This is a genomic window from Pseudomonas yamanorum, assembly GCF_013386765.1.
GTDB lineage: Bacteria > Pseudomonadota > Gammaproteobacteria > Pseudomonadales > Pseudomonadaceae > Aquipseudomonas > Aquipseudomonas yamanorum_A.
Genome location: NZ_JACARE010000031.1, coordinates 1 through 83876 on the forward strand (window position 1 = coordinate 1; position 83876 = coordinate 83876).

At 59.0% G+C, this 83876-nt stretch carries 93 protein-coding genes and 4 tRNA genes; 29 read left to right on the forward strand and 68 right to left on the reverse strand.

The annotated features are described in order from the left end of the window. The 12 genes from HX875_RS23195 to HX875_RS23250 form a co-directional block, all read left to right on the forward strand. Positions 1 to 690 (forward strand): RHS repeat-associated core domain-containing protein (locus HX875_RS23195; RefSeq protein ID WP_177046076.1); only part of this gene is annotated, 690 nt, incomplete at its 5' end. A gap of 3 nt (positions 691 to 693) precedes the next feature. Further along, positions 694 to 1329: a hypothetical protein gene (locus HX875_RS23200; RefSeq protein ID WP_177046078.1), complete on the forward strand. Its 636-nt coding sequence runs from the start codon at positions 694 to 696 to the stop codon at positions 1327 to 1329. A 61-nt stretch (positions 1330 to 1390) separates the two neighbouring features. Further along, positions 1391 to 1735: a hypothetical protein gene (locus HX875_RS23205; protein WP_177046080.1), complete on the forward strand. Its 345-nt coding sequence runs from the start codon at positions 1391 to 1393 to the stop codon at positions 1733 to 1735. 26 nt (positions 1736 to 1761) lie between these two features. Next, positions 1762 to 2151: a hypothetical protein gene (locus HX875_RS23210; protein WP_177046082.1), complete on the forward strand. Its 390-nt coding sequence runs from the start codon at positions 1762 to 1764 to the stop codon at positions 2149 to 2151. Between the two features lie 233 nt (positions 2152 to 2384). After that, entirely contained in the window at positions 2385 to 2582 is a 198-nt protein-coding gene (locus HX875_RS23215; protein WP_177046084.1) for a hypothetical protein, read from the forward strand. 29 nt (positions 2583 to 2611) lie between these two features. Beyond that, positions 2612 to 2755 carry a sigma factor-like helix-turn-helix DNA-binding protein gene (locus HX875_RS33230; protein ID WP_371317240.1) on the forward strand — a complete coding sequence of 48 codons (144 nt, stop codon included), beginning with the start codon at positions 2612 to 2614 and terminating at the stop codon, positions 2753 to 2755. Continuing rightward, a complete protein-coding gene (locus HX875_RS23225) occupies positions 2752 to 3684 on the forward strand; it encodes a FecR family protein (RefSeq protein ID WP_177046088.1) in 933 nt (310 codons plus the stop codon). The genes HX875_RS33230 and HX875_RS23225 overlap by 4 nt, the downstream gene beginning before the upstream one ends. Positions 3685 to 3739: 55 nt before the next feature. Continuing rightward, positions 3740 to 4879, forward strand: a complete 1140-nt coding sequence (locus HX875_RS23230) for a Fic family protein (RefSeq protein WP_177046163.1) — start codon at positions 3740 to 3742, stop codon at positions 4877 to 4879. Positions 4880 to 4967: 88 nt separating this feature from the next. Further along, complete coding sequence (locus tag HX875_RS23235) at positions 4968 to 5210, forward strand: exodeoxyribonuclease VII small subunit (protein WP_010174693.1); 243 nt, start codon at positions 4968 to 4970, stop codon at positions 5208 to 5210. Further along, positions 5207 to 6094, forward strand: coding sequence for a (2E,6E)-farnesyl diphosphate synthase (ispA, locus tag HX875_RS23240; protein ID WP_177046090.1), 888 nt, complete (start codon positions 5207 to 5209; stop codon positions 6092 to 6094). Before HX875_RS23235 ends, ispA begins: the two co-directional genes overlap by 4 nt. Before the next feature lie 110 nt (positions 6095 to 6204). Next, on the forward strand, positions 6205 to 8103 hold the full coding sequence (dxs, locus tag HX875_RS23245) for a 1-deoxy-D-xylulose-5-phosphate synthase (protein WP_177046092.1): 1899 nt from the start codon (positions 6205 to 6207) through the stop codon (positions 8101 to 8103). A gap of 171 nt (positions 8104 to 8274) precedes the next feature. Further along, the gene (locus HX875_RS23250) at positions 8275 to 10134 is read left to right on the forward strand and encodes a TonB-dependent receptor domain-containing protein (RefSeq protein ID WP_177046094.1); all 1860 of its coding nucleotides are present in this window, start codon (positions 8275 to 8277) and stop codon (positions 10132 to 10134) included. A 113-nt stretch (positions 10135 to 10247) separates the two neighbouring features. On the opposite strand, the gene HX875_RS23255 is transcribed toward HX875_RS23250, so the two are convergent. The 10 genes from HX875_RS23255 to nrdR all read right to left on the reverse strand — a co-directional run bounded on the left by HX875_RS23255 (position 10248) and on the right by nrdR (position 17651). Continuing rightward, positions 10248 to 11045 (reverse strand): cobalamin-binding protein, encoded by a 798-nt coding sequence (locus HX875_RS23255; RefSeq protein ID WP_177046096.1) that lies wholly within the window; start codon positions 11043 to 11045, stop codon positions 10248 to 10250. Further along, the gene (locus HX875_RS23260) at positions 11045 to 11464 is read right to left on the reverse strand and encodes a nuclear FMR1 interacting 1 family protein (RefSeq protein WP_008436498.1); all 420 of its coding nucleotides are present in this window, start codon (positions 11462 to 11464) and stop codon (positions 11045 to 11047) included. Before HX875_RS23260 ends, HX875_RS23255 begins: the two co-directional genes overlap by 1 nt. Continuing rightward, positions 11461 to 12078 carry a GTP cyclohydrolase II gene (gene ribA, locus HX875_RS23265; RefSeq protein WP_177046098.1) on the reverse strand — a complete coding sequence of 206 codons (618 nt, stop codon included), beginning with the start codon at positions 12076 to 12078 and terminating at the stop codon, positions 11461 to 11463. The genes HX875_RS23260 and ribA overlap by 4 nt, the downstream gene beginning before the upstream one ends. A gap of 128 nt (positions 12079 to 12206) precedes the next feature. Then, entirely contained in the window at positions 12207 to 13160 is a 954-nt protein-coding gene (thiL, locus tag HX875_RS23270) for a thiamine-phosphate kinase (protein ID WP_177046100.1), read from the reverse strand. A gap of 18 nt (positions 13161 to 13178) precedes the next feature. Further along, positions 13179 to 13679 carry a transcription antitermination factor NusB gene (gene nusB, locus HX875_RS23275; protein WP_177046102.1) on the reverse strand — a complete coding sequence of 167 codons (501 nt, stop codon included), beginning with the start codon at positions 13677 to 13679 and terminating at the stop codon, positions 13179 to 13181. Then, positions 13676 to 14152, reverse strand: a complete 477-nt coding sequence (gene ribH, locus HX875_RS23280) for a 6,7-dimethyl-8-ribityllumazine synthase (RefSeq protein ID WP_003209986.1) — start codon at positions 14150 to 14152, stop codon at positions 13676 to 13678. The genes nusB and ribH overlap by 4 nt, the downstream gene beginning before the upstream one ends. A 90-nt stretch (positions 14153 to 14242) precedes the next feature. Then, complete coding sequence (gene ribBA / locus HX875_RS23285; RefSeq protein ID WP_010174664.1) at positions 14243 to 15334, reverse strand: bifunctional 3,4-dihydroxy-2-butanone-4-phosphate synthase/GTP cyclohydrolase II; 1092 nt, start codon at positions 15332 to 15334, stop codon at positions 14243 to 14245. Positions 15335 to 15350: 16 nt separating this feature from the next. After that, positions 15351 to 16013: a riboflavin synthase gene (locus HX875_RS23290; protein WP_177046104.1), complete on the reverse strand. Its 663-nt coding sequence runs from the start codon at positions 16011 to 16013 to the stop codon at positions 15351 to 15353. Positions 16014 to 16047: 34 nt separating this feature from the next. Further along, positions 16048 to 17184: a bifunctional diaminohydroxyphosphoribosylaminopyrimidine deaminase/5-amino-6-(5-phosphoribosylamino)uracil reductase RibD gene (ribD, locus tag HX875_RS23295; RefSeq protein WP_177046106.1), complete on the reverse strand. Its 1137-nt coding sequence runs from the start codon at positions 17182 to 17184 to the stop codon at positions 16048 to 16050. After that, a complete protein-coding gene (gene nrdR / locus HX875_RS23300) occupies positions 17181 to 17651 on the reverse strand; it encodes a transcriptional regulator NrdR (RefSeq protein WP_010174661.1) in 471 nt (156 codons plus the stop codon). The genes ribD and nrdR overlap by 4 nt, the downstream gene beginning before the upstream one ends. Positions 17652 to 17790: 139 nt before the next feature. Between nrdR and HX875_RS23305 the strand changes: the two genes are divergently transcribed. The 3 genes from HX875_RS23305 (at position 17791) to trxA (ending at position 19942) form a co-directional block, all read left to right on the forward strand. Further along, complete coding sequence (locus HX875_RS23305; protein WP_177046108.1) at positions 17791 to 18249, forward strand: YbaY family lipoprotein; 459 nt, start codon at positions 17791 to 17793, stop codon at positions 18247 to 18249. Beyond that, the gene (locus HX875_RS23310) at positions 18246 to 18902 is read left to right on the forward strand and encodes a class I SAM-dependent methyltransferase (protein WP_177046110.1); all 657 of its coding nucleotides are present in this window, start codon (positions 18246 to 18248) and stop codon (positions 18900 to 18902) included. Before HX875_RS23305 ends, HX875_RS23310 begins: the two co-directional genes overlap by 4 nt. Before the next feature lie 167 nt (positions 18903 to 19069). Next, positions 19070 to 19942, forward strand: a complete 873-nt coding sequence (gene trxA / locus HX875_RS23315; RefSeq protein ID WP_177046112.1) for a thioredoxin — start codon at positions 19070 to 19072, stop codon at positions 19940 to 19942. A 3-nt stretch (positions 19943 to 19945) separates the two neighbouring features. Here the strand turns inward: trxA and HX875_RS23320 are convergent, their stop codons facing one another. Further along, positions 19946 to 20293: a hypothetical protein gene (locus HX875_RS23320; protein WP_177046114.1), complete on the reverse strand. Its 348-nt coding sequence runs from the start codon at positions 20291 to 20293 to the stop codon at positions 19946 to 19948. Positions 20294 to 20428: 135 nt separating this feature from the next. On the opposite strand from HX875_RS23320, the gene HX875_RS23325 reads away from it, so the two are divergent. The 5 genes from HX875_RS23325 to HX875_RS23345 all read left to right on the forward strand — a co-directional run bounded on the left by HX875_RS23325 (position 20429) and on the right by HX875_RS23345 (position 24490). Continuing rightward, positions 20429 to 21037: a DUF2796 domain-containing protein gene (locus tag HX875_RS23325; RefSeq protein ID WP_177046116.1), complete on the forward strand. Its 609-nt coding sequence runs from the start codon at positions 20429 to 20431 to the stop codon at positions 21035 to 21037. A 147-nt stretch (positions 21038 to 21184) separates the two neighbouring features. Next, positions 21185 to 21895, forward strand: coding sequence for an ABC transporter ATP-binding protein (locus HX875_RS23330; protein ID WP_177046118.1), 711 nt, complete (start codon positions 21185 to 21187; stop codon positions 21893 to 21895). Between the two features lies 1 nt (position 21896). After that, positions 21897 to 23162 (forward strand): ABC transporter permease, encoded by a 1266-nt coding sequence (locus HX875_RS23335; RefSeq protein WP_177046120.1) that lies wholly within the window; start codon positions 21897 to 21899, stop codon positions 23160 to 23162. Positions 23163 to 23173: 11 nt separating this feature from the next. Then, positions 23174 to 23695: a DUF3299 domain-containing protein gene (locus HX875_RS23340; protein WP_177046122.1), complete on the forward strand. Its 522-nt coding sequence runs from the start codon at positions 23174 to 23176 to the stop codon at positions 23693 to 23695. Between the two features lie 96 nt (positions 23696 to 23791). Next, positions 23792 to 24490, forward strand: a complete 699-nt coding sequence (locus tag HX875_RS23345) for an OmpW/AlkL family protein (protein WP_010174644.1) — start codon at positions 23792 to 23794, stop codon at positions 24488 to 24490. A gap of 169 nt (positions 24491 to 24659) precedes the next feature. Here HX875_RS23345 and HX875_RS23350 read toward each other — a convergent pair whose 3' ends face one another. Beyond that, positions 24660 to 25544 carry a sugar nucleotide-binding protein gene (locus HX875_RS23350; protein ID WP_177046124.1) on the reverse strand — a complete coding sequence of 295 codons (885 nt, stop codon included), beginning with the start codon at positions 25542 to 25544 and terminating at the stop codon, positions 24660 to 24662. Between the two features lie 166 nt (positions 25545 to 25710). On the opposite strand from HX875_RS23350, the gene HX875_RS23355 reads away from it, so the two are divergent. After that, a complete protein-coding gene (locus tag HX875_RS23355; RefSeq protein ID WP_177046126.1) occupies positions 25711 to 29979 on the forward strand; it encodes an Lhr family helicase in 4269 nt (1422 codons plus the stop codon). A 153-nt stretch (positions 29980 to 30132) separates the two neighbouring features. On the opposite strand, the gene HX875_RS23360 is transcribed toward HX875_RS23355, so the two are convergent. Beyond that, a complete protein-coding gene (locus HX875_RS23360; RefSeq protein WP_177046128.1) occupies positions 30133 to 32247 on the reverse strand; it encodes a mechanosensitive ion channel family protein in 2115 nt (704 codons plus the stop codon). Positions 32248 to 32423: 176 nt separating this feature from the next. On the opposite strand from HX875_RS23360, the gene HX875_RS23365 reads away from it, so the two are divergent. From HX875_RS23365 to HX875_RS23380, 4 genes are all read left to right on the forward strand, one after another. Beyond that, positions 32424 to 33626, forward strand: coding sequence for an MFS transporter (locus HX875_RS23365; RefSeq protein WP_177046130.1), 1203 nt, complete (start codon positions 32424 to 32426; stop codon positions 33624 to 33626). A gap of 215 nt (positions 33627 to 33841) precedes the next feature. After that, on the forward strand, positions 33842 to 34618 hold the full coding sequence (locus HX875_RS23370; protein ID WP_177046132.1) for an endonuclease/exonuclease/phosphatase family protein: 777 nt from the start codon (positions 33842 to 33844) through the stop codon (positions 34616 to 34618). Continuing rightward, positions 34615 to 35913: a cardiolipin synthase ClsB gene (gene clsB, locus HX875_RS23375; RefSeq protein WP_177046133.1), complete on the forward strand. Its 1299-nt coding sequence runs from the start codon at positions 34615 to 34617 to the stop codon at positions 35911 to 35913. Before HX875_RS23370 ends, clsB begins: the two co-directional genes overlap by 4 nt. Next, positions 35891 to 36871, forward strand: coding sequence for a lysylphosphatidylglycerol synthase domain-containing protein (locus HX875_RS23380; RefSeq protein WP_177046135.1), 981 nt, complete (start codon positions 35891 to 35893; stop codon positions 36869 to 36871). Before clsB ends, HX875_RS23380 begins: the two co-directional genes overlap by 23 nt. On the opposite strand, the gene HX875_RS23385 is transcribed toward HX875_RS23380, so the two are convergent. The 3 genes from HX875_RS23385 to HX875_RS23395 all read right to left on the reverse strand — a co-directional run bounded on the left by HX875_RS23385 (position 36858) and on the right by HX875_RS23395 (position 39861). Further along, complete coding sequence (locus HX875_RS23385) at positions 36858 to 37610, reverse strand: alpha/beta hydrolase family protein (RefSeq protein ID WP_177046137.1); 753 nt, start codon at positions 37608 to 37610, stop codon at positions 36858 to 36860. The two genes, HX875_RS23380 and HX875_RS23385, sit on opposite strands and share 14 nt — an antisense overlap. Continuing rightward, a complete protein-coding gene (locus tag HX875_RS23390; RefSeq protein WP_177046139.1) occupies positions 37600 to 38709 on the reverse strand; it encodes a DUF3182 family protein in 1110 nt (369 codons plus the stop codon). Before HX875_RS23390 ends, HX875_RS23385 begins: the two co-directional genes overlap by 11 nt. 171 nt (positions 38710 to 38880) lie before the next feature. Then, positions 38881 to 39861, reverse strand: coding sequence for a GlxA family transcriptional regulator (locus HX875_RS23395; protein WP_177046141.1), 981 nt, complete (start codon positions 39859 to 39861; stop codon positions 38881 to 38883). A 96-nt stretch (positions 39862 to 39957) separates the two neighbouring features. Between HX875_RS23395 and HX875_RS23400 the strand changes: the two genes are divergently transcribed. Then, complete coding sequence (locus HX875_RS23400; protein ID WP_177046142.1) at positions 39958 to 40509, forward strand: cysteine hydrolase family protein; 552 nt, start codon at positions 39958 to 39960, stop codon at positions 40507 to 40509. A 12-nt stretch (positions 40510 to 40521) separates the two neighbouring features. Here HX875_RS23400 and tam read toward each other — a convergent pair whose 3' ends face one another. Next, a complete protein-coding gene (tam, locus tag HX875_RS23405; protein ID WP_177046144.1) occupies positions 40522 to 41283 on the reverse strand; it encodes a trans-aconitate 2-methyltransferase in 762 nt (253 codons plus the stop codon). Between the two features lie 103 nt (positions 41284 to 41386). On the opposite strand from tam, the gene HX875_RS23410 reads away from it, so the two are divergent. Next, the gene (locus HX875_RS23410; RefSeq protein ID WP_177046146.1) at positions 41387 to 42328 is read left to right on the forward strand and encodes a LysR family transcriptional regulator; all 942 of its coding nucleotides are present in this window, start codon (positions 41387 to 41389) and stop codon (positions 42326 to 42328) included. A 121-nt stretch (positions 42329 to 42449) separates the two neighbouring features. Then, positions 42450 to 43274, forward strand: coding sequence for an alpha/beta fold hydrolase (locus tag HX875_RS23415; RefSeq protein ID WP_177046148.1), 825 nt, complete (start codon positions 42450 to 42452; stop codon positions 43272 to 43274). 83 nt (positions 43275 to 43357) lie between these two features. Here HX875_RS23415 and HX875_RS23420 read toward each other — a convergent pair whose 3' ends face one another. Next, complete coding sequence (locus tag HX875_RS23420) at positions 43358 to 43873, reverse strand: single-stranded DNA-binding protein (RefSeq protein WP_177046150.1); 516 nt, start codon at positions 43871 to 43873, stop codon at positions 43358 to 43360. A 9-nt stretch (positions 43874 to 43882) separates the two neighbouring features. Next, positions 43883 to 45277 carry an MFS transporter gene (locus HX875_RS23425; protein WP_177046152.1) on the reverse strand — a complete coding sequence of 465 codons (1395 nt, stop codon included), beginning with the start codon at positions 45275 to 45277 and terminating at the stop codon, positions 43883 to 43885. 178 nt (positions 45278 to 45455) lie between these two features. Here HX875_RS23425 and uvrA point away from each other — a divergent pair, with 178 nt between their 5' ends. Continuing rightward, a complete protein-coding gene (gene uvrA, locus HX875_RS23430; protein ID WP_010174605.1) occupies positions 45456 to 48290 on the forward strand; it encodes an excinuclease ABC subunit UvrA in 2835 nt (944 codons plus the stop codon). Between the two features lie 68 nt (positions 48291 to 48358). Here the strand turns inward: uvrA and bfr are convergent, their stop codons facing one another. From bfr to birA, 49 genes are all read right to left on the reverse strand, one after another. Continuing rightward, complete coding sequence (gene bfr, locus HX875_RS23435; RefSeq protein WP_003210048.1) at positions 48359 to 48823, reverse strand: bacterioferritin; 465 nt, start codon at positions 48821 to 48823, stop codon at positions 48359 to 48361. 155 nt (positions 48824 to 48978) lie between these two features. Continuing rightward, entirely contained in the window at positions 48979 to 50427 is a 1449-nt protein-coding gene (locus HX875_RS23440; RefSeq protein ID WP_177046154.1) for a catalase, read from the reverse strand. A gap of 219 nt (positions 50428 to 50646) precedes the next feature. After that, on the reverse strand, positions 50647 to 51033 hold the full coding sequence (gene rplQ, locus HX875_RS23445) for a 50S ribosomal protein L17 (RefSeq protein WP_003210053.1): 387 nt from the start codon (positions 51031 to 51033) through the stop codon (positions 50647 to 50649). Positions 51034 to 51074: 41 nt separating this feature from the next. Then, entirely contained in the window at positions 51075 to 52076 is a 1002-nt protein-coding gene (locus tag HX875_RS23450) for a DNA-directed RNA polymerase subunit alpha (protein WP_003176403.1), read from the reverse strand. Positions 52077 to 52098: 22 nt separating this feature from the next. Beyond that, positions 52099 to 52719 carry a 30S ribosomal protein S4 gene (gene rpsD / locus HX875_RS23455; RefSeq protein ID WP_003210056.1) on the reverse strand — a complete coding sequence of 207 codons (621 nt, stop codon included), beginning with the start codon at positions 52717 to 52719 and terminating at the stop codon, positions 52099 to 52101. 18 nt (positions 52720 to 52737) lie between these two features. Then, positions 52738 to 53127, reverse strand: coding sequence for a 30S ribosomal protein S11 (gene rpsK / locus HX875_RS23460; RefSeq protein WP_002555466.1), 390 nt, complete (start codon positions 53125 to 53127; stop codon positions 52738 to 52740). A 30-nt stretch (positions 53128 to 53157) separates the two neighbouring features. Beyond that, complete coding sequence (gene rpsM / locus HX875_RS23465) at positions 53158 to 53514, reverse strand: 30S ribosomal protein S13 (RefSeq protein ID WP_003210063.1); 357 nt, start codon at positions 53512 to 53514, stop codon at positions 53158 to 53160. Positions 53515 to 53643: 129 nt separating this feature from the next. After that, positions 53644 to 53760 carry a 50S ribosomal protein L36 gene (gene rpmJ, locus HX875_RS23470; RefSeq protein WP_002555468.1) on the reverse strand — a complete coding sequence of 39 codons (117 nt, stop codon included), beginning with the start codon at positions 53758 to 53760 and terminating at the stop codon, positions 53644 to 53646. 28 nt (positions 53761 to 53788) lie between these two features. After that, a complete protein-coding gene (secY, locus tag HX875_RS23475; protein ID WP_003210064.1) occupies positions 53789 to 55117 on the reverse strand; it encodes a preprotein translocase subunit SecY in 1329 nt (442 codons plus the stop codon). Next, a complete protein-coding gene (gene rplO, locus HX875_RS23480; protein ID WP_003210066.1) occupies positions 55118 to 55555 on the reverse strand; it encodes a 50S ribosomal protein L15 in 438 nt (145 codons plus the stop codon). Between the two features lie 3 nt (positions 55556 to 55558). Then, positions 55559 to 55735, reverse strand: a complete 177-nt coding sequence (rpmD, locus tag HX875_RS23485; RefSeq protein ID WP_003186033.1) for a 50S ribosomal protein L30 — start codon at positions 55733 to 55735, stop codon at positions 55559 to 55561. 2 nt (positions 55736 to 55737) lie between these two features. Continuing rightward, positions 55738 to 56238, reverse strand: coding sequence for a 30S ribosomal protein S5 (gene rpsE / locus HX875_RS23490; protein ID WP_003186035.1), 501 nt, complete (start codon positions 56236 to 56238; stop codon positions 55738 to 55740). A 3-nt stretch (positions 56239 to 56241) separates the two neighbouring features. Then, complete coding sequence (gene rplR / locus HX875_RS23495; protein WP_003186037.1) at positions 56242 to 56592, reverse strand: 50S ribosomal protein L18; 351 nt, start codon at positions 56590 to 56592, stop codon at positions 56242 to 56244. Positions 56593 to 56602: 10 nt separating this feature from the next. Next, entirely contained in the window at positions 56603 to 57136 is a 534-nt protein-coding gene (rplF, locus tag HX875_RS23500) for a 50S ribosomal protein L6 (protein WP_003176412.1), read from the reverse strand. Between the two features lie 12 nt (positions 57137 to 57148). Continuing rightward, positions 57149 to 57541: a 30S ribosomal protein S8 gene (rpsH, locus tag HX875_RS23505; protein ID WP_003186040.1), complete on the reverse strand. Its 393-nt coding sequence runs from the start codon at positions 57539 to 57541 to the stop codon at positions 57149 to 57151. Between the two features lie 208 nt (positions 57542 to 57749). Next, on the reverse strand, positions 57750 to 58055 hold the full coding sequence (rpsN, locus tag HX875_RS23510) for a 30S ribosomal protein S14 (RefSeq protein ID WP_003176414.1): 306 nt from the start codon (positions 58053 to 58055) through the stop codon (positions 57750 to 57752). Between the two features lie 13 nt (positions 58056 to 58068). Next, on the reverse strand, positions 58069 to 58608 hold the full coding sequence (rplE, locus tag HX875_RS23515; RefSeq protein ID WP_003176415.1) for a 50S ribosomal protein L5: 540 nt from the start codon (positions 58606 to 58608) through the stop codon (positions 58069 to 58071). Positions 58609 to 58628: 20 nt separating this feature from the next. Continuing rightward, on the reverse strand, positions 58629 to 58943 hold the full coding sequence (gene rplX / locus HX875_RS23520; RefSeq protein ID WP_003176416.1) for a 50S ribosomal protein L24: 315 nt from the start codon (positions 58941 to 58943) through the stop codon (positions 58629 to 58631). A gap of 11 nt (positions 58944 to 58954) precedes the next feature. Beyond that, positions 58955 to 59323: a 50S ribosomal protein L14 gene (gene rplN, locus HX875_RS23525; protein WP_002555479.1), complete on the reverse strand. Its 369-nt coding sequence runs from the start codon at positions 59321 to 59323 to the stop codon at positions 58955 to 58957. A gap of 23 nt (positions 59324 to 59346) precedes the next feature. Then, positions 59347 to 59613 carry a 30S ribosomal protein S17 gene (gene rpsQ, locus HX875_RS23530; RefSeq protein WP_003176419.1) on the reverse strand — a complete coding sequence of 89 codons (267 nt, stop codon included), beginning with the start codon at positions 59611 to 59613 and terminating at the stop codon, positions 59347 to 59349. 2 nt (positions 59614 to 59615) lie between these two features. After that, positions 59616 to 59807 (reverse strand): 50S ribosomal protein L29, encoded by a 192-nt coding sequence (rpmC, locus tag HX875_RS23535; RefSeq protein WP_008030901.1) that lies wholly within the window; start codon positions 59805 to 59807, stop codon positions 59616 to 59618. Beyond that, positions 59807 to 60220, reverse strand: a complete 414-nt coding sequence (gene rplP / locus HX875_RS23540; RefSeq protein ID WP_045057467.1) for a 50S ribosomal protein L16 — start codon at positions 60218 to 60220, stop codon at positions 59807 to 59809. Before rplP ends, rpmC begins: the two co-directional genes overlap by 1 nt. 12 nt (positions 60221 to 60232) lie before the next feature. Next, positions 60233 to 60919 carry a 30S ribosomal protein S3 gene (rpsC, locus tag HX875_RS23545; protein WP_003176422.1) on the reverse strand — a complete coding sequence of 229 codons (687 nt, stop codon included), beginning with the start codon at positions 60917 to 60919 and terminating at the stop codon, positions 60233 to 60235. Positions 60920 to 60932: 13 nt separating this feature from the next. Beyond that, entirely contained in the window at positions 60933 to 61265 is a 333-nt protein-coding gene (gene rplV, locus HX875_RS23550; RefSeq protein ID WP_003210077.1) for a 50S ribosomal protein L22, read from the reverse strand. A gap of 13 nt (positions 61266 to 61278) precedes the next feature. Next, on the reverse strand, positions 61279 to 61554 hold the full coding sequence (rpsS, locus tag HX875_RS23555) for a 30S ribosomal protein S19 (RefSeq protein ID WP_003232420.1): 276 nt from the start codon (positions 61552 to 61554) through the stop codon (positions 61279 to 61281). A gap of 16 nt (positions 61555 to 61570) precedes the next feature. Further along, complete coding sequence (gene rplB, locus HX875_RS23560; protein ID WP_032884535.1) at positions 61571 to 62395, reverse strand: 50S ribosomal protein L2; 825 nt, start codon at positions 62393 to 62395, stop codon at positions 61571 to 61573. Between the two features lie 14 nt (positions 62396 to 62409). Continuing rightward, a complete protein-coding gene (gene rplW / locus HX875_RS23565) occupies positions 62410 to 62709 on the reverse strand; it encodes a 50S ribosomal protein L23 (RefSeq protein ID WP_002555488.1) in 300 nt (99 codons plus the stop codon). After that, positions 62706 to 63308 (reverse strand): 50S ribosomal protein L4, encoded by a 603-nt coding sequence (rplD, locus tag HX875_RS23570; RefSeq protein ID WP_017135963.1) that lies wholly within the window; start codon positions 63306 to 63308, stop codon positions 62706 to 62708. The genes rplW and rplD overlap by 4 nt, the downstream gene beginning before the upstream one ends. Before the next feature lie 12 nt (positions 63309 to 63320). Beyond that, positions 63321 to 63956: a 50S ribosomal protein L3 gene (gene rplC / locus HX875_RS23575; RefSeq protein ID WP_003194649.1), complete on the reverse strand. Its 636-nt coding sequence runs from the start codon at positions 63954 to 63956 to the stop codon at positions 63321 to 63323. A gap of 81 nt (positions 63957 to 64037) precedes the next feature. Further along, a complete protein-coding gene (rpsJ, locus tag HX875_RS23580) occupies positions 64038 to 64349 on the reverse strand; it encodes a 30S ribosomal protein S10 (protein ID WP_003210084.1) in 312 nt (103 codons plus the stop codon). Between the two features lie 141 nt (positions 64350 to 64490). Continuing rightward, positions 64491 to 65684 carry an elongation factor Tu gene (gene tuf / locus HX875_RS23585; protein WP_048724879.1) on the reverse strand — a complete coding sequence of 398 codons (1194 nt, stop codon included), beginning with the start codon at positions 65682 to 65684 and terminating at the stop codon, positions 64491 to 64493. Between the two features lie 30 nt (positions 65685 to 65714). Next, entirely contained in the window at positions 65715 to 67820 is a 2106-nt protein-coding gene (gene fusA, locus HX875_RS23590; RefSeq protein ID WP_057724826.1) for an elongation factor G, read from the reverse strand. A 30-nt stretch (positions 67821 to 67850) separates the two neighbouring features. After that, entirely contained in the window at positions 67851 to 68321 is a 471-nt protein-coding gene (gene rpsG / locus HX875_RS23595) for a 30S ribosomal protein S7 (protein ID WP_002555493.1), read from the reverse strand. A gap of 118 nt (positions 68322 to 68439) precedes the next feature. Further along, the gene (gene rpsL / locus HX875_RS23600) at positions 68440 to 68811 is read right to left on the reverse strand and encodes a 30S ribosomal protein S12 (RefSeq protein ID WP_002555494.1); all 372 of its coding nucleotides are present in this window, start codon (positions 68809 to 68811) and stop codon (positions 68440 to 68442) included. A 216-nt stretch (positions 68812 to 69027) separates the two neighbouring features. Next, positions 69028 to 73227: a DNA-directed RNA polymerase subunit beta' gene (rpoC, locus tag HX875_RS23605; protein ID WP_076016467.1), complete on the reverse strand. Its 4200-nt coding sequence runs from the start codon at positions 73225 to 73227 to the stop codon at positions 69028 to 69030. A 64-nt stretch (positions 73228 to 73291) separates the two neighbouring features. Then, a complete protein-coding gene (gene rpoB / locus HX875_RS23610; RefSeq protein WP_017476319.1) occupies positions 73292 to 77365 on the reverse strand; it encodes a DNA-directed RNA polymerase subunit beta in 4074 nt (1357 codons plus the stop codon). 220 nt (positions 77366 to 77585) lie between these two features. Beyond that, positions 77586 to 77951: a 50S ribosomal protein L7/L12 gene (gene rplL / locus HX875_RS23615; protein ID WP_177046155.1), complete on the reverse strand. Its 366-nt coding sequence runs from the start codon at positions 77949 to 77951 to the stop codon at positions 77586 to 77588. Positions 77952 to 78029: 78 nt separating this feature from the next. Continuing rightward, complete coding sequence (gene rplJ / locus HX875_RS23620; RefSeq protein WP_015886139.1) at positions 78030 to 78530, reverse strand: 50S ribosomal protein L10; 501 nt, start codon at positions 78528 to 78530, stop codon at positions 78030 to 78032. Positions 78531 to 78728: 198 nt separating this feature from the next. Continuing rightward, a complete protein-coding gene (rplA, locus tag HX875_RS23625; protein WP_003176434.1) occupies positions 78729 to 79424 on the reverse strand; it encodes a 50S ribosomal protein L1 in 696 nt (231 codons plus the stop codon). Further along, positions 79424 to 79855 carry a 50S ribosomal protein L11 gene (gene rplK, locus HX875_RS23630; protein WP_003210097.1) on the reverse strand — a complete coding sequence of 144 codons (432 nt, stop codon included), beginning with the start codon at positions 79853 to 79855 and terminating at the stop codon, positions 79424 to 79426. Before rplK ends, rplA begins: the two co-directional genes overlap by 1 nt. 117 nt (positions 79856 to 79972) lie before the next feature. Next, entirely contained in the window at positions 79973 to 80506 is a 534-nt protein-coding gene (gene nusG / locus HX875_RS23635) for a transcription termination/antitermination protein NusG (protein ID WP_003176436.1), read from the reverse strand. Positions 80507 to 80515: 9 nt separating this feature from the next. After that, positions 80516 to 80884, reverse strand: a complete 369-nt coding sequence (gene secE, locus HX875_RS23640) for a preprotein translocase subunit SecE (RefSeq protein WP_010174463.1) — start codon at positions 80882 to 80884, stop codon at positions 80516 to 80518. 45 nt (positions 80885 to 80929) lie between these two features. Continuing rightward, positions 80930 to 81005 (reverse strand) — tRNA-Trp (locus HX875_RS23645). Positions 81006 to 81168: 163 nt separating this feature from the next. Beyond that, positions 81169 to 81244, reverse strand: a tRNA-Thr gene (locus HX875_RS23650). A gap of 26 nt (positions 81245 to 81270) precedes the next feature. After that, a tRNA-Gly gene (locus HX875_RS23655) sits at positions 81271 to 81344 on the reverse strand. A gap of 23 nt (positions 81345 to 81367) precedes the next feature. Next, a tRNA-Tyr gene (locus HX875_RS23660) sits at positions 81368 to 81452 on the reverse strand. A 143-nt stretch (positions 81453 to 81595) separates the two neighbouring features. Beyond that, positions 81596 to 82042: a hypothetical protein gene (locus tag HX875_RS23665; RefSeq protein WP_177046157.1), complete on the reverse strand. Its 447-nt coding sequence runs from the start codon at positions 82040 to 82042 to the stop codon at positions 81596 to 81598. A gap of 7 nt (positions 82043 to 82049) precedes the next feature. Continuing rightward, on the reverse strand, positions 82050 to 82799 hold the full coding sequence (locus tag HX875_RS23670) for a pantothenate kinase (protein WP_177046159.1): 750 nt from the start codon (positions 82797 to 82799) through the stop codon (positions 82050 to 82052). Further along, positions 82789 to 83748, reverse strand: coding sequence for a bifunctional biotin--[acetyl-CoA-carboxylase] ligase/biotin operon repressor BirA (gene birA / locus HX875_RS23675; protein WP_177046161.1), 960 nt, complete (start codon positions 83746 to 83748; stop codon positions 82789 to 82791). The genes HX875_RS23670 and birA overlap by 11 nt, the downstream gene beginning before the upstream one ends. Between the last annotated feature and the right edge of the window lie 128 nt (positions 83749 to 83876).

An 83876-nucleotide genomic window follows, 5' to 3' on the forward strand; every position in this document is an offset into this window, starting at 1 on the left:
CACCTTGGCACCCCACAAGAACTCACCGCGCCCGACGGCGAAATCGTTTGGTCCGCCCACTACCGCGCCTACGGCCAACTCGCGAAGCTGGACGTCAACACCGTCACCAACCCGTTGCGCTTCCAGGGCCAATACTTCGACCCCGAAAGCGGCCTGCACTACAACCGCCATCGCTACTACAATCCGGACGTTGGTCGCTATCTGACGCCTGATCCCGTGAAACTGGCGGGTGGGCTGAACGGATACCAGTACGTACCCAACCCGACGGGGTGGGTGGATCCGCTGGGGCTAAGTACCTGTCCGGGTGGGGATGGATGTAAGCCGACGCACCGCGCTGAAGATCCCACGAGCAGAGCCAAGGTAAACGAAGGCGACGTAGAGCCGCCTAAAGGATCCGATAGTAAGCTCTCAAGAAATGGGGCATTCAGGAGGGCAAAAAAAATTGCAGGAATTCAAAAAAATCAACTACCTAAACGTTTGCGTCGAGAAACAATTAAGGATCAAGACCGTTACATTCAAGGTAGAGTATATGTTTTTGAGTTAAAGAATCGGATAATCGAGATTCGCGAGCACTCTTTAGGTCATACAAAAGGAAATCATGGTCCACACTTCAACACTGAGGTGTTCATAAATGAACGTAAAGTACCTCTAAGCATTGGCGACGACTCACACACATATTTCAAGAGATAATGAATGAACACGGCATTTATATGTGAGGACGGCATTTATCCTTGGGATCAGGTCACCCACAGTGACGACAAGGACTTTCTAACACTCACCTTACTTAATCACGAAATCAAAGAAGCTTGGCCTTCGTGGTGCAAGCTTGAGTTTTTACTCAAGGAAAAGTGGCCATTCACGGTAAGATGGGGCACGTATGGAATAAAGCCATACAGCAAGACTATGGAATATCTGACTATAAGGGAATTTTCAAAAAAAGCGGGACCTAGAGATATTTTACTGAAAAATGAAGTAACGTCGGTATATTCCTACATAAAGCAATTAAACACGTCCTCTACGGAAACAGACCCATCAACGCTGGGTAGCGCTTGCAACTCAATACGGCTGATGATACAAAACGAAAGAATCGCTGAGCTCTCGCAAAAATTAAGCGCTCTCGATTACATATCAGCAATAGATGATTTCAGACTAATACTATTCAACAGTTCAACTTTATCTATCCGATTTTTCAATGGTGAGACTTACGGGGCCATTCAGTTAATATGTCATTCAGAACATAAAAAACTCATCCTATCCAAAATAAATGAAATAGAAATAAAAGAAATAACAAAAAACGAAATTTACGACTATCTGCAAAGCCCTTCATAACTGTTAGCTCCAGCAAGCAGAAACTGTCACCCAAACATAAAACCCATGGAAGCAAATAACAATGCTAGAGCAAAACAAAAATATAGCACTCACTGGAATGGAAGCACTGAAAGTATTATCAGAAATTGAGTTCATACTTATTTCCTTGCGGAACATGGGTAGTTTTTATGCAGACAAGCCTTTTGCCCTGGAAGAATACCGGAAAGACACCACCGATTTTATCGATGATTTCGGCATCACAACACGGCTCGCACAGATCCGCAATATAATATCAAAGCATTTCGACGATACTCTTGGAGAGGATGATATGGATGACATAGAAAGGCATATGGTCGGATTAAAATTCTGGAAGCCTAAACCCTATAGACAATCCGTCGAGGCTCGCACTAAAAACCATAAACCCTAATAAATTTACCCAATGAGATTACAACAATGAATTACTTAGAAAAAGAAATCGACGAAGCTATAATCGCCTTAAATATAGAAGTCAAAAAGCTGGCACCTAACGAGGTCGAATCACTGATTACATCTCTTAGCGAGAGATTTTTTAGAACCAAACAAAAAGTACTTGACCCTAGCGATCTCAATATAAAAAACGAGCAACACAATCCAAATTTTTGGAAGGAGATACCAGATATCATTCATAGTGGCTCGCTGATTTTAATTGTTTTTGACTCATCCCAGAGAGCATGGAGGGTAGGCAGCGCCAACAATCTTACTAGTATTTTATCTGAAACAACGGGTTATCCTTTCTGGGTCACTGACCAAGACCAAACATTCGTCGCCAACATGGATGACCATGACTGCGTAACCTGGGCATAGTCTGCTTATAGTTAATACCCGCGGTCAGCCATGAAGCTAGCCCGCCCTTCTTGCGACCGATTCTCATCCCCTCAACCATTACCTCGAAAACGCCGCCCCGCCATGCCCGCCCCCTGGCAATCGCAACCTCGGCCCGCTTTATCGCCGTTACCCTGGCGAACTCCTGCTGTACTGCCCCCCCGGATAAACCGCCGCGAAACCACCAACAACCGTGCAAGACCTTCATCCGCCTGATGAACAGCGAAGTCGCCAAGATCGGCAGCGTCCGCGCTTTTCTCTACCGCATCACCAATAACCTGAGCATCGACCATACTCGGCACAACAGCGTGCGAGGAATCAACGATGAGCGTGAACTGCAAATCCTCACCGGCGATACCCCCATAAAAAACAGTGCCATCACCAGCAGTAACTGGAACACCTGCAACGCCTAATCGATAGATTGCCCTCGCCCACTCACGGAGTGTTTCTGCTGGCCCGGGTTGAGCAATTAAGCTACAAGGAGATTGCCGTCCGTCTGAATATTGATGCCCGGGCGGTGGAGCGACATTTGAACAAGGCCATGGCCCATTGCACCGCAGCCCTGCAAGCAACCGAGTCCCGATGAACGATCAACCCACCCCTTCGCCGTCCGAACGTGACCAGCAAGCCCTGGACTGGTTTACCCGTCTGCGCGGGGAAAACCTGACGTTTCAGGAGCTGAATACGTTTGCCCTGTGGCGCGAAGACCCGCTGAATGCCCACGCCTACCAAAACGCCGAGACGCTTTGGCAGTTGCTGGATCGCCCCTCCCGAGCAGCACACAAACCAGATCGCCGTCAGCCGATTTCCCGACGCCGAACCTACGCCACCGCTGCCTGCCTGATACTCGCCGCCGGCGCGATATGGCTGGGCACCCCGCCGATCAGCAGTTGGGACAGTGACTACACCACTAGCACCGGGCAACAGCAGGACATCACCCTCGCAGACGGTTCACACCTGCAGCTGGACAGCGACAGCGCGCTCGATATCGACCTCACCTCCGATGAACGCCGGGTAAATCTGCGAAGAGGCCGTGTGTATCTGCAAGTCAGCCACGACAGTCGACCCTTTATTGTGCAAGCCGGCGGCACTCGGGTTCGGGCGCTGGGCACCGAGTTTTCCGTCGCGCATAACGACAAGTCCGATGAGGTCATTCTGCTGCTTGGCATGGTTGAAGTAGCCGCCTCCGGGCAACACCAAACGCTGCAGCCGGGCGAACAGTTGCGCGTGGTGAGCGGATATGTGCAAGCCCCCCAAGCCGTCGACGCCGAACGCCTGCTGGCCTGGCGCAAAGGGCTGCTGAGCGTGCGAGACGCACCCTTGCGCGAGGTGCTTGAGGAGTTGGTGCGCTATCAAGGTGGCCACGTGATCTGGCTCGACGATAAAGTCGGACAACGCACCATCAACGCCAGCTTCAATCTGAATCAGGTCGACAGTGCCCTGGACGCGCTGATCAGCACCCAAAAACTGCGCACCACAGCCCTCACCCGTCGCATCTTGATCGTGCGCGGCTGACTGGACGATGAGCCGAATAAGCCTTCTATTCGGCTCACCCACCGAGCACACCGCCATGGATCACCCGAACTGGATCTGGCAGCAACCTGACTGGCCGCACTTTCACTGGCAACCAGAGCGCCTTGCAGCCTTGTTGCGTGAGTGCACACAGGCGCAGGGAAAGTTGCTGGGCATGCTCGGTTCGGTCAGCCAGGCGCAGAGTTCAGAGAGTGAACTGGATGCCTTGCTGCAAAATATCCTGACGTCCTCGGCAATCGAGGGTGAGCAACTCAACGTTGGCTCGGTGCGATCTTCCCTGGCCCGGCGTCTGGGCCTGGAGCAATTGCAAGATGGCTCCGTAAGCCGACGCAGCGAGGGCCTGGCAGACTTGATGCTGGACGCCACACAACAGTTTGCTCAGCCGTTTACCCTAACCCGTCAATTTAACTGGCATCGATGGTTGTTTCCCGCCGAGGAAGCCCGCTTTTCCACGCACGCCTTGAGCGTAGGCGCGCTAAGGGGCGATGAGCCGATGCAGGTTGTGTCGGGACGGCTGGACCGGCCCACCGTGCATTTCGAAGCGCCACCTCGCCAAGGGCTGGAGCAGTCGCTGGACGATTTCATCGAATGGTTTGAAGCCAGCCGGAATCATGCGGCCCTCGACCCATTGCTGCGCGCAGGCATGGCGCATTTCTGGTTCGTCACGCTGCACCCCTTCGATGATGGCAACGGTCGTCTGACGCGGGCGATTACTGACCTCGCGCTCGCCCAGGCAGAGAACCAGGCCATCCGCTTCTACGCGATGTCGGCGAGCATCCTTGAAGACCGGGCGGGCTATTACGGCGCACTGGAAACCGGTCAAAAAGCCACGCTGGATGTGACCGATTGGTTTGAGTGGTTCCTGCAAACCCTGCTTCGTAGCCTGCAGCAGGCCATGGCGCGGATTGACCGGGTGCTGGGCAAAAGTCGCTTCTGGCAACGGCATCGGGACCACGCACTCAGCGCTGAACAGACCAAAGTCTTGAATCGCTTGCTCGACGGCGGCGACAAGAGCTTTGAGCACGGGATCAGCGCCGCCCAGTATCAGGCCGTGGCCGAAGTGTCCAAGGCCACGGCGACTCGACACCTGGCCGATCTTCTGGAAAAAAACTGCCTGGTTCGGTTACCCGGCGGCGGGCGCAGCACCCGTTACCAAATCAACACCCAAGGTGACTGATTTACAAGGCAATTCCCCCCACTCATTTGCCCCAATCCCCCATGTCTGCTAGTGTCGCGCCGGTTTACCGTCTACCGGAATAGCCGCCATGGCCCGCAAAAAAGTTGCACTCGATTTCGAACAATCCCTCGCCGACCTGCAAGCGCTGGTCGAGCGTATGGAGAACGGCGAGTTGTCGCTGGAAGACTCGTTGACCGCATTCGAGCAGGGCATCGGCCTGACCCGCGACTGCCAGAGCGCCCTGGCGCAGGCGGAGCAGAAGGTCCAGGTGTTGCTGGAGCGCGACGGGGAGCTGGCCGAAGAACCTTTCGATGCGGAACAGCCTGAATGATCGACGCTTATCAGGCCGGCAGCCAGGCCCGGGTCAATGCTGCGCTGGAGCCGCTGTTTGTTGCGCCTACTCCTGAATTGGCCCGCTTGTATGAGGCCATGCGCTACAGCGTGATGAATGGCGGCAAGCGCGTGCGCCCGTTGCTCGCCTACGCGGCCTGCGAAGCACTCGGCGCCCAGGCGGAGGAAGCCAACGGCGCCGCCTGTGCGGTGGAGTTGATTCACGCTTATTCGCTGGTGCACGACGATTTGCCGGCGATGGACGACGACGATCTGCGTCGCGGCCAGCCCACCACCCATAAAGCCTTCGATGAAGCCTGTGCGATTCTCGCCGGTGACGGCCTGCAAAGCCTGGCGTTCAGCGCCCTGCTGGACCCGCGCTTGAGCCGCGTCAACGCCGAGATCCGCTTGCGTATGGTCACCGCGCTGGCATTGGCGGCAGGCCCGGCCGGGATGGTCGGCGGCCAGGCGATTGACCTGGGCTCGGTCGGCCTCAAGCTCGATCAACAAGCCCTTGAATACATGCACCGCCACAAGACCGGCGCGCTGATCGAGGCCGCCGTGCACCTCGGCGCCCTGGCCAGTGGCCGTGCCGACGCCGCACAACTGGCAGCCTTGCAGACCTACGCGCGGGCCATCGGCCTGGCGTTCCAGGTGCAGGACGATATTCTCGACGTTGAAAGTGATACCGCGACCCTCGGCAAGCGCCAGGGTGCCGATATCGCACGGGACAAGCCGACTTATCCTTCGCTGCTCGGCCTGGAAGCCGCCAAGGCCTACGCCCTGGAACTGCGGGACCAGGCACTCGATGCCCTGCGACCTTTCGACGCGGCTGCCGAGCCACTGCGTGATCTGGCGCGGTATATCGTCGAACGCCGCCACTGACAGCACTGGCCTTTTCCACCGCATATCAGCCAAGTTCGGCGCTCTGCGTGGGCAGTTTGCGATGCTTGAGGTAAACTGCCGCCTCTTCTATACCTATAACGATTCGCCTGATGCCCACGACGTTCCAAGAGATTCCCCGCAAGCGCCCGGCCACGCCCCTGCTGGACCGCGCCAACACGCCGGCCGGCCTGCGCCGCCTGGGTGAAGCCGAGCTGGAAACCCTGGCCGATGAGTTGCGCCTGGAATTGCTCTACACGGTCGGCCAGACCGGTGGGCATTTCGGTGCCGGCCTGGGCGTCATCGAGCTGACCATTGCGCTGCATTACGTGTTCGACACCCCGGACGACCGGCTGGTGTGGGACGTGGGTCATCAGGCCTATCCGCACAAGATCCTCACCGGACGCCGCGAGCGCATGGCCAGCCTGCGCCAGAAGGACGGCATCGCCGCCTTCCCGCGCCGCTCCGAGAGCGAGTACGACACCTTTGGCGTCGGCCACTCCAGCACCTCCATCAGTGCAGCGCTGGGCATGGCCATTGCCGCCCGCCTGCAGAACAGTGATCGCAAGGCGATTGCGGTGATCGGTGATGGCGCGTTGACCGCCGGCATGGCCTTCGAGGCGCTGAACCATGCGCCGGAAGTGGACGCCAACATGCTGGTGATCCTCAACGACAACGACATGTCGATCTCGCGCAATGTCGGTGGCCTGTCGAATTACCTGGCAAAGATCCTCTCCAGCCGTACTTACGCCAGCATGCGTGAAGGCAGCAAGAAGGTGCTCTCGCGTCTGCCCGGCGCGTGGGAAATTGCCCGTCGTACCGAAGAATATGCCAAGGGCATGCTGGTTCCCGGCACCCTGTTCGAAGAGCTGGGCTGGAACTACATCGGCCCGATCGATGGCCACGACCTGCCAACCCTGATCGCCACCCTGCGCAACATGCGCGATCTCAAGGGCCCGCAGTTCCTGCATATCGTCACCAAGAAAGGCAAAGGCTTCGCTCCGGCGGAAGTCGACCCGATTGGTTACCACGCGATCACCAAGCTTGAACCCCTGGACGCCCCGGCCGCCGCGCCGAAGAAACCCAGCGGGCCGAAGTATTCCGGTGTGTTCGGCGAATGGCTGTGCGACATGGCCGCCGCCGACCCGCGCCTGGTGGGCATCACTCCGGCGATGAAGGAAGGTTCCGACCTGGTGGCGTTCAGCGAGCGTTTCCCGCTGCGCTATTTCGACGTGGCCATCGCCGAACAACACGCCGTGACCTTCGCCGCCGGCATGGCCTGTGAAGGCGCCAAGCCGGTGGTAGCGATCTATTCCACCTTCCTGCAGCGCGGTTATGACCAACTGATTCATGACGTGGCGGTGCAGAACCTCGACGTGCTGTTCGCCATCGACCGTGCCGGCCTGGTGGGCGAAGACGGCCCGACCCACGCCGGCAGCTTCGATTTGTCGTACCTGCGTTGCATCCCCGGCATGCTGGTGATGACCCCGAGCGACGAGAACGAACTGCGCAAGATGCTCAGCACCGGCCACCTGTACAACGGCCCGGCTGCCGTGCGTTATCCCCGTGGGAATGGTCCGAACGCCGTGATCGAAAAGGACCTTGAGCCTATCGAGATCGGCAAGGGCATCGTTCGTCGCCAGGGCAGCGGGGTTGCCTTGCTGGTGTTCGGCGTGCAGTTGGCCGAAGCCTTGAAAGTGGCCGAGAAGCTCGACGCCACCGTGGTGGACATGCGTTTCGTCAAACCGCTGGACGAAGCGTTGGTGCGCGAGATCGCCGGTAGCCATGAGCTGCTGGTAACCATCGAAGAAAACGCCATCATGGGCGGTGCCGGTGCGGCAGTCAGTGAGTTCCTGGCGCGGGAGAACATCCTCAAGTCGGTGCTGCACCTGGGCTTGCCGGACGTGTATGTCGAGCATGCCAAGCCGGCGCAGATGCTGGCTGAGTGCGGGCTGGATGAAGCGGGGATTGAAGCTTCGGTTCGTCAGCGCATGACCCTGCTGGGCCTGTAGGAACGCGATTAAAAATGTGGGAGCTGGCTTGTGTGGGAGCTGGCTTGCCTGCGATAGCCCCACCTCGGTGTAACTGACACACCGAGGTGCCTGCATCGCGGGCAAGCCCGGCTCCCACACAAGCCCCTCCCACATTTGTTCTATGCCAACTTCAAAAGCTACGGACAGCCCATGATCCGCCTTCGCCTTGCCCTGCCCCTTCTGTTACTGCCCGCCACCGACCTGCTCGCCGACAGCTTCGAACGCGACGACGCCCTCAAGCTGCCCGACGTGGTGATCAGCGCCAACCGCCAGGTCCAGGCGCGCAACGACAGCAGCGCCGCCAACACCGTCTTCACCCGCGACGACATCGACCGCCTGCAACCCACCAGCGTGAGCGACTTGCTCAGCCGCGTACCCGGCGTGCAGGTGGCGCAAAGTGGTGGTCGTGGCAGCCAGACGAACGTGTACATTCGCGGCACCTCGACCGCCCAGAGCCTGGTGCTGGTGGACGGCCAGCGCATTAGCAGTTCCACCAGCGGCACCAGCAACCTGCAATACCTCAATATCCAGCAGGTTGAGCGTGTGGAAGTGCTGCGCGGTTCGCGCTCGGTGATCTACGGCAGCGATGCGATTGGCGGGGTGATCCAGATCTTCACCCGGCGCAATACCGAGTCCGGCGTGCAACCCCGGCTGCATGTGGGATTCGGCAGCAACCAGACGGGGGAACGCAGCCTGGGCCTGTCCGGCGGCGACGCGCAAACCCGCTTCAACCTGGGCGCCAGCCTGGATGACACGGCCGGGATCAATCGTACGCGCACCTCGTACCCCAGCGACCGCGACCATGATGCCTATCGCAACCAGGCCATCAGTTTCAGCCTGAGCCATGCCTTCAACGATGACATCGAAGCAGGCGTGAACGTGCTGGATAACCGCGGCAAAAGTGAATTCGACAACTCGTTCTCCGCGCAAAAGCCCTACACCGACTTCACCGTGAGCAGCGTCAGCAGCTACGTCGACGCCCGCATCAATGACGTGTGGCAATCGCGGCTGGAAGCGGGCCACAGTGAAAACCGCGAAGATACCCTGGACAAGCTCAGCACCGAACGCAGCGTGTTCAACACCTACCGCAACTCGCTGAACTGGCAGAACGACCTGACGCTGAACGACCAGAACAGCCTGATCCTGGGCGGCGACTGGTACCAGGACCAGGTCAACAGCAGCACAGCGTTCGCCGAAGACAGTCGCTGGAACCGCGCGGCGTTTATCCAGCACCGTTTCCAGGCGCAATCCTTCTCCACGGAACTGGGACTGCGCCGCGACGAGAACCAGCAATTCGGCGGCCACAATAGCTGGAGCGGCACATTCACTCTGCCGTTGAACCCGGATAATGATTTGCTACTGAGCTACAGCGAAGGCTTCCGGGCACCGACGTTCAACGACCTTTACTACCCGGACGAATTCGGCTTCAAAAACAGTAACCCGAACCTGAAACCCGAAACCTCGAAAAGCTACGAAGTACAGTGGCGCAGCCAACTCAGCGACACCCGCCGGCTCGAAGCCTCGCTGTACCGCACCGACATTCAGGACGCGATCGTGTTCGCCAGCGGCGGCCCGCAAAACGTCAGTTCAGCACGTATCAACGGCTTCGAAGCGGCGCTCAAGCAAGAACTGTTCGGTTGGCAAAGCAGCCTGGGCGTCGCCCTGATCGATCCACGGGACCGCGACACTGGGCGCACACTGGCGCGTCGAGCCCGGCGCACCGTGAGCCTGGACCTGGACCGCCAATTCGACCAGTTCGGCGTCGGCGCCAGTTGGCAGGCGGTGAGCAGCAGCTACGACGATCCGGCGAACCAGCAACGCCTGGGCGGGTATGGGTTGCTCGGTCTACGGGGCAGTTGGGCGGTGAATCACGAGATCACCCTGGAAATGAAGCTCGATAACCTGCTGAACAAAGACTACAGCCGGGCGCTGTATCAGTACCAAGGCCAGCAATATGGCTATCGGGAAGAAGGCCGTGCGTTGATGTTCGGAGTGACCTGGACGCCGTAAATCCAAGTCGTCTGCACCGGCCTTATCGCGGGCAAGCCCGGCTCCCACAAGGGACGGTGTTTATCCAGACGACTCGGTCAAATGTGGGAGCTGGCTTGCCTGCGATAGCGGTCTCACAGCCCCGGTGCAATCACCTGACACAACCGCGCCACCGCCTCCAGCATCTGCCCGCTGGGCCGTTCCAGGCCCTTGTCAGGCACCAGCAGCAAACGCCCGCCAGCCACCGCCGCCACCTGGGGCCAGGCCTTCCAGGCATCCAGCTGCGCTTGATCGCCCGCCAGAATCACCTCGGGATTGCGCTGCAGCACCGACTCGATGCTGACCTGCGGCGCGGGCAACTTGAGGTCGTCGAACACATTGCGCGCGCCGCACACACCCAGCGCATCGCTGATGATCTGCCCGCCGCCCACGGTATACAGCGGCTGGTTCCACACCTGATAAAACACGCGCAACGGCTCGGCCCGGTGATAGCGCAAGCGCAACTCGGCCAAGCGCTGACGCAACTGCGCGGCCAATTGCCGGCCAGCCTCCGCCCGCCCGAGTTGCCGGGCAATGGTTTCGACCTGTGAGGTGAGTTGTTCGAGGCTGTGGGGTTCGGCGACAAACACCGGGATGTTCAGGCGTTGAAGCTGTTCACGCTGGGCCGGGGCGACGCTGCCGGGCCACAGCAGGATCAAATCCGGCTTGAGGCTGAGCAGCCGTTCCATGTCCAACTGCCCGTAATTGCCTACCGACGGCACCTTAGCCAACGCCGGTGGCCGCTCGCCGCCATCCAGCACGCCCACCAGCAAATCGGCGGCGCCCAGTTCAACGACGATTTCAGACAAGGACGGTGCAAGGCTCACAACCCGCTCGACCGCCGCTGCCTGGGCCGCGACGACCAGCAGCCACACCGCCAGCCAGGCGCGCATCAACCCAACTGACGCGGGATGCGGTAGAGGTAGAACAGCACCAGAGTCGACAGCGCCAGCAGAAACAGCGGCACCGCTTCCAGCCCGACAAACACCGCCAGCGCGCCGACCCAGGCCGGCAGCGCGGCCACCAGCAACGCCACGCGCCGACGGGCCGCGAGGGTGATCCAGGCAGCCGGTTCTTCGGGGGTATCGAGGGCTTTGCCGGTGGCGATCAGCGCGTGTTTATAGCCATGGAAGTACCGCAGGCTGACAAACATCGAGGCTACGCCTGCGATAAAAAACGGCATCGCCAGCACCGGCAGCAAGGGCTCGGCCTTGCCAAACACCAGGTTGATCACAAACAACGGGGCCAGCGCCAACGCCAGGTATTGCCACCAGTTAAATGACAGTCGCCGCTTGACCTGGCCGCGCGTCACGCCCGGTCGACCTCGCCCTGGTGCTCGTTGCCCATCATGTGGTCGAGCTTGCTGGCCTTGGTGGCCAGGTACAGTTTGTTGTGCGGATTGTGGCCGGTGTGCAGCGGCACGCGCTCGGCGACGGTGATGCCCATGTCGGTCAAGGCTTTGACCTTGCGCGGGTTGTTGGTCATCAGGCGCAGGGATTTGACGCCCAGGTGCTGGAGCATCGGCAGGCAGATCGCGTAGTCGCGCTGGTCAGCGGCAAAACCCAGGCGCTCGTTGGCTTCTACAGTGTCGGCGCCGCCATCTTGCAGCTCGTAGGCGCGGATCTTGTTCAGCAGGCCAATGCCACGGCCTTCCTGACGCAGGTACAGCAACACGCCACGGCCTTCGCGGGCGATGGCTTGCATGGCAGCTTCCAGTTGCGAGCCACAGTCACAGCGCTGGCTGAACAGGGCGTCGCCGGTGAGGCATTCGGAGTGCACACGGCCGAGCACCGGGGCGCCGTCCGCCACGTCACCGAGGCTGAGAACAACGTGTTCGCGCCCGGTGGCTTCTTCAAGAAAGCCATTCATGGTGAACGTGGCAAAAGGGGTTGGCAGCTTGGAAGCAGCGACGAAAACGACGGGCACCTTGTGCTCCTGATTTCAGATTTCACAGGGGTGGGATTGTAACAGTAGGTTCCTACAGACGCTTAAGCTGAATTATCGCTGATAAAGATCAATAGGTTCGATTGGCCTTCAGCTTGGTTCTATGCCTTTCAGAAATGTTGATAGCCACGAATGACCGGCGTGATGTCCTGCCCAGACGCATCCAGCAGGGTAACGCCCTGCCCCGCCTCGACCCGGCCGATCACATGCACTGGCACACCGGCAGCCAACAGCGGCGCCAGTTCGGCGGGCGGCAACGTGAACGCCAATACGTAGTCATCACCACCGCTCAGCGCGGCCACACGGGCATCCGCCTCACCGACGAACGCCAGCAAGGCCGCCGACAACGGCAGCTTTTGCTGCTCGATCAACAAGCTGACAGCCGACGCCTTGGCGATATGCCCGCAATCAGCCAGAAGGCCGTCGGAAATATCCATGGCAGACGTGGCCTTGCCTCGCAACGCCAAGCCCAGCGCCAACTGCGGTTGCGGCGACCAGTAATGGGCCAGCAGCGGCTCGGCGATCGCCGCCTCTGCCGTGCGCTGCCCCAGCACCAGCGGCAATGCACCGGCGGCGTTGCCCAACTCTGCGCCCACACACAGCAAGTCGCCAGGCCGCGCACCGCTGCGGGTCAAGGCCTGGCCCGCCGGCACCCGGCCAAACACGGTCATGGTCAGGCTCAGCGGCCCACGGGTGGTGTCGCCGCCCACCAACACCACGCCACAACCCTGGGCCATGGCGTTCAAACCCTGGGCATAGCGTTGCAGCCAATCGGCATCAACCGTCGGGGTGGTAAGGGCAAGGGTAAACGCGAGGGGGTTGGCGCCCATGGCCGCCAGGTCGCTGACTGCCACCGCCAGCGAGCGCTGGCCGAGCAGGAACGGATCACAGGGGTCGGCAAAATGCACGCCGGCCACCAGGGTATCGGTAGAAATCGCCAGCTGTTCCCCGGGGGGAACCGCCAGCAAGGCGCAGTCGTCGCCAATCCCCAGTGCAATGCCTTCGCCGCCCTGCGCACAAGGCGCGGCGGCGAAGTAGTTGCGGATCAGCTCAAACTCGCCCATTGCGTCAGCAAGCGCCAGTTAGCGCTTGTACGCCTTCACTTCGGCTTCACGCAGGCGCGGGGCCAGCTTGTCGAGCACGCCATTGACGAACTTGTGACCGTCGGTGGAACCGTAGACTTTCGCCAGTTCGATCCCTTCGTTGATCACCACGCGGTACGGCACGTCGACGCGCTTGAGCAGTTCCCAGGTGGACAGGCGCAATACGGCCAGTTCCACCGGGTCCAGCTCTTCGATCGCCAGGTCCAGGCACGGCGTCAGTGCAGCGTCGATCTCCGGCAGGTTGGCCGGAACGCCGTGCAGGATGTCGTGGAAGTAGCTGGCATCGGCCGCGCTGAAATCGTTGTCGACGCGAAACTGCGCCTCGATTTCGTTCAGCGAGGTTTTAGCCATGTGGCGCTGGTACAGGGCCTGGGTCGCAAGCTGGCGGGCCGCACGACGCTTTTCGCTTTTCGAGGGCTTGCCGGCGTCTGCCGGGCGCGGGTCCTGGGGGTTGAACTGATCGCTGTCGTCGCTAATCACTTGGCCTCCAACTGTGCCAGCAGGCTGACCATTTCCAGGGCGGACAGGGCAGCTTCAGCACCTTTGTTACCGGCCTTGGTGCCGGAACGTTCGATGGCTTGCTCGATGGAATCAACGGTCAGCACGCCAAAGGCAACCGGCACGCCGAACTCCATGGACACCTGGGCCAGGCCCTTGGTGCATTCGCCAGCCACGTATTCGAAGTGCGGAGTACCGCCACGAATGACCGCGCCCAGGGCGATGATCGCCGCGTATTCACCCTGCTGTGCAACTTTCTGCGCAACCAGTGGAATTTCGAAGGCGCCAGGAGCGCGGATGATAGTGATGTCGCTTTCGCTCACACCGTGGCGAACCAGGGCATCCACGGCACCGCTTACCAGGCTTTCAACCACGAAGCTGTTGAAGCGGCCAACCACCAGGGCATAGCGGCCTTTGGGGGCGATGAAGGTACCTTCGATGGTCTTCAGGGTCATTCGACAAATCTCTTAAAGAGCCGGGACGCGCTTGGTGCGCGCCCCTCAGTGATATTTGAACCGCGAACAAGGGGTAAACAACGCCGGCCTTTATTCGGAGGGCACGTATTCTACTACTTCCAGGTCGAAACCGGATATGGCATTAAATTTCATTGGCGCACTCATCAGGCGCATTTTGCGCACGCCCAGGTCACGCAGGATCTGCGAACCGGCACCGACGATGCTGTAGGTGGTCGGTTTTTTCACCGGCGCATGGTCGGCAGTTTCGCGGATATGCGCCAGCAACACGTCGCCATCCAGCGGATGCCCCAGCAGCAATACAACACCGCTGCCAGCCTCGGACACCGCGGACATCGCGGCCCGCAGGCTCCAGCGCCCCGGCTGCTTGACCATCAGCAGGTCGCGCAGCGGGTCCATGTTGTGCACTCGCACCAGGGTCGGCTCTTCAGCGCAGATGGTGCCCAGGGTCAGGGCCATGTGCACGTCGCCTTCCACGGAATCACGATAGGTCACCAGGTTGAACTGGCCCAGTTCGCTGTCCAGGGGCTGCTCGGCAATCCGCTGAACGGTACGTTCGTGGATCATCCGGTAGTGAATCAGGTCGGCAATGGTGCCGATCTTGATGCTGTGCAGCGCGGCAAATTCTTCCAGCTCGGCGCGACGGGACATGGTGCCGTCGTCGTTCATCACTTCGCAGATCACCCCGCTCGGCTCGAAACCGGCCATGCGCGCCAGGTCGCAGGCAGCTTCGGTGTGGCCTGCGCGAGCCAGGGTGCCACCCGGCTGGGCCATCAGCGGGAAGATATGGCCCGGGCTGACGATGTCTTCAGCCTTGGCGTCTTTCGCGGCGGCGGCTTGAACGGTGCGGGCGCGGTCAGCAGCGGAGATGCCGGTGGTCACACCGGTAGTGGCTTCGATGGACACGGTGAACTTGGTGCCAAACCCCGAACCATTGCGCGGTGCCATCAGCGGCAGCTTGAGCAGCTCGCAACGTTCGCGGCTCATCGGCATGCAGATCAGGCCACGGGCGTGCTTGGCCATGAAGTTGATGTGTTCCGGCTGGCAGCACTCGGCGGCCATGATCAGGTCGCCTTCGTTCTCGCGGTCTTCGTCATCCATGAGGATGACCATCTTGCCTTGGCGGATGTCTTCAACCAGTTCTTCGATGCTGTTGAGCGCCACGCGGCACCCCCTTGGGTCAGGATTTAAGGTAGCCGTTAGCGGCTAAAAAACTTTCAGTGATGTTACTCCCGGTCGGCTCTGCGGCCTTATCGCCCAACAACAGGCGCTCCAGGTAACGGGCAAGCAAGTCGACTTCCAGGTTCACCCGGCGACCTGGCTGGTACGACGCCATGATGGTTTCGCTCAGGGTGTGGGGAATGATGGTCAGTTCAAATTCGGCGCCATTCACGGCGTTCACGGTCAGGCTGGTGCCGTCGACGGTGATCGAGCCTTTGTGGGCGATGTACTTGGCCAGCTCTTTGGGCGCGCGAATACGGAATTCCACGGCACGCGCGTTTTCGCTGCGGGCGACGACTTCGCCCACACCGTCGACGTGGCCGCTGACCAGGTGCCCGCCGAGACGGGTGGTCGGGGTCAGGGCTTTTTCCAGGTTCACCGGGCTGCCGCTCTTGAGGTCGTTCATCGCGGTGCAGTCCAGGGTTTCCCGGCTGACATCGGCGGCAAAGCCGTTGCCAGGCAACTCGATGACGGTCAGGCACACACCGCTGACGGCGATGCTGTCGCCCAGTTTGACGTCGCTCAGGTCGAGCTTGCCGGTTTCAACCAGCAGGCGTACGTCGCCGCCTTTTGCGGTCATTGCACGGATGCTGCCGATGGATTCGATGATGCCGGTGAACATGCCGTTCTCCTGAAGACGTGGCGCAGGCCGGGAATTATACGCTCGATGATGGCACAGGAATGGCAGTGACTCGCCAGTCGTCGCCCACAGCGCGCATTTCAGTGATCTTGAGTTGGGGGGCGTCGGCCAGTTTCTCAAGCGGCCAGTCCAACAAAGGCCGGGCAGCGGAGCCAAGGAACTTGCCGGCGACGAATATCACGTACTCGTCCACCAGGCCTTGCTGGGCGAAGGCACCGGCCAGGCTTGGGCCGGCTTCCACCAACACTTCGTTGACGCCACGGCCGGCCAGGGCCACCAGTGCGGAACGCAGGTCGACCTGGCCGTCGACACCCGGCACCACCAGGCACTCGGGGCCGGTGGGGTACTGGTTGTCCGGCGTCACGCAGGTGATGACCAGTGCGGGGCCGGCCTTGAAGAACGGCGCATTCAGCGGTACCCGCAGGCGGCCGTCGATCAATACACGCAACGGCGGGCGGGACATCGCCAGGGCGGTGGTCTCTTCGTCCAGGCCCAGTTCGGCGGCGCGCACCGTCAGGCGAGCACCATCGGCCAACACCGTGTCGGCGCCGGTCAGCACCACACTGGCCTGGGCCCGCAAACGCTGCACAGCGGCACGAGCGGCCGGGCCGGTGATCCATTGGCTTTCGCCGTTGGCCATCGCGGTGCGACCGTCCAGGCTCATGGCCAACTTGACCCGCACAAACGGCAGGCCATGCTCCATGCGCTTGAGGAAGCCCGGGTTAAGCGCCCGCGCCTCATTCTCCAGCAAGCCGCTGTAAGTCTCGATCCCGGCCTGGGCCAGGCGGCGCATGCCACGCCCGGCGACTTCCGGGTTCGGGTCCTGCATCGCCGCGACCACACGGGCCAAGCCGGCATTCACCAGTGCATCGGCGCATGGTGGCGTGTGCCCGTGGTGGCTGCACGGTTCAAGGGTCACATAGGCGGTGGCGCCCCGGGCTTTATCGCCCGCTGCCCGCAGGGCGTGGACTTCCGCATGGGGCTCGCCAGTGCGCACGTGCCAGCCTTCGCCGACAACCTGCCCGTCACGCACGATCACGCAGCCAACCCGTGGGTTGGGGTGCGTGGTGTACAGGCCCTTGCGCGCCAATTCCAGGGCGCGGGCCATGTAATGGGCGTCGAGCACCGCTTGTTCTGCCGAAGGTGGGTTCATTCTTTTACCGGCTCACGGGCCAGGCGGTCGATCTCTTCGCGGAACTCGTTGAGGTCCTGGAAGCGTCGATACACCGAGGCGAAACGGATATAGGCGACTTCGTCGAGCTTTTGCAGCTCGGCCATCACCAGTTCTCCAACGACCAGGGATTTGACTTCGCGCTCGCCGGTAGCCCGCAGCTTGTGCTTGATGTGCACCAGCGCCGCTTCCAGCCGCTCGACACTCACCGGGCGTTTTTCCAGGGCGCGCTGCATTCCGGCGCGCAGTTTTTCTTCGTCGAAAGGCTGGCGACTGCCGTCGGTCTTGATCAGACGTGGCAATACCAGTTCGGCGGTTTCGAAGGTGGTGAAACGTTCACCGCAGCCAGAGGCCAGGCATTCACGCCGGCGACGCACCTGTTCGCCCTCGGCGACCAGACGCGAGTCAATGACCTTGGTGTCGTTGGCACCGCAGAAGGGACAGTGCATGGTGGCAGGCAACAAAAAATGGGAGGGCCATGGTAGCGCATCCCCGTGGCAAGACAAGCCATAGCCTTTACGGTATATAGGCTGACTATTATGTTTCATATTTTTTAAGCCACGGATTTTGTCCTTTCTGGAGCCGTACATGCAGTTACGACCACTTGTTTTGCTCACGTTGCTTGGTTTCCTGGTCGCCTGCAGCAGCCATACCCCAAAACCTGCCGCGCCCGTTGCTGCCCCTCAGCAAGAGAAAAAAATCCCTGGCGTGGAAGAAGACCTGGGCCCGTTGCCCGCCTTCCAGCGTGAAGTCAGCGGCCAATTGAACGGCGTACCTGCCGGTGCGGAAGTTGAACTGGCACTGCTGGTGATCGACGACCGCTCGCGCCCGCAACAACTGCTCGCCAGCAGCGTGCTGATCGGCAACAACAAGCCGTTGGCCTTCCGCCTGCGCTTCAACCCCGAAGCCTTCCCCGCAGGCGGACGCGTTGAACTGCGTGGCCGCGCCAGCCAGTCCGGCCAGTTGATCCTGCACCTGCCGCCCGTGCGCATCACCCAAGCGATCACCCAGACCACCGGCCCGCTGCAACTCGTTCCCGCACCATGACGCCACCGCTGGACCTGCAACGCGCCCTCAGCGAACTGATCGGCGACGCCCAACTGGTGCCCTGCCCGCTGCCGGGCACCGCGTTGTCGCTGTGGCTGCTGGACGCCGACAACATGGACCGCGCCTTCAGCCCCGAAGAAACCCGGCGCATCCTGCATGAGCCACCGTACTGGAGCTTTTGCTGGGCCAGCGGTCTGGCGCTGGCGCGATACCTGGCGGCCAATCCCGAGTGGGTTGCGGGCAAGCGGGTGCTGGATTTCGGCGCGGGTTCGGGTGTTGCCGGGATAGCCGCGGTAAAAGCCGGCGCGCTGGAAGTGGTGGCTTGCGACCTTGATCCGCTGGCCCTGGCCGCCTGCCGGACGAATGCCGAACTCAACGGCGTAACACTGGGTTATTCAGAAGACTTCTTCGCCGAAGCCGACCGGTTTGACCTGATCCTGGTCGCCGATGTGCTGTACGACCGGGCGAACCTGCCGCTGCTGGACCAGTTCCTCACCCGGGGCCGCGAAGCGCTGGTCGCCGATTCCCGGGTTCGGGACTTCCAGCACCCGGACTACCAGCGCCTGGAAATCCTCGACGCCCTCACACTGCCCGACCTGGCCGAGCCCTGGGAGTTTCGCAAGGTGAGCCTGTACCATTCGCGGCGCCGTTGAGACCATCGCAGGCAAGCCAGCTCCCACATTGACCGAGTTCCACCTTTGGAATGCAGTCAATGTGGGAGCTGGCTTGGCTGCGATAGCGATCCTGAGACCGCCCCGCTTTCAGCCAACCCCACCAACCCTTATAGTTGCCCCATTCCCCGCTTTCTTCGAGATACCCCATGAGTGAGCCCACGCCGTACATCTTCGACGCCACCACCGCCACGTTCGACCAGGCGGTGATCCAGAATTCCTTCGAAAAACCCGTGCTGGTGGATTTCTGGGCCGAGTGGTGCGCGCCGTGCAAGGCGTTGATGCCGATGCTCGCGAAGATTGCCGAGAGTTATCAGGGTGAGTTGCTGCTGGCCAAGGTCGATTGCGACGCCGAGCCAGACGTGGTCTCGCGCTTCGGCATTCGTAGCCTGCCGACGGTGGTGCTGTTCAAGGACGGCCAGCCAGTGGACGGGTTTGCCGGTGCGCAGCCCGAATCCGCCGTGCGCGCGATGCTGGAGCCCCATGTGCAGATGCCGCCACCCGCTGCGGCTGATCCGCTGGAGCAGGCCCAGGCGTTGTTTGCCGAAGGCCGTATCACCGACGCCGAAGCCGTGCTGGTGACCTTGCTGGGCGAAGACAACACCAACGCCGCCGCGCTGATCCTGTACGCACGCTGCCTGGCCGAACGCGGTGAGCTGGGCGAAGCGCAAACCGTGCTCGATGCGGTCAAGAGCGATGAGCACAAGGCCGCACTGGCCGGCGCCAAGGCGCAGATCACCTTCCTGCGCCAGGCCGCCGACCTGCCGGACGCTGCCGACTTGAAAGCCCGTCTCGCACAAAACCCGCAGGATGACGAGGCAGCGTATCAACTGGCCGTGCAGCAACTGGCGCGCCAGCAATACGACGCCGCGCTGGATGGCTTGCTCAAGCTGTTCATCCGCAACCGCAGCTACAGCGAAGGCCTGCCCCACAAAACACTGCTGCAGGTGTTCGAATTGCTCGGCAACGAGCACCCGCTTGTCACGGTTTACCGCCGCAAGCTGTTCGCCGCGTTGTACTGACCCTTACTCGATCCAGCTGTACAGCGGCGTATCCCCGCCGCTGGCCACCTTGACCTTGGCGCTATGGCGCAGGCGCACCAGCAGGCGCTTGCCCGCAGAGGCGCTGCCGGCCAATCCTTCCAGTTGATCAAGCAGTTCCAGCCCGTTGAGTTGGCCGGCCTTGCGCAGCAAGTCCTGCGCGGCTTGCCACAGGCTCTCGTCCAGGTTCCCCGCCGCCGGCGCCACCACGGGCTCGGCACTCGGGGTTTTGCTGGCCTGCAACTGCGCGCCCAGCCGGGCCCAGTCGCCGTCGTCCAGCTCCACGGTCAAGTCCACCGGCAGGTCGCCGACGGTTCCACGAATTCTCAACATCGCACTCACTCCCGCACTTTTCTGACGAGCATGCTCCCACGCGTCTTGCGCTACGCCAAGCAGGCGGTCAAACTCGTCGCAAAATTGTTATAAGATCACATAACAAAACTTTCATCTTTATCCGGGAGCTCCACCATGCGCCGTTTGCTGCTCGCTTTGCCCTTTGCCCTATTGCCACTGGCCATCGCCCAGGCTGCCGACGAGCACGACCATGATCACGAGCACGGCAGCCTGGGTGCTCACGAACACGGTGTCGGCCGCCTCAACGCAGTACTCGACGGCCAGGCCCTGGAGCTGGAGCTGGACAGCCCGGCGATGAACCTGGTGGGTTTCGAACACCTGGCCACCACCGCTGGCGACAAGGCCAAGGTCGCTGCTGCGCGCAAGCAACTTGAGCAACCTTTGGTGCTGTTCAGCCTGCCCAAGGCCGCCGGTTGCGTGATCAGCACCCAGGAACTGAACAGCCCGCTGTTCGGCGACAAGCCTGAAGCCGACCATGACGACGATGACGACCACGCCACCGATGGCAAAGGTGCCGCCGCCCACGAGCATCATCACGACCACAGCGAAATCCACGCTCACTACCAGTTCAACTGCGCCACCCCGACTGCGTTGAGCAACCTCGACCTGACCCAGGTGTTCAAGACCTTCCCCGCCACCCAGAAAATTCAGGTACAACTCATTGGCCCGAGCGGCCAGCAGGGTGTGGAAGCGACGGCGCAGGCAGCTACGCTGAAATTCTGATGTAACCCCCCTTCTGTAGGAGCTGGCTTGCCAGCGATGCAGACACCGCGGTGCTCCAGAAACACCGCGGTGACGCCATCGCAGGCAAGCCAGCTCCTACAGTTGATCGGTGTCATCATTCAAATCGAGCCAGACCACTGATTTCCTATGACCCAAGCACTTATCGAACTGTCTGACCTGGGCTTCAACTGGCCAGGTCACCCGCAGTTGCTGGACATCCCGACGTTTCGCCTGGAGCCGGGCGAAACCCTGTTCCTCAAGGGCCCCAGCGGCAGTGGCAAGACCACCTTGCTGGGCCTGTTGGGCGGCGTGCAAAAGCCCAGTCGCGGCAGCATTCGTCTGCTGGGCCAGGAGCTGACCGAACTCTCGGCCGGCGCCCGTGACCGCTTTCGCGTCGACCACACCGGCTACATCTTCCAGCAGTTCAACCTGCTGCCGTTTCTTTCGGTGCGCGAGAACGTCGAGCTGCCCTGTCACTTCTCCAAGCTGCGGGCGCAACGGGCGATCCAGCGCCACGGCAGCGTCGACCAGGCCGCCGCGACCTTGCTCGCCCACCTGGGCCTCAAGGACAAAAACCTGCTGGAACGCCGCGCCGATTCCCTGTCCATCGGCCAGCAACAACGGGTGGCCGCCGCCCGCGCGCTGATCGGCCAACCGGAACTGGTAATCGCCGACGAGCCGACTTCAGCCCTGGACTACGACGCCCGGGAAGCCTTCATTCAGCTGCTGTTCGCCGAGTGCCGCGAAGCAGGCGCCAGCCTGTTGTTCGTCAGCCATGACCAGAGCCTGGCGCCGCTGTTCGACCGCAACCTGTCGCTGGCCGAACTCAATCGCGCCGCCACGCCCGTAGAGGTTTGAGATGTATTTGTTTCGTCTAGCCATGGCCAGCCTGGCTAACCGCCGCTTTACCGCGATCCTCACCGCCTTCGCCATCGCCCTGTCGGTGTGCCTGTTGCTGGCGGTGGAACGGGTACGCACCGAAGCCCGCGCCAGCTTCGCCAGCACCATCAGCGGCACCGACCTGATCGTCGGCGCGCGCTCCGGCTCGGTGAATTTGCTGCTGTATTCGGTGTTCCGCATCGGCAACGCCACCAACAACATTCGCTGGGACAGCTACGAGCACTTCGCCGCCAGCCCCCAGGTGAAATGGGCGATCCCGATTTCCCTCGGCGACTCCCACCGCGGCTACCGTGTGATGGGCACCAACGAATCCTATTTCGAACACTACCAATATGGCCGCCGGCAGAACCTCGAACTGGCCAGCGGTCGCGCCTTCGCCACCGACCCGTTCGAAGTGGTGCTCGGCGCCGAAGTGGCCGACGCCCTGCATTACAAACTCGGCGACAAGCTGGTATTGGCCCATGGCGTGGCGGTGGTCAGCCTGGTCAAGCACGATGACAAGCCGTTCACCGTGGTCGGCATTCTCAAGCGCACCGGCACCCCGGTGGACCGCACGCTGCATATCAGCCTCGGCGGCATGGAAGCGATCCATATCGACTGGCACAACGGCGTACCGGCCCAGGGCAAAGGCCGGATCAGCGCCGATCAGGCCCGCAACATGGACCTGACGCCGCAAGCCATCACCGCGTTCATGCTCGGCCTGAACAACAAGATTTCCACCTTCGCCCTGCAACGGGAGATCAACGAATTCCGTGGCGAGCCGATGCTGGCGATCCTGCCGGGCGTGGCGCTGCAAGAGCTGTGGAGCATGATGGGCACCGCCGAAAAGGCGCTGTTCGTGATCTCGCTGTTCGTGGTGCTGACCGGCTTGATCGGCATGCTCACCGCGATCCTCACCAGCCTCAACGAGCGGCGCCGGGAAATGGCGATCCTGCGGTCGGTGGGCGCGCGGCCCTGGCACATCGCGACCTTGCTGATCTTCGAGGCGTTCGCCCTGGCATTGTCGGGCGTGATCGCCGGCGTCGGGCTGTTGTATGTGTGCATCGCCGCGTCTCGCGGGTATTTGCAGGCCAACTACGGCCTGGACCTGCCGCTGTCGTTGCCGAGCGAATATGAATGGACCCTGCTCGGCGGTATTCTCGTCGCAGCCCTGCTGATGGGCAGCGTGCCGGCCTGGCGCGCCTACCGGCAATCGTTGGCCGATGGCCTGTCGATACGTTTATGAGGAAGCTGTTGATGCGTCGCGTCGTGCTTGCACTGTTACTGCTGGTGGCCCTGCCTGCCTGGGCTGAAGAGCAGCCCAAGGACCTGTCGTGGCAGGAGATGATTCCGCCCGACGCGCCACCGGAAATTCCCAACATGAAACCGTTGCACGACTTGTCGGGCATGGCGGATGCGCTGTCGGTGGAGTCTGCGCCGGCCGCCAAGCAAGACCTGCCCAACGCGCCAGTCGTACAAAGCCTGGACGGTAAGCACATTCGCCTGCCGGGCTACATCGTGCCGCTGGAAGTCAGCGAAGAAGGCCGTACCACGGAGTTTCTGCTGGTGCCGTATTTCGGCGCGTGCATCCACGTGCCGCCACCGCCGTCGAACCAGATCGTGCATGTCAAAAGCGAGATCGGCGTGAAGCTCGACGAGCTGTACCAGCCGTACTGGATCGAAGGCCAGATGCAGGTCAAACCGTCCAGCAGCGAACTGGCCGATGCCGGTTACCAGATGGATGCCGACAAGATCTACGTGTACGAGTTGCAGGAATAAGCCGTGATTGCGCTTTCATTGAGCTGAGTCAAAAGCTCGAACGTTACGATCTTTACCATTGGACACAAGCAATTAATAACGTCCTTTGGAGCTCCCATGAACAAGTCCCTGCTTGGCGCGTCGCTTGTCGCGCTCGCCCTCGTCGCCCCCGTTGCCCACGCTCACGAAGCGGGCGATATCCTGATTCGCGCCGGCGCCATCACCGTCAACCCGAAAGCGGACAGCAGCAGCGTCAAGGTTGACCAGGGCCCGCTGGCCGGGACCAACCTGGGCGGCAAGGCGACCATGAGCAGCGACACTCAATTGGGCTTGAACTTCGCCTACATGTTCACCAGCCACTGGGGTATCGAACTGCTGGCGGCCACCCCGTTCGAACACGACGTGAAGATCAAGAACACCGCCCTGGGCGCCGCCAACGGCAAGCTCGGCTCGCTCAAACACCTGCCGCCGACCCTTAGCGTCGTGTACTACCCGCTGGACAGCAAGTCGGCGTTCCAGCCGTATGTGGGCGCCGGTATCAACTACACCTGGATCTACGACGAACACGTCGGCGGTCGCGCCCAAGAGGCCGGCTTCAGCAACTTCAAGGCCGAAAACTCCTGGGGCTGGGCCGCGCAGATCGGTGCGGACTACATGATCAACGACAAGTGGATGATCAACGCCCAGGCGCGCTACATCGACATCAGCACCAAGGCCACTGTGGACAATAACGCGCTGGGCCAGGGCACTCGGGCCAAGGTCAACGTGGATGTGGACCCGATGGTTTACATGGTGGGGATTGGCTACAAGTTCTAAACACGCGCTAAGCAACGCAGCCTATCCAAATGTGGGAGCTGGCTTGTGTGAGAGCTGGCTTGCCTGCGATAGCATCACCTCGGTGAGACTGAAAAACCGAGTTGCCTGCATCGCGGGCAAGCCCGGCTCCCACATAAGCCCCGCTCCCACATTTTGTTTTGTGTTGTTCTCAGCTATGCCGGTAAAACCGGTCGAGCAACGCCGGTAACCCGGCCCGCCAGGCCCGCGGCTTGATACCGAAGGTGTGGAGGATTTTCTTGCACGCCAGCACCGCGTGTTGCGGCTCGTCGGCGGCATCCGGGCGGGCGGCGTGGGCCTGGGCGGTCGGGGCTTCCACCGCCAGCGGGTGGAAGTTGCGCGCTTCGGTGAGGATCGCCTGACCCAGCGCCAGCGCAGTGGTCGCCTCTTGGCCGGCGTAGTGGTAGGTGCCCCACAACGGCGCGGCGCAATCGAGTTGCTTGAGCACCGAAATGATCACCCGCGCGGCGTCATCCACCGGCGTCGGGTTGCCCCGGCGGTCGTCAGCCATCAACAGTTCATCAGGCTTTTCGGCGCGGGCCAGGAAGCGCCCGAGGGTGCCGTCGACGCTGTCATCCAGCAGCCAGCCAAAGCGCAACAGCACGTGCTGCGGGCAGGTGGCGCGTACGCTCTGCTCGATGCGCCACAACGCCTGGCCACGCAGGCCTAACGGTACGGGTTCGTCTTTTTCGCTGTAGGCAGTGGCGCGGGAGCCATCGAACACCCGGTAGCTGGACGGTTGCAGCAAGGTAATGCTGTGGTGCTGGCACAGTTCGGCCAGGCGCTCGATCGCATATTCCTGTGCGGCCAGGCGTGTCTCGCTGACCGTCTCCGCCTGAAACCAGTCGAAGTAATAGGCGAGATTGATCAAGGCATCGGGACGGGTGTCGTCGAGCAGTTGCGTGAGACTCGCGGCATCCCAGCCGTCTTGGGGCGGACGCGGGGCGAGGAAACCGATGTCTTCCTCCGCACCGAGGCGAATCAGCGCCTGCCCGAGGGCATTCCCGCCGCCCAGTAACATAAGGCGCATTCGCATAGATTGAGCAGGCCCGGTCTGTTTGGAACGATGGTTATTATCGACAGGCTTGTGAGCCATGCCGTTGGCATTTGCCAGAATCGTTGCATTTTGCGGGTTTGTAGCGCAACCGTCACTTATAAAGTGCGGGGTTGCAAGTTGCCGGGGCTGGCCGCATAAATTGGGTATGAACCTTCCTGAATCAACGGACACGGTCCTGCACGGTTTCCACCCCGCCGTCAGCGCCTGGTTCCGCAGCACGTTCCCCTCGGTGACCGCCGCCCAGGCCCAGGCGTGGCCGCTGATTCGCCAGCGCCGCTCCACGCTGATCGCCGCGCCCACCGGCTCAGGCAAGACCCTGACGGCCTTTCTCGCGGTGCTGGACGACCTGGTCCACCAAGGCCTGGCCAATGGCGGCCAACTGCCGGACCAGACGCTGGTGGTGTACGTCTCGCCGCTGAAGGCCTTGTCCAACGACATCCAGATCAACCTGCAAACCCCGCTGGCCGGCATCACCGAGCACCTGCAACGGCTGGGCCTGCCGCCGCTGGCGATCCGCACCGCCGTGCGTACCGGTGACACCCCGCAGAAAGACCGCGCCCTGATGCGCAAGCACCCGCCGCACATCCTGGTCACCACCCCGGAATCGCTCTATGTGTTGCTGGGCTCGGACTCCGGCCGACAGATGCTCGCCAGCATCCGCACGGTGATCGTCGACGAAATCCACGCCATTGCCGCCAGCAAACGCGGCAGCCACCTGGCCCTGACGCTGGAGCGGCTGCAGGGTTTGTGCCGCGAACCGCTGACCCGCATCGGCCTGTCGGCCACGCAAAAGCCGATCGAAGCGGTATCGCGCTTCCTGGTGGGCACCGACCGCTCCTGTGAAATCGTCGATATCGGCCACGCACGCCCTCGGGACCTGGATATCGAAGTACCACCGGTGCCGCTGTCGGCCGTCATGGCCAACGACGTGTGGGACCTGGTCTACGACCGCCTCGCCGAACTGGCCAGGCAACACCGCACCACGCTGATTTTCGTCAACACCCGGCGCCTGGCCGAACGCCTGGCCCGGCACTTGAGCGAGCGCCTGGGCAAAACTGCCGTCGCCGCCCACCACGGCAGCCTCGCCAAGGAACTGCGCCTGGACGCCGAACAACGGCTCAAGGCCGGCGAACTGCAAGTGCTGATCGCTACCGCGTCGCTGGAACTGGGGATTGATATCGGTGATGTCGACCTGGTGTGCCAGATCGCCTCGCCGGGCTCGATCAATGGTTTTCTGCAGAGAGTCGGACGCTCCGGGCACCAGGTCGGCGGCACGCCCAAGGGCCGGTTGTTCGCCACCACCCGCGACGATCTGATCGAATGCGCCGCCCTGCTCGACTGCGTGCGCCGGGGCGAGCTGGACACCTTGCTGATCCCGGTCGCGCCGCTGGATGTGCTGGCCCAGCAGATCATCGCCGAAGTCAGCTGCCAGGAATGGCAGGAACATGCCCTGCTCACGCTGATTCGCCGCGCCTCGCCCTACGCCGAACTGGATGAGCGCCACTACCAGGCGCTGCTGCAAATGCTCGCCGAAGGCTACAACGGTCGCCAGGGCATCCGCAGTGCCTACCTGCACCGCGACGCCATCACCCGCACCCTGCGCGGCCGGCGTGGCGCCAAGCTCACTGCGGTGACCAGCGGCGGCACCATCCCCGACAACGCCGACTACAGCGTGCTGCTGGAGCCGCAAAGCCTGAACATCGGCAGCGTCAACGAAGACTTCGCGGTGGAAAGCATCGCCGGGGATATCTTCCAGTTGGGCAATACCTCCTACCGCATCCTGCGGGTGGAAGCCGGCAAGGTGCGGGTCGAAGACGCACACGGCCAGCCGCCGACCATTCCGTTCTGGCTCGGTGAAGCACCGGGGCGCAGTGCGGAGTTATCGTTTGCCGTGGCGCGTCTACATGGGCAGTTGGACGAGCTGCTGGCCGCCACGCCGGGCAACCTGCAAGCGGCACTCGACTGGCTCACCGGCACCCTCGGATTGAACCTGGCCAGCGCCGAGCAACTGGTGGATTACCTGGCGCGAGCGCGGCTGGCATTGAGCGCGCTGCCGTCCCAGGACACGTTGATCATGGAGCGGTTTTTCGACGAGTCCGGCGGCACCCAACTGATCATCCACACGCCGTTCGGCAGTCGCATCAACCGCGCCTGGGGCCTGGCGTTGCGCAAGCGTTTTTGCCGCACCTTCAACTTCGAACTGCAAGCCGCCGCCAGCGAGGATGCGATCGTGTTGTCGCTGTCTACCAGCCACAGCTTCGAGCTGGACGAGGTGTGGCGCTACCTCAACAGCAACACGGCCGAACACATCCTGATCCAGGCGGTGCTGGATGCGCCGCTGTTCGGCGTGCGTTGGCGCTGGAATGCGGGCGTCGCTCTGGCGCTGCCGCGTTATACCGGCGGGCGCAAGGTGGCGCCGCAGATCCAGCGCATGAAGAGTGAAGACCTGATCGCCAGTGTGTTCCCCGACCAGATCGCCTGCCTGGAAAACCTCGCCGGCGAGCGCGAAGTGCCGGAGCATCCGCTGGTGGAACAAACCCTCGACGACTGCCTGCACGAGGCCATGGACAGCGAAGGCTGGCTGGCCCTGCTGCGGCGCATGGAGCGCGGTGAAATCCGCCTGATCAGCCGCGACCTGCCGGCGCCGTCGCCGCTGGCGGCAGAGATTCTCAGCGCCCGCCCCTACACCTTTCTCGATGACGCTCCACTGGAAGAGCGCCGCACCCAGGCCGTGCTCAACCGGCGCTGGAGCGACCCGCAAAGCACCGACGACCTCGGCGCCCTGGATGCCGAGGCGATTGCCGGTGTACGCGAGGAAGCATGGCCCGCGCCCAATGGCCTGGACGAGATGCATGAGGCGTTGATGAGCCTGGCGTGCATCGCTGAATCGGAAGTCACGCCGCAGTGGGCCGAATGGCTGCAAGCCCTGGCCGACGGTGGACGCGCCAGCCGTTTGCCAATTGGCACCGACCAGGCGGTTTGGGTGGCCGTGGAACGCTTGAGTTGCTTGACCGCGATCTATCCGAATGACCTGCCGCTGCTGCCCGGCTTTGATGAACCCTGGACCTTCGACGAAGCCCTGGTGGAAGTGCTGCGGGCGCGCCTGAGCGGCTTCGGCCCGTTGACGCTGATTGAGATCGCCGCGCCCCTGGCCTTGCCGGTGGCCGACGTGTCCCAGGCACTCACACGGCTGGAAAGCGAGGGCTACGTGCTGCGCGGCCGTTTCAGCCCTGGCGCCAGCGACGAACAATGGTGCGAGCGCCACCTGCTGGCGCGCATTCACCGCTACACGGTCAAGCGCCTGCGCCGGGAAATCGAACCGGTGGCGTTGCAGGATTTCATGCGGTTCCTGTTCGACTGGCAGCACCTGTCAGACGGCACTCGCGGCCAGGGCAGCGCGGTGTTGCCGCAGATCGTCGCGCAGTTCGAAGGCTACGCCGCCGCCACGTCGGCCTGGGACAGCGACTTGCTCAGCGCACGGATCAAGGATTACTCGCCGAGTTGGCTCGATGATTTATGCCGCAGCGGCAAGGTGGTGTGGACGCGCCTGAGCAACAAGGCCGGCGCGACGGCCCTGCGCAGCACGCCGGTGGTGTTGCTGCCTCGCAGCCAGGTGCCGTTGTGGAGTGGGTTGACCGAAGCACCGGACAGCACCGAGCTGTCGCCCAAGGCGCAGAAAGTCCATCAGGCGCTGCGGGAAAACGGCGCGCTGTTTTTCGATGAATTGGTCCACGAAGCCCACCTGCTGCGCAGCGAACTGGAAACCGCCTTGCAGGAACTGGTGGGCGCCGGGCTTGCGAACGCCGACAGCTTCGCCGGCCTGCGCGCCCTGACCACGCCCGCGAGCAAGCGCCAGGCTCGTAGCAGTCGGCGTGGACGCGGGGCATTTGTGGGCGGGATGGACGACGCAGGGCGTTGGGCCCTGGTACGGCGCGCGCCGGGAACTGTCGGGCCGCATTCGGCAGAAACCCTGGAGCATGTGGCGATGACCTTGCTGCGCCGCTACGGCGTGGTGTTCTGGCGCCTGCTGGAGCGTGAGGCGGATTGGCTGCCCAGTTGGCGGGAACTGCTGCGCACCTTTCATCGGCTGGAGGCCCGGGGCGAGATTCGCGGCGGGCGGTTTGTGAGTGGTTTGGCGGGGGAACAGTTTGCGTTGCCGGAAGCGATCCCGCTGCTGCGGGAAGTTCGCCGGCGGCCTCATGACGGCAGCTTGATTGCCGTGTGCGGCGCCGACCCGCTGAACCTGGTGGGCACGCTGCTGCCGGGTAGCAAGGTGCCGGCGTTGAGCGGTAACCGGCTGGTGTACCGGGATGGCGTGCCGGCGGCGGTGGAGATTGCCGGGAAGCAGCAGGTGTTGTTGGAGCTGGATCAGCAGGTGGCGGGGTTGGTGCGGGAGAAGTTGGTCCGCCATTGAAGCCCTGAATGCTTTCCATGTGGTGAGGGAGCTTGCTGTGGCGAGGGAGCTTGCTCCCGCTGGAGTGCGCAGCGCTCCCGCTTTTTTTGGGGCCGCTACGCAGCCCAGCGGGAGCAAGCTCCCTCGCCACAGCAAGCTCCCTCGCCACAGGGTTTATTGGGTGCGCGGCTGCTCCGTCAGCACCACCGACGAAGGCGCCTCCTCTTCCGGCTCATCCACCTGCTGCCCCACCCGCTGCGGCAACATCACCTGCTGTGGATAAGTTTGCGCGAAGTGAACAAAGGCACAGTTATCCACAAGCTTTTTCAAGCGCTGGTTAAACGCACGGCTCACCGCATATTGCCCGCCCGACACCGTCCGGAACTGCGCCGTCAGCACCACACCGTTAAGGTCCATCTTGTCGACGCCAAACACCTCCAGCGGCCCTTGCAGGTTGTACTTGAGGAACACGTCATCGCGGATCGACTGCCCCGCCTCGCGGATCAATTCCACGGCCTTGTCGACATCGGTGTCATAGGTGAACTGCACCGAGAAGAATGCATAGGCGAACTGCCGCGACTGGTTGGTGACGGCCTTGATCTGCCCGAACGGCACCGAGTGCACAAACCCCTTGCCGTCCCGCAGGCGCAGGGTGCGGATGGTCAGGCCCTCGACCGTGCCGGCGTGGCCGGAGTCGAGCACCACCCAATCGCCAATCGACAGGGTGTCTTCGATGATGATGAACAGGCCGGTGATCACGTCCTGCACCAGTTGCTGGGAGCCAAAACCAATGGCCAGCCCTACCACCCCGGCACCCGCCAGCAGCGGTGCGACGTTGATCCCCAGGTTGGCCATGGTAGTGATCGCACAGATCACCACCAGGATGATTTTCACCGCGTTGCGCAGCAGCGGCAGGATAGTTTTCACCCGCGTGCTTGGCTGGCGGCTGGAGCGTTTGTTGACCGGGGGTTTCAGCGCTTCCTGAATCGCGGTGTCGAGCACCACCCAGAACAGCCAGGTCACCAACAGGATCAACCCGATGCTGCTCAGGGAGTCGCTGATCGCCCGGCCCACGGAGTTACGCTGGGCAAATTCAAACAGCGACACGCCCCAGATCCGCCCGAGGATTTCGATAAAGGCGATGGCCATCACGATGCGCAACAGCGCATGCAGCAGGCTGAGGAACCGCTCCTTGTAGGCGCTGCTGCGCTGCACCGCCACCGTGCTGCGGGACTGGAACAGGTGCTGCAACACCGTGCTGAGAAACACCGTGCCAATCAGCAAAATCGTGGTGAACAGCGCGCAACGCAGGGCTTTCTGGCTGTCGTCACCAGCGCCGATCAGGTTGATGGCCGACACCAGCACCATCAACAGAATCGGCCAATACCACAGCCCGGAAAACACCCGCAGGGATTGCTGCACCGCCGGGTGTTTCAAGCGTTGGGCCAAAGGCCGGTTGCGGATCAAATGCGCCACCGGCCGACGCAGGCGAATCACCAGCATGCCGAAGATTACCGAGGCAAACAGCCCGGTGAAGATCGCGACGCTGGCGGTGATATTGCCCCCCAGCTGGCGGGCGATCTGCGGGCTGGTCAGCGCATCGCTGAGGGCGGCGAGGAAGCCGATCAGGAACAGGGGCTTGGGGCAGTAGTCACGAATAATCCGCACGGCCGGGCGCTTGTGGCCGACGTTGAACATGACGATGACGCACAGCAGCATCGAGGTGGAAAAAATACCGCTGCTGGTGGCGTAGGCAAAACACAGCGCCAGCGCGCGGCCCACGGACGTGGGCAGGAAGTGGCTGACGTAGAGCGTCAATGGCAGGCAGATCAAGGCGGGGATCGTGTAGGGAATCAGGTAACCCAGCAACGCCTGAAGGCGCTGGCGTGGTGCGATATGCCGCTGCTGGTTCAGACGCTTGACGAGGAACCGACCCAACAGGGTCAACATCGCAAACGCGCCGATCCACACACCGGACAACAACAGGAAATCCCCGGCCACACTCCATGAGGAACGCTCGGACGGCTGGTTGACCAGCTTGTCTACCTCGTCTGCCGCCCGATCGGCCCGCAGGCGCCAGGCGTCGATCAGATTCTGGTTGAGGTCGAGTTTGTCCTGCACACCATCGATGCTGGAACTGATGGCGCCGAGCAGGCCGCCTTCCACCAACAGTTCCGGCTTGGCCGGGGTGGCAGGCTCTGGAGCCGCGGGAGCGGTGGCCGCTTGCAGCGCGCCACTGCTGCAAAACAGCAGCGTACCAAGCAGTAGCACAGTCTTTAAATTCAACAAAACACCGGGCTCCTTCAGAAGGGTCTGTAAGGAACTGACGGGTTTGAGGCGCGATCGTTCCCCAGCACGTGGATCCGTGCGCTACAGGCAAATATCAAATGCCAATACCTGTCTTTTTCCGCACAAGCCAACCGCCGAGACTGCGCTCCTGATTGAAACCCACCGGAGTTGCAGCCATGCCCATTGCCTTGCTCGCGCTGACCCTCAGCGCTTTTGCCATCGGGACGACCGAGTTCGTCATCGTTGGCCTGTTACCTACCATCGGCGCCGACCTTGGCGTAGACCTGCCGTCTGCCGGCCTGCTGGTCAGCCTCTACGCCCTGGGCGTGGCCATCGGCGCGCCGGTGCTCACCGCCCTCACCGGCAAAGTGCCGCGCAAATTGCTGCTGTTGTCGCTGATGGTGCTGTTCACCCTCGGCAACCTGCTGGCCTGGCAGGCGCCGAGTTATGAATCCCTGGTGCTGGCACGGATCGTCACCGGCCTGGCCCACGGGGTGTTTTTCTCGATTGGTTCCACCATCGCCACCAGCCTGGTGCCCAAGGAAAAAGCCGCCAGCGCGATTGCCATCATGTTTACCGGCCTCACCGTGGCGCTGGTGACCGGTGTGCCGCTGGGGACGTTTATCGGCCAGCATTTCGGCTGGCGCGAAACCTTCCTCGCCGTCTCGGCCCTGGGCTTGATCGCGTTTATCGGCAGCCTGCTCTATGTGCCGAACACCATCGCCCACAGCAAACCGGCGTCGCTGTTGCAGCAACTGCAAGTGCTTAAACAACCAAGGTTGCTGTTGGTGTACGCCATGACAGCAGTTGGTTACGGCGGCTCGTTCATCGCGTTCACTTACCTGGCGCCGATCCTCCAGGACATCTCCGGGTTCAGCGCCGGCACCGTCAGCCTGGTGTTGCTGGTGTACGGCATCTCGGTGGCCGTGGGTAATATCTGGGGCGGCAAACTGGCCGACAAACGCGGCCCGATCAGCGCCCTGAAAATCATCTTCGCCCTGCTCGCTGCCGTGCTGTTCGTACTGACCCTGACCGCCGGCAACCCATGGCTGGCCCTGGCCACGGTGCTGGTGTGGGGCGCGGTCGCTTTCGGCAACGTGCCCGGCTTGCAGGTGTATGTGGTGCGCCAGGCGGAACATCACACACCGAACGCGGTGGACGTGGCCTCGGGCTTGAACATCGCAGCGTTCAATTTGGGGATCGCCGGTGGCGCGTGGGCCGGCGGCTTGATCGTCGCTCACATGGGCTTGATCCACACCGCGTGGATTGGTGGCTCGGTAGTGTTGGTGGCGTTGGCGCTGACGGCCTGGAGCGGTCGACTTGACCGCTTGGGCCCGGTGTATGCCGAGAGCTCGACCCGGGTGGTTGGCGGGCACTGATCCAGCAGGACAAACACAAAACACCTGTGGGAGCCGGGCTTGCCCGCGATGGCGGTGGGTCAGTGGCATCAATGTCTGCTGACACTCCGCAATCGCGGGCAAGCCCGGCTCCCACAGTGGGTAGGTGCCGTCTGTAGGACCATCGAAACTTTCTGCCAAATTCCACAGTCATCCAAAAACGGAGGTCACTCGACACCCAACCCACGGGAGCAACCATGACCCACCCGGAGCTGATGCCCATCACGCCCACCGAAACCATCACCCGCTTCAGGGTGCTGACGGTCAACACCCACAAGGGCTTCACCGCGCTCAACCGGCGTTTCATCCTGCCCGAGCTGCGGGAGGCGATTCGCAGCGTGGCCGCCGACGTGGTGTTCCTCCAGGAAATCCACGGCACCCACGAGCGCCATCCCAAGCGCTACAGCAACTGGCCGAGCATGCCGCAGTACGAGTTCCTCGCCGACAGCATCTGGCCGCAGTTCGCCTACGGCCGCAACGCGGTGTATCCCCATGGCGACCACGGCAATGCGTTGCTGTCGAAATTCCAGATCATCCGCTACGACAATCTCGACATTTCCCAGAGCGGCCACGAAAGCCGCGGGCTGCTGCATTGTGTGCTGCGCTTGCCGGGCAACGTGCAGGAGGTGCACGCCATCTGCGTGCACCTGGGGCTGCGGGAAGTACATCGCCAGCAGCAACTGCGATTGATCGCACAGCGGATCGCCGAGATTCCAGCCGACGCCCCGGTGATTGTCGCCGGTGACTTCAATGACTGGCGCCAGCGCGCCGATCTTGCCCACTGCGGCCTGCGGGAAGTGTTTATCGAAACCCAGGGCAAGCCGGCCCGCACCTTCCCGGCGCGCTTGCCGTTGCTGCCCCTGGACCGCATCTATGTGCGCAACCTCAAGGTGCATCAGCCGCAGGTGCTGACCAGCCGTCCGTGGTCGCATTTGTCGGATCACGCGCCGCTGTCGGTGGAGATCGAGCTATGAACAGCGCACCACTGGAAAAGGTCGCGGTGGAACACATCGCCACCGATCAGCCGCCGGACGACGCAGTGGCCAAGGACCTGGATTACGGCTGGCAGAGCGACAACCAGATTGAGTTGCTGGAGAACGGCGAGGCCTACTTCCCCAAGGTGTTCGAGGCGATGCGCCAAGCCCAGCGGGAGATCTTGCTGGAGACCTTTATCCTGTTCGAAGACAAGGTCGGCCACGAACTAAAAGGCATTTTGATCGAGGCGGCGCAGCGTGGCGTGAAGGTGGTCGCGAGCCTCGATGGCTTTGGTTGCGGCGAGCTGAGCCCGGGGTTTCTCGGCGAGCTGAGCCAGGCCGGCGTGACCGTGCAGATGTTCGACCCGGCGAGCAAGACTTTGGGCTTTCGCACCAACTGGTTTCGCCGCCTGCACCGCAAGATTGTGGTGGTAGATGCCAGCGTGGCGTTTATCGGCGGGATCAATTTTTCGGCCGATCACCTGGGGGATTTCGGCCCCGAGGCCAAGCAGGATTATGCCGTGCAGGTACAAGGCCCGGCCGTGGCCGACCTGCATCATTTCGCCCTCGCACAAAGTGGCCGGCGCGTGCGCAAGCGCCGTGGCTGGCGGCGCGAGCAACGGCCGTCGCCATGGGCGGCAGGCGAAGGCGATGGCCTGGTGCGGCTGATTTACCGGGACAACCTGCAACACCGTACCGACATTGAAGAAGCCTACCTGCACGCCCTGCGCAAGGCCCAGCGGCGGGTAGTCATCGCCAACGCGTACTTTTTCCCCGGCTACCGCCTGCTGCGGGAAATCCGCAATGCCGCGCGCCGTGGCGTGCAGGTGCAATTGATCATGCAGGGCCAGCCGGATGTGCTGCTGGCCAAGTTGGCGGCACGCATGCTGTACGACTATTTGCTCAAGGAAGGCGTGGTGATCCACGAGTACTGCCAACGCCCGTTGCACGGCAAGGTGGCTTTGGTGGACGAGCAATGGAGCACCGTGGGTTCGAGCAACCTCGACCCGCTGAGCCTGTCGCTGAACCTTGAGGCCAATGTGCTGATTCGGGATCGCGGCTTCAATCAACAGTTGTTCGAACGCCTGGAATACCTGAGCCGGAACCACTGCAAGACCATGCCGGAAAACCGCACGCCTCGCGGCTGGTTCTGGCGGGTGACGGTGGGGTTTGTGGTGTTCCATGTGCTGCGGCATTTTCCCTCGTGGACCGGCTGGTTGCCGGCCCACAAGCCGAGGTTGAAACCCTTCGTCCATGAGGAGCGCCCGGACCATGACCCAAGCTCGCACCGCTGAAGAAAGCGCCCAACCCGGCTTTTTGAAGCGCTGGAAAAAACCGCTGACGGTGGTGTTTTTCCTGGTGCTGATCGTGTTGTTCACCCTGCTCGCCCGGCGTATCGACTGGAGCGAAGTGTTCGACACCCTCGGGAATTTCAAGCTTCGCACCCTGCTGATCGCGGGTGCGCTGACCCTGTGCAGTTTCCTGGTGTATTCATGCTTCGACCTGATCGGCCGCACCTACATCCGCCAGCCGTTGCGCTGGAAGCAGATCCTGCCGGTGGGCATCATCAGCTATGCCTTCAACCTCAACCTGAGCGCCTGGGTCGGCGGCATCGCCATGCGCTACCGGCTGTATTCACGGTTGGGGGTGAGCAGCGGGAACATCGCGAAGATTCTCGGGCTGAGCCTGGCCACCAACTGGTTTGGCTACATGGCGATTGCCGGCGCGGTGTTCAGCAGCGGGCTGGTGACCTTGCCGCCAGGGTGGAAGCTCAGCAGTGGCGCGCTGCAAGGCGTTGGCGCGCTGTTGGTACTGGCGAGCCTGGGTTATCTGCTGGCCTGTCGCTTGTCGAAAAAGCGCGCGTGGTCGGTACGCGGGATTGAAATCAGCCTGCCGTCGTTGCGCATGGCTGTGTTGCAGTTAGCACTCGGCGCGCTGAACTGGTCGCTGATGGCGGCGGTGATCTTCACCCTGCTGCCCAAGCAACTGGATTACCCGGTGGTACTCGGGGTGTTGCTGATCAGCAGCATCGCCGGGGTAGTCACGCATATCCCGGCGGGGCTTGGGGTGCTGGAGGCGGTATTTATCGCCCTGCTGCAGCACGAAGCCTCCCGTGGCAGTTTGCTCGCGGGATTGATCGCCTATCGCGCGATCTACTTCATCCTGCCGCTGCTGGTGGCCCTGGTGATGTACCTCGCGGTGGAAGCCAAGGCCAAGGCGCTACGGGTGAAGAAGACGCCTACGACTGGATGATGCTCAAGCGCTCGCCCACCACCATCTCGGTGATCCAGTCCACCAGGATCGAGGTGTAGGCTTGCTGGGAAACCGGGTCACTCAGGGAGTGATCCGCACCGTCGATAATCCGGTGGGTCAGCGAGTGCGTGTACTGGCACGCGGCGCGGTAGCTCATGATGGTGGCGTGGGGCACGTGGTCGTCGGTTTCCGATTCGACGATCAGCACATCGCCGGTAAACGCTGCGCAGGCATGCAACGCACGATTGGTTTCGGCGTGCACAAAGGTCCCGCGATAATCCATCAAGTCGGCCTTGTCGAGGTCGCGCTTGGGCTTGAGCCATTCCTGGTCGCGGTACAGCGCCGGCACCCGCAGCGCCAGCCAGCGCACGGGCCGCAGCGAGGTGAGGATGGCGGCCAGGTAACCGCCGTAGCTGGTGCCCACCACCGCCACCGCCGAGGTGTCGATGGCCGGGTGTGACAGCAGGCGGTCGTAGGCGGCCAGCAGGTCGCGCAGGTTGTCTTCGCGGGTGACGCGGGACAGCGGAATACCGGTGCCGGCGTGGCCGCGCAAGTCGAAGGTCAGGCACACACAACCGAGCCCGGCGATGCCCTTGGCGCGTTCCAGGTCGCGCTCCTGGCTACCGCCCCAGCCGTGCACAAACAACACCCCCGGCACTTTCGATTTGGGACTGAGGAAGGTCCCGCTCATCTGTTCGTCGTCGATATCAATGGCGATGGTTTCGCTTCTAGCCGTCATAAGATTTAACCGTCACGTACTTGAGAAGAAAGTCGCTGTTTTCCGCCGGGCCCCGGTACACCTCGATCGCGTCCGCCGGCAGCGGCTGGTCGACGTAGGTTTCTACCGAAGACACATAGATCGCCCGCAGCCCGGCGTTGTTGACGAAGCTTTGCAGCGCCGCGACTTCCGCGCTGCTAGCCCCGCCCATGCGCCAGGATTGCTCCAGCACGCCGCTGCGACGCTGGCCGTCGCTGTCCAGGCCTTGGGCGATGTCGTAATTGCGCCGCGAGGCGTAGAACCCGGGATAAGCCTCGTCCGCCGCGTTATCGAAGGTTTGCGCCTGTTCGATGGCCAGGCGCACGTCATCGGGCAGGTCGAGCTTGAGCAGGTCTTCGTAGTAACCCTGGACCACCAGCAGGTTGGAACCACCATAGACCTCTTCGCCCTGCCCGTCCCGGGTCAGGTATTGATCACCGCAGTAGCTGATGACGTGCTCGCCGATAAAACTCTGGCCGACGCTGTGGGTGACCACCTCATGCAGGTCTTGCTCCAGCACCACACCGTCGGTGAACAATTGCGCTGCATCAGGGCGCGCGAGGATGGCGTCGAATTCATCGAGGCTGCGGATCACTTCCTGGCCGCGACCGGCACAGGCATGCACGGGCTTGAGGCGGATCGGGCCGGTGTACAGCAAGTGGGTGGCCGCCGGCCGAGCGTCTTCGAGGGCGAACACGCTCAAGCCATCCAGCACCACATTGCGGATGCGCTCGGAAAACAACGGCGACCAGCCTTCCGGCGCCACCGCATTTTTATTCAGCAAGCCGTGGCTGATGGCCTTGGTGCAGATGAAGTCGTGGTCGACATAACCGCCCCATAAGTCTTCGGGGCCTTTGACGCCCAACTGCCGGGCCTGGGCCGCGCCGACCAGGGTCTGGGTGGGTAACAGGTAGAGATCGCGCCCACTGTGCAGCTCGGGGTTATAGCTGCCGCCATATTTGAACCCAAGGATATGCGCCAGCCAGCGGGCCAGGGCGCGGTTGGTTTCGACTTCGTGCAACGGCGCTTGCGGTCGGATTGAATGCGCCACCACGATTTTCTTGCGATTTGTCGGGGTCATGCGTCCCCCTTGGCTGTCCTGCCATGTGTGTAGGGAGATGGTTGCAGGGATCAAGCCAAGGCGGCGTTTGGTTAAACCCGCCGGGAATCAAACAGTTGCGGAAAAAACGATGGCACTTGGCCTGTTTTATTCTGCACGAAGGGCATCCGGTGTCGCGGCGTTCTGCACGATTCAGCCCTGGGTCTTGGTCGGTGTCACCCCAAAACGGCTGCGGTAATCGCTTGGCGCCAGCCCGGTGATTTTCTTGAAGGTGGCGCGAAAGGCGCCCGGATCCTGGTAGCCGACAGTCCAGGCTATGTGGTCAATGGTGCCGTTGGTGAACTCGAGCATCTGCCGCGCCTTGCCGACCCGCAGGTGCTGGCAGTACTCGGTGGGTTTCAACCCTGTGGCGGCGCGGAACCGCCGCAGGAACGTGCGCTCTTCAAGCCCCGCCTCCTGCGCCATCGCAGCCAATGAAACATCCACCGCACCGCTGGCCTGCAGCCAATGCTGCACCTTGAGAATCGCCGCGTCGCCATGGGCGAGGATCGGCGCAAAGTTGCTGCCACACTCACTGGCGCTGTCGCTGTGTTCGATCACCAGGAACCGCGCGGTGCTCGCGGCGATGCTCGGGCCGAGCAGACGGTCTACCAGGCGCAGGCCCAGTTCGGACCAGGCCATCAGCCCGGCGGTGGTGATCAGGTCGCCGTCGTCGACGATAGGCTTGTCGGCTTCCAGGCGAATCGCCGGATAGCGCTCAGCGAAAGACTTGGCCGAGGTCCAGTGAGTGGTGGCGCTGCGCCCGTCCAGCAGGCCACTTTCCGCCAGCAGGATCGAGCCCACGCACACCCCGCCCAGAATCGTCCCGGTGCGGTGTTGCTGGCGTAGCCAATCCAGCAATTCGGAGGAGGCCTGGCCTTCGGAAAAGCCCGCGATGGAGGGCGGAATCAGCAAGGCCGTGAGCGCTTGGCCGCTGCCGGGCTGGCTGTCGAACACCCGAGTCGGTGCGTGGCCGGTTTCAGCCTGCCAATGGCTGATGCGCAGCGACGGCAATTGCGCGGACTGATGCTCGGCCGCAATCCGGTTGGCCACCGCGAACAGGTCGGTCAAGCCATGCACGGCGGCCATTTGCGCACCGCTGTAGATCAGCACGCCCAGTTCGACGATTGCCATTGTCAGTTTTCCCTCTGTTATTGTCGGTGCGGCCAATCCCCAGGCGCCACGCCAGCCAAGATACTGGACGCATCAACCATCACAAGGAAAACCAACATGGCCAAGCAAGCGCTCATCCTAATCGATATCCAGAACGACTACTTCCCCGAGGGCAAGTGGCCGCTTGACGGTGTGGACGCAGCAGCAGACAAGGCGCAGCAAGTGCTCCAGGCGTTCCGCCAGGCGGGCGATGCGGTGATTCACGTGCGGCACGAATTCACCTCCGACGATGCGCCCTTCTTCACCCCCGGCTCGGAAGGTGCGCATCTGCACCCCAAGGTTCTGAACCAGGCGGACGAGCCGGTGGTGCTCAAGCATTTCGTCAATGCGTTCCGCGAAACCAACCTGCGAGCGCTGCTGGAACAACGCAGCATCACCGAGTTGGTGGTGGTGGGCAGCATGAGCCACATGTGCATCGACGGCGTGGTGCGTGCGGCGGCGGACCTGGGCTACACAGTGACCGTGATCCACGATGCCTGCGCCACTCGGGACCTGGAATTCAATGGCACCACCGTGCCGGCGGCCCAGGTGCATGCGGCGTTTATGTCGTCGCTGGGGTTTGCGTATGCGAGCGTGGTGTCGGCGGCGCAGTTCCTGGCCGCCGATTGATCGCCGGTCTTTTTACCGAGTGGCAATGATGAACAGGCGCGGGAACGGCAGCAGTACGGTGCCATCGGCCAGCGCTGGGTAGGCCTGGGTGATCCGCGCCAGGTACTCATCGAGGAAGGCGCTCTTTTCTGAGTCAGTCAGGGGCGCCAGGAACGGGCGCAATGCCGACCCCTTGAACCACTCCACCACCGCAGCAGAGCCTGCCAGCGGATGGTGGTAAGTGGTGCGCCATATATCCACGGTGGAGCAGTGCTTGCTCAGCAGATCAAAGTAGTAGCTCGCGGTATGGCGCTCGTTGTGTTTCACCGCTCCGATCTTGGCCGCCCATGGGCCGTCGGCCGCGATTTCCCGCGCCAGCCTGTGGGCGGGTTCATCCAAATTGTCGGGCGTCTGCACTGCCAGGGTGCCGCCTTCGGTCAGTTGATTGACCAGGTGCGGATACAACGTGGCGTGGTCAGGCAGCCACTGCAACGATGCATTGGCGAGAATGACGTCGAATTTCTGTGCAGGGTTCCAGGCGCCGATGTCAGCCAATTCGAAGTTCAACGTGGGCAGGCGCTTGCGGGCATCGACCAGCATGTCATCGGAGCTGTCCATGCCGGTGACCAATGCCTTCGGAAAACGCTCGGCCAGCACCTCGGTGGAATTGCCCGGGCCACATCCCAGGTCGACGGCGCTGCGTACATCGCCATCAGGGATGGCCGCCACCAGATCCCGGACGGGACGGGTACGCTGTTGTTCGAACATCGAGTATTGCTTGGCTGACCAGGTCATTGCGGCATTCCTTCTTCTGTGAGGAGTGACGACAGCCTAAATCTTGTGATCCATGAGAACAAATGCCAGGATTGACCATCTCCCATACCTTAAAAGTATTCATATGCTGGAGCTCAGGCAGCTCAAGGCCTTCGTCGCGATTGCCGAAGAAGGCTATATCACCCGCGCGGCAGAACGACTGGGTATGCAGCAACCGCCCCTGACGCGCCTGCTGCAAAGTCTGGAAGCAGAGTTGGGCGCAGTGCTGATGGAGCGCCTGCCGCGGGGCGTGCGCCCGACCACGGCGGGCTTGGCCTTGCTGGAGGAGGCTCGATATATTCTGGCCAGTGTCGACGGTGTGGCCGACATCGTGCGCCGCGCCGCCCGGGGTGAACGTGGACGCCTGGCCATTGGCTTTACCAGCTCTGCTGCGCTGCATCCATTTGTGCCCAGCGTGTTGCGCCTGTTTCGGGAAACCTTTGTGGGTGTTTCCGTAGTGCTGGAAGAAGCCGGCACCGGCGAACTGCTGGACGCGTTGCTCCATGAAAAACTCGACGCGGCGTTTATTCGTTCGCCCCTGAGTGGAACGCAGGCGTTGCAGGATGAGCCGATTCTGGTGGAGCCGATGTTGCTGGCGCTGCCCACGGATCATCCGCTGGCACTTGATGCCGGATCTCCCCTGCCATTGGCAGCGTTGGCGATGGAGTCTTTCGTGCTTTATCGCCGTCGCGTGGGGTTGGGCTTGTATGACGCCATTCTGGTGGCCTGCAGTGAAGCCGGATTCAGCCCACAGGTGGTACAGGAGGCGCCGCGCATGACCGCGACCCTGAGCCTGGTGGCTGCAGGCCTTGGGGTATCCATAGTGCCAGCGTCGATGCGACGGTTGCGCGGAGATGGCATCGTGTATCGGGAACTGACGGACTGCCAAAGCCTGGTGGCGCCTTTGCATCTGGCCACGCGCACGGGCGATACGTCGCCGGTGCTCGAAAGGTTTCGAGCGCTGGTCATCAGCGCCGCATCGCAAGACACGCGCCCTGACGGCACACCGCTCGACAAACCCGACTAAACTCATCGTCGACCCGTAAAGGCTTTAGCCTTGTGATGGTCGTTAAAACAAATGCCAGCGCAGTGTCCACGGACGATTTTTCTGGCCAACCCCAGCCAAATCCATCCAATGGAGCTACGCCATGGCTTATCTAAAAACTCGTGAAGGTAATGATCTCTACTACAAGGACTGGGGCAGCGGGCAGCCCGTTGTGTTTTGCCACGGATGGCCGCTGAACAGCGACAGTTGGGAATCGCAGATGCTGCATTTCGCCAACAACGGCTTTCGCGCAATTGCGCATGACCGCCGAGGGCATGGTCGGTCAAGTCAGCCGTGGGATGGCAATGACATGGACCATTACGCAGATGACCTCGCGGAACTGATCGAACACTTGGATCTGGAGAACATGATCCTCTTCGGTTTTTCCACAGGAGGCGGCGAAGTCGCACGCTATATCACCCGACATGGCACCGCGCGCGTGGCCAAGGCGGGCCTGATCTGCGCCGTAACGCCACTGATGCTGAAAACCCCCAGCAATCCCGATGGAACACCGATTGAAGTCTTTGACGGTATGCGGGCTGACTCCATCGCCAACCGTTCACAGCTCTACCTGGACGTGGCAGCTGGCCCGTTCTTCGGTTTCAACCGTCCGGGCGTCGAAACCTCGCAAGGCTTGATCAATTCATTCTGGATGCAGGGGGTTATGGGTGGGCACAAAAACACCTTTGACAGCATCAAGGCATTTTCGGAGACCGACTTTCGAGAGGATTTGACTCACTTCACTATGCCCACGCTCATCATCCATGGCGATGATGATCAAATCGTACCAATCCAGGCGTCTGCTCTGGAGAGCAAGCGCTTGATCCCTCACGCCCAGTTGCTGGTGTATCCGGGAGCCCCCCACGGGTTGACCGACACACATAAGCAGCAGGCCAACGAGGATATGTTGCGCTTCGCACAAGCCTAGAGCTGGGTGTGGCCCACAAAAAAACCGCGCGGCCCTGTTGGCGGCGCGGTTTTTCAGTGTGCAACATTTAGCTTCGATATGCCCTAGAACGGGATATCGTCATCAAAGCTGTCGAAGTCGGCTGCCGGCTGAGGAGCCGCCTGCTGTGGCGCTGGACGCGACTCACGCTGTGGCTGCTGGGTTGGCTGCGGACGCGACTGCTGTGGACGCGGTGCCGAGTTGGACATGCCGCCCTGGCCCTGTTGGTCGCCCTGTGGACGGCCGCCCAGCAGTTGCATGGTGCCTTGCATGTCGACCACGATTTCGGTGGTGTAACGCTTGATGCCGTCTTTTTCCCACTCGCGGGTCTGCAGTTTGCCTTCGATGTAGACCTGCGAACCTTTGCGCAGGTATTCACCGGCGATCTCTGCAACCTTGCCGAACATCGACACACGGTGCCATTCGGTTTTTTCGACCTTCTGGCCGGTTTGCTTGTCGGTCCACTGTTCGCTGGTCGCCAGACTCAGGTTGGTCACGGCGTTACCGTTCGGCAAGTAGCGAACTTCGGGATCCTGGCCGCATGTACCGACCAATATGACTTTGTTAACCCCACGGGCCATAACGTTCTCCTAGGCTGGGCGCGCTGTCGGCACTGGGTTGACCAGTTGCTCGAGCGTCGCGCGATCCAATAATTCGGTGTCCAATTTGATGTAAATGGCCGCCTCTTCAGCAACCACGACTGCATCTGTTACCCCAACGACGGCCTTCAGGCGCTCTACCAGACCAGCTTCACGAATCGCTTCGGGCGATAACGGCAGACGCAGGCTTGTGACGTACGGGGGTTCGCGCATGGTAACAGCAAAGGCCAGCCAAAGTGCAGCCAGCCCGGCGCATCCAAGGAACACAACCGACAAACCGCCATGCTGGAACATCCAGCCGCCCATGATCCCGCCCAGTGCAGAACCGAGGAACTGGCTGGTGGAATAAACGCCCATCGCCGTGCCTTTGCCGCCGGCCGGTGAAACCTTGCTGATCAGCGACGGCAATGAAGCCTCCAGCAGGTTGAACGCGGTGAAGAACACCACCGTGCCGATCACCAGCGCCCGCAGGCTGTCGCCGAACTGCCAGAAGAATAGCTCAGTGAGCATCAATGTCGCGACGGCGCCCAGCAGAACTCGTTTCATTTTGCGTTTCTTCTCGCCGTAGATGATGAACGGGATCATGGCGAAGAACGAAATCAGCAGCGCAGTGAGGTACACCCACCAGTGCTGCTCCTTGGGCAGCCCGGCTTTTTGCACCAGGGCCAGGGGCAAGGCGACGAAGCTGCACATCAGCATCGCGTGTAATACGAAGATACCCAAATCCAGGCGCAACAGGTCCGGGTGCTTGAGCGTGGGCAATAGCGCTTGTTTCGCCACCCCCGACTCACGGTGCTGCAATGGCCCGGTGGAATGCGGCACCATGAAAGCGACGATCACGATGCCGAACAACGCCATGCCACCGGTGGCCAGGAACAGGCCGTGCAAGCCGAACGCGCGAGTCAGCAGCGGACCGACCACCATCGCCACGGCGAACGAAAGCCCGATGGTCATGCCGATCATGGCCATGGCCTTGGTACGGTGTTGTTCCCGGGTCAGGTCGGAAAGCAGCGCCATGACGGCGGCGGAAATCGCCCCCGCGCCTTGCAGGACCCGGCCGGCGATCACGCCCCAGATCGAGTCGGCATTGGCGGCCAGCACACTGCCCAGGGCGAACACGATCAGCCCCAGGTAGATCACCGGCCGGCGGCCAATGCGGTCGGAAATGATCCCGAACGGAATCTGAAACAGCGCCTGGGTCAGGCCATAGGCGCCAATCGCCAGGCCGATCAGGGCCGGGGTCGCTCCTGCGAGATCCATTCCATAGGTCGCCAGCACCGGCAACACCATAAACATGCCAAGCATACGGAATGCGAACACCAGGGCCAGACCGCTTGCTGCGCGGGTCTCGCTGCCACTCATGCGTTCGCTGTGGGGATCGTGCATGGAAAAACCTCGTGTGAACCGGCGGCGATTCTACCAGTCCCATCGATTGAGAGGGTATATGCGGCGCTTTGCCGCGCAGCTTTCATGTAAGGCTGCACCCGGCACTTTGACAGTGTATATTCATCCAGTCTTTAGCCGTATACTCCTGCATTATTTACGCCCGCCGTGCGAGGCCATCTTGGACAAGATCCTGATTCGTGGGGCTCGAACCCACAACCTGAAGAACATCGACCTGACCCTGCCACGGGACAAACTGATCGTCATCACCGGCTTGTCCGGGTCCGGCAAGTCGTCCCTGGCGTTTGACACGCTGTACGCCGAAGGCCAGCGCCGCTATGTGGAATCCCTGTCGGCCTATGCCCGGCAGTTCCTGTCGATGATGGAAAAACCCGACGTCGACACCATTGAAGGCCTGTCGCCAGCGATTTCCATCGAACAGAAATCGACGTCCCATAACCCACGCTCCACCGTGGGTACCATCACAGAGATCTATGATTACCTGCGCCTGCTGTATGCCCGCGTAGGTATTCCCCGCTGCCCGGACCACGATATTCCCCTGGAAGCACAGACCGTCAGCCAGATGGTCGACCTGGTGCTAGCCCAGCCGGAAGGCGCCAAGCTGATGCTGCTGGCGCCGGTGATTCGCGAGCGTAAAGGCGAGCACCTTTCCGTCTTCGAAGAGCTGAGAGCGCAAGGTTTCGTGCGGGCCCGGATCAACGGCAAGCTCTATGAGCTGGACGAAGCGCCGAAGCTGGATAAACAGAAGAAGCACTCGATTGATGTGGTGGTCGACCGTTTCAAGGTGCGTGCCGACTTGCAGCAGCGGCTGGCGGAGTCTTTCGAGACCGCACTGAAGCTAGCAGACGGTATCGCCCTGGTGGCGCCCATGGACGACGAGCCCGGGGAAGAAATCATCTTCTCCGCGCGCTTCGCCTGCCCGATCTGCGGCCACGCCATCAGCGAGCTGGAACCGAAGCTGTTTTCCTTCAACAACCCGGCTGGCGCCTGCCCGACCTGTGATGGTTTGGGGGTTAAGCAATTCTTTGATATCAAACGACTGGTCAATGGCGACCTCACGCTGGCGGAAGGCGCGATACGCGGCTGGGACAGGCGTAACGTCTATTACTTCCAGATGCTGGGCTCGCTGGCGTCCCACTACAAGTTCAGCCTCGAAGTGCCCTTCAACGAGCTGACCGCCGAACATCAGAAATTCATCCTGCACGGCAGCGGTTCGCAAAACGTCGACTTCAAGTATTTGAACGACCGTGGCGACATCGTCAAACGCTCGCACCCGTTCGAAGGCATCGTGCCGAATCTGGAGCGTCGCTACCGCGAGACCGAGTCGGCCAGCGTGCGCGAGGAACTGGCCAAGTTCCTCAGCACCCAGCCCTGCCCGGATTGCCGTGGCACCCGCCTGCGCCGTGAAGCGCGGCACGTGTGGGTTGGCGAGAAGACACTGCCGGCGGTGACCAACCTGCCGATTGGCGATGCCTGTGAATACTTCGGCACACTGAAGCTGACCGGTCGCCGTGGGGAAATTGCCGACAAGATCCTCAAGGAAATTCGTGAGCGGCTGCAGTTCCTGGTTAACGTGGGACTGGACTATCTGTCGCTGGACCGCAGTGCCGACACACTTTCCGGTGGCGAGGCCCAGCGGATTCGCCTGGCCAGCCAGATTGGCGCCGGCCTGGTGGGCGTGCTGTACATCCTCGATGAGCCGTCGATTGGCTTGCATCAACGGGACAACGATCGCCTGCTGGGTACGCTGAAACACCTGCGGGACATCGGCAACACGGTGATCGTGGTCGAGCACGATGAAGATGCCATTCGTCTTGCGGACTACGTGGTAGATATCGGCCCGGGTGCCGGTGTGCACGGTGGGCATATTGTCGCCGAGGGCACGCCTGCCGAAGTGATGGCGCATCCTGACTCGCTGACCGGCAAATACCTGTCGGGCCGTGTGAAGATTGCTGTGCCAGCCAAGCGTACGCCGCGCAACAAGAAGATGGCGCTGCACCTCAAGGGCGCGCGTGGCAACAACCTGCGCAACGTCGACCTGGAGATCCCGTTGGGTCTGCTGACCTGTGTGACCGGTGTATCCGGTTCGGGCAAATCGACGCTGATCAACAACACGCTGTTTCCATTGAGCGCCACCGCGCTGAACGGTGCGACCACCCTGGAAGCCGCCGCTCACGACAGCATCAAAGGCCTTGAGCATCTGGACAAGGTCGTCGATATCGACCAGAGCCCGATTGGTCGCACGCCACGTTCCAACCCGGCGACCTACACCGGGCTGTTCACACCAATTCGCGAGCTGTTTGCCGGCGTGCCGGAGTCGCGCTCTCGTGGCTACGGGCCGGGCCGGTTCTCGTTCAACGTCAAGGGCGGGCGCTGCGAGGCGTGCCAGGGCGATGGCTTGATCAAGGTGGAGATGCACTTCCTGCCGGACATCTACGTGCCGTGCGACGTGTGCAAGAGCAAGCGCTACAACCGCGAAACCCTGGAGATCAAGTACAAGGGCAAAAGCATCCACGAAACCCTCGAGATGACGATCGAGGAAGCGCGGGTGTTCTTTGATGCGGTCCCGGCGCTGGCGCGCAAGCTGCAGACGCTGATGGATGTTGGCCTGTCGTACATCAAGCTGGGCCAGTCGGCGACCACGTTATCGGGTGGTGAGGCGCAGCGGGTCAAGCTGTCTCGCGAGCTGTCCAAGCGCGATACCGGCAAGACCCTGTATATCCTCGATGAGCCGACCACGGGCCTGCACTTTGCGGATATTCAGCAACTGCTGGACGTACTGCATCGCCTGCGTGACCACGGCAACACGGTGGTGGTGATCGAGCACAACCTGGACGTGATCAAGACCGCCGACTGGCTGGTGGACCTGGGGCCGGAAGGCGGCTCAAAAGGTGGGCAGATCATTGCGGTCGGCACACCGGAGCAAGTGTCTGAGATGAAGCAGTCTCACACCGGCTTCTACCTCAAGCCTCTGCTGGCACGCGACAAGGACTGATTGTTCAGGCCCACGAAAAAGCCCCTGTCACCGTGTAAGTGACAGGGGCTTTTTTGTAGCCAGAAGAATCAGAACTGCGATTGCAGGTAATTCTCCAGGCCAATCAACTTGATCAGACCCAGCTGCTTCTCCAGCCAGTAGGTGTGATCTTCTTCGGTGTCATTCAACTGCACCCGCAGGATTTCCCGCGTGACGTAGTCGTTGTGCTGCTCGCAGAGCTCGATGCCCTTGCAGAGCGCAGCACGGACCTTGTATTCCAGGCGCAAGTCGCTGGCGAGCATCTCAGGGACCGTGGTGCCGGTGTCCAGGTCGTCGGGACGCATACGTGGCGTGCCTTCGAGCATCAGGATTCGGCGCATCAGTGCGTCGGCGTGCTGTGCCTCTTCTTCCATTTCGTGGTTGATGCGCTCGTAGAGCTCGGTAAAGCCCCAGTCTTCGTACATCCGCGAGTGAATGAAATATTGGTCACGAGCAGCCAGTTCGCCCGTCAGCAACGTGTTGAGGTAATCGATTACGTCGGGGTGACCTTGCATCGCCCTACATCTCCCTGCTTGAAAGTCTGTAGTTTGAACCATGATGACCCGGAGGTCACGGGACCAACGGCAGAAAAGTGAAGATTTCCGGTGAAAAGTAGCTGAAATAACGCAAAAACCGCCCAAATGAGGGCGGTTCTGCTTATCGTTTAGAGTTAGTTAAGCGATACACCCAGTGCAGATGCGATCCCTTCTCCATAAGCAGGATCTGCCTGGAAGAAGTACTGCAACTGGCGCTGGACCACGTCGCTGGAAACACCCGCCATCGCGCCGGCGATGTTGTTGATCAGCAGGGTCTTCTGCTCATCATTCATCAGGCGGAACAACGCGCCCGCGTGGCTGAAGTAGTCGGTGTCTTCACGGTGATCGTAACGATCTGCCGCGCCGCTCAGGGCCAAGGCTGGTTCAGCGTATTGCGGAGCCTGCTTCGGAGCATCGGCGTAGCTGTTTGGCTCGTAGTTTGGAGCCGCACCACCATTTGCACCGAATGCCATCGAACCGTCACGCTGGTAGCTGTTGACCGGGCTGCGTGGCGCGTTCACCGGCAGCTGCTGGTGGTTGGTGCCGACACGGTAGCGATGGGCATCTGCGTAAGCGAACACGCGACCTTGCAGCATACGGTCTGGCGACAAGCCAACACCTGGGACCATGTTGCTTGGACCGAAAGCGGCTTGCTCGACTTCGGCAAAGTAGTTCAGCGGGTTACGGTTCAGCTCAAGCTCGCCGACTTCGATCAGCGGGAATTCTTTCTGCGACCAGGTCTTGGTCACGTCGAAGGGGTTCTCGTAGTGAGCATTGGCCTGAGCTTGCGTCATGATCTGGATGCACACGCGCCATTTCGGGAAGTCACCGCGCTCGATAGCGCCGAACAGGTCGCGCTGGGCATAGTCAGGATCGGTACCCGCCAGGCGCGCAGCGTCAGCAGGCGCCAGGTTCTTGATACCTTGCTGGGTCTTGTAGTGCCACTTCACCCAGTGCCGCTCGCCTTTGGCGTTGATCAGGCTGTAGGTGTGGCTGCCGAAGCCGTGCATGTGACGGTAGCCGTCCGGGATGCCACGGTCCGAAAACAGGATGGTGACCTGGTGCAGCGCCTCGGGTGAGTGCGACCAGAAGTCCCACATCATCTGTGCACTTTTCAGGTTGCTTTGCGGCAAGCGTTTTTGGGTGTGGATGAAGTCCGGGAATTTCAGCGGATCTCGGATGAAGAACACAGGGGTGTTGTTGCCAACGATGTCCCAGTTGCCTTCTTCGGTATAGAACTTCAAGGCGAAACCACGTGGGTCACGCTCGGTATCAGCCGAGCCGCGCTCACCGCCTACTGTAGAGAAGCGCAGGAAGGTTGGGGTTTGCTTGCCTACGGACTCGAACAGCTTGGCACTGGTGTACTGAGTAATGTCTTGGGTGACGGTGAACGTACCGTAAGCGCCCGAGCCCTTCGCGTGTACACGACGCTCAGGAATGTTCTCACGGTTGAAATGGGCAAGCTTCTCGATCAGGTGAAAATCGTCGAGCAGCAATGGGCCGCGCGGGCCGGCGGAGCGGGAGTTCTGGTTATCGGCAACGGGGGCACCGCTGGCGGTAGTAAGGGTTTTATTTTGACTCATGCTCAATCTTCCTCAGGTCAGACTCGAAACTGCCGGCTAATCGGCTTGAAGGGAGTATTAACCAGGAAGGTGACACCTTCAAATTCATTAAATCATGAGCTTCGATAGAATTTAACTAACTAACCGAGCCGATAGCTGAAGTTGCTTGAGGTACTTCCATTTTCCCGCGCGCACAAAAAACCGGGCACTAGGCCCGGTTCTTCGTTACAGACTGACGTCTTACTCAGCGGATACAGCTTCACCGCCAACTGGACGATCGATCAGCTCAACGTACGCCATAGGCGCGTTGTCACCAGCGCGGAAACCGCACTTGAGGATGCGCAGGTAGCCACCCTCACGGGTAGCGTAACGCTTGCCCAGGTCGTTGAAGAGCTTACCAACGATAGCTTTCGAACGAGTACGGTCGAAAGCCAGACGGCGGTTAGCCAGGCTGTCTGTCTTGGCCAAAGTGATCAGCGGCTCAGCAACGCGACGCAGTTCTTTAGCTTTCGGCAGTGTAGTTTTGATCAGCTCGTGCTCGAACAGCGACACCGCCATGTTCTGGAACATAGCCTTACGGTGCGAGCTGGTACGGCTCAGGTGACGACCACTTTTACGATGACGCATGGTTCATTCCTTACCAAACTCACGTTCGGTGATTACGACGATCAGGCAGTCGCCTTGTCGTCCTTCTTAAGACTTGCAGGCGGCCAGTTGTCGAGGCGCATGCCGAGGGACAGACCGCGGGAGGCCAGAACGTCCTTGATTTCGGTCAAGGATTTCTTGCCCAGGTTCGGAGTCTTCAACAGTTCTACTTCGGTGCGCTGAATCAGATCGCCGATGTAGTAAATGTTTTCCGCCTTAAGGCAGTTAGCCGAACGTACAGTCAGTTCCAGATCGTCAACCGGGCGAAGCAGGATCGGATCGATCTCGTCTTCCTGCTCGATTACCACTGGTTCGCTGTCACCCTTGAGGTCGACGAACGCAGCCAACTGCTGTTGCAGAATGGTTGCAGCGCGGCGGATAGCCTCTTCAGGATCCAGAGTACCGTTGGTTTCCAGATCAATAACCAGCTTGTCCAGGTTAGTACGCTGTTCGACACGGGCGTTTTCCACCACGTATGCGATACGGCGAACCGGGCTGAACGAAGAGTCAAGCTGCAAGCGACCAATGCTGCGGCTTTCGTCTTCATCGCTCTGACGCGAGTCGGCCGGTTCATAACCACGACCACGAGCTACGGTGAGCTTCATGTTCAGGGCGCCGTTAGACGCCAGGTTAGCGATTACGTGATCGGGATTAACGATCTCGACATCATGATCCAGCTGAATATCGGCAGCGGTAACCACCCCCGAACCCTTCTTCGACAAGGTCAGCGTAACTTCGTCACGGCCGTGCAGCTTGATAGCCAGACCTTTAAGGTTCAACAGGATTTCAATTACGTCTTCCTGTACACCTTCGATGGCGCTGTACTCGTGGAGCACACCGTCAATCTCGGCCTCGACTACTGCACAGCCGGGCATTGAGGACAACAGGATGCGGCGCAGCGCGTTGCCCAGGGTGTGGCCAAAACCACGCTCGAGAGGCTCGAGAGTGATCTTGGCGCGGGTTGGACTGACAACCTGCACATCAATGTGACGGGGTGTCAGGAACTCATTTACCGAAATCTGCATGGATGCACCTATTTTCTAGCCCTTACTTGGAGTAGAGCTCGACAATCAGGCTTTCGTTGATGTCGGCGGACAGATCACTGCGAGCAGGAACGTTCTTGAAAACGCCCGACTTCTTCTCAGTGTCTACTTCTACCCATTCTACGCGGCCACGTTGGGCACACAGATCGAGAGCTTGGACAATGCGAAGTTGATTTTTTGCTTTCTCGCGAATCGCGACCACGTCACCAGCACGAACCTGGTAAGACGGCACGTTAACGGTTTGGCCGTTTACGCTGACGGATTTGTGCGATACCAGCTGACGGGATTCGGCACGAGTCGAACCAAAGCCCATACGGTATACAACGTTGTCCAGACGGCATTCGAGCAGTTGCAGCAGGTTTTCACCGGTTGCACCTTTCTTGCCAGCAGCTTCTTTGTAGTAGCCGCTGAACTGACGCTCGAGAACGCCGTAGATACGACGGACCTTCTGCTTTTCACGCAGTTGGGTGCCGTAATCGGACTGGCGACCGCGGCGTTGGCCGTGGATACCAGGTGCTGCTTCAATGTTGCACTTCGATTCGATCGCGCGCACGCCGCTCTTCAGAAAGAGATCGGTGCCTTCACGACGAGCGAGTTTGCATTTTGGACCAATGTAACGAGCCATTCTTTACAATCTCCTGGATTACACGCGGCGCTTCTTCGGCGGACGGCACCCGTTGTGCGGGATTGGCGTCACGTCGGTGATGCTGGCGATCTTATAGCCACAGCCGTTCAATGCACGGACAGCAGACTCACGACCTGGACCTGGACCTTTGACGTTAACGTCGAGGTTTTTCAGGCCATATTCCAGCGCAGCTTGACCAGCACGTTCAGCAGCTACTTGAGCAGCAAACGGGGTGGACTTGCGGGAACCGCGGAAACCCGAACCACCGGAGGTAGCCCAAGAAAGCGCGTTACCTTGACGGTCGGTGATGGTCACGATTGTGTTGTTAAAAGATGCATGGATGTGGGCGATGCCATCAACCACTGTCTTTTTAACTTTTTTACGAGGACGAGCAGCAGGTTTTGCCATGATTAATTTCCTGTCGATTCGCGTGGGCGATTACTTGCGGATCGGCTTACGCGGACCTTTACGGGTACGCGCGTTAGTCTTGGTACGCTGACCGCGTACTGGAAGACCACGACGATGACGCAGACCACGGTAGCAACCGAGGTCCATCAAACGCTTGATTTTCATGTTGATTTCGCGACGCAGGTCACCTTCAGTGGTGAACTTCGCCACTTCGCCACGCAACAGCTCAATCTGCTCGTCGCTCAGATCTTTGATCTTTGCGGCTGGGTTTACCCCAGTATCTGCGCAAATTTTCTGCGCAGTAGTGCGACCAACACCATAGATGTAGGTCAGCGAGATAACAGTGTGCTTGTTATCTGGAATGTTAACGCCTGCAATACGGGCCATTCAGTGGGACTCCAATTGACAGCTACCTACGCCCCGGAAGCCAAGAAATAGGGCGCGAGATAATATCGCTGTAATAACAAATAATCAACCCGGCAGCGCACTAGCTGCCGGGCTTCAAGCGGATCACACTCAGCCTTGGCGCTGTTTGTGACGCGGTTCCGCGCTGCAAATTACTCGAACAACACCTTCGCGGCGAATAATCTTGCAGTTACGGCACAGCTTTTTCACCGATGCACGAACTTTCATCACCAACTCCTCGAACCTTATGGGGTACTCAGCGCAACATGCCGCTGCCGTAGCCCTTCAGGTTGGCTTTCTTCATCAGGGATTCGTACTGGTGCGAAACGAGGTGCGATTGTACTTGGGACATGAAGTCCATCACAACCACGACGACGATCAGCAACGAGGTCCCGCCAAGGTAGAACGGAACGTTTGCTGCAACCACCAGGAACTGGGGCAACAAGCACACGGCCGTCATATATAGAGCACCGAACATGGTCAAGCGAGTCAGAACGCCATCAATGTAGCGCGCAGACTGCTCACCTGGACGAATGCCCGGAATAAAGGCACCGGACTTCTTCAGGTTTTCCGCTACGTCTTTCGGATTGAACATCAACGCCGTATAGAAGAAGCAGAAGAAAATAATCCCTGCACTAAACAGCAGAATATTCAACGGCTGACCAGGAGCGATCGACTGCGAGATGTCCTGCAACCAGCCCATACCTTCAGACTGACCGAACCAGGCACCCAACGAAGCCGGAAACAGCAAAATGCTGCTCGCGAAAATGGCAGGAATAACCCCGGCCATGTTCACTTTCAGCGGCAAGTGGCTGGTCTGCGCGGCAAAGACCTTACGGCCCTGCTGACGCTTGGCGTAGTGAACAGCAATACGACGCTGGCCACGCTCAATGAACACCACAAAACCGATAATCGCTACTGCCAACAAACCGATGGCAACCAGGGCGAAGATATTGATATCACCCTGACGTGCAGACTCGAAAGACTGCCCAATCGCTCTCGGAAGACCGGCAACGATACCTGCGAAAATCAACATCGAGATACCGTTACCAACACCACGCTCAGTAATCTGCTCACCCAGCCACATCATGAACATCGCACCAGCCACAAAAGTGGATACCGCGACGAAATGGAAGCCAAAGTCACCAGTGAACGCAACACCCTGCCCAGCCAGGCCAACGGACATGCCGATAGCTTGGACCAGGGCAAGGATGACAGTGCCGTAGCGGGTGTACTGGCTTATCTTGCGACGGCCAGCTTCACCTTCCTTCTTCAACTGCTCCAGCTGCGGGCTGACGGCGGTCATCAGCTGCATGATGATCGATGCCGAGATGTACGGCATGATCCCCAGTGCAAAGATGCTCATCCGTTCCAGCGCGCCGCCGGAAAACATGTTGAACAAGCTAAGAATGGTCCCCTCATTCTGTCGAAACAGGTCTGCGAGTCGGTCCGGGTTGATACCTGGAACCGGGATGTGTGCGCCTATTCGGTAGACGATAATCGCCAGGAACAGAAAACGCAGACGAGCCCAAAGTTCAGACATACCGCCTTTGCCGAGCGCTGAGAGAGCACCTTGCTTAGCCATTTATTCCTCGAACTTGCCGCCAGCTGCTTCGATAGCCGAACGCGCACCTTTGGTGGCGCCGATTCCCTTGCCGATAGTGACAGCGCGAGTCACTTCACCGGACAGCATGATTTTCACACGCTGTACGTTGACGTTGATCACGTTGGCATCTTTCAGGGTCTGCACGGTAACGATGTCGCCTTCCACTTTGGCCAGCTCGGACAAACGCACTTCTGCGCGGTCCATGGCTTTCAGGGAAACGAAACCGAACTTCGGCAGGCGACGATGCAGCGGCTGTTGACCGCCTTCAAAGCCTGGAGCGATGGTGCCACCGGAGCGGGAAGACTGACCTTTGTGGCCACGGCCACCGGTCTTGCCCAAACCACTACCGATACCACGGCCCGGACGATGCTTTTCGCGACGGGAACCCGGCGCTGGACTCAGATCATTGAGTTTCATCGATTAACCCTCGACACGCAGCATGTAGTAAGCCTTGTTGATCATCCCGCGATTCTCGGGAGTATCAAGTACTTCTACAGTGTGACCGATGCGACGCAGACCCAAACCCTTAACGCACAATTTGTGGTTAGGGATGCGGCCGGTCATGCTTTTGATCAGCGTTACTTTAACGGTAGCCATGATCAGAAGATCTCCTTGACGCTTTTGCCACGCTTGGCGGCAATGGATTCAGGAGACTGCATAGCTTTCAAACCCTTGAAAGTGGCGTGAACCACGTTTACCGGGTTAGTCGAGCCGTAGCACTTGGCCAGAACGTTCTGAACGCCAGCAACTTCGAGGACAGCACGCATAGCGCCGCCAGCGATGATACCGGTACCTTCAGAGGCAGGCTGCATGTACACCTTCGAAGCGCCGTGAGCGGACTTCATTGCGTACTGCAGAGTGGTGCCGTTCAGATCAACTTGGATCATGTTGCGACGAGCAGCTTCCATTGCCTTCTGGATCGCAGCAGGCACTTCACGTGACTTGCCACGGCCGAAGCCAACGCGCCCTTTACCATCACCCACCACGGTCAACGCGGTGAAAGTGAAGATACGGCCGCCTTTAACGGTTTTGGCTACGCGGTTAACTTGAACCAGCTTCTCAATGTAGCCTTCGTCGCGCTTTTGGTCGTTATTTGACATAACTTAGAACTCCAGCCCAGCTTCACGAGCAGCATCAGCCAGCGCTTTCACGCGACCGTGGTACTTGAAGCCAGAGCGGTCGAAAGCCACTTGCGAGACGCCAGCGGCCTTAGCACGCGTAGCGACCAGCTGGCCAACCTTAGTGGCCGCGTCGATGTTGCCAGTGGCACCATCACGCAGTTCTTTATCCAAAGTCGAGGCGCTTGCCAGGACTTTGTTGCCGTCGGCCGAGATGACCTGGGCGTAGATGTGCTGCGACGAGCGGAACACGCAGAGACGCACGACTTCGAGTTCGTGCATTTTCAGGCGTGCTTTGCGAGCGCGACGCAGTCGAGTAACTTTTTTGTCGGTCATTTGCTATGCCCTACTTCTTCTTGGCTTCTTTACGACGGACGACTTCGTCCGCGTAGCGCACACCTTTGCCTTTGTACGGCTCTGGTGGACGGAAGTCGCGGATCTCAGCGGCCACCTGACCTACCAGCTGCTTATCGATACCCTTGATCAGGATGTCGGTTTGGCTAGGGGTCTCAGCGGTGATGCCTTCCGGCAGTTCGTAATCCACTGGGTGCGAGAAGCCAAGGGCCAGGTTCAAAACCGTGCCTTTTGCTTGCGCTTTGTAACCAACACCGACCAGCTGGAGCTTACGCTCGAAGCCTTGGCTTACGCCTTGGACCATGTTGTTTACCAACGCACGAGTGGTACCGGCCATTGCGCGAGTTTGTTGATCGCCATTGCGAGCAGCGAAACGCAGCTCACCAGCTTCTTCAACGATCTCAACGGACGAATGGATGTTCAGTTCCAGAGTGCCCTTGGCACCCTTCACCGAAAGCTGTTGGCCTGCGAATTTTACTTCGACACCGGCTGGCAGCTTAACGGGGTTCTTAGCGACGCGTGACATGCTTATCCCCCCTTAGAACACAGTGCAAAGAACTTCGCCGCCGACACCGGCAGCGCGCGCAGCACGATCCGTCATCACACCTTTGTTGGTGGAGACGATAGACACACCGAGACCGCCACGAACTTTTGGCAGATCGTCGACGGACTTGTACTGACGCAGGCCTGGACGGCTAACGCGCTTCACTTCCTCGATGACCGGACGGCCTTCGAAGTACTTCAGCTCGATGGACAGCAGTGGTTTGATTTCGCTGCTGATCTGATAACCCGCAATGTAGCCTTCGTCTTTCAGGACTTTGGCAACAGCTACCTTCAACGTGGAAGATGGCATGCTTACGACGGACTTTTCAGCCATCTGGGCATTACGGATACGAGTTAGCATGTCCGCTAACGGGTCCTGCATACTCATGGCTAGACGCTCCTAATACAAAAAAATTAGCCTTGCGGCCATTACGTGTCGCCGAGAATCTCCGAGCACAAAACACACGGGCTCAGGCGAGCCGCGTATTTTAGACACACTCCGGAAATGAAACAAGCCCCAAAAGGGGCTTGTTCCAGATTCAAGGCCACCGGTGGTCAGTATCTTGCGATCCTGGCCACCGAGACTTCGAAAGTACTTACCAGCTGGCTTTAACCAGACCTGGTACGTCACCACGCATTGCCGCTTCACGCAGTTTGTTACGGCCGAGGCCGAACTTGCGGTAAACGCCGTGCGGACGACCAGTCAGGCGGCAGCGGTTACGCATGCGCGAAGCGCTTGCGTCACGTGGCTGCTTCTGCAGAGCAACTGTAGCTTCCCAACGCGCTTCTGGACTTGCGTTCAGATCAACGATGATTGCTTTCAGTGCTGCACGCTTCTTGGCGTACTTGGCAACCGTGAGCTGACGCTTCAGCTCGCGGTTTTTCATGCTCATCTTGGCCATGGTCCTACTCCAATCAGTTGCGGAACGGGAATTTGAACGCACGCAGCAGAGCGCGGCCTTCATCATCGTTCTTGGCAGTGGTGGTCAGGGTGATGTCCAGACCGCGGAGAGCATCGATCTTGTCGTAGTCGATTTCCGGGAAGATGATCTGCTCTTTAACGCCCATGCTGTAGTTACCACGACCATCGAAGGACTTGGCATTCAGGCCGCGGAAGTCGCGGACCCGAGGCAGGGAGATCGACAGCAGACGATCCAGGAATTCGTACATACGCTCACGGCGCAGAGTCACTTTGACGCCGATCGGCCAACCTTCACGGACTTTAAAGCCAGCGATGGATTTCCGAGCGTAAGTCACAACGACTTTCTGACCGGTGATCTTTTCCAGGTCGGCAACAGCGTGCTCGATGACTTTTTTGTCACCGACCGCTTCGCCCAGACCCATGTTCAGGGTGATTTTTGTAACGCGTGGAACTTCCATCACGTTCGAAAGCTTAAGTTCTTCCTTAAGCTTCGGTGCGATTTCCTTCCAGTAAATCTCTTTTAGTCGTGCCATGGTCTTCTACCTAGCAGTGTTCAAGCATCAACCGCTTTTTGGGTCGACTTGAAGACACGAATTTTCTTGCCGTCTTCTACTTTGAAACCAACGCGATCAGCCTTGTTGGTTTCGCCGTTGAAAATGGCGACGTTAGAAGCGTCCAGTGGAGCTTCTTTTTCGACGATACCGCCTTGCACGCCCGACATCGGGTTAGGCTTGGTATGACGCTTAACCAGGTTCAAACCACCGATAACCAGACGGTTATTAGCGAGAACCTTAAGCACCTTACCGCGCTTACCTTTGTCTTTGCCGGCGATCACGATGATCTCGTCGTCACGACGAATCTTTTGCATGTCGGATCTCCTTACAGCACTTCTGGGGCGAGCGAGACGATCTTCATGAACTTCTCAGTACGAAGTTCACGGGTCACTGGCCCAAAGATACGGGTGCCGATCGGCTCTTGCTTGTTGTTCAGAAGAACAGCAGCGTTGCCATCAAAGCGGATAATGGAGCCATCAGCACGACGTACGCCGTGACGAGTGCGGACTACAACAGCAGTCATCACTTGGCCTTTTTTCACTTTACCGCGAGGAATTGCTTCCTTCACGGTAACTTTGATGATGTCACCGATACCAGCGTAACGACGATGGGAGCCACCCAGCACCTTGATGCACATAACGCGGCGTGCGCCGCTGTTATCGGCCACATCGAGCATGGATTGAGTCTGAATCATATAATTTCTCCGACCCCTAGTCCTTAGACTTCCACAGCGCGTTCGAGAACATCAACCAGCGCCCAAGACTTGGTCTTGGCCAGCGGACGAGTTTCACGAATAGTGACCTTGTCGCCGATGTGGCACTGATTGGTTTCGTCGTGCGCGTGCAGCTTAGTCGAACGCTTAACGTATTTACCGTAGATCGGGTGCTTTACGCGACGCTCGATCAGAACGGTGATGGTCTTGTCCATTTTGTCGCTGACAACACGGCCAGTCAGCGTACGGACGGTTTTTTCGGCTTCAGCCATGATTACTTACCTGCCTGCTGTTTGAGCACAGTCTTCACGCGAGCGATGTCACGCTTAACTTGCCGGAGCAGGTGAGACTGCCCCAACTGGCCAGTTGCTTTCTGCATGCGCAGATTGAACTGGTCGCGCAGCAGGCCGAGCAGTTGCTCGTTAAGCTGCGGCGCGTCTTTTTCACGAAGTTCATTCGCTTTCATCACATCACCGTCCGTTTAACAAAGGCGGTGGCGAGCGGCAGCTTTGCAGCAGCCAGGGCAAAAGCCTCACGCGCCAGCTCTTCAGTTACACCCTCGATTTCATACAGGACTTTACCTGGCTGAATCTGGGCAACCCAGTACTCCACACTACCCTTACCTTTACCCATACGAACTTCGAGGGGCTTTTTGGAAATAGGCTTGTCCGGGAATACACGGATCCAGATCTTGCCGCCACGTTTAACGTGACGGGTCAGAGCACGACGCGCTGACTCGATCTGACGAGCGGTGAGACGACCACGAGCTACAGACTTCAGCGCATATTCGCCGAAGCTGACTTTGCTACCGCGCTGAGCCAGACCACGGTTGTGGCCTGTCATCTGCTTGCGGAACTTCGTACGCTTTGGTTGCAACATTTGGCGTACCCCTTACTTAGCAGCTTTTTTACGAGGCGCTGGTGCTTGTGGTTTCAGTTCTTCTTGGCGACCACCAATTACTTCGCCTTTGAAGATCCAAACCTTTACACCGATCACACCGTAAGTGGTGTGAGCTTCGTAGTTGGCATAGTCGATGTCGGCACGCAGGGTGTGCAACGGCACACGACCTTCGCGATACCATTCAGTACGTGCGATTTCAGCACCGCCGAGACGACCGCTCACTTGGATTTTGATGCCTTTGGCACCAATGCGCATGGCGTTCTGTACTGCGCGCTTCATAGCGCGACGGAACATTACGCGACGCTCCAGCTGCTGAGCTACGCTCTGCGCAACCAGCATACCGTCGAGCTCCGGCTTACGGATCTCTTCGATATTGATGTGCACAGGCACACCCATTTGCTTGGTCAGGTCCTGACGCAGTTTCTCAACATCTTCACCTTTCTTCCCGATAACGATACCTGGACGAGCGGTGTGGATGGTGATACGTGCAGTTTGAGCAGGACGATGGATATCGATACGGCTCACGGACGCGCTTTTTAGTTTGTCTTGGAGATACTCACGCACCTTCAGATCAGCGAACAAGTAGTCCGCATAAGTCCGACCGTCTGCGTACCAGACGGAGGTGTGCTCCTTGACGATTCCCAGGCGAATGCCAATGGGATGTACTTTCTGACCCATCTCTTCGACTCCGTTACTTGTCAGCAACCTTGACAGTGATATGGCAAGACCGCTTGACGATGCGATCAGCTCGGCCTTTGGCACGAGGCATGATGCGCTTCAGCGAACGCCCTTCGTTGACGAAAACGGTGCTGACCTTAAGGTCATCAACGTCTGCGCCTTCGTTGTGCTCGGCGTTGGCTACGGCCGACTCCAGCACTTTCTTGATGATCTCGGCGGCTTTCTTACTGCTGAAAGCCAACAGGTTGAGCGCTTCGCCCACCTTCTTCCCGCGGATCTGGTCGGCGACCAAGCGGGCTTTCTGGGCGGAGATTCGAGCGCCCGACAACTTAGCGGCTACTTCCATCGTTCCTTACCCCTTAACGCTTGGCTTTCTTGTCTGCCACGTGCCCACGATATGTGCGGGTACCGGCAAACTCGCCTAGTTTGTGGCCGACCATGTCTTCGTTCACAAGAACTGGAACATGTAGGCGACCGTTATGCACTGCAATGGTCAAACCGACCATTTGTGGCAGGATCATCGAACGACGCGACCAGGTTTTCACCGGCTTGCGATCGTTCTTTTCCGCCGCCACTTCGATCTTCTTCAGTAGGTGAAGATCAATAAAAGGACCTTTTTTCAGAGAACGTGGCACTGTCGTATCCCTCTATTTACTTGCGACGACGGACGATCATTTTGTCGGTACGCTTATTACCACGAGTCTTCGCGCCCTTAGTCGGGAAGCCCCATGGCGATACCGGATGACGACCACCAGAGGTACGACCTTCACCACCACCGTGTGGGTGGTCAACCGGGTTCATGGCAACACCACGAACGGTTGGGCGAACGCCACGCCAGCGTTTGGCACCAGCTTTACCCAGCGAACGCAGGCTGTGCTCGGAGTTCGAGACTTCGCCCAGGGTCGCACGGCACTCAGCCAGTACTTTACGCATTTCACCAGAGCGCAGACGCAGGGTCACGTAGACACCTTCACGAGCGATCAGCTGAGCCGAAGCACCAGCGGAACGAGCGATTTGCGCGCCTTTACCCGGCTTCAATTCGATGCCGTGTACGGTGCTACCAACTGGAATGTTGCGCAGTTGCAGAGCGTTGCCCGGCTTGATCGGCGCCAAGGCACCTGCGATCAGCTGGTCACCAGCACTCACGCCTTTAGGGGCGATGATGTAGCGACGCTCGCCATCTGCGTACAGCAGCAGAGCGATGTGAGCAGTACGGTTTGGATCGTATTCGATACGCTCGACAGTGGCAGTGATGCCATCTTTGTCGTTGCGACGGAAATCGACCAGACGATAATGCTGCTTATGGCCACCACCGATGTGACGAGTGGTAATGCGACCATTGTTGTTACGACCACCAGTCTTCGATTTCTTCTCGAGCAGCGGTGCGTGAGGAGCGCCTTTATGCAGCTCCTGGTTGACCACCTTGACCACAAAACGGCGGCCAGGGGAAGTCGGTTTGCATTTAACGATTGCCATGATGCACCCCTTCCTTACTCAGCACTGCTGCTGAAATCGAGATCTTGGCCTGGCTGAAGGGAGATAACTGCCTTCTTCCAGTCATTACGCTTGCCCAGACCGCGAGCAGTGCGCTTGCTCTTACCCAGAACATTCAGGGTAGTAACACGCTCTACTTTCACGCTGAACAGGCTTTCGACGGCCTTCTTGATTTCCAGCTTGGTTGCGTCAGTTGCAACCTTGAAAACGAACTGGCCTTTCTTGTCAGCCAGAACCGTAGCCTTTTCGGAAACGTGCGGGCCAAGCAGAACTTTAAATACGCGTTCCTGGTTCATCCCAGCAGCTCCTCGAATTTCTTCACGGCCGACACGGTGATCAACACCTTGTCGTATGCGATCAGACTAACTGGATCGGAACCTTGCACGTCACGTACATCAACGTGTGGCAGGTTGCGAGCAGCCAGGTACAGGTTCTGATCAACAGCTTCAGACACGATCAAAACATCGGTCAGGCTCATGTTGTTCAGTTTGCCCAGCAGATCTTTGGTTTTTGGACTTTCAACAGCGAAGTCCTGAACCACGACCAGACGATCAGTACGCACGAGTTCAGCAAGGATGGAGCGCAGTGCTGCGCGGTACATCTTCTTGTTGAGCTTCTGAGTGTGATCCTGTGGACGAGCTGCGAAAGTGGTACCGCCGCCACGCCAGATTGGGCTACGGATAGTACCGGCACGAGCACGGCCAGTGCCTTTCTGACGCCAAGGGCGCTTACCGCCACCACGTACGTCGGAACGGGTCTTTTGCTGCTTGCTACCTTGACGGCCGCCGGCCATGTAGGCCACGACTGCTTGGTGAACCAGCGTCTCGTTGAATTCGCCGCCAAATGTCAGTTCGGAAACTTCGATCGCTTGAGCGTCATTTACATTTAATTGCATGTCAGCTTCCCCTTAACCGCGAGCCTTGGCCGCTGGACGTACAACCAGGTTGCCGCCAGTAGCGCCAGGAACAGCACCCTTGACCAACAACAGATTGCGTTCAGCGTCGACGCGCACTACTTCGAGGGACTGCACGGTCACGCGCTCAGCGCCCATATGACCGGACATTTTTTTGCCCTTGAATACACGACCAGGAGTCTGGCACTGGCCAATAGAGCCCGGGACGCGGTGGGAAACGGAGTTACCGTGAGTGTTGTCTTGGCCACGGAAATTCCAACGCTTGATCGTACCCTGGAAGCCTTTACCCTTGGACTGACCGGTTACATCAACCAGTTGACCAGCGGCGAAGATTTCAGCGTTGATCAGATCGCCAGCCTGGTAGTCGCCGTCTTCAAGACGGAACTCCATGACAGTACGACCAGCTGCAACGTTTGCTTTAGCGAAGTGACCTGCTTGAGCAGCAGTCACACGCGAAGCACGACGCTCGCCGACAGTGACTTGCACTGCACGATAGCCATCGGTTTCTTCAGTTTTAAACTGGGTGACGCGATTCGGTTCGATCTCAATGACCGTGACCGGAATGGAGACACCTTCTTCGGTGAAAATACGGGTCATACCGCATTTACGACCGACTACACCAATAGTCATGTTGTAAACCTCATGAGTGTACGGGGCTTTCACCCGCTATGGCCGCCCATTTCAGAGCGTTACACGACTAAGACCCAAGTCTTAGCCGAGGCTGATCTGTACTTCCACACCGGCCGCCAGATCAAGCTTCATAAGTGCATCAACGGTTTTATCCGTTGGCAGGACGATGTCCAGCACGCGCTTATGAGTACGGATCTCGTACTGGTCACGCGCGTCTTTGTTGACGTGCGGGGAGACCAGAACGGTGAACCGCTCTTTACGGGTAGGCAGTGGAATTGGACCACGCACTTGAGCACCAGTACGTTTCGCGGTTTCCACGATTTCCTGGGTGGATTGGTCGATCAGTTTGTGGTCAAAAGCCTTCAACCTGATACGAATTTGCTGATTTGCCATTGGATTTCAGACTCCGGCTGCTATTCCCAGCGAGCGCAACACGCCCGTTAAAAGGAGGCGCAATTCTATAGACGCCCCATATGGGTGTCAACTCAATAAAAAAGCCCCCGCTAAGCGGGGGCTTTTTCAAGTCATCACTTATTAAGCGATGATTTTGGCTACGACGCCAGCGCCGACGGTACGACCGCCTTCACGGATAGCGAAACGCAGACCATCTTCCATTGCGATGGTTTTGATCAGGGTGACAACCATTTTGATGTTGTCGCCTGGCATTACCATTTCAACGCCTTCCGGCAGTTCGCAGTTACCGGTCACGTCAGTGGTCCGGAAGTAGAACTGTGGACGGTAGCCTTTGAAGAACGGAGTGTGACGACCGCCTTCTTCTTTGCTCAACACGTACACTTCAGCTTCAAAGGTAGTGTGCGGCTTAACCGAACCCGGCTTGACCAGAACCTGGCCACGCTCAACGTCGTCACGCTTGGTACCACGCAGCAGAACGCCGCAGTTCTCGCCTGCACGACCTTCGTCGAGCAGTTTACGGAACATTTCAACACCGGTGCAGGTGGTGACGGTAGTGTCACGCAGACCAACGATTTCCAGTGGATCTTGAACCTTAACGATACCGCGCTCGATACGACCAGTCACAACAGTACCGCGACCGGAGATCGAGAATACGTCTTCGATTGGCATCAGGAACGGCTTGTCGATAACACGAACCGGGTCTGGAATGTAGCTATCCAGAGTCTCAACCAGTTTCCGTACGGAAGTGGTGCCCATTTCGTTGTCGTCTTTGCCTTCCAGAGCCATACGAGCAGAACCGATGATGATCGGAGTGTCGTCGCCTGGGAAGTCGTAAGTGCTCAGCAGATCGCGCACTTCCATCTCAACCAGTTCCAGCAGCTCAGCGTCGTCTACCAGGTCAGCCTTGTTCAGGTAAACCACGATGTACGGAACGCCAACCTGACGGGACAGCAGGATGTGCTCACGGGTTTGTGGCATCGGACCATCAGCGGCCGAACAAACCAGGATCGCGCCGTCCATCTGGGCAGCACCGGTGATCATGTTCTTCACATAGTCAGCGTGACCTGGGCAGTCAACGTGAGCGTAGTGACGGATCAGCGAGTTGTATTCAACGTGAGCGGTGTTGATGGTGATACCACGAGCTTTTTCTTCTGGCGCGCTGTCGATCTTGTCGAAGTCAACGATAGCCGAACCGAAAATTTCGGAGCAAACACGAGTCAGAGCAGCAGTCAGCGTAGTTTTACCGTGGTCAACGTGACCGATGGTGCCAACGTTGACGTGCGGTAGGGAACGATCAAATTTTTCTTTAGCCACGACAATTAACTCCTTGCCTAAAGGACTGAATCAGCCTTGTTTTTTGGATACAGTTTCAGCGATGTGCGCCGGAGCTGTGTTGTATTTTTTGAATTCCATAGAGTAGCTTGCGCGACCCTGAGACATGGAACGAACGTCGGTCGCATAACCGAACATCTCGCCCAACGGAACCTCGGCACGAATCACTTTGCCGGAAACCGTATCTTCCATACCCAAGATCATGCCGCGACGACGGTTAAGGTCGCCCATCACGTCACCCATGTAGTCTTCAGGCGTAACGACTTCTACTGCCATGATTGGCTCAAGCAACTCACCACCGCCCTTCTGGGCCAGTTGCTTGGTAGCCATGGAAGCAGCCACCTTAAACGCCATCTCGTTGGAGTCGACGTCGTGGTAAGAACCGTCAAAAACGGTCGCCTTCAGGCCGATGAGCGGATAGCCGGCAACAACACCGTTCTTCATCTGCTCTTCGATACCCTTCTGGATAGCCGGGATGTATTCCTTAGGAACAACACCGCCCACTACTTCGTTCACGAATTGCAGACCTTCCTGACCTTCATCAGCAGGAGCAAAACGGATCCAGCAATGGCCGAACTGGCCACGACCGCCGGATTGACGAACGAATTTGCCTTCGATTTCACAGTTCTTCGTGATGCGCTCACGATAGGAAACCTGAGGCTTACCGATGTTGGCTTCGACGTTGAACTCACGGCGCATCCGGTCAACCAGGATGTCCAGGTGAAGCTCGCCCATGCCGGAGATGATCGTTTGACCAGTCTCTTCATCAGTCTTGACGCGGAAAGATGGATCTTCCTGAGCAAGTTTGCCCAGAGCGATACCCATTTTTTCCTGGTCATCCTTGGTCTTAGGCTCAACGGCAACCGAAATAACCGGCTCCGGGAAGTCCATGCGAACCAGGATGATTGGCTTGTCAGCGTTGCACAAAGTTTCACCAGTGGTGACGTCCTTCATGCCGATCAAGGCCGCGATGTCACCAGCGCGCACTTCCTTGATCTCTTCGCGGGCGTTTGCGTGCATTTGCACCATACGACCCACGCGCTCTTTCTTGCCTTTAACCGAGTTGATCACGCCGTCACCGGAGTTCAACACGCCCGAGTAAACGCGGACGAAGGTCAAGGTACCCACGAATGGGTCAGTGGCAATTTTAAATGCCAGAGCGGAGAACGGTTCTGCGTCGTCTGCATGACGCTCCAGCTCGATAGTCTCGTCATCCGGGTCAGTACCCTTGATGGCAGGAATATCCACTGGTGCCGGCAGGTAGTCGATCACAGCATCGAGAACCAGGGGAACACCCTTGTTCTTGAACGAGGAACCGCAAACAGCCAAGACGATCTCACCAGCGATAGTACGCTGACGCAGAGCGGCCTTGATTTCCGCGTTGGTGAGCTCTTCACCTTCGAGGTACTTGTTCATCAGCTCTTCGTTGGCTTCGGCCGCAGCTTCAACCATGTTGTTGCGCCACTCGTCAGCCAATTCCTGCAGTTCAGCAGGGATAGGCTTGCGAACAGGAACCATACCTTTGTCAGCATCGTTCCAGTAAACAGCTTCCATGGTCAGCAGATCGATCTGCCCCTGGAAGTTGTCTTCGGAACCGATAGCCAACTGGATTGGCACTGGAGTGTGACCCAGGCGCTGCTTGATCTGACCGATCACGCGCAGGAAGTTCGCACCAGCACGGTCCATCTTGTTTACGTAAACAAGACGTGGAACGCCGTATTTGTTGGCTTGACGCCATACGGTTTCCGACTGAGGCTCAACACCCGAGGTGCCGCAGAACACAACGACAGCGCCGTCGAGTACGCGCAGGGAACGTTCAACTTCAATGGTGAAGTCTACGTGGCCCGGGGTATCGATTACGTTGAAGCGGTGCTCATCCTTGTACTGCTTCTCAGAACCTTTCCAGAAGGCGGTAATAGCAGCAGAAGTAATGGTAATACCACGCTCCTGCTCCTGAACCATCCAGTCTGTGGTCGCGGCGCCGTCATGCACCTCGCCCATCTTGTGACTTTTGCCGGTGTAAAAAAGGACGCGCTCGGTGGTGGTGGTTTTACCAGCATCCACGTGAGCGACGATACCGATGTTACGGTAGCGACTAATCGGAGTAGTACGAGCCATAAAGCCCTCGCAAAATTAGTGAAGCTAGAATTAGAAGCGGTAGTGCGAGAAAGCTTTGTTAGCTTCAGCCATACGGTGCACGTCTTCACGCTTCTTAACAGCAGCACCTTTACCTTCAGCAGCGTCCAACAGTTCGCCAGCCAAACGCAGGGCCATAGACTTCTCGCCGCGCTTACGGGCGAAGTCTACCAACCAGCGCATTGCCAAAGCGTTACGACGGGACGGGCGAACTTCAACCGGAACCTGGTAAGTAGCACCGCCTACACGGCGCGACTTCACTTCGACCAGCGGAGCGATGGCGTCGAGAGCTTTCTCGAAGATTTCCAGGGGGTCGCTGTTCTTGCGTTCTTTAACCTTTTCCAGCGCGCCATAAACGATACGCTCGGCAACGGCTTTCTTGCCGCTTTCCATCACGTGGTTCATGAACTTGGCCAGAATTTGGCTTCCGTATTTTGGATCGTCAAGCACTTCGCGCTTGGCTGCTACGCGTCTTCTTGGCATGGATAAGCCCTCAAACGGTCTTCAGGTTCGCTCGGAATTAGTGCCCTTTCGGGACGCCTCCGACCTTACTCTTATCGACTCAGAAAATAAGATGATTCAGTTTTACAAAAAGCCGCTACTACTTAGGCTTCTTGGTACCGTACTTCGAACGACCCTGGTTACGACCTTTAACGCCGGAAGTATCCAAGGAGCCGCGTACGGTGTGGTAACGAACACCTGGCAAGTCTTTTACACGACCGCCGCGGATCAGTACCACGCTGTGCTCTTGCAGGTTGTGACCTTCACCACCGATGTACGAGGAAACCTCGAAACCGTTGGTCAGGCGCACACGGCATACTTTACGCAGTGCCGAGTTAGGTTTTTTCGGCGTAGTGGTATACACGCGAGTGCATACGCCACGACGTTGCGGGCAGTTCTGCAGCGCAGGCACGTCGGATTTCTCGACGATACGCTTACGCGGCTGACGTACCAGCTGGTTGATAGTTGCCATCTACTAGCTCCACTGTTGTCTTGCGACGCTATTGTCTTGCAAGAAAAGCAAAATGGCAGGAACGAATTCCCGCCAAATTTAGGGGTACAAGAGTCTAAAGAGGATCTTGTCCCCAGTCAAGGCAAGGCCCCGACCTCCCCCTCCATCGAACCGGGACAAATCTGTCTCGGTCCGACGAACGGGGCTGCCAGGGCCCGGTCTTATTTACTGCAGAACTCAGTTACCGCTTGAGTTCAGTGCTTCGGTCAGTGCAGCTTCCACTTCACTGGCGCTTACGCGCAACGGCTTGTCGAGCTCACGGCGACGCTTACGCTCGCTGTGGTAGGCCAAACCGGTACCGGCCGGGATCAGACGACCCACAACCACGTTTTCTTTCAGGCCGCGCAGGTAATCGCGCTTGCCGGTTACCGCTGCTTCGGTCAGTACGCGGGTAGTCTCCTGGAAGGAGGCCGCCGAGATGAACGACTCAGTGGACAACGACGCCTTGGTGATACCCAGCAACACACGAGTGAATTTGGAAACGAATTTCTCGTCGCCAGCCAGACGCTCGTTCTCTACCAGTACGTGAGTCAGTTCCATCTGGTCGCCCTTGATGAAACTCGAATCGCCGGATTCAGCGATTTCAACTTTACGCAGCATCTGACGCAGGATGGTCTCGATGTGCTTATCGTTGATCTTCACGCCTTGCAGACGGTAAACGTCCTGGATCTCGTTAACGATGTACTTGGCCAGCGCACTCACACCCAGCAGACGCAGGATGTCGTGTGGATCGCTCGGGCCGTCGGAGATAACTTCGCCGCGGTTTACCTGTTCGCCTTCGAAGACGTTCAGGTGACGCCACTTCGGAATCAGCTCTTCATACGGATCGCTACCGTCGTTCGGGGTGATAACCAGACGGCGCTTGCCTTTGGTCTCTTTACCGAACGCGATGGTGCCGCTGACTTCAGCCAGAATCGACGCTTCCTTCGGACGACGAGCTTCGAACAAGTCGGCAACACGCGGCAGACCACCGGTGATGTCACGGGTCTTCGAAGTTTCTTGCGGGATACGAGCGATAACATCACCGATCGCGATCTTCGCACCATCCGCAACACCGACCAGGGCGTTGGCTGGCAGGAAGTACTGAGCGATAACGTCAGTGCCTGGCAGCAACAGATCCTTGCCGTTGTCATCAACCATCTTCACAGCAGGACGGATATCTTTGCCTGCAGCTGGACGGTCTTTGGCGTCGAGTACTTCAATGTTGGTCATACCGGTCAATTCGTCAGTCTGACGCTTGATCGTGATGCCTTCTTCCATGCCCACGTAGGTCACGGTACCTTTCATTTCGGTAACGATTGGGTGAGTGTGCGGATCCCACTTGGCCACGATTGCGCCAGCGTCGACCTTGTCACCTTCTTTAACCGAAATCACAGCACCGTACGGCAGCTTGTAACGCTCACGCTCACGACCGTAGTCATCAGCGATTGCCAGCTCACCGGAACGGGACACAGCAACCAGGTGGCCATCCACTCGCTCAACGTGCTTCAGGTTGTGCAGACGGACGGTACCGCCATTCTTCACCTGAACGCTGTCGGCTGCGGAGGTCCGGCTTGCCGCACCACCAATGTGGAACGTACGCATGGTCAGCTGGGTACCCGGCTCACCGATGGACTGGGCAGCGATAACGCCGACCGCTTCACCGATGTTCACCTGGTGACCACGAGCCAAGTCACGGCCGTAGCACTTGGCGCAAATGCCGTAGCGGGTTTCGCAGCTGATCGGCGAGCGAACAATCACTTCGTCGATGCTGTTGAGTTCGATGAACTCTACCCACTTCTCGTCTACCAGTGTGCCGGCAGGAACGATGATTTCCTCGGTACCTGGCTTGAATACGTCACGGGCGATTACTCGACCCAGTACGCGCTCACCCAACGGCTCTACAACGTCGCCGCCTTCGATGTGCGGAGTCATCAGCAGACCGTGCTCGGTGCCGCAGTCGACTTCAGTCACAACCAAGTCTTGCGCAACGTCTACCAGACGACGAGTCAGGTAACCGGAGTTAGCGGTTTTCAACGCGGTATCCGCCAGACCTTTACGAGCACCGTGAGTCGAGATGAAGTACTGAAGTACGCTCAAGCCTTCACGGAAGTTCGCAGTAATCGGCGTTTCGATGATGGAACCGTCCGGCTTGGCCATCAGGCCACGCATACCGGCGAGCTGACGGATCTGCGCAGCAGAACCCCGTGCGCCCGAGTCGGCCATCATGTACATCGAGTTGAACGACTCTTGATCGACTTCCACGCCATGACGGTCGATAACGCGCTCTTTCGAGAGGTTCGACATCATTGCCTTCGACACTTCGTCGTTGGCCTTGGACCAAAGGTCGATCACTTTGTTGTACTTCTCGCCCTGGGTTACCAGGCCGGAGGCGTACTGGCTTTCGATCTCTTTCACTTCATCGGTAGCAGCACCGATGATGGCGGCTTTCTCGTCCGGGATAACGAAGTCGTTAACACCGATGGAAACGCCGGAAATGGTCGAATAAGCAAAACCGGTGTACATCAACTGGTCAGCGAAGATAACGGTCTCTTTCAAACCAACCACGCGGTAGCACTGGTTGATCAGCTTGGAGATCGCCTTTTTCTTCATTGGCTGGTTGACCACGTCGTACGACAGGCCAGGTGGAACAACCTGGAACAACAGCGCACGGCCGACAGTGGTGTCGACGATACGGGTGTTCTTGACGCTGCCACCGTCACGATCGTTGATGGTTTCGTGGATGCGGACTTTAACCTTGGCGTGCAGTGCGGCTTCGCCGGCACGGAACACACGGTCAACTTCCTGCAGATCCGCGAACACACGACCTTCGCCCTTGGCGTTGATCGCTTCACGAGTCATGTAGTACAGACCCAATACAACGTCCTGCGACGGAACGATGATTGGCTCACCGTTGGCTGGCGACAGAATGTTGTTGGTCGACATCATCAACGCACGCGCTTCCAACTGGGCTTCCAGTGTCAGCGGTACGTGCACGGCCATTTGGTCGCCGTCGAAGTCGGCGTTGTACGCAGCACAGACCAGAGGGTGCAGCTGGATAGCCTTACCTTCGATCAGTACCGGTTCAAACGCCTGGATACCCAGACGGTGAAGGGTCGGTGCACGGTTGAGGAGAACCGGGTGTTCACGGATCACTTCAGCGAGAACGTCCCAAACCTCTGGCAGTTCGCGCTCGACCATTTTCTTGGCGGCTTTGATGGTAGTCGCGAGACCACGCATTTCCAGCTTGCCGAAAATGAACGGCTTGAACAGCTCCAGAGCCATCTTCTTAGGCAGACCGCACTGGTGCAGACGCAGGGTCGGGCCTACGGTAATTACCGAACGACCGGAGTAGTCAACACGCTTACCGAGCAAGTTCTGACGGAAACGGCCTTGCTTACCCTTGATCATGTCAGCCAGGGATTTCAGAGGACGCTTGTTCGAACCGGTGATAGCGCGGCCACGACGACCGTTGTCGAGCAAGGCATCGACAGCTTCTTGCAACATACGCTTTTCGTTGCGCACGATGATGTCCGGAGCGGACAGATCAAGCAGGCGCTTCAAGCGGTTGTTACGGTTGATCACGCGACGGTACAGGTCGTTGAGGTCGGAAGTCGCGAAGCGACCACCATCCAACGGTACCAGCGGACGCAGGTCTGGCGGCAGAACCGGCAGAACGGTCAGCACCATCCACTCTGGCAGGTTGCCGGAACCCTGGAAGGCTTCCATCAACTTCAGACGCTTGGACAGCTTCTTGATCTTGGTTTCGGAGTTGGTTTGCGGAATTTCTTCACGCAGACGGCCAATCTCGTGTTCCAGGTCGATAGCGTGCAGCAGTTCACGGACAGCTTCGGCACCCATGCGGGCATCGAAATCGTCGCCGAACTCTTCCAGCGCTTCGAAGTACTGCTCGTCGTTGAGCAGCTGACCTTTTTCAAGGGTGGTCATGCCTGGATCGATAACGACATAGCTCTCGAAGTAGAGAACGCGTTCGATATCACGCAGGGTCATGTCCATCAGCAAGCCGATACGGGACGGCAGCGATTTCAGGAACCAGATGTGGGCAACCGGCGAAGCCAGTTCGATGTGCGCCATGCGCTCACGACGAACCTTGGCCAGTGCAACTTCAACGCCGCACTTCTCGCAGATCACACCACGGTGCTTCAAGCGCTTGTACTTACCGCACAGGCACTCGTAATCCTTTACCGGGCCAAAGATCTTGGCGCAGAACAGGCCGTCACGTTCTGGTTTGAACGTACGGTAGTTGATGGTTTCCGGCTTTTTAACTTCACCGAACGACCACGAACGGATCATCTCAGGCGATGCCAATCCAATACGGATGGCGTCGAACTCTTCGACTTGACCCTGGTTTTTCAGCAAATTCAGTAGGTCTTTCAAGGCCTTTCCTCCTGGCGGAGCAGAGAGCGGGCTAAACAGCCCCGCTCTCGATTCGCGTCACGTGTTATTCGGTTTCCAGATCGATATCGATGCCGAGGGAACGAATTTCTTTGATCAACACGTTGAAGGACTCGGGCATGCCCGGCTCCATACGGTGATCGCCGTCCACGATGTTTTTGTACATCTTGGTCCGACCGTTCACATCGTCCGACTTCACTGTGAGCATTTCTTGCAGAGTGTAAGCAGCACCGTATGCTTCCAGTGCCCAGACCTCCATCTCCCCGAAACGCTGACCACCGAACTGAGCCTTACCACCCAGCGGCTGCTGGGTAACCAGGCTGTACGAACCGGTAGAACGAGCGTGCATCTTGTCGTCTACCAAGTGGTTCAGCTTCAGCATGTACATGTAGCCAACAGTAACCGGGCGCTCAAACTTGTTGCCGGTACGGCCGTCGAACAGCTGCATCTGGCCGCTTTCTGGCAGGTCTGCCAGTTTCAGCATGGCCTTGATTTCGCTTTCCTTGGCACCGTCGAACACCGGGGTAGCCATTGGAACGCCGCCGCGCAGGTTCTTCGCCAGATCCAGGATTTCCTGGTCGGAGAAGGTGTCCAGCTCTTCGTTGCGACCGCCGATCTCGTTGTAGATCTCGTGCAGGAACTTGCGCAGGTCAGCAACCTTGCGCTGCTCTTCGATCATACGGTTGATCTTCTCGCCCAGACCTTTGGCCGCGAGGCCCAGGTGGGTTTCAAGGATCTGACCAACGTTCATACGCGAAGGTACGCCCAACGGGTTGAGGACGACGTCGACCGGGGTGCCATTGGCATCGTGCGGCATGTCTTCAACCGGCATGATCACGGAGACCACACCTTTGTTACCGTGACGACCGGCCATCTTGTCGCCCGGCTGGATGCGGCGACGGATTGCCAGGTAAACCTTGACGATTTTCAGCACGCCTGGAGCCAGGTCATCGCCCTGCTGCAGTTTGCGCTTCTTGTCTTCGAACTTGTCGTCCAGCAGACGGCGACGATCAACGATGTAGGCCTGGGCCTTCTCGAGCTGCTCGTTCAGAGCGTCTTCAGCCATGCGCAGTTTGAACCACTGGCCGTGCTCAAGACCGTCGAGTACTTCGTCGGTGATGTCCTGACCTTTCTTCAGACCTGCGCCGCCTTCAGCCTTGTGACCTACCAGGGCGGAACGCAGACGTTCGAAGGTCGCGCCCTCAACGATACGGAACTCTTCGTTCAGGTCCTTGCGGATCTCGTCGAGTTGAGTCTTCTCGATGGACAGTGCACGAGCATCACGCTCAACGCCGTCACGGGTGAAGACCTGTACGTCGATGACAGTGCCCTTGGTACCGGTAGGTACGCGCAGGGAGGTGTCTTTAACGTCGCTGGCTTTTTCACCGAAGATGGCACGCAACAGCTTCTCTTCCGGAGTCAGTTGGGTCTCGCCTTTCGGAGTGACCTTACCCACCAGAATGTCGCCTGCGCCAACTTCAGCACCTACGTAAACGATACCGGCTTCGTCCAGCTTGTTCAGTGCAGCTTCACCCACGTTCGGGATGTCTGCAGTGATTTCCTCTGGCCCAAGCTTGGTGTCACGCGCCACACAGGTCAGTTCCTGAATGTGGATCGTGGTGAAGCGATCTTCCTGAACCACACGCTCGGACAGGCAGATGGAGTCTTCGAAGTTGTAACCGTTCCAGGCCATGAACGCGATGCGCATGTTCTGGCCCAGTGCCAGCTCACCCATATCGGTGGACGGACCGTCTGCCATGATGTCGCTGCGCTGAACCCGATCACCCTTGCTCACCAGCGGACGCTGGTTGATGCAGGTGTTCTGGTTGGAGCGGGTGTATTTGGTCAGGTTGTAGATGTCGACACCGGCTTCGCCAGTTTCAACTTCGTCATCGGCAACACGAACCACGATACGGCTGGCATCAACGGAGTCGATCACGCCGCCACGACGAGCCACGACGCAAACGCCGGAGTCACGAGCTACGTTACGCTCCATGCCGGTACCTACCAGCGGCTTGTCAGCACGCAGGGTCGGTACAGCTTGACGCTGCATGTTGGAACCCATCAACGCACGGTTGGCGTCATCGTGTTCCAGGAACGGGATCAGCGACGCTGCAACCGAAACTACCTGCTTCGGCGATACGTCCATCAAGGTGACGTCTTCCGGCGCCTTGACGGTGAACTCGTTCAAGTGACGAACAGCTACCAGCTCGTCGATCAGCATTTTCTTGTCGTTCATCGTGGCCGAGGCCTGAGCGATCACGTGATCGGCTTCTTCGATGGCGGACAGGAACACGATCTCGTCGGTGACCAGTGCGTCTTTCACCACACGGTACGGGCTCTCGAGGAAGCCGTACTGGTTGGTGCGCGCATAGGCGGCCAGGGAGTTGATCAGGCCGATGTTCGGACCTTCCGGCGTTTCAATCGGGCATACACGACCGTAGTGAGTCGGGTGTACGTCACGAACTTCAAAGCCTGCACGCTCACGAGTCAGACCGCCCGGGCCCAGTGCGGAAACACGGCGCTTGTGGGTGATCTCGGAGAGCGGGTTGTTCTGGTCCATGAACTGCGAGAGCTGGCTGGAACCGAAGAACTCTTTCACCGCCGCAGCCACTGGCTTGGCGTTGATCAGGTCTTGCGGCATCAGGCCTTCGCTTTCGGCCATCGACAGACGCTCTTTGACCGCACGCTCAACACGTACCAGGCCAACACGGAACTGGTTCTCGGCCATTTCGCCTACACAGCGAACACGACGGTTACCCAGGTGGTCGATGTCATCGACGATGCCTTTACCGTTACGGATGTCGACCAGGGTCTTCAGTACCGCGACGATATCTTCCTTGCACAACACGCCCGAACCTTCGATCTCGGTACGACCGATACGACGGTTGAATTTCATCCGGCCGACCGCAGACAGGTCATAGCGCTCAGGGCTGAAGAACAGGTTGTTGAACAGGGTCTCGGCAGCGTCTTTGGTTGGTGGCTCGCCAGGACGCATCATGCGATAGATCTCGACCAGCGCTTCCAATTGGTTGCTGGTGGAGTCGATCTTCAGGGTGTCGGAGACGAACGGACCGCAGTCGATGTCGTTGGTGTACAGGGTCTCGATGCGAACGACCTGGGACTTGGCGATTTTTGCCAGGATCTCGGTGTTCAGCTCGGTGTTGCATTCAGCCAGGATTTCGCCAGTGGCCGGGTGCACGATGACCTTGGCGGTGGTGCGACCCAGGACGTAGTCCAGAGGCACTTCCAGCGTCTTGATACCGGCTTTTTCGATCTGGTTGATGTGGCGCGCGGTAATACGGCGGCCGGCTTCAACGATGACCTTGCCTTTTTCGTCCTGGATGTCCAGGACCGCAATCTCACCACGCAGGCGCTGAGGCACCAGTTCCAGGCTGAGGGTTTCGCCGCTCAGGTGGAATACGTTAGTGGTGTAGAAGGCATCCAGCACTTGCTCAGTGGTATAGCCGAGCGCGCGCAGCAGTACCGAGGCCGGCAGCTTGCGACGACGGTCGATACGCACGAACACGCAGTCTTTCGGGTCGAACTCGAAGTCCAACCACGAACCACGGTACGGAATGATCCGCGCGGAGTACAGGAGCTTGCCGGAGCTGTGCGTCTTGCCGCGGTCGTGGTCGAAGAACACGCCCGGGGAACGGTGCAGCTGGGAAACGATAACGCGCTCGGTACCGTTGATAACGAAGGTACCGTTCTCAGTCATCAGGGGGATTTCACCCATGTAGACTTCTTGCTCTTTGATGTCCTTGATCGCTTTGTTCGACGACTCTTTGTCGAAAATGATCAGACGGACTTTTACCCGCAAAGGTACGGCGTACGTAACACCGCGCAACACGCATTCTTTGACATCAAATGCCGGTTCGCCCAGGCGATAACCGACGTACTCCAGCGCAGCATTGCCGGAGTAGCTGATGATCGGGAAAACGGATTTGAAGGCCGCATGCAGGCCCACGTCGCGGAACTGATCTTTGGTCGCTCCCGCCTGCAAGAATTCACGATACGAATCCAGCTGGATAGCCAGAAGGTACGGGACATCCATGACGTCCGGCAACTTGCTAAAGTCCTTGCGGATACGTTTTTTCTCAGTATATGAGTAAGCCATCAGCGTTCCCCAGCTTGGTCACCTGCTTGTTTGGCCCCTCCCGACGGGAGCAGCCAGAAAATCTTGCAAACCCCATGGTTTGCGCCACCGCATCGGGTGGTTACAGCGCGTTAGAGGCGACGACCGAGTCGATTGCCAATAACGGAAAAAGGCCGGTGGCAAGAGCCACCAGCCATCAGCCTTCAGCTTAACGCTTGGGCTGGAGACGCAAGGTCGATGCTTACTTCAGCTCGACTTTAGCGCCTGCTTCTTCCAGCACTGCTTTAGCTTTGTCAGCTGCGTCTTTCGACACTGCTTCCAGAACCTGGGCAGGGGCGCCGTCAACTACTGCCTTGGCTTCTTTCAGGCCCAGACCGGTCAGTTCACGTACTGCCTTGATCACGTTTACTTTCTTCTCGCCAGCTTCCAGCAGCATGACGTTGAATTCGGTTTGCTCTTCAACAACGGCAGCAGCAGCAGCTGGACCGGCGGAAGCAGCGGCAGCGGAAACGCCGAATTTTTCTTCGAAAGCTTTGATCAGCTCAACAACCTGCAGAACCGACATTTCAGCTACGGCGTTGAGGATATCGTCTTGGGAGATAGACATTGCTGTAATTCCTGAATTGGGGGACGGCCTACGCGGCCATCGAAATAAACAAAAATACGCGAGAGGAGTTGCTCAGCCTTAGGCTGCGGCAGCTTCTTTTTGCTCGCGAACTGCGGCCAGAGTACGAGCCAACTTGCTGGTAGCGCCTTGAATCACGCTCATCAGCTGAGAAATAGCTTCGTTACGGGTCGGCAGTGTTGCCAGTACGTCGATTTGGTTAGCTGCGAGGAACTTGCCCTCGAACGCAGCTGCCTTGATCTCGAACTTGTCCTGACCCTTGGCGAATTCCTTGAACAAACGGGCAGCAGCGCCTGGATGATCAGTGGAGAACGCAATCAGGGTCGGGCCGGTGAACACGTCGTTGAGGACACTGTATTCAGTGTCAGCAACAGCGCGCTTGAGCAGGGTGTTACGTACAACACGTACGTATACGCCAGCTTCACGAGCCTCTTTACGGAGTCCGGTCATAGCGCTTACTGTCACACCACGGGCATCAGCCACGACAGCGGACAGAGCAGCTTTGGCAGCCTCGTTGACTTCAGCGACGATGGCCTTCTTGTCTTCGAGATTAATTGCCACGGGTTTAACTCCTGCTTGTTACCGTTTCATCTGGCCTGGGCCGGATGTCGTTTTGGTGTCTGATTCGGTAAGGAACCGGGAGCACCATCTGCGTAGGCTTGTGGTTTAAGACTTTCGTCGCCTACGGTCTTGGATAGCCCCCGCCAGGCAGGGACCCCAATCTTTCAACTGACGCAATTACTTGCGCCAGTTTGTGTCTTATACGTCCAGCGAGCCTTGGTCGATGACCAGACCTGGGCCCATAGTGGTGCTCAGGGTAACGCGCTTGACGTAGATACCTTTCGAGGAAGCTGGCTTGATACGCTTCAGATCAGCGATCAGGGCTTCAACGTTTTCCTTCAGCTTGACGGCATCAAAGCCGACTTTGCCAACGGAGGTGTGAATGATGCCGTTTTTGTCGGTGCGATAACGAACCTGACCAGCCTTGGCGTTTTTAACCGCGGTAGCTACGTCTGGAGTTACGGTGCCGACTTTAGGGTTAGGCATCAGACCACGTGGACCGAGGATCTGACCCAACTGACCTACAACGCGCATTGCATCCGGGGAAGCAATTACGACGTCATAGTTCAGGTCGCCGCCTTTCATTTCGGCAGCCAGGTCGTCCATGCCAACGCGATCAGCGCCGGCGGCCAGAGCAGCTTCAGCTGCTGGGCCTTGGGTGAAGACAGCAACACGTACAGTCTTGCCAGTACCGTGTGGCAGCACAGTAGCGCTACGAACGACCTGGTCGGATTTACGTGGGTCAACGCCCAGGTTTACAGCAACGTCAACAGACTCGCTGAACTTGACAGTCGACAGCTCGGTCAGCAGAGCAGCAGCGTCTACAAAGTTGTAGGACTTGCCCGCTTCGATTTTGCCGGCGATAGCCTTTTGGCGCTTGGTCAGCTTAGCCATTACACACCCTCCACGTTAAGGCCCATGCTACGAGCAGAACCGGCGATGGTACGCACGGCTGCATCCATATCAGCTGCAGTCAGATCCGCGTTTTTGGTTTTCGCGATTTCTTCCAGCTGAGCACGGGTCACGGTGCCAACCTTAACGGTGTTAGGACGAGCGGAACCGCTAGTCAGACCAGCAGCTTTCTTCAACAGAACCGAAGCCGGGGTCGACTTGGTTTCGAAGGTGAAGCTACGGTCGCTGTATACAGTGATGATCACTGGAGTCGGCAGACCTGGCTCAATACCCTGAGTACGGGCGTTGAAGGCCTTGCAGAATTCCATGATGTTCACGCCGTGCTGACCCAGAGCTGGACCAACAGGTGGGCTTGGGTTGGCCTGAGCGGCCTTCACTTGCAGCTTGATGTAAGCGGTAATCTTCTTGGCCATGAGGCACTCCAATTACGGGTTCGAACGCCTCGAAAGGCTCCCCGGTTACTTGCGCGTTTATCCCAGTGACGACAAAACCCCACAGCCTAAGGCTGCGGGGTTGGGATGCTTGCTCAGCTAGACTTTTTCGACCTGGCTGAACTCTAGCTCTACCGGAGTAGAGCGACCGAAAATGAGCACCGCCACTTGGATCCGGCTCTTTTCGTAGTTAACTTCTTCGACAGTGCCGTTAAAATCTGCAAACGGACCATCTGTGACACGAACAACCTCGCCCGGCTCGAACAACGTCTTCGGCTTAGGCTTGTCGCTACCGTCAGCAACACGACGCAGAATCGCCTCTGCCTCTTTGTCGGTGATCGGAGCAGGCTTATCAGCGGTACCGCCGATGAAACCCATGACGCGAGGAGTGTCCTTGACCAAGTGCCAAGTACCCTCATTCATGTCCATTTGAACCAGCACGTAGCCAGGGAAGAACTTGCGCTCGCTTTTGCGTTTCTGGCCATTACGCATTTCAACCACTTCTTCAGTGGGAACCAGAATTTCGCCGAAGCCATCTTCCATGCCTGCCAGCTTTACGCGCTCTAGCAAAGAGCGCATGACATGCTTCTCGTAACCCGAGTAAGCATGCACAACGTACCAACGCTTAGCCACGGGACACCCTTAGCCAACAATCAAGGAAACAAGCCAGCCGAGCAGGGAATCAAGCCCCCACAACAGCAACGCCATAACCAGAACAACAGCTACCACGATCAACGTGGTCTGCGTGGTTTCTTGGCGAGTCGGCCAAACGACTTTACGGATCTCGGTACGAGCTTCCTTTACCAGGACCGCAAACGACTTGCCTTTTGCAGTCTGCAGGCCAACAAAGGCAGCGACAGCAGCAAGGGCGAGCAATGCGAGAACGCGGTACAGGATCGGCGACGCAGAGTAGTACTGGTTGCCAACAACGCCTACGACCACAATAGCGACTACTACCAGCCACTTGAGCAGATCGAAGCGAGAGCCTTGAGCTTCAGCCTTAGGAGTCATCTATGAAGATCCTGTGAAAAGAAAGCCAGATACACCAAGTGAATCTGGCAGGTCAGGAGGGAATCGAACCCCCAACCTACGGTTTTGGAGACCGTCGCTCTGCCAATTGAGCTACTGACCTAAAACAAAATCAGGCCGACAATTATGCCGATCTGAAAAAGACTTTACAACAACAAACCCCTGCAGACCTGAAACGAACCCAGACAAGACAACGAAAGAGAGCAGAATCAACCAGAGGAAGCTGTTAAAACAAAGGCAGATATTTTCATATCTGCCTTGTTATATGGAGCTCTTGAGCGGATTTGAACCGCTGACCTCACCCTTACCAAGGGTGTGCTCTACCAACTGAGCTACAAGAGCGAAACAACTTGCACAACCTGCAAACTTGGAGCGGGTAGCGGGAATCGAACCCGCATCATCAGCTTGGAAGGCTGAGGTTCTACCACTAAACTATACCCGCGGAGCTTGCAGCTCACGCTAAAATGGTGGAGGGGGAAGGATTCGAACCTTCGAAGTCGTAGACGTCAGATTTACAGTCTGATCCCTTTGGCCGCTCGGGAACCCCTCCTAAGCGAGCCGGCATTCTACATCATGCCAGCCTTCTGTCAAGCATTTTCTCATTAAAAAATATGAGGTTAGCTGCGTTGACCTTCGCTTCACCCTGTCGACCCAAGAGGTCTTCACTGCGAAGCGGGCGCCATTCTATGCAAACTATTCGAAGGTTGCAATGCCTTCGCACGGCATTATTTTATGTTTTAACTCATTGAATTCATTAGCAAGGTTTTCGAAGGGCAGATCATCGGCCAGACGCCGGCTTTCTGGGGCTACTCGCAGCCAGTATCCCGAAGCGTCCGGCAGGTTCAGAGATTGCAGCTTGACCTTGATATCCAGGCTTGTGAGGCGCTGCTCAACGGACTGAACCTCTTTTTGATCAGTCAGGCCGCCGATGTACAGGCACGCAGCCTGCGCCTCGGGAGCTTTTGCCCTGTCTCGCCGCACCATGGCATCAGCCGACTCGCTTAACAGCCGAATATCTTGCTGAGAACCACGGTAGAGCGCCAAAGGCGTGACATCTTTAGCCCTCAACGGGGCTTCCTGCTGATGCCAGATGTAATAGAAGACATTGAGGACCAGCAAAAGCAGAAACAGCCAACGCATAAAAACCTCAGGACAAAGGGCAAGCCATCGCCAGGCCAACAAAAACCAGATCAGGGACGAGCCTTCCGTGAGGCACCGCATCCGCCACCAGCTCGGCATCTCCACCGGTAAGGAAGACGGTGAAGTCGGCGCCCCAATAGCTACGAGCCAACTCCAACTGAGTGAGCACAAACCCTCTCAGCATAAGCGTACAGCCGCGCTCTACCGCCTCTACAGTTGTACGGCCCGGAGACAGGGCCTCAAGGGCACGCTCAGCAGCAATATCGTCATAGCGTATTTTGCGGGTATGCGTTCGTAACTGGTTACGCATAAGCGGCATACCGGGACAAATAAAGCCTCCGAGATGCTCGCCGTCCGCGGAAATAAAGTCCGCGGTCGCTGCGGTGCCAAAATCGAGCACCAGGCACGCGCCCGACGCCAACTGAAAACCACCCAACATAGCGAGCCAACGATCCAGGCCCAGGCGCTCAAAGTCTTCATACCCGTTCCGCACCCCGCCCATCTGCCTTGCTGAGGCAGCACAGAAAACTTTGACGCCAAACGCTTCTACCAGGGTAGCGACCAGTTGATTCGTCTCATCCGAGGCACGAACACTCACCAAACGACAATCCTTTAACGCAAGCCCCGTGAGCGCGAACAGGCTATCGATCAGAGAGGCATCCGACCCAACGACACCCTCTGCAAAGATGCGCGCCCTATCCGACTCAAGCACTCGCCATTTTATAAAGCTATTCCCACAGTCGAGCTCAAGAATCATCACGCAGCCTCAGGCTTAACTCACCACCGCTATATACTTTTTCAACACCATCCACGCTTAACCGTAGCGCACCATGCCCGTCGATCCCCACTACCACTCCGTCAACCTGATTCACGCCGGCAATGAGCGATACAGGCCGTCCCTGCCATAAATGGTTCTGCTCCCATTCACCCTGGATAGCGGAAAAGCCAGATGCCTGGTGACGCTCAAGATAAGCCTGCAATTGTGCGCTCAGGCGCGCTACCAGGTAGTTACGATCAACAGCACTGCCACCCTCCAACTGGAGAGAAGTCCATTGCTGATCAACCTCATCCGCCTTCTGCATATTCACGTTAATGCCGATACCAAGGACGACATGGCACACATCGGCAGGATCCCCAACCAGCTCCAGGAGAATCCCGGCGATCTTTTTCTGCCCTACCAATACATCATTTGGCCACTTCAACCCGGCATTACGAACACCCGCATCCCTCAGGGCCTGCAGAACCGCCAATCCGACTACCAGGCTTAAGCCCTCCAACTGGCGCATACCGCCATCGATCCGCAGCACGAGACTGTAGTAGACGTTTTGAGCGAAAGGACTGACCCACTTTCGCCCTCGCCTTCCCCGGCCGGCAGTTTGCTGCTCTGAAAGCACGAGAAACGGCGCGGCGCGACCCGCCTCGATTAGGCGCAATGCTTCGGCATTGGTAGAGTCAATGGAGTCAAAGATACGAACAGGCCATGCAGGAACCGGCACATGCCGAGCAATTTCATCGGCGCTTAACAACACCAGAGGCGAAGCCAACTGATACCCCCTGCCGCGGACCTTATGAATAGGTAGATTCAATTCCGCCTCGAGATGCTGAAGCTGCTTCCATACAGCACTGCGACTGACACCCAGGGCAGCACCAAGCGCTTCCCCGGAGTGGAATCGACCATCTTTTAGAAGTTTCAACAACGTCAGCATGCAAGTCTCGCCTCACAATGAGGCAGGCATGATAGCCATGCATAAGGCCATTGCATAGAAATGGCAGGACTTTAGCGTTGAAGATGCCTGAAGGCGGTCGCCCGTACTTTTCGACCGCCCAAAACAAA

What these genes read in the sequence shown, in the direction of transcription:
- HX875_RS23200 (WP_177046078.1), top strand. Translation starts at nt 694, where the DNA reads ATGAACACGGCATTTATATGTGAGGACGGCATTTATCCTTGGGATCAG.
- HX875_RS23205 (WP_177046080.1), top strand. Translation starts at nt 1,391, where the DNA reads ATGCTAGAGCAAAACAAAAATATAGCACTCACTGGAATGGAAGCACTG.
- HX875_RS23210 (WP_177046082.1), top strand. Translation starts at nt 1,762, where the DNA reads ATGAATTACTTAGAAAAAGAAATCGACGAAGCTATAATCGCCTTAAAT.
- HX875_RS23215 (WP_177046084.1), top strand. Translation starts at nt 2,385, where the DNA reads ATGAACAGCGAAGTCGCCAAGATCGGCAGCGTCCGCGCTTTTCTCTAC.
- HX875_RS23225 (WP_177046088.1), top strand. Translation starts at nt 2,752, where the DNA reads ATGAACGATCAACCCACCCCTTCGCCGTCCGAACGTGACCAGCAAGCC.
- HX875_RS23230 (WP_177046163.1), top strand. Translation starts at nt 3,740, where the DNA reads ATGGATCACCCGAACTGGATCTGGCAGCAACCTGACTGGCCGCACTTT.
- HX875_RS23235 (WP_010174693.1), top strand. Translation starts at nt 4,968, where the DNA reads ATGGCCCGCAAAAAAGTTGCACTCGATTTCGAACAATCCCTCGCCGAC.
- ispA (WP_177046090.1), top strand. Translation starts at nt 5,207, where the DNA reads ATGATCGACGCTTATCAGGCCGGCAGCCAGGCCCGGGTCAATGCTGCG.
- dxs (WP_177046092.1), top strand. Translation starts at nt 6,205, where the DNA reads ATGCCCACGACGTTCCAAGAGATTCCCCGCAAGCGCCCGGCCACGCCC.
- HX875_RS23250 (WP_177046094.1), top strand. Translation starts at nt 8,275, where the DNA reads ATGATCCGCCTTCGCCTTGCCCTGCCCCTTCTGTTACTGCCCGCCACC.
- HX875_RS23255 (WP_177046096.1), bottom strand. Translation starts at nt 11,045, where the DNA reads ATGCGCGCCTGGCTGGCGGTGTGGCTGCTGGTCGTCGCGGCCCAGGCA.
- thiL (WP_177046100.1), bottom strand. Translation starts at nt 13,160, where the DNA reads ATGGGCGAGTTTGAGCTGATCCGCAACTACTTCGCCGCCGCGCCTTGT.
- ribH (WP_003209986.1), bottom strand. Translation starts at nt 14,152, where the DNA reads ATGACCCTGAAGACCATCGAAGGTACCTTCATCGCCCCCAAAGGCCGC.
- HX875_RS23290 (WP_177046104.1), bottom strand. Translation starts at nt 16,013, where the DNA reads ATGTTCACCGGCATCATCGAATCCATCGGCAGCATCCGTGCAATGACC.
- ribD (WP_177046106.1), bottom strand. Translation starts at nt 17,184, where the DNA reads ATGAACCCACCTTCGGCAGAACAAGCGGTGCTCGACGCCCATTACATG.
- nrdR (WP_010174661.1), bottom strand. Translation starts at nt 17,651, where the DNA reads ATGCACTGTCCCTTCTGCGGTGCCAACGACACCAAGGTCATTGACTCG.
- HX875_RS23305 (WP_177046108.1), top strand. Translation starts at nt 17,791, where the DNA reads ATGCAGTTACGACCACTTGTTTTGCTCACGTTGCTTGGTTTCCTGGTC.
- HX875_RS23310 (WP_177046110.1), top strand. Translation starts at nt 18,246, where the DNA reads ATGACGCCACCGCTGGACCTGCAACGCGCCCTCAGCGAACTGATCGGC.
- trxA (WP_177046112.1), top strand. Translation starts at nt 19,070, where the DNA reads ATGAGTGAGCCCACGCCGTACATCTTCGACGCCACCACCGCCACGTTC.
- HX875_RS23320 (WP_177046114.1), bottom strand. Translation starts at nt 20,293, where the DNA reads ATGTTGAGAATTCGTGGAACCGTCGGCGACCTGCCGGTGGACTTGACC.
- HX875_RS23325 (WP_177046116.1), top strand. Translation starts at nt 20,429, where the DNA reads ATGCGCCGTTTGCTGCTCGCTTTGCCCTTTGCCCTATTGCCACTGGCC.
- HX875_RS23330 (WP_177046118.1), top strand. Translation starts at nt 21,185, where the DNA reads ATGACCCAAGCACTTATCGAACTGTCTGACCTGGGCTTCAACTGGCCA.
- HX875_RS23335 (WP_177046120.1), top strand. Translation starts at nt 21,897, where the DNA reads ATGTATTTGTTTCGTCTAGCCATGGCCAGCCTGGCTAACCGCCGCTTT.
- HX875_RS23340 (WP_177046122.1), top strand. Translation starts at nt 23,174, where the DNA reads ATGCGTCGCGTCGTGCTTGCACTGTTACTGCTGGTGGCCCTGCCTGCC.
- HX875_RS23345 (WP_010174644.1), top strand. Translation starts at nt 23,792, where the DNA reads ATGAACAAGTCCCTGCTTGGCGCGTCGCTTGTCGCGCTCGCCCTCGTC.
- HX875_RS23350 (WP_177046124.1), bottom strand. Translation starts at nt 25,544, where the DNA reads ATGCGAATGCGCCTTATGTTACTGGGCGGCGGGAATGCCCTCGGGCAG.
- HX875_RS23355 (WP_177046126.1), top strand. Translation starts at nt 25,711, where the DNA reads ATGAACCTTCCTGAATCAACGGACACGGTCCTGCACGGTTTCCACCCC.
- HX875_RS23365 (WP_177046130.1), top strand. Translation starts at nt 32,424, where the DNA reads ATGCCCATTGCCTTGCTCGCGCTGACCCTCAGCGCTTTTGCCATCGGG.
- HX875_RS23370 (WP_177046132.1), top strand. Translation starts at nt 33,842, where the DNA reads ATGACCCACCCGGAGCTGATGCCCATCACGCCCACCGAAACCATCACC.
- clsB (WP_177046133.1), top strand. Translation starts at nt 34,615, where the DNA reads ATGAACAGCGCACCACTGGAAAAGGTCGCGGTGGAACACATCGCCACC.
- HX875_RS23380 (WP_177046135.1), top strand. Translation starts at nt 35,891, where the DNA reads ATGACCCAAGCTCGCACCGCTGAAGAAAGCGCCCAACCCGGCTTTTTG.
- HX875_RS23385 (WP_177046137.1), bottom strand. Translation starts at nt 37,610, where the DNA reads ATGACGGCTAGAAGCGAAACCATCGCCATTGATATCGACGACGAACAG.
- HX875_RS23390 (WP_177046139.1), bottom strand. Translation starts at nt 38,709, where the DNA reads ATGACCCCGACAAATCGCAAGAAAATCGTGGTGGCGCATTCAATCCGA.
- HX875_RS23395 (WP_177046141.1), bottom strand. Translation starts at nt 39,861, where the DNA reads ATGGCAATCGTCGAACTGGGCGTGCTGATCTACAGCGGTGCGCAAATG.
- HX875_RS23400 (WP_177046142.1), top strand. Translation starts at nt 39,958, where the DNA reads ATGGCCAAGCAAGCGCTCATCCTAATCGATATCCAGAACGACTACTTC.
- tam (WP_177046144.1), bottom strand. Translation starts at nt 41,283, where the DNA reads ATGACCTGGTCAGCCAAGCAATACTCGATGTTCGAACAACAGCGTACC.
- HX875_RS23410 (WP_177046146.1), top strand. Translation starts at nt 41,387, where the DNA reads ATGCTGGAGCTCAGGCAGCTCAAGGCCTTCGTCGCGATTGCCGAAGAA.
- HX875_RS23415 (WP_177046148.1), top strand. Translation starts at nt 42,450, where the DNA reads ATGGCTTATCTAAAAACTCGTGAAGGTAATGATCTCTACTACAAGGAC.
- HX875_RS23420 (WP_177046150.1), bottom strand. Translation starts at nt 43,873, where the DNA reads ATGGCCCGTGGGGTTAACAAAGTCATATTGGTCGGTACATGCGGCCAG.
- HX875_RS23425 (WP_177046152.1), bottom strand. Translation starts at nt 45,277, where the DNA reads ATGCACGATCCCCACAGCGAACGCATGAGTGGCAGCGAGACCCGCGCA.
- bfr (WP_003210048.1), bottom strand. Translation starts at nt 48,823, where the DNA reads ATGCAAGGTCACCCCGACGTAATCGATTACCTCAACACGTTGCTGACG.
- HX875_RS23440 (WP_177046154.1), bottom strand. Translation starts at nt 50,427, where the DNA reads ATGAGTCAAAATAAAACCCTTACTACCGCCAGCGGTGCCCCCGTTGCC.
- rplQ (WP_003210053.1), bottom strand. Translation starts at nt 51,033, where the DNA reads ATGCGTCATCGTAAAAGTGGTCGTCACCTGAGCCGTACCAGCTCGCAC.
- HX875_RS23450 (WP_003176403.1), bottom strand. Translation starts at nt 52,076, where the DNA reads ATGCAGATTTCGGTAAATGAGTTCCTGACACCCCGTCACATTGATGTG.
- rpsD (WP_003210056.1), bottom strand. Translation starts at nt 52,719, where the DNA reads ATGGCTCGTTACATTGGTCCAAAATGCAAACTCGCTCGTCGTGAAGGC.
- rpsK (WP_002555466.1), bottom strand. Translation starts at nt 53,127, where the DNA reads ATGGCAAAACCTGCTGCTCGTCCTCGTAAAAAAGTTAAAAAGACAGTG.
- rpsM (WP_003210063.1), bottom strand. Translation starts at nt 53,514, where the DNA reads ATGGCCCGTATTGCAGGCGTTAACATTCCAGATAACAAGCACACTGTT.
- rpmJ (WP_002555468.1), bottom strand. Translation starts at nt 53,760, where the DNA reads ATGAAAGTTCGTGCATCGGTGAAAAAGCTGTGCCGTAACTGCAAGATT.
- secY (WP_003210064.1), bottom strand. Translation starts at nt 55,117, where the DNA reads ATGGCTAAGCAAGGTGCTCTCTCAGCGCTCGGCAAAGGCGGTATGTCT.
- rplO (WP_003210066.1), bottom strand. Translation starts at nt 55,555, where the DNA reads ATGAAACTCAATGATCTGAGTCCAGCGCCGGGTTCCCGTCGCGAAAAG.
- rpmD (WP_003186033.1), bottom strand. Translation starts at nt 55,735, where the DNA reads ATGGCTACCGTTAAAGTAACGCTGATCAAAAGCATGACCGGCCGCATC.
- rpsE (WP_003186035.1), bottom strand. Translation starts at nt 56,238, where the DNA reads ATGTCAAATAACGACCAAAAGCGCGACGAAGGCTACATTGAGAAGCTG.
- rplR (WP_003186037.1), bottom strand. Translation starts at nt 56,592, where the DNA reads ATGACCGACAAAAAAGTTACTCGACTGCGTCGCGCTCGCAAAGCACGC.
- rplF (WP_003176412.1), bottom strand. Translation starts at nt 57,136, where the DNA reads ATGTCACGCGTCGCTAAGAACCCCGTTAAGCTGCCAGCCGGTGTCGAA.
- rpsH (WP_003186040.1), bottom strand. Translation starts at nt 57,541, where the DNA reads ATGAGTATGCAGGACCCGTTAGCGGACATGCTAACTCGTATCCGTAAT.
- rpsN (WP_003176414.1), bottom strand. Translation starts at nt 58,055, where the DNA reads ATGGCCAAGATGAGCATGAAAAACCGCGAGCTGAAGCGTCAGCTCACG.
- rplE (WP_003176415.1), bottom strand. Translation starts at nt 58,608, where the DNA reads ATGGCACGACTAAAAGAGATTTACTGGAAGGAAATCGCACCGAAGCTT.
- rplX (WP_003176416.1), bottom strand. Translation starts at nt 58,943, where the DNA reads ATGCAAAAGATTCGTCGTGACGACGAGATCATCGTGATCGCCGGCAAA.
- rplN (WP_002555479.1), bottom strand. Translation starts at nt 59,323, where the DNA reads ATGATTCAGACTCAATCCATGCTCGATGTGGCCGATAACAGCGGCGCA.
- rpsQ (WP_003176419.1), bottom strand. Translation starts at nt 59,613, where the DNA reads ATGGCTGAAGCCGAAAAAACCGTCCGTACGCTGACTGGCCGTGTTGTC.
- rpmC (WP_008030901.1), bottom strand. Translation starts at nt 59,807, where the DNA reads ATGAAAGCGAATGAACTTCGTGAAAAAGACGCGCCGCAGCTTAACGAG.
- rplP (WP_045057467.1), bottom strand. Translation starts at nt 60,220, where the DNA reads ATGTTGCAACCAAAGCGTACGAAGTTCCGCAAGCAGATGACAGGCCAC.
- rpsC (WP_003176422.1), bottom strand. Translation starts at nt 60,919, where the DNA reads ATGGGTCAGAAAGTACATCCCATTGGCATTCGCCTGGGAATCGTCAAG.
- rplV (WP_003210077.1), bottom strand. Translation starts at nt 61,265, where the DNA reads ATGGAAGTAGCCGCTAAGTTGTCGGGCGCTCGAATCTCCGCCCAGAAA.
- rplB (WP_032884535.1), bottom strand. Translation starts at nt 62,395, where the DNA reads ATGGCAATCGTTAAATGCAAACCGACTTCCCCTGGCCGCCGTTTTGTG.
- rplW (WP_002555488.1), bottom strand. Translation starts at nt 62,709, where the DNA reads ATGAACCAGGAACGCGTATTTAAAGTTCTGCTTGGCCCGCACGTTTCC.
- rplD (WP_017135963.1), bottom strand. Translation starts at nt 63,308, where the DNA reads ATGCAATTAAATGTAAATGACGCTCAAGCGATCGAAGTTTCCGAACTG.
- rplC (WP_003194649.1), bottom strand. Translation starts at nt 63,956, where the DNA reads ATGACTATTGGTGTAGTCGGTCGTAAATGCGGTATGACCCGTATTTTC.
- rpsJ (WP_003210084.1), bottom strand. Translation starts at nt 64,349, where the DNA reads ATGGCAAATCAGCAAATTCGTATCAGGTTGAAGGCTTTTGACCACAAA.
- fusA (WP_057724826.1), bottom strand. Translation starts at nt 67,820, where the DNA reads ATGGCTCGTACTACTCCGATTAGTCGCTACCGTAACATCGGTATCGTC.
- rpsG (WP_002555493.1), bottom strand. Translation starts at nt 68,321, where the DNA reads ATGCCAAGAAGACGCGTAGCAGCCAAGCGCGAAGTGCTTGACGATCCA.
- rpsL (WP_002555494.1), bottom strand. Translation starts at nt 68,811, where the DNA reads ATGGCAACTATCAACCAGCTGGTACGTCAGCCGCGTAAGCGTATCGTC.
- rpoB (WP_017476319.1), bottom strand. Translation starts at nt 77,365, where the DNA reads ATGGCTTACTCATATACTGAGAAAAAACGTATCCGCAAGGACTTTAGC.
- rplL (WP_177046155.1), bottom strand. Translation starts at nt 77,951, where the DNA reads ATGTCTATCTCCCAAGACGATATCCTCAACGCCGTAGCTGAAATGTCG.
- rplA (WP_003176434.1), bottom strand. Translation starts at nt 79,424, where the DNA reads ATGGCTAAGCTGACCAAGCGCCAAAAGGCTATCGCCGGCAAAATCGAA.
- rplK (WP_003210097.1), bottom strand. Translation starts at nt 79,855, where the DNA reads ATGGCCAAGAAGATTACCGCTTACATCAAGCTGCAAGTGAAGGCCGCT.
- secE (WP_010174463.1), bottom strand. Translation starts at nt 80,884, where the DNA reads ATGACTCCTAAGGCTGAAGCTCAAGGCTCTCGCTTCGATCTGCTCAAG.
- HX875_RS23665 (WP_177046157.1), bottom strand. Translation starts at nt 82,042, where the DNA reads ATGCGTTGGCTGTTTCTGCTTTTGCTGGTCCTCAATGTCTTCTATTAC.
- HX875_RS23670 (WP_177046159.1), bottom strand. Translation starts at nt 82,799, where the DNA reads ATGATTCTTGAGCTCGACTGTGGGAATAGCTTTATAAAATGGCGAGTG.
- birA (WP_177046161.1), bottom strand. Translation starts at nt 83,748, where the DNA reads ATGCTGACGTTGTTGAAACTTCTAAAAGATGGTCGATTCCACTCCGGG.